Source organism: Aliamphritea spongicola (assembly GCF_017051665.1).
Taxonomy (GTDB): domain Bacteria; phylum Pseudomonadota; class Gammaproteobacteria; order Pseudomonadales; family Balneatricaceae; genus Amphritea; species Amphritea spongicola.
This window is the reverse complement of sequence record NZ_JAFIDL010000005.1, coordinates 173,015-288,357: the sequence shown is the minus strand read 5'-3', so window position 1 is coordinate 288,357 and position 115,343 is coordinate 173,015. Positions and strand designations below refer to the sequence as shown.

The following is a 115,343-nucleotide window of genomic DNA, read 5'->3' as shown; positions in this document are numbered from 1 at the left end:
GAAGTACTCGCCAGTGGCGAACCCCAGTTCGACAATGAAGTCTGGCTCAAGGGTAAAAACCTGATCGTGAACCGCCTGCCCCTGCATCAGGGCGACACCATTACCGGTGTGGTATCCAGTTTCCGCCGCAAAGACGAGCTTGATCAGGTCAGCAAGAAACTCTCCCGTATTCAGCAATACGCCGACAGCCTGCGCAGTCAGGCCCATGAATACTCGAACAAACTGCACACAATCGCCGGGCTGATTCAGATTAACGCCAAAGAAGAAGCGCTGGCGCTGATCGGCCAGGAAACCCAGGACCATCAGGAACTGATTCATCTGCTGGTTGCATCAGTCCCCGATCCGATTCTCGCCGGCTGCCTGCTGGGCAAATACAACCGTGCCCGGGAACTCAGCCTGCGCCTGAATATCGACCCGGAAAGCCAGATGGCTGACCTGCCTGAAGATCTTCCCCGTGACCAGCTCGTCAGCATTCTTGGCAACCTGATCGACAACGCCCTTGAAGCCACCCGCAGCCACCGGGGGGCTGGCGGCGAGGTGAAACTGTCCATGACGGATCTGGGAAATGATCTAATCTTTGAAATAGAAGATCAGGGTGCTGGCATCAGCAGCGACCAGCAACAACGTATATTTGAAAAAGGTGTTACCAGCAAAACCGGTACCGGCCACGGCATTGGCCTGTATCTGGTGAAAAAGCTGCTTGATGAGCTGGACGGCACCATCACTCTGGAACCTGCCGATAACAGCGGCAGCCGCTTTATCGTCTATATACCGAAGGTACCGAGCCATGACTGATATCCGGGTAATCATTGCCGAAGATGACCGCCAGATAGCCGCCATCCAGCAACGTTTTCTGGAACGGATAGAAGGCTTTGAACTGGTCGGGATGGCCCATGGCCTGGAAGAAGCCGAAGATCTGGTGGAAATCATGCAGCCGGACCTGATTCTGCTGGATGTGCAGTTTCCTACCGGCACCGGGCTGGACCTGCTGCGCAAACTGCGGGCTGAAAACAGCAGTGTCGATGTCATACTGGTCACCGCCGCGAAAGAAGTCGACACCCTCAGGGAAGCCCTGCACGGCGGCGTTTTCGACTTCATCCTCAAGCCACTGGTCTTCGAACGTCTGCAGGAAACCCTGCACAACTACCGGCAACACCTGAGCAAATTGCAGGCGCTGCAGTCGCTGGACCAGCAAAACGTCGACACCATGCTGCCCCGGGGGCAGACGCCTAAAACTACCTCACAACCACAACGCTTACCCAAAGGCATCGACAGCATCACGCTGGATAAAATCCGCCAGGTTCTGCAGGACAAAGACGTTGCCCTTAACGCCAGTGAAGTAGGCGATTACATCAATGCCAGCCGGACCACTGCCCGACGGTATCTGGAATACATGGTCAGCAGTGACGAGCTGCATGCGGAAGTCAGCTACGGCAGTGTCGGCAGGCCCGAGCGCAAGTACCGGCTCAATCCCTGATTCCCTTTATTCAGGTCCAAAGTGACGCAATGAGCAGACAAATACCCAAAGAGTAAACCTTTATACCAACAACCTATGGCAATGCCTTGAATCTATTGCTATAAAAACCTCTGAACATAAACAAAATGTTCAAAAAGTGCTTAAAGAACTTTACAGTCTATATGCGCGAAAACTGTTGTTGTACCAAGTCGCAGGATAGGCTGTAAAAAACAACAAGAGAACGGTCATGCTCAACCCATACGATTTTGATTCTGTCGGCCGGCACCTGGCGCCAAGCGGCCGTCTACGGGTAGCAATTAATCTCGGCAACCCGGTACTGGCACAACGTAACCCTCACACCAACGAACCTCAGGGAATCTCCGTCGAACTGGCCAAACGGCTGGCTAAACAGCTCGGGCTGGTGATGGAAATTATCGAATACGACGCAGCCGGCAAGGTTGTAGAAGCACTCGATAGCGAAAACCCTGCTGACCACTGGGACCTGGCATTCCTTGCCCGCGACCCGCTACGTGGTGAAACCATCGGCTTTACAAGGCCATACGTCCTCATCGAAGGCTGTTATCTGGTCCGGAAAGACAGCGACATCAACAGCAACCTCGACCTGGATCAGCCCGGAATGCGCGTCAGCGTCAACAAAGGTGCGGCCTATGACCTGCACCTGAGCCGCAACCTGGTACAGGCGGAAGTGGTTCGCGCGGAAAACGGTAAAACCGCGACAGAAATCTTTCTGGAACAGGGGCTGGATGCCGCCGCCGGCGTACGCCAGTCACTGACTCAGATTGCGGCGGACAATCCGGAACTGAAAGTGCTGGACGAAAACTTCATGACCATCGACCAGGCCATGTGCGTGCCGAAAACAACACTCTGTGGCAACAACTGTATCGCTCAGGAATACCTGCAGGACTTCGTGCGCGAACAGAAACGTAACGGCTTCATACGGCGCTGGCTTAACAGCAACGGTCAGCACAACGTGACAGTTGCAGACTGAACAGCCATCAGAAAAGCCATCTTAACCGATGGCTTTTTCAGTTCAGTACTACTGTTAAAGCGCAGGCAAAGTGCACAGACAAAAAAATACCCGCACACGGCGGGTATCTGTCTGCTGTTGCTCTGAAAAAATCAGGGCGCCAGACGCTCGATTTTCCAGCTGCCATCCGCCTGTAAGTAATACTTAAAGCGGTCATGCAAACGGCTGCCACCGCCCTGCCAGAACTCAATGGTCGTCGGCACTATGCGGTAACCGCCCCAAAAGTCTGGTAACGGAATTTCACCCTTGGAAAACTTCTCTTTCATCGACTGAAACTGCTGCATCAGTAACTGCCGGGACGATACCGGGCGACTCTGCTTCGACGCCCACGCCGCCAGTTGGCTTTCCTCGGGACGGGATGAAAAATACTTCAGTGATTCGCTGGTTGGCACCTTCACTGCCTCACCGCAAATCTTCACCTGACGCTCCAGCGCATGCCACGGAAAATGCAGGCTCACCTTGGAATTAGCCGCAATGTCTTCGGCTTTGCGTGAACCGTAATTGGTATAAAACACAAAACCGTTTTCATCGGCCCCCTTGAGCAACACAATCCGCTGTGAAGGCTGCCCATCGGCATCCACTGTCGCCAGTGTCATTGCCGTCGGGTCCTGCATACCGGCATCCACCGCCTGCTGCAGCCAGGTATTAAACTGCTCAAAAGGACTCTCCGCCAGTTGCTCCCGGCTCAGACCATCCTGTAAATATTCCCGCCTGATATGATCAATATCCATCGTAAAACTCTAACCTGTTGTTACCAAAGGCTTACTCAGCCCATCAACGACTCTGCTTTCAGCACTCACACTCTTATTCAGTGAAAGCATTCATCAGTTACACATTGGCTAATATTCTATCCTGCTTCACTGCGGAGTGCTTGGAAATCGTCGTACAAAAAGTATGCAAGTTATTTCACCACAGAAATCAGCGAGCGTAAGCGCCTTAACGATTGAAGAGCAGAATTATGAAGTCACTACACAGTATTCTAATCACCACAGACAGAGCTTTTAGGCGTTTCCGTCCTCTTTACTCAACCTCTTCCACCAGCAGCTCTATATCCAGATCTTCAGGCCACAGGAAATAATCGCCCTGTTGGCCGCTGCGCTGTTCGCCACCGACTGCAAGGCCTTTTTCGGTCAGTGATACCTGGCCTTCAGCTTCCTGAGTCAGTCCGGCCAGCCGGAAAAACTTCATCAGTTGCTTCACAGTGGTGCGATGTCGGGCGGCCAGCATCGCAGTATGTACTTTGCCGCCACCAGCTAAGCCATCTTTATCCACATGCATCGACCGGAGAATGTCATGGGACGCCGGGATATCTTCAACTTGCTGTTCCGGATGCAAGACCGGCGGGAAATCAATGCTGAACACCTGAATGTTCTGTTTCTCTGCATTGCGAAACAACCGGGCAACATCTTTTACTACCGCCTGATAGCTGGCCGGGTCTTCCGTTTTCGACAGGAAAAAACTCATCTCAGTGAGGTGAGCTTCTGCATACTTATGCAGGCTCATGCTGCTAAGCAGACAGTGCTTCTCATTGAGATAACACTTGGCGTTAACGTCTTCACTGTAATTGAGGGTGATTTGAGGCTTACTGAGCAACCAGTCTTTCTCAGACTTTTTCAGCTCCTGCATGCCGTACATGATGTAAAAACGCACACCGTTACGGATGCCTTCACTGATCAGTTCTTTGAGACGTTTATTAATACTGAGATACGGGCTGATCAGTACTACATGCCTGGTTGCTTTAGTAATGATTCCCTCAAACATATATGAGGTGCCCATTGAATTCAGGTATTTAGCCATCGACTGTTCCTTGTCCTTGGTTGCAGCAATCCTTGCTGTTTGTGTGTTTCAGGCAGCTAATCAAACCGGCTCCGGAACCGTGAAATTTAACGGCCCTGCTTCGGGATAAGTGTCCGAATAAGTTTCCCCGGAAACAAAGCAGGTTTTATACGGAGCAATAACTGCGGCAGTCAGAACAGATGCCCCGTCAGCGGACTCTGGCTGACGGCATAAATCCCCCGGAAGATATTTCGCAATCCCCTTCAGGCCAGACAATTTTATGTGCTGCCTGCTGCCAGACTCACCCGGACTTTTAGTCAGTACTGCTACCCGATTTACATTCATATATAACTACTACCTTACTGGTATTTATACTGCAATATATGTCGTATGTTACTGCCTGTAATCGCTACAACTCTGTAGATATACGCATGGATGTTGAGTTCCGGATGCGATGCAGAGCCTCATGCGCCTTAAGGTATTCAGACCGGTAAAGCGCTGAACAATTCCCGAAACCCAGCAAAGAGTTTTTGCAACTCAGGAATGTTCAGCTATCTTTTCCTTTGCAACACATTTTATTCGGGGCAGAAGTGTTGCTGCTTTCTCAGTTCAGAACGATAAAGACGGTTGATTTCCCAGACGGTTTTTACCTTGCGGGAAACTGACCGGCAATAATTCACAACAACCTCTACAGGGAACGTATCTATGCCACTTCAAACCGATATCAGAGGCCTGAAAAGCCTGACACAACGCAGCACCTTTCGCACCAAGAAAGGGAGCTCTCCTCACGATACCCTTTGCCGGATTCTGTTCTCTGACGGAACCGAAACACTGGACTACCTGCCAACGGATGTTATCCGGGCACCTCAGATCAGCAATATCGATTGGTGGATGCGCAAAATTGGCCGCAACAGCGCAACGTCACACGGGATAAAACGGGCAGTCAGTGTCGAACCCAAACTCATCCGCTGATTACAAACAGTGCAGTTTTTAAGATCTGCCCGTGCTGATGGGAAAAGAAAAGATAAATCAGAAAAATGAAGCCGGCACTGCTGATGTCCCGGCCAGATGGCCTTGCCAGCTAAACACCTGCCAGCGATAGGAGAAAATAGCAGGAAAGAAATGAAGACAATCGATGGCAGAGCCCTGACCTGCGACTTCCTGGCAGAGAATAAGCAGGTACCGCCAGGGCTCCGACAAACTCTTTACACTCAGAACTCGTATCGCAGCGCCAGGTTCCACTGGTTACTCTTCAGAGAACCGCTCTTGTTATGCTCAAAACCAAAGCCCAGATTGGTCTGTTCATTCACCTGTAAGCTTGCCCCCAGGTTCACCTGTACACGGTTAGCACTGGTATCGGCATCGGCGCTGGTGAAGCTGTTGCCGCCCAGCGCGAACTGGCTGGTGCTGCTCAGAGCATCATTATTGAAATCGTGCCACGCCATCACTCCTGCGTAAGGTTCCAGCTTACCGGCAGCCACATCAAAGCTGCGACGGGTGCTGACACCTGCTCCCAGTTCAACCTGTTCTATGGATTGTCCGGATACTTTCAGCGCCGCAGGACCAGAGGTTTCGGTATAACCATCCAGATCCACTTTGGCATAGTTAAAGCCCAGGCTCGGTGCAATAGACCAGCCGTTATGTTCATAGCCGACACTGCTGACCACCCGCAAGCCTACCTGCTTACTGTCAAAGCTGGCTTTATGCGCCTGATCACTGAAACCATCCAGATAACGTTCATTATCATGTTCGTTATGGCCCACGTTCAATACCGCATCCGTCAGCCATTCCCGACCTGCTGGGGTTTCACCTTCATAACTGCCGTACAGGCTCAGTTGATAGGTATCGATGTCGCTGTTATCCCGGCTGCCATTTACGTCAGCCTGAGTTTTGCCGTAAGTAAACGCAGCCCCCAGTAACAGCTGATCCGTTAACTGACGGTCATAACCAATGCTTAAACCGTTAGCATCTGCGTCATACCCCAGCTGGGCATTGCTGTCGGACTGCTTCGCTGAAACATTTACCGCTTCAACCCAGATACCCTGCTGTGCATAAAACGGCGTTCCCACCGCGGCATCGGTCATAGTACTGGCTGAACTTTCTGCGGCTGCAAAGGCCAGCTCACTCAGATCAGTTCTGTTGTTGGCTAAACGGATCGCCTGAATCCGGCCAGTAGCATTCTTAATCGCACTTTGCTGTGCCGTGCGGGCTGCAACAATGTTGGCGGTATTACCCTGCGCCTGCAGCTCCTGCGCAAGACGTTTGGCAGATTCTGCATCCGTTGCTTTAACGATCACCGCCGCAAAATCCGCTTCCTGCTGACTCACGCCACTACCATTCTTAGCGATAATTCCGCTTGATAAATCACCTGCAACCCCCAGCGCCTTAACATCAGCACTGTTAGCTCCGCCGCTGCTGGCCAGGTTCTGCAACTGCGAAGAACCACCACCGGAACCCCCGGCAACAAAACGCACGCCGACACCGTCGCTGGTTGAGCCTTTTTGCACCGTGGCCTGGCTTGTAATCAGAGGTGACACATTAAAGTTAGAACTGAACTGCGCGCTGTTTGCATCCGCCAGCCAACCGGTAACTGTCGCGCCATTTTCCACTTCAAACAGGAAGATTTCCTTGTTCAGGATACCGCTGGAAAACGTGCCATTAGTCGGGATAAGTTTCAGCTGAGTATCGTTATGCAGATTTATACTGTTACCCGCACCGGACACCTTAATTCTCGCTTCGACTGTATCGTTTGGCGACAACTCAAACACAATATCGGCAGCCCCAGACGAATGAAAATTACCGTTTGTAATGTGAATACGGCCGCTATCAACAAAGCTCTCTGTCGCCGGGGTACCGGAGGCACCTGTCAGGAACAGCTCACCGCCCATCAGGTACACATTGCCCTTATTTACCCCGTTATCCACCGTCAGCTTTCGGCTAAGCTTCAGATTCTCTCCGGCACCTGCCAACTGCCCGATAAAGACCGTTTCTACCTGCGAGATTTCGTGGCCGCTGAATTCACCCGCATGCAGATATACCTGATCCTGAGTACCATTTGAGCCAACAATGCCCCCGGTAAAGGTAGAGCCGTAGTTCTGGTGATACCGAAGCTGTGAACCTGAAGCGATTGTGGTGTTGTTATAATCTGAGCTTTTACCGATTACACCGCCGGAGAGGTTAGTTACGGATAACAGACCCGTGGCAGTCGGCGCGCCCAGAATTGCTGTGCCTCCACCATTACCAACTAAGCTACCAGAGTTATTAATGGTCACAGCATCAGTCGCTGAAGGCTGAATCTGAATGGCGCTGTAACCGGGGCTGGCACTGATGACACTGCCAAATCCCACGTTAATCATTACCTGTTTAGAACTGGCGACAGTGATGGCCGAATTCGTTGTCGGGGTTATATTGTAACTGCCAACATTCAGTGTCAGTAATGACCCTGTAGGCGTCTCCAACAAAATGTCGTTCGTCTGGTCTGACCCAAGCGAAGAAGTTGCATTAATAGTAGTCGTCGCCAGCACAGAGCTGCTGACTGCACAGGCGACAGCCAGTGTCAGGGGTTTGATCAGGGAGGTGTTTATAAGCATCTTTAAGGGAACTGTAGGAGTCATCTTCTCGGTCCATGCGTGAAAAAATATGCCGCATGATGCCTCCCACAAGCGTGTACAGAACCCCTAAAACGAGGGGGGATTTTTATCTTTTTTTAGCTTAGCCTCCAAGAAAGCTGGATTGATTACTTTTTGATCTGAACACCTAAGTAATGATACTTAGGCAAAACCAGCGCCGTGCATTAAACTTTAGTCTTGTTTTTCCGGACGCCATCAGCAGAGCTGAGGGCTCGGAAATGTAGTCAGAATTCATGCCTGTGGCAGCGAACGGGTTGTTGTGTGAAAGCGCCTGATATTAAAGATGAAATAGACCTGCTCTACCGGGCAGTGGCTAATCCGGCCTATCTGGAAGACTTTCTCACTCTGTTGCGGAAAAAAACCAACAGCATGAGCGGATCTGTTCAGGTTGACGACCGTAAAACCCTGCAGGCCCTTACCGGTATATTCCAGGGGTACAGTGAAGCGGCTAACAACAGCTACATGGAATACTATTCCAGTAAGGATGTTCTGAAACAGTACGCCCTCGCGCACCCGGATTTATATACCAGCAGCATCACGTCTGATCAGGTACTCAGCCGCAGTGCATTTCGTGACTCAGAATTTTATGTGGACTGGGTAAAACCCTATGGTGGTTTTGAATACACCATGGGCGCCTGTTTACAGGATTACGCGAATGACAGAATGATCAGCCTGAGCCTGCAACGGGCCGCCGACGCCGGCGCATTTGAAAAAGAAATATCTCAGCAGTACATCAATGCATTACGGCCCCATCTGGTATCTGCCGTAAAAGCGATCAGCCTGCTGGATATGAACACCGACAGTTTTAACGCAGCAATCCGTTATCTCGATAAAGCGACCCTTATCGTGGATGATTCAATGCTGGTACAGGAGTTAAACCCGTTAGCGGAAGACTTTATCGCCAATCACCAGTGGCCGGAACTGGACCGCCATAACAGATTAATTCTGCCTTACGGGATTGCCGATCAGGTCAGGCAGGATGTGCACAGTAAAATACATGCTCACCGTTATCCGACACCGGTTGCCGGCTCGCAAAAACAGGTTATCCATACGACAACATCAGGCGCAAGCTACAGTATCGAAACCTTCCCGTTTTATATGGAAAGCGCCTCTCCACTTTCTTTACGGGGCGGACAACGTCTGGCTTTACTGACAATTACACCGCTGGAAAAACAGCTGAACCTGGGGCTTTTACGCAAACTGTTCAGTTTTACACAGGCAGAGCTAAGCATTGCAGCACTGATTTTCAAAGGTCTGAGTATCCGGCAAGTCAGCGAGCAAACCTCCCGTTCAGAACACACCGTACGTTCCTGCTTAAAGACCATCTACCACAAAGCCGGCGTCAACCGGCAGGCTGAACTGGTCGCAAAAATCGCTTCCAGCATGGCATACCGCTGATTATCACTCTGAAAAAGTACAGTTAATTCCCCCCATTTGAGGGGTGTTGCACCCACGGGATTTACGTATAAAGCGTATCTCTTATGGGCAAGCGATGAAGTAACTGTGACACCTGACGATATCAATGAAGAGCTGGATCTGCTGTACCGTGCGGTAGTTGAACCCCGTTACCTTGAAGCATTACTGACGCTGATCAGACGTAAAACCCACAGTACCAGCGGCACATTACAGATCGATGACTATCGCACCATGGAGGTTATCGACGGGTATTTTCAGGGATTTTCCGCCGATGCTCTGGTGCCTTATAAAGAATACTACTCGAAGATCAACGTTCTCACCGCAGCGGCAGCTGAAGACCCCGGGCTGTTCAGCAAAATTTTTATTTCCGACCAGCTCATCAGCCTGAAAGCATTCAAAGCTTCAGAGTTTTATAACGACTGGATCAGGCCAGAAGTGGGTACTGACTATTCCATCTGGCTGTCACTGAACGACCGCCGGGAAAAAATTATCAAGCTTACCTTGCAGCGACAGGCCGGCGCGCTGAGTTATTCACAGGATAATACCTGGCAATATCTGGCTTTACTGCGCCCCCACCTGAGGACAGCTATTAAAGCCATTCAGACCGTCCGCGAAGACAACTTACCCACACTGGATCTGCGCTACCTGAACAAGCCGGCGGTACTGCTGAACACGGCGATGAAATGCCGGGAATACAATCCTCAGTTTCAGCTATTTCTGGAAGAACATTCGTGGCTTAAGCTCGCTGCCGCGGACATACTCCGGCTGCCATCTTCGCTTCAGGCAGACGTAAAAACAGCATTGAAGGCAAACAACTCTCTGCACCTCACCGGCCAGATTAACCGTGAACTCTATTACCGGGATCAAAACCGGGACTTCATCATTACCCTGACCCCCTTCAGAAAGGATAAGCCATCGATTTTGCACCCGGACAGCACGGAACAACTCACCCTGCTGACCATCAGCGAATACCGCCGTCAGTTGCATCTGCCTGTGCTGCGCAGGATTTTCGGCTTAACCGAGGTTGAGGCCATTACTGTTGCGATGCTGTTTCATGGCAAAAGCCTGCAACAGATCAGCATGGAAACCGGCCGTTCGATGCACACCCTGCGTTCTTTACTGAAGATCGTATTCCACAAGTGTGACGTAAACCGGCAGGCTGAACTCATCGCCAGAGTCGCGGCGAGTATGGCATTTCGCTGAAACCAGGTATCCGCCACGAATCCCCACTGTCCCGTCATCAGCGCGAACAATATGCTCAAAATACCCTTAATGACCGCAAGCTTCCTTTCTGATTTCCCACCTGTCTACCATCGTCCTCCACATAATAACAATATAAGGAGGTCACATGATCAGCCGGCTTCGCCGCTTCAAAGTCACCACCCGCATCCTCGGGCTGGTATGTTTTCTGATACTGGTGATGGTTGCAGAAATGGGATTTCTGCTCAGCGAAATGCAACAGCTGCGACAGGGAAGCCAGCAACAACAGACTACCGTTAGCGAACAAAACCGCTGGCTGGATCACCAGGCAACACAGATACAACTGCAAACGGTTAACCAGCAACGGCTGCTGCAGGCTCAGCAGGTGCAGAAAACATTTTCAGACATGATCTTCTGGTACTTTGACGGTACCGTGACCCAGTATTACGAATCCCTGAATAACGCCACCGGCGCAGCAGACCTGCTGGAATCACAATTGCGAGCCCTCAACGCCACACCGGACGCTGCCGGCATAACCGGCCAGTTGCTGGAAAATCTCATGGCTTACCGCACCCTGATGAACAACGCTGGCAACTACTATCAGCAGGGAAAAAATAACCTGGCCGGGGTTGAAATCGGCGATGCCAACATCCTCGCCAATACCATTAACGAACAACTGCTGACACTCACTAACCTTTTTCAGACAAAACTCAGTGAAGCCAGTTCCGAAGTGCAGCAATCCCTTGAAAACACCCTTATTGCAAGCACACAGGTTGCCGCCGTCAGCCAGTCATCCCAGCAACTGATTGCCACCACCCAGACCACCACCCTGCTCATGTTACTGGCCTCTCTGCCGGTCACCTTCGGCGTGGCAATACTGATCATTCTGTCAATCACCCGCCCACTGAAATCCTTACAGCAACAGCTGCTGACGATAGAAACCGAAAGTGATCTGACCCGCCCCCTGTCTCTGGATGGCCGGGATGAAATTCAGGCCATGTCTGCCGCCACCCAAAAGCTACTCGATAAACTGCGCACGACAATGGATGAAATTGACAGTGTCAGCCATGAGCTGCAAAGCACCGCAGATGAAGGCTACCGGCTCAGCGTCAAAACCCACCGGCAAAGCATCGAACAGCAACAACGGAGTGAAACCATTGCCGCCGCAGCCACTCAGTTGGGCGCCAGTGCAGAAGACATTTCCCGCACCACCGCTCAGGGACTGCATCAGGTGAATGATGTGTCCGGAGCCGCCATTGCCGGCCAGCAGGATGTAAAAAGCACGGCGAAAACCATTCAGGATCTGGCCCGGCAGTTTGATCAGGTGGAAGACAGTGTAAATACACTGGTACAGCACAGTGCTTCAATCGGTGATGTACTGGATGTGATCAGGGGCATTGCAGAACAGACCAACCTGCTGGCACTGAATGCCGCCATTGAAGCTGCCCGGGCTGGCGATCAGGGCCGGGGATTTGCAGTGGTTGCAGATGAAGTGCGCACGCTCGCACAACGAACCAGCCATTCCACGAATGAAATACAGGCCATGGTAGAAGCGCTGCAGGGGCAGTCCCGGGTGGCGATGACTTCACTGGAACAAAACCGTACTCAGGTTGATGCCGGTGTACAGCTTTCCCAACAGGCCGAGGCATCATTAACCGTGATTCTCGACTCCCTTCAGGCACTCAGTGAAATGAACCAGAGCATTGCCGCCATCACCGGTGAACAGCAGCATGCCGCGCTTGGCGTCGATGAAAGCGTACAGAGCGTTCGGGAAATGGCCAGCCAGGTAGAAAGCCAGGCGGCAGGCTCACGACAGGTGAACCAAACACTCAACACTCTGGCAGATACCCTGAAACAAACCCTTACAGCATTCCGGCACTGACGCAGTTAAGTGCTGATACTAACAGCCAGACACAAAAAAACCGGTTGTGGATAGCAACCGGCTTTTTGTTTCACTGTCTTCTGTCTTACGCGACAGATTCAAAGGCCTGTTGCAGGTCAGCAATCAGATTCTGACTGTCTTCCAGTCCTACCGACAGACGCAACATACCGTCACCGATATTCATCTGCTGGCGCTTTTCAGGCCCCATCTCCCAGAAAATGGTATGTGCCACCGGAATGATCAGGCTGCGGGAATCCCCCAGGCCGGTCGCCTTCATAATGATTTGCAGAGCATCCACAAACTCCAGGCAGCTGTTGGCATCCGCCAGTTCAAACGACAGTAACCAGGAACCGGCCCCGAAGTGTTCGGTCGCCAGTGCATTGGCCGGATGGCTCTTAAGGAACGGGTAATGTACCTTCGCCACCTGTGGATGGTTTTCCAGAAACTCTGCCACCGCCAGGGCGGTTTCACTGCTCTTGGCCAGACGCAGCGCCATGGTCTCCAGACCCAGGCTGATCTGGTGCGAAGTGGCTGAACTCATGGTTGCACCCATATCCCGCAGGCCTTTCTTGCGGACCTGCATCAGGCCCCACATTTTAGAATCGCCGGTGCGGTAGTTCGCAAAAATGTTTGGGTAGTTTTCCCAGTTATACAGGCCAGTATCAATCACAACACCGCCAAGTGCCTGGCCCTGACCGGCAGCTGACTTGGTCAGGGAGTGAATCACCATGGACGCGCCCACAGCCTTAGGCTTGAACAGGCAGGCAGACAGAATGGTGTTATCCACAATGTAAACCAGCTCTTCCTGCTGACAGAATTCACCGATTTTCACCATATCGGCCACCTGGGTGCCCGGATTCGCCACAGACTCAACGAATACCATGCGGGTGTTGTCCTGACGGGCATCAATAACGTTCTGTACGTCAGTACCGTCAACCCGGGAAATTTCCACGCCGAAGTTTTCCAGCGTATCCAGCAGGCTGGCGGTATTACCGAACAGATATTTCGATACGATCAGGTGATCACCGGCTTTCAGCAAGGTCAGAAATACTGCGGTAATGGCTGCCATACCGGTGGAGAAGCAAACCGCCCCTACGCCACCGTCAATGCTGGCCAGTTTGGCTTCCAGCGCTGCGGTGCTCGGAGTGCCCTGACGGGCGTACGGTGAATTCCCCTTAATACGCCCCTGAAAGGCACCGATCAGATGATCAACACTTTCAAAGGTGTACTGCACAGAAGGATGTATCGGGTTGTGAATCGTGCCATTGGCATTCGCCATGCGACGGTCAAAATGCACTACATCCGTCGTATACTGATCAGTCTGCGCCCCGTTACCGGCGGCATTGTCTTCGCGCTTTGCCATAAAAAACTACTACCCGTAAATAAAATATTCTGCTGAGAACAAATGCTAATCTATCCGCCGCCCGGACGCCACGAAATCCACGGAGTTTTAAGGATTTCATGACCTGATCCAAAGCATTTATCGACTTTAAGACCAAAACTTGTCGCTACAGCACCAAAGTCGCAACACAAGTCTTAAAAATCTGTGCAACACTTTAGAACGTTTCCCTTGCCGCACAGGACGTTTGAAATGCACCACATCATGTTTGATATCGACGGTACACTGGTGGAGTCCTGCGCCTTTGATGAGCACTGTTACATCAGCGCCGTTAAAGAAATCACCGGCCACACACTCAGTTCTGACTGGCATACCTATCCGCATGTAACGGACTCAGGAGTGCTGCAGCATTTTCTGGTTCAGCTTGGCCTGCAAAATCGCTTTGAAGACATTCATGAACAGGTCAAAATTCTGTTCACCGACATGATCAGTGCCCATATACAGCAAACCCGAATCAGGGAAATTCCCGGCGCAGCGTCATTCATACGGTATCTGAAAAAACAGCCACAGATCCGGCTGTCACTGGCCACCGGCGGCTGGGAAGAAACCGCCAGACTGAAACTCGCAGCGGCAGGTATTGATATCACGGGCATTCCGCTGGCCTCCAGTAACGACCATCACGCCCGCACTGTCATCATGCAACATGCCCTTAAACAGGCAGGCACCGATAACATGCCAAGCAGCCTGAGTTACTTTGGCGACGGTGAATGGGACAAACAGGCCTGCAGCGAACTGAACTTTAATTTCATTCTGGTAGGTAACCGCACCCGGCATCATCAGCAGATTAATGATTTCCGGGATACAAAGCATGCTCTGGCATTTTTACCCTTGTCATAAACCGGCACAGTCCTTACCGCGGCAGCCCCGCTACTTCAGAAAATAATAAGCAGAGAAACTCAACCCCAGCACCACAATGGCGGTTTTCAGCATATCCTGGGGAATACGCCGGGCGTAGTTAGCCGCACCAATTCCCCCCAGTGCAGAACCACACATCATCACAATGGATTCCGGCCAGGAAACCAGCCCACCGGCAATAAAGATGGCAATACTCAGCAGCGACACTGCGGTAATCATCAGATTCTTGATGGCATTGGATTCATGATAATCGTGATAACCGATAATCTTCAGAATCGACAGGATAATGATCCCCAGTCCGGCACCGAAATAACCGCCATAAATGGAAAAGGTAAAAATCGACACCCGTCCCATCATGCTGTCTTTCATATCCTCGCCGTTGCGACGCTTACTGAAATAGCTGTTGATACGGCCGCCAAAGGCATACAGCAAAGTAGCCACCAGCAGCAGATACGGCGTCAGGGTAACGAAAATCTCACTGGGGCTGACAATCAGAATGAGCGAACCAAGCCCGCCACCGATCACACTGACCGCGATAATCAGCAACGCCCGCCGGCCCATCCTGCGCAGTTCATGCATATAAAAAGGGATCGCGGCCGCATAGCCCGGCACGGTCGCCAAGAAATTACTGGCGTTGGCCACATTGGGCGGCAACCCGACACTGATCAGCACCGGAAACCCCACCAGGGTTGCGCCGCCCACCACCGCGTTAATAACACCACAAAGAATACCGGCAGCAAACAGATACCCTATCACCAGTGGCGTCATGCCCCAGAATTCAGCGTTTAACCCTTCCATGCAGTCAGTTTCCTGAAGGAATAAAAACGGCTATTTAAGCGGATATCCGCTAAAGCGTCACCCGAGAATATCTAAGACAAAAAAACACGAAAAGTGATGATTACAAACAGCGCGGTCATGCCTGCAGTAATTCGCGAGCCTCGCTGACCACTGTATTGAGCTTATCCCCGGAACCATTCATGTAATACACACTGGCAGCCAGATAACGGTTACGCCATTCAGGAGAGATGGCATAGCTGTTTTCAAAGGCGGCTTCGGTGAACTTATAGTCATGGTATCCGGCATTATTCTGCATGGTGTAGAGACGCCCCAGCGCCCGGTAACGGTTGGCTTCGCCCCCCTGTTGCAGAATATGTAGCAACTGCCGGGATGCAACCCGGCGGTCGGTACTGATACTGGCAAACAATTCGCCAAAGGTTTGCTGCTCATCGTCCAGAGGCAGGGTTTCCAGCGGCTCCATATTATCGATCATCATGCCTTTCCGCCGGTCCCCCAGTAAATCCCTGAACAGGGTAACAAACGACATTGCCTGCAACAGCAGCATCCGCTTGGTCTGATCATCATCCGCCCGTTTATAGCCATAATGCAGCGCATTAATGGACGTATTAGCATGTACGCTGGTAATGCCCGATACCCGGGTCAGTAACTCACCGGCGCTGAGCATAATGCCATCCCATAGGGTTTGCGGTGCAACACTCTTCTGCAGCATATCCACCACCAGCGAACCGGTTTCATCCGCCCGGGCGCTGCGCAGAACAGTAAGAATTTCCGGCACCCGCGAAGGATCCGGCTTACCTTCTTCCCAGCTCAGGGGAAACAGCGTGGCAAACTGCAGGTTCGCCCGCCAGGGTTTATCCGCCAGATGATCACTGGTGGAAGGATTACTCTCCCCTTCATGATTGAGTAATGCATACACGGTAGAACGCAGTACCGGCTGTGCGTAAGCATCACCAAACAGCCTGAGCAGACGATAACTGTTACTCACTGTAATGGTTTTATGGCCGATATCACGGAAATCCCGGGCACCGTAGTAAAACAGTAAAGAAAAGAGCTCATCCAGATCCATCTCACCGGCTAACTGGCTGATGGCAATGTCCGCCCCTTCACCGTCCCAGCTGTCCATTGCCCGGATAAAATCCCCCAGCGGATCATTACTGTTGGCATCAATCGCATCCGCCAGCTCCCAGTCGCCGTTAAACGTATCCCGCTGCTGCGCCTGTTTAAAGGTATCTGCCGCCCAGAGCATGCCAAGCCACTGTTCAGACTCATCCAGATGGCGAAGGGTGTTATGCACCGAAGACAGCATCATCACCGCATGGTATTTAAAGCCCACATCCGGGTAAGGCTCCACATGGTGTACGGCTGCCATGGTCAGGCTTGCCAGTAATGAACGGGGGAAAATACCCTGATTAATCTTGGTGACCAGTGCCGGAAGCAACTCAGCCCGGGACGTTTCCACCAGCATGCGGGTCAGCCGCTCCACTCCGGAAACCGGAATTGAAAATGCCCGTGCCCGGGTCGGCAGCATAGCAGTACCAACAGCACTGCCCAGCACTGAGCCCAGAATCAGACCGGAAGGGGCTACCTGCAGCAAGCGACGACGGGATAACATAACAACAACTCCTTGAAACCAAAGCAGTTATTAACGACTGGCTTCTTTTATTTATTATATTTGAGCGTATCTGCACTGCAGCACATGAAATCTAAAATGCAAACTGCTCCGAATATCAATATAGTGCAGTTAACGCTGCCAACCAGCCTGATAGCCGAAATGAAGCCTTTTAGTCAGTGACCGGAGATCTGCCGTGAACACGGAAGACGTTAAACAATTTTGCAGTGAACTGCCCGGCAGTGAAGTCAGCGAAAAAGGCCCGACGGCGAATATCCTGACGTATAAGGTGGGCGGTAAAAAATTTGCCTACTTCAAAACCAGCGAGCCAGAACAGTGGCGTTTCAGCCTCAGAGTCACCCCGGAACAGTACCTTGAACTCACCGATCAGCCCGGTATAAAACCCGCCCGCTATATGCACCGCTTTCACTGGATCAGCATCGTGCATGTGGCCCAACTGCCGGACGATTATCTGCAAATGCTGATCAGCGACTCCTATACCAGAGCCCTGAACACCCTGAGTAAAAAAGCCCGGAATAGCATCAGCCAACAGGCAAATTAAACTACTGTAACCGGTAAATCTGCCTCTATAATACCGCTCCCCCTGTTTTCAAAATCTTCGGGGCTGATCTGACAAGGACGCGCAATGCAAATCAAAATGCCACTTCTGGCCGCCGTATGTGTGACTGCTATCTGGGGGCTGAATGTCGTTGCCCTGAAAATTGGCGTGACCGAAATTCCACCCAGCCTGCTGAACACCCTGCGTTTTGCGCTGCTGGCCACACTGCTGCTGCCCTTCGCCCGGATTCCCTGGGATAAACTGCCCAGTGTAATACTGATCGGGTTCTTGATGGGTGTAGGTCACTTTTACCTGCTGACCCTGGGTACCAGCTATGTCAGCAGTAATACCACGGTGATAATCGTCATTACCGGTGCTCCCATCTCATCTTTACTGGCTTACCTGCTGAAGATGGAAAAGCTCAGCCGCAAGCAGATTACCGGCATCGCCATTGCGTTTTCCGGTACGGCAATCCCGCTGATGCTCAGCGGTTCGGTGGATTTAACCTTAGGAACCCTGATCATCGTCGCCTCAATGATCTGCTGGGCAATGACCAACATCATTATCCGCCGGCTGGAAGATGTGCCTCTGCTCAGCCTGCAGTTCTGGATCGGCGTGATCACCGCGCCGGCATGTTTTTTCGGCTATTACCTGGCCGGACACAGTATGGATGTGGTGTCACAGATCACCCTGCCGGTCATCCTGACAGTGGTCTACATGGTGATTTTCTCATCCATTATCGGCTACTACCTGTGGTTCGCCATTATCAACCAGCACGGCATTAACCGGATTGTACATATCACCCTGTTGCAGCCGTTATTCACCATGATTTTTGCCTTCCTGCTGCTGGATGAAGTGCTCTCCGGTGTACAGTTACTCAGCGCGGCGGTAACTCTGGCGGGCATGGGTATTTATTACCATAAGAAACGCTGCGACAAAGCCGCCGCACAGGCAGCCCTCAGCGCGGAAACCGGGAAGGATAACTGACTTCTTCCAACAGCCAGTCGGCAAAGTAACGCGCCCCTTCAGACAGCGCCTTGCCACTGCGGTAACACAGGTAATAACTGCCTTCGGTAGCAATACTGTCGGCAAACGGGGCAGTCAGCTGTTGCGCAAGCACTCCGTGCTGCATCAGCTCATCGTACATCAGGCACATGCCCAGGCCATTCGCAGCCATTGATACGGCAGTGCCGTGACTGTCCATATACTGCAGGCTGCGGGCCTGCTGCATATCCAGCTGATGAGTTTCACACCAGGTTTCCCACCCCTTCGGCGTGCCGATGACATCCAGCAGCGTCAGTGAAAGTATATCCTCCGGCTGACGTATCCAGCGGGCATTCTCATGGCTGCAGTAAGGCCGTAACCTTGGCGTGACCAGTCGTTCAGTGGTAAAGCCTTCCCAACTGCCGGAACCGTAACGGATCTCCAGCTCAGCGGTGGATATCTCAAAATCACTGGACCAGTTAGTCCCCAGTTGCCGGATCGAAATCTGCGGAAAAATTGCTGTAAAACTGTGCAGCCGCGGCCCCATCCACAGCACACTGAACGCACTGTTCACGCTGACATCTACCGTGGCATTTTCCCGCGGGGAAAAAATCTTAGCCGCCCCGATATTCAATTGCTTCAGATTCTCTTCTACCAGCGGCAGAAATGCTTTTCCGGCATCACTGAGCTGCACTGACCGCTTCGCCCGGATAAATAACTGCTGCCCCAGATGATGCTCCAGCAACTGCATTTGCTGGCTCACCGCCGACTGGCTCATATGCAATTCTGCCGCTGCCCGGGTGAAGCTCAGGCAGGTTCCGACGGTGGCAAATGTTCGCAGCCAGTTCAGCTGAATTTTCGAGGTCAGTAATTTATCCATAAGAACAGCTTATTAATTAGCAAGTTTTAAATCGTTTGTTTGGAGTTAAAGGGATATTTAGCATGGAATCATCCGGTCAACAAGTGGCGAGAGGCTTTATCAAACCACCGGACCATGCACCACAAACAGGATCAGAATAACAATGAAAAACACCACTGAAGTATTGATCATCGGCGGCGGCATCGCCGGCGTCAGCACCCTCTACCACCTGACCCAGATGGGTTGGACAGACGTCATGCTGACCGAGAAACTGGAACTGACTGCCGGTTCAACCTGGCACGCTGCCGGTAACCTGCCGCACTTCAGCAACAGCTACAACATCATGAAGCTGCAACAGTACAGCATCAGCCTGTACGCAAAACTGCAGCAGGAAAACGAAGGCGGTGTTTCCCACCACCAGACCGGTGCGGTACGTCTGGCACACACCCAGGACCGTATGGACGAATTCGAGCGGGTTGTGGCCATGGGCGAAATGGCCGGCCTGCGACTGGAAATGGTCGATACTGACCGCCTGAAAGAGCTGTATCCGCACCTGAATACCGAAGGCCTGCTGGGCGGTATGTGGGACCCGGATGACGGTCACATCGATCCGACCACCATTACCAACGCCATGGCTAGCCGTGCCCGTGCTGCCGGTGCAACGATTATCCGCCAGAACCCGGTGGAAAGCATCGAACAACAGCCGAACGGCCGCTGGAAAGTCACCACCGCTAAAGGTGTAATCGACGCCGGTATCATCGTTAACGCCGCCGGTTTCCGCGCCAACGAAGTGGCTAAAATGGTTGGCCATCAGTTACCTATGTGTTCCATGGAGCACCAGTTTGTCGTCACCGATAACGTGCCGGAACTGGAAAAACTGGATCACATGATCCCGATGCTGCGTGACCCGGATGTATCTTACTACCTGCGTCAGGAAGGCAAAGGTCTGATCCTTGGCCCGTATGAGCCAGGCGGAATTCCATGGGCAACCGACGGCGTACCTGCCGCTTTCGGCCAGGAACTGCTGGCACCGGATCTGGACCGGATCGAAGAGATCATGTGTACCGCCATGGAACAGATCGAAATGATCGGTACCGCCGGTATCAAGACCGTAGTGAACGGCCCGATTACCTACACCCCGGACGGCCATCCGCTGATCGGCCCGGTTCACGGCTATGACAACTACTTCGTCTGTACCGGCTTTAACTTCGGTATCGTACAGGGCGGCGGTGCCGGTCACTTCATGGCACAGTGGATTGTTGACGGCCATCCGGAACTGGATTTATTCGAACTGGATCCGCGCCGCTTCGGTGATTATGCCAACCACGAATACACCGTGGCCAAAGCTACTGAAGTCTATGCCAACGAATATCAGCTGGGCTATGCCAACGAATATGCTATGCGTCCGGCCATGCGGGATCAGAAGACCGTACCGGCTCTGCTGCGTCAGCAACAGAAAAATGCCGTATGCGGTGCCTATTTCGGCTGGGAACGAGCCAGCTGGTTTGCCCCTGAAGGCCAGCCTGCCAAAGAAGTTCACAGCTTCCGCCGGGGTAACTGGTTTGAAGCGGTGGCTGAAGAATGCCGTCTGGTTCAGGAAAAAGCCGGGGTTATCGACCTTTCCCCGTTTACCAAGTTTGAGATCAGCGGTGACGGCGCATACAACTGGCTGGAATCTATTTCCCCTAACCAGACACCACAGGACGTGGGCGCTATCACCCTGTCTCACCCGCTGAGCCGTAACGGTGGCATTGCCTGGGAATATTCCATCACCAAACTGGCGGATCAGCACTACTACATCATGGCACCGGCGGCGGCCGAACTGCTGGTTGAAGACTGGCTGCGCCAGCGACTGCCGGCGGATAACTCCGTACAGCTGAATAACATCACCCGTGATTACGGCACCCTGGTGCTGGCCGGCCCTGAAGCCCGCCGTATTCTGTCCAAGCTGACCGACACACCGCTGGATAACGACAGCTTCCCATGGTTCACCGGACAGCAAATCGAAGTGGCCGGTGTACCGGTACGCGCCCTGCGGATGAACTTCGTCGGTGAGCTGGGCTGGGAACTGCACCACCCAATTGAACATCAGCTGGCACTTTATGATGCCCTGATGGAAGCAGGTGCCGCACACGGCATTGGCGACTTTGGCCTGCGTGCCATGGACAGCCTGCGACTGGAAAAAGGCTATCCAATGTGGGGCCACGATCTGAACCTGGAATTCAACAGCCGTGAAGCTAACCTGAGCTACTTCGTGAAAACCGAAGGCCGTGAATTCGAAGGTAAGGCCGCCCTACAGGAATCCCGTGGCGATGACGAACACCGTCTGGTGCTGCTGAGCGTTGACAGCACTGACGTCGACGCCAGCACCGGTATGGAACCGGTGTACTGCAACGGTGAGATTGTTGGCCAGGTCAGCTCCGGTGGTTATGGTCACCGCATCCAGCAAAGCCTTGCACTGGCCTATGTTCGCCGCTCCGTATTAGACGCTGAGTTGAGCGTGAAGGTTCTGGGCAACACCTATCCGGCCCGCCGGATCAAAGGTTGCGCCTACGACCCGAGCAACGCCCGACTGAAAGCATAACCCGAGCAACTCCTGATTCCCCGGCCTGGCCGGGGTTTTTTCCTTATTTACAGATCCCGACCAGAACCTGAAGGAGGACATACAGCCATCCAAACCCGAAGTTGAAAATAACAATAACACCGGATTTAGCCAGCTGTAGGCACTGAATCTGAACTTTTAAAAATGGAGTACCTATGCAACACCAGAAGACCAAAACCGTACTGAAACACACCCTGCTGGGTGCCGCACTGACCGCCGCTCTGAGCACCACCGCTCAGGCCCGTGAAGAAATTACCGTCGCCTACTTCCTCGAGTGGCCAACCCCTAACCTGTATGCCCAGAGCACCCAGGCTTATGAAGATGCCATGGGCGTGAAAATCAATTGGGTAGCCTTTGATTCCGGCACCGCGATGTCTGCAGCCATGGCATCCGGCGACGTACAGATCTCGTTTTCACAGGGTATCCCGCCGTTCGTGGTGGCCGCTTCTGCCGGGCAGGACCTGCAAATCATCGACGTCGCCGTTGCCTACTCGGAAAACGATAACTGCGTGGTCCGTGAAGATCTGGAAATCGACAAAACCAACGCCAAAGAACTGGCCGGTAAAGAAGTGGGGGTTCCGATCGGTACCGCAGCTCACTACGGTTTCCTGAAGCAAATGGAGCACTTCGGCGTGGACACCGGCGGCATGAAAATCGTCGATATGGCCCCGCCTGATGCAGCAGCAGCTTTTGCCAACGGTAACCTGGATATGGTGTGTGGCTGGGGCGGTGCGCTCAAGCGTATGAAAGAACACGGCAACGTACTGCTGACCGGTGCGGAAAAAGAAGCCATTGGTATCAAGGTATTCGACGCCACGGTTATTCCTGCCAGCTTCGGTGATGAGCACCCTGAACTGGTTGCCAAATTCCTGGATGTAACCGCCGACATGAACAGCCGTTACAAGCAGGAACCGGCTGCAATGCTACCAACCATTGCCAAAGCCGCCGGTATGGATGACGCCTCCGCCAGCAGCACTCTGGCAGGTTTCAGCTTCCCGGCCCGTGACCAGCAGCTGAGCCAGGCCTGGTTAGGCGGTGATCTGCAGGTATTCCTCAAAGAAGTAGCAGACTTCTTCACCAAACAGGGCACGATCCCGCAGGCCCGCGCGTCTTACGACGATGCGGTGGATGCATCCTATCTGCAAGCCAGCAGCCAGCTGTGATCAAGTGATACGGCTATGGCACTCAGGCTGACTGAGTGCCGTAGCCGTATCCTCTGTTGAATCTGTAGAAGTGAAATCACCATGTCAGGATTAAAAATAAACGCCGTCTGCATGACCTTCGATCTGCCGGATGGCAGCGCCGTTGAAGCGCTTAAGAACATCAACCTGGAGTTGAAAAAAGGTGAGCTGATGTCCGTACTCGGGCCATCCGGCTGCGGCAAAAGTACCCTGCTCAACATTCTTGCGGGCTTTCTGGCCCCCACATCCGGGCATGTCATCCTCAGCCACGACGATGCCCCTGATACTGAAGTACTTGGCCCCGGCCACGAACGGGGTATGGTCTTCCAGCAGGGCGCCCTGTTCGAATGGATGAGTGTCCGGGAGAACATCGGTTTTGGCCCGCGGATGAAAGGCACCGACGAAGCCATCATCAACACCAAAGTCGATGAGTTACTGGAAATCGTTGGTCTGCACGCCTTTGGCGAAAAAATGATTTATGAACTGTCCGGCGGTATGCAACAACGGGTCGCGCTGGCGCGCTGTCTGGCTAATGATCCGGATGTCATTCTGATGGATGAACCTCTGGGGGCTCTGGATGCCCTGACCCGGGAAAAGATGCAGAGCCTGGTACTGGATATCTGGAAGAAAACCGGCAAGACCATCATCCTCATCACCCACTCGGTTGAAGAAGCCCTGTTGCTCGGCGAACGCCTGCTGGTTATGGCGCCGCGTCCGGGCCGGATTCACAAAGAATACCAGCTACCCTTCGCTGAACTGGGGGCCCGCGCCGATCTGCGTGAGGTTAAAAAGCATCCTGATTTTGCCATCAAGCGGGAAGAAATTCTCGGCATGATCTGGGATATGGAAGAAGAAATCATGGGCCGTAAGGAGGCTTAATATGTGGCAGGAATTTCTCGCACTCAGCTCCGACACCCTGTCTCTGGCAGTCGGCATCGCGATCATTTTCTCCCTGTATGTGGGTATCAGCGGCTTCTGTTACATGGCGTTCAGCCTGGTATCACAGTTCCGCCCGCAGCATGCAGACTTCACCAGCCGTAAAACCGTCACCTTTGGTGATGAAAGTGCGGTTACCGCCAACCGGGTCGCCTCGGTATTAGCCGTGATCACCATCTTCCTGATCTGGGGCGTGTTTACCGGCTCTAAAATCGTACCGTTACATGTTCCCGGTCCGTTCAGCGGTAATACCAGCTTCACCTATACAGCCGAAAATGCCAACGGCGAAAACGCAGTGGCGACGGTACATGTACAGGTAAAAGATGCGGAGACCCCTGAGCAGAATTTCAACCTGAATACCGCGCAGGGATTCGCCAACGATGATCAGCTTGTCGTACCGGTATCCCGCAGCAAGCTGATCAAGGCCCAGAAAAACGATGAAGGTGGCGATCAGCCAGGTTACAAAGTGACCCATGTGAATAACCAGCCCATCAGCCCGGGTATCACTCTGAATGTGGACCATGGCACGGTACGCATGACGAACAAGGGCAGCCTGTCGTTTACACCGAATGCCGGCTGGCAGATGGAAGCCATCTGGCTGCCAGCACCGGAAGCGGTGGTTGAAAAAATCGTCAGCATTGCAATGGAAGGCTACCAGAATGTCAGCCTGGCACAGAACGTCGGCTGGTCTATGACCCGGGTTGTCATCGGCTTCCTGCTGGGCTGCCTGTTTGGTATCCCACTGGGCTTCGCGATGGGGCTGAATGGCTGGCTGCGAGGCTGGTTCGATCCGATTGTTGAGTTTATGCGTCCGGTGCCGCCACTGGCGCTGATTCCGCTGGTGATTATCTGGTTCGGTATCTGGGAACAGGGCAAGATCAGCCTGCTGTTCCTGGCATCCCTGTGGATCATGACCATTGCCGCCCGTGCCGGTGTCTCCGGGGTGAACATCACCAAAGTACATGCAGCTTACTCGCTGGGTGCCTCCAAACGTCAGGTTCTGACCAAGGTCATCCTGCCTAACTCGTTACCGGAAATCTTCACCGGTGCCCGGGTCGCCATGGGGGTTTGCTGGGGAACAGTGGTTGCTGCTGAGCTGGTTGCCGCTGAGAAAGGTGCCGGTAAGATGATCATCGCCGCATCCAAATTCCAGCAGACAGACATCGTCATCATGGGCATCGTTATTATCGGCATCATCGGTTACAGCATCGAAATCCTGATGCGTAAAGCCGAAGACCGTCTGGTGCCATGGAAAGGTAAGAGCTAACGGGCAAACAAGCCTGTGGATTAAAAGTTGCCAATGGGTAAAGGGGTTCTGCTATGCAGGCCCCTTTTTTTATGCCCGCGCTTTTATACCCGTACTTTTTATACCCGCATTCAGGCCTGCGGATACTGGCCGAAAGTGTCCAGTAACCAGTCTTTGACGATGAGAGCGTCATCACTGAGCAGCACCTTATCGCTGTATACCACGTACATATGCCGGCTGGCTGGCAATGGCTTCGCTAACAAACTTATCAACTCGCCACTGGCAAGCTCCCGCCCAATCAGTGAACTTTCCAGCAGACCAATCCCCACATGGTGTCGCACGGCATCCAGTACGTTAACACTGGTATTACAGTGGTAGGCCCGCTCCCGGTCCGGGTTAATCCCCAGCAGGGGATACACTTTGTGCCAGTCCGGCTGCTGCTGGTTATAAATCAGGCAGCAATCAACGCTGGCAGAAACCGGCTGCTGATCACCTGCTCCTTCAGCCACCTGCTGCAGCCTATCCTCCAGCCGGGGATGGCTCGCCAGATATTCAGCCGAGCACACCGGCATAAGGCATACATCCTGTAATTTCTCACATACCAGACCAGAGACAAGCGTACTTAAATGCCGCACTGCTAGTTCATTATTTTCACCACTGAGTGTTTCCGGTAACACTGAGACATTCGTTTGCAATTCCAACTGGGGATAACGTCTGAAAAACGCCGCTAACTCCGGCGCAAAACACTGCTGGGCAAACCCCGGCGGTAAAGCCAGTTTAACCTGACGTCGCCCGGACTGACGGGAAATAGAGTGGCTGACCCCCAGCAATTCATTCAGCTGAGAATCCACCCGTTTAAAGTAATCCTCCCCCATCCGGGTCAGGCGAATCACCCGGGTACCCCGTTCAAACAGCGCCGCACCAAGCCAGCGCTCCAGAAGCCTTACCTGCTGGCTGACCGCACCAGGGGTAACCGATAATTCTTCAGCCGCCGCTTTAAAACTCATATGGCGGGCAGCCACACAGAAATAATGAATGGCTTTAATCGGCGCAGTATTCATAAGAGAGATTTTCTATTCTATATCAGGGCTATTAATCGTTTGTCAGAATTACATCTTTACGTCAGGATAGCCAGCAACTCAATCCAAACATCAGATTCAGGAACGTCTTAAGCAATGAACCGGATTCTCTCCAGCCCTTGGTTTGTGGTCGCTGCAGCCGCAATCATACTGGCCGTTAACATGGGTATTCGCCAGACCACCGGAATCATGCTGCCGGAAATCAGTCTGGATCTGAGCCTCCCCCGGGCTGAGCTTTCTTTTGGTTTTGCCATACAAAATCTGCTCTGGGGTGCCGTTGCACCGTTCGCCGGATTACTGGCAGAACGCTACGGTCTGTTCCGTGTGATGTCGGTTGGCGCACTGCTCTATGCCGCCGGTATGGTACTGGCGGCACTGGCCAGCAGTGGCTGGATGTTCTTTGCAGGCAATGCCCTACTGATCGGCGTCGGTGTAGGCGCCACGACTTACCCGCTGGCTCTTGCAGCGGTGGGAAAACGTTTCGCGGAGCATAACCGTACATTGGCATTGGGCATCGCCAGTGCCGGTGGTTCGCTGGGGCAGTTTCTCTACGCCTTTGCTTTGGGGCAAATAGATGCCGCCTTCAACTGGTCAGAAATTTTTCTGATTTTTGCCAGCAGTATCATACTGATTGTGCTGTTTTCCCGTGCTCTGTTACCCCCAAAACAGGCTGATACATCCACATCCGCACCTGCTGCTCAGCAGATCGACTGGCGCAGTATCGGGGCAGCTTTCAAAGTACGGGATTATCAGTTACTGAACCTTGGCTTCTTTGTCTGCGGCTTTCACATTGCCTTTTTGTCCGTACATATGTCGGGGATTGTGGCGTACTGCGGCCTGCCGGCATCAGTTGCTTCAGAATCTATTGCGCTGATCGGACTGGCAAACGTTGCCGGTGTCATTCTGGCGGGCTGGGCAGGTGACCGCTGGCATAAACCCTGGCTACTGTCTCTGATCTACTGGCTGCGAGCCTGTCTGATTATGTTGCTGTTAGTAGTACCGGCCAGTGAAACGCTGTTCTATGTTTTCTCGGTTATCATGGGCGTGTTGTGGTTATCCACGGTGCCACTGACCAGTGGCACCGTAGCAAGAATCTTTGGCCCGAAAAATCTCGCCTCCCTGTTTGGCTTTGTGATGTTCAGCCATCAGATCGGGGCTTTCTTTGGCAGTTGGTGGGGCGGGCTTATCTTTGACGCCACAGGCTCATACGACCTGGCGCTGATCATCAGTGCGGCACTGGGATTATTCGCCGCCTTTGTACATCTGCCGATCACTCCTGCACGTTTACAGAAATACCGGCCGGCGACCTGATCGCCGGCTACTTTCACTCGTACCACTTAAAGGGACAAATGAAATTTTTTCCCGGGCCAAAGGTCACATCTACACTGCCTGTATATCTCTGCCGGAAAAAACTATGCGTCAGCTACTCATCCTTACTTCTGTTTTCCTCCTTAGTGCCTGCATGAACACTCAGCCACCGCAACCGCAAACCCGGGTTCACGCCGTAACTTACTCCCCCGATGCACTGGCAATGTCGGCCCGTTCAATGCTTAACGGTGAAATTCGCGCCCTGAACCGGCACCTCGAAAACATCTACTACACCGCGGAACAGCCGGAAGCACCGGTGAGCATCAAGGTTACGGCCCTGAAACGTGAAGAAGACTGGAAGCTGGGCTATCAGCCCGTTAGCTGGATCGTTCGGGGTACCGCCAACGTACTTGCCCGGGCGGACGACGCAATCTCCTATCAGACTCACCTGTGGGTAACTGTCAGTAACGGCGTTAAAAGCCGGGACTATTACATTGAAGGTGGCCATTTCACCAAACAGGAAAAAGCTTTTTACGGGAAAGACTTTCCGGCACTGGCAGAAGAGCTTCAGGAAGCAATTGATGATGACTTTTGATACTACCCGTCCCGGCCAGATTCAGTTTGCTTCAGCCCCTCATCATTTGACTTTCCCACGCCTCAATACCAATATCCGGTATATATTGGTATAGGGATACCGCTATGACTAAAAACACTAGCATTACGCTCGGCGAACATTTCGACAGTTTTATCGCTCACCAGATTGAAAATGGCAGGTATAACTCCGCCAGTGAAGTGGTTCGGGCAGGTTTACGGATTCTAGAAGAAAGAGAGCAAAAAATCGAAGTATTACGCAGTCTGCTGAAAAACGGAGAAGAAAGCGGAATTGCGGACTACGAATATGAGTCACTGATGAAGGAACTGGACGCAGAGTAAAATATCTATGTCAGACTTTGTTCTAACGGAACTAGCCAAAGCTGATCTAAAAGACATTGCCCGTTATACAGAAAAACACTGGGGACGCAGGCAGAGGCTTAACTATCTTAAACAACTGGATGAAGCATTCAGGCTGTTAGCATCCGCTCCTGAAACGGGAACCGATATCCATTTTATCCGGGAGGGTTACCGTAAAGACCGTATCAACCGGCATATCATTTTCTACCGGATAATACCCATGCGCCGGTTACTTATCGTCAGAATACTTCACCAACGCATGGACATCGGTAACAGGCTGAAAAACTAAATCCCAGCCGCCCCATTTTCCTGGCTCACCAAAGCTTTCAGCAACTGCTTATCCCAGTCCCGGTGGTTAAGTACCTGACCATCTTTACGCACTGCTGCCAACCGGTCAAAATCCAGCTCTGCATAGACCCACTGCGGCTTATCTACCGGGCCTATACTGAGAATACCGTCATCAGGGAATCCACGGTCAATTGGCGTGTAGACCGCTGCTGCACCGTGGTTTTCATCCACCGCAGGGGACCACTCCGCTTCGCCCAGGGTTGCTGCCTGTACCACATAACACTGATTCTCCAGCGCCCGGGCACGGCAGCCGGTCTGTACCCGATAATAGCCCGCCATGGTGTCGGTGCAGGAAGGTACCAGAATCAGTTCCGCACCGGCTTCAACCTGCTGACGGGCCAGCAGCGGGAATTCACTGTCGAAACAGATGTTAATACCCACCTTCGCGAACGGCAGATTAAAAACTTTCAGCTCATTGCCCGGTGAAATCTGCCAGTGTTCATCTTCAAAGCGGGTCATGATCTGTTTGTCCTGAAAGCCGATTTCTCCCTCCGGGCCAAACAGGTAAGCCCGGTTCAGGTAACCGCTTCCCGTTTCATCCACGACCGGAAACGTGCCCGGCTGAATATATACCTGATGCTGTGCTGCCAGTTCCGCATACAGTTGGCAGAAATCATCATGGAGATCCTGATAGGCCACCAACTGATCACTGATGTTCTGCCGCAGTGGCTCAGCAAACAATGAAGTCAGTTCCATACAGGCATATTCAGGAAACACCAGCAACTGAGCACCGTATTCAAGGGCCTCTTCTACCCAGCAAATCACCTTCTCACGGTAGGTGTCAAAGCTTTCGAAGTAACCAATATCGTATTGTGCAGTGGCAATGTTGACGGAACGTGTTGTCATTTTTCAGAGGTCTCCTGCTGGCATTTGCCGCATCCAGAACTGCATAGGTTTGGCGGTTTCTTCCGGCTGATCCACATCCTGCCAGCTGAACTCAGTGGTCAGCCCTCCAGCCTGCGTAAAACCCCGTTTTTGCCAGAAACGGTCAAGCGGCTGGTAATCTGCCGGGCGTAAAGGATGGGTTTCCGGCCGCTGTACCGCACAGAAGGTCAGCCAGTCAAAATCCCCGGTTTCCCGGGCATGGGCGATCCGCTGGTCAAAGAAGGCGACGCCGATCCCCCGCCCCCGGTAAGACGGTTGCAGGACAGACTCGGCGCAGTAAAAAATTTTATCCACCGGGTAACCGGCCTCTTCAAAAGGCCGGCGGAATTCTTCGCACTCAGCAGCCAGCGGCAGGCCGGTAGAAGCACCGACAACCTGCTCGCCATCACGGGCGATCACCACCACGGCGCCAGGGCTGTCCACATAGGTCTGCAGATATTCCGCTTCATAGGCTTCGTTGCCTTCATACAGGTAAGGAAATGCCCGGAATACTTCTATACGAAGTGCCGCAACTGCCGGAATAAATTGCTGTAACGCCGCACCCCTGTACCGCTCAATGGTCAGTTCTGCCATGCCTGTCTGAACTCCTGAAACCGGAAAGAAAAATTATGCACTTACCTGAGCAATCCAGTCTTCCAGATTGTAATAATTACTGATGCGGTCAACCTTACCGTCTTTGATTTCAAAAAACGCGCCGGCAGGCAACACATACTTCTGCCCGTTTGCAGCCGGTAAGCCTTCATCAGTGCTCAGGTATTCCCCGTGTACCACAAACTCAGCAGCCGCCCGGCTGCCATCGGCTGAGACCATGACGACAATATCCGTCAGTTGCTCTTTGTAGTGAGCATTCATCTTATCCATAAAACGTGCAAAGGCCTCTTTGCCCACTTCTGTGCCACCCTGATTAATACCATGACGCACATCGTCGGTCAGTAACGCCAGAAACGCATCCATATCGCCACGGTTGAACGCCCCGTAATAGGCTTCGATCAGTGCCTGGGTCTGCATCTTTTATACTCCTGTCGGAAAGTAATTTACCTTGTTGCCGGTTACTCTAATGATTTCCACTGCAGACACCATACCCTGATGCGACATGGGTCAGTATCTGAACATTAACCACTTGATCCACATGGCTAAACTGCTAATCTCAGGGAAAAATCAGTGACCAGAATACAACTATGCGTGCACTTCCTCCCCTGAATGCCCTGCGGGTATTCGAAGCAGCCGGTAAACAACTGAGCTTTACCCAGGCCGCACACGTTCTTAACGTAACGCAGGGAGCCGTCAGCCGGCAGATAAAACAGCTGGAAGACTATCTCGGTGTGCCACTGTTTATTCGCCTGCATCATCGTCTGGAACTCACCGATGCCGGCCGCCAGCTACTGACCAAGCTAGAGCAGTCATTCAACCTGATGGAAGGTGCGGTACAGGAACTGCGGGATCCGAACCAGCGCCAGAAACTGAATATTCTCGTTCCCCCTACTTACGCCACCCGCTGGCTTGCCCCCCGCCTGAGCGATTTCCATCACCGTTTCCGGGAACTGGAACTGTCGGTACAGGATCAGGCTAACGACCAGATCATCTTCGACTGCCAGATCCGCTTCGGCCAGACCGCCCGCCCCCAGCATTACAGCGAGCTGCTGGTACTGGAACAGCATATTCCGGTGTGTGCACCACCTCTGCTGGAACAGGCCCGGCACCTGGAACAGGAAAACCATAACCTTTTGCATATCCTCCATCAGGGCAAACGCCTGCCGGTCTGGGATAACTGGCTGCAGGCTGCCGGCCTACTGGACCGGATTGATCCCGCCCGGGGTATGGAATTCAGCACACTGGATCAGGTGATCAATGCTGTAAAAGGCGGCGCAGGCTTCGCCATCATCGATAAACAGATGATCAGTCACGAACTGGCCGATGGCAGCCTGATTCAGTTCAGCGATGTCGAAGTATCCGGCCCGGCCGGTTACTGGCTGGATATCGTCAATGACCGGCAGGGACTGGCCAAAGTCATTCATTTTACCGACTGGCTCAGGGAAGCAACGCTGGCTATTTCTTAATCAATCGGAAGGGTGTATCCTGCGCGGCACTTATAGCTTAACTGACACCTTAAGCTGCATCTTAGCAGCCAGCCGGAAGACCATACGCCTGTGACACTAATCGCCAGCCTGCCCTGGTATGACCTGAGCACCAGCCACTCGCAGCTAGATGATTTCTGGCGGACGGCCCGTGCCTGTCTGGCTGAACATCTGGCAGAAGGCTGTGAGCTGTTACCTCTTCAGCTGGACCGCAAAACGCCACTGGAAACCCAGTGGCAAAGCCCGCAACTGCTGATCAGCCAGTGCTGCGGCCCGGACTTGTTTACACCGCACGCCGGTGAACTGATGCCGGTTGCCCGGCCAGTATTCAGCGACCTTGACTGCCAGCCGGGAAACTATTTCAGCCACATTGTCACGGCGGCTTCACCGCGGTCCGGTAATCGTCTGGTAGTCAATTCACCCAGCTCCCGCTCCGGCTGTAATGCGCTACTGGAATGGTTTGCTGCGCAGGGCTGGCAGGCAGATCAGTACCTGATCAGCGGCTCACATGAAGCCAGCCTGCAGCTGATCCGCGATGGCCTGGCAGACTATGCCGCCATTGACGCCCATTCATGGAACCTGCTCAGTCAGTCGGATACCGACAACGGCATTGTCATTATTGACCGCAGCAGCGAAGCACCGGCCCCTCCTTATGTTACCCACAGGCAAGGCAAAGTATCCGCCGACCTGCTGTGCACGGCGCTCAGCCAGGCAGTAGCCTTGCATGGCGATTCACTTGGCATCGCCGGCATTCTGCCTACCGCTACCGACGTGTATCGCAGTATGCGCACCCCGGCTGCGACCGGCTGGCGCTGCAGCGCCCCCCTTGCTAGCCACCCTGTCGTGCAAGCAGACGATAGCCTGCCCTGGCAGATTTCCTGCTCCTGAGCCTGCAGGCGACTATTATTAACAGCATCAGTTCTTAACGACCTCCGCCGTATAAGGAGAAGCTGTATGCTGCACATTGAAAACGTTAATCATATTGGTATTCGTATCCGCGACAAATCCCGCTCAGTTCACTTTTATGAACAGCTGGGATTTCAGTTCATGACCGATACCGGCTTTGATGAAGGCCATCCGGTGGTGATGCGTCACCCCAGCGGCGTGGTACTCAACCTGCTGGGGGCACCTGAAATCAGTGGCGACTGCAATATTCTGATGGACCTGCCGGAAAAATATACCGGCATTACACATATCGCCCTGACTGTCAGCTCCCTCAGCGAAGCCCGGCAATTCATGGAAACCAATAACATTGCCATCACAGGCAGTTTTGAAATCCCCCATATGGAGGCGATTTTCATCCGTGATCCGGACGGCAACGTGATTGAACTGGATGACTTTGTGGATAATCAGACTACCGGTACTGGCGGCTTCGACCAGCACGTATAGCACGTCATCAATACCTGAAACTAAGCCGTGAGCGTGTTTCTTGCCAGCTGCATTAATGACAGTGATGTCACGCGCTCCACCGGTATTGTGTCGATTCGCTTTTCAGATTCCGTCGGAAATACACACCATGAGTCATCACTGTTCTGATACCAGTTCGTGAGGGTATGGTAAGGCGACCGGCACTGATCCGGGTGAATTTGCCATCCCCAGATCATGATCATCGGTACCTTCATCATCTGGAAAATATGACACGGGCCACAATCATTAGAGAGGGTTAAGGCTGATGCACTGGCCAGATCAATCAGTTCATTGACGGATGGAGACAAAACGATTTCGTAAGGATACTCCGCCAACAGCTGTTCAACCTGCCCGGCTTTCTGAGCTTCCTGCGGGCCTAATACAACACAAATCCTGCTGATATTCTCTGCATCATCAAAGACCTGCTTCGCCGCCTCACAGTAGTTTTCAACCGGCCAGACTTTAAACTCTCCCGCACCGCCTCCCGGCACCAGTGTCAGCGTACTTTTTTCTTCCGGCGCTTCGCGGCCTAACGCTTTAATGATCGTGGTATCAAAATCGGTGCCTAATGCTGCATTCGCAAGCGCCAGATTATCCAGCGCTATATATTGCTTACCTTTATCCACAAGCATGTGCCGGGTATAAAGCCCGAGTTTATCGATGAGCCCTGAATCACTGAATGCGTATTTACGTTTAATCCCGGAAGCCAGTACCGCAAGGTGGATTCTCTCTGAACCGGAATAGACATTGAATACAGTATCGAAGCTTCCATTCCTCAGACTGCGAAGCACTTTCATAAAATGCCAGTGCTGGTAGTTAATCAGAGCATCTGCAACGCCGGCATCCACTAACACCCGACTGTTGCCGGAACGGGTATACACGGTGATATGCGCATCCGGATACTGCTTCCTGATCGCATACAGCATGGGAATCTGAGTGGTGATATTGCCGAACTGCTCACGGTTAGGCACAAATACCGCAACATTTTTCATTCGAATCCTGCCCTTTACAGCCTGTTAACTGACCTGGAAATGGTATCGGATGAATTGTTGATAAAAGGTAAAACCTCATGACAAAACCATGAAGATTCTTCTGCAGATTAACGCTCTTGAACGATGCTTACCTGTTACTGAAGATGTATAAAACCTGACACTGTTCTTCAAAGACTTTTAACAAGCACGCAGGCAGCGGTGGTTGCAATCAGCATTTTTCGAACTTCTGCCCGGTATTCTCATCCGGCGGAGAGAACACAAACCGCTGTATCTGTAACCTTTCTTAGCACGACAAAACCTGCCTTGTGCACGACATAAACGTGCTATGTGAAAGAAAACGTTCACTTTTTTCAGGGTATTTTTGTAAAGTTATATTTTGTAAAGTTATAGTACCCTCGGTAACGCAACCTCAGTAAGCAGTCCAAAAGCTGCAGGCTCCGTCACCGCTGAGTTCAGTCTGACCAACCGGAAAATCCGCCTATGATTCTCAAGTCCGACCACGACGGCATATTTACCATCTCTTTTTTACTCTTGCCGGAGTACGCCATGGTTGGGTTACTGTCTGCCATAGAACCGCTGCGGGTGGCTAACCGCTTCGCTGGCCGGGAGATTTTTCGCTGGCAGCTGCTATCGGATGACGGTGAAAGTGTAAATGCCTGTAATCAGTTAGCCATACAGCAAACCCAGTCTATTCAGGAGGTCGAAACCCCGAAGAACCTGTTTGTATGTGCCAGCTTTAACCCGGAAAAATACATCAACGAGACCACCTTATCCTGGCTGAAAAAACTCTACCGCAAAGGTTCAGTGCTCGGTGCGATGGATACCGGCTGTTACGTGCTTGCTGCTGCCAACTTACTGCGTAATCAGCGTTTTACTCTGCACTGGGAAGCCGTACCGGCATTTCAGGAAGATAATCCGGGGGTGGAAATCAGTAACGAACTGTTTGAAATTGATAAGAACCTGATCACCTGCGCCGGTGGCACGGCAGCCATCGACATGATGCTGCACATTATTCAGGCTGAGTTTGGTCACGACCTGGCAATTAACGTTTGCGAGCAGTTTATCCAGAGCGGTATCCGGCAGAAATCTGCCAAGCAGCGCATCGGCCTGGCAGCCCGTCTTAAAATTCATCATCCGCGGCTGCTGAAAGTGCTGGCCAAGATGGAAGCCAATATCGAAAACCCGCTGTCTCCCAGCGAACTGGCTGAGCATGCGCATTTATCGGTACGGCAACTGGAAAGACTGTTCCGCAGCCATCTGGATAAATCCCCCACCGGTTACTATATGCAGATCCGGTTGGAACGGGCTCAGCAATTACTGCGGGAATCACACCTGAGTGTGGCCGAAATAGGCATCGCCTGTGGCTTCAGTTCAGCCCCGCACTTTACCCGCAGTTACCGTAACCAGTTTCAGCTCAGCCCCAGCGAAGACCGCTAACCGGCTAAACCCGGAATCCAACAGGGAGCTGAACAGATATGATTACCATCGCACGCTTTTCTTTCCCCTACGAAGCCCACATCGCCCGGGCGAAACTGGAATGTGCCGGCCTGACACCCTTTGTGGCAGATGAACATACCATCAACATGCAATGGCTATACTCCAACGCCATGGGTGGCGTCCGCCTTCAGGTACCCGAGGCTCAGGCTGAAACTGCACTGGAAATTCTTGCACAGGAAGAAGATGAAGCAGCGCTGGTTGAAGAACAGGGCTGTGACACGGCTCCCTGTCCGGTATGCCACAGCCATAACACCGAGTATTATCAGTTTGGCCGCCGCTGGACCTTTCTTTCCATCATGTTACTGGACCTGCCTGTTTTCCCGATCCACGACGGCATTAAATGCCGCAACTGCGGACAGTGCAGCAAGACCCCGCCAGACACTGACAATTAAGCAGGCAGACGGCTCAGGTTTACCATCGTTATCATTATCTGAAACACACCAAAACTGTATACAGAACAATATACAGAAAGAGTCTACAGGCCCTGTAAAACCGTGATCTGCAGCAGCTTTTCAGAGGATATAAATACCAAAGTCGCAGAAGCCTTAACTAAGCCTCTGAACAACTTGACTGTGACCCTAAGACCGGCTAAATTCCTGCTCCAATAGTAAACACGGATTTAATTTTGGCAACTTTCGCTTCTTTTGATAAACGCAACGATAAACCGGGCAAAACTCCTGGCGATTCGGCGTGCGTGTGAAGTAGCGAAAGACAGCAAGAAATCACATACGAAAACCGGTCGCAGGCGCACCGGTTTTTTTTTGCTTGTGTGCTGTGGCCAATAACAACCCAGGAGTTGAACATGTACCGCGGATCCTATGTCGCAATTATCACCCCATTACGCGACAACCAGCTGGATGAAGATGCTTTACGTAAAATGGTGAACTGGCAGATCGAGCGTGGCACCAACGGCCTTGTGCCGGTCGGTACCACCGGCGAATCGCCAACCCTCAACGAACAGGAACACAAACGTGTTATCGAAATCGTTGTGGAAGAAACCGCCGGCCGCGTACCTGTTATCGCAGGTGCCGGTTCTAACAACCCTGTTGAAGCGGTTGAATACGCACGTCATGCACAGGAAGCCGGTGCCGATGCCCTGCTGTGTGTTGCAGGTTACTACAACCGTCCGAATCAGGAAGGCCTGTATCAGCACTTCAAACTGGTTCACGACAGCGTCGATCTGCCGATTGTGATCTACAACATCCCGCCACGTGCGATCGTGGATGTACTGCCGGAAACTATGGCCCGCCTGGCTGAACTGCCACGGGTAATCGGTGTGAAAGATGCTACAGGTGATCTGTCCCGTATCTGTCAGGAACGTCTGGTTATTGAGAAAGAATTCTCTTACCTGTCCGGTGAAGATATGACCGCACTGGCGTACAACGCTTCCGGTGGTTATGGCTGTATTTCGGTGACCGCGAACGTTGCACCGACCCTCTGTGCACAGATGCACAAAGCCTGTCAGGAAGGTAACTTTGCAGAAGCACTGGCCATTCACGACAAGCTGGCACCGTTGCACAACGCTATGTTTGCTGAGCCAAGCCCAGCCGGCCCTAAGTATGCAGCCTCACTGTTAGGCCTGTGCACTGAAGAGTGCCGCATGCCGGTCATGCCGCTGTCTGAAGAGACCAAGCGCACACTGGAAAGCCTGCAACACCTGATGGGTTAATTCCCCATACGCAACACTCCGGGTTATCGCGGTCAGGCACTATTTCACACCAAGCCTGACCGTGAAACTCCCGTCTATTCTGCATCCCTCTGATCAGACATTCCTGACCATTCCCGGATACGCCGTATTTCATCTGCACTGATGCCCAGAGATTCCAGAAAGTCCTGATGCGCTTCCGGCATTTGCTGTTCGAACTGGATATGCCAGTTATGCTGGGCCTGTTCATCCATGCCACTTGCTTCCAGCACCGCCACCCAGGCATCTTTATCCAGTGCACGGGTCTGTGCCTGCATGGCCGGATCTCCCAGCAAAGTCAGCAGTATTTGCTGTTGCTCACGTAAACCGGCAATTTCCTGATTAAGATGCTGTAACCGCTGCTGCAGAATATTCCCCGCCGACTGGGGTTCACTTTCCAGCAACCGGGCAATAGCTTCCAGCGAAAGACCTGCCTGCCGGTAACGGCAGATATCTTCCAGCCGCTGCAAATCCTGCCCGTTATACAGGCGGTAATTCGCCGCACTGCGACCACCGGGCTTTAACAGACCGATTTTGTCGTAATACAGCAAAGTGCTGCGGGATAAACCAAACCGGCGACTCAGCTCACCAACGGTATACATAAACACCTCCTGTATTGCTGTTCATCCCGCAACATTTTCGGTTAAGCGCCGGCAAACGGCTGCAGATCCGGCTCAACCCAGCCAGCTTTGGCAGCTTCTGAAAACAGGACGTCCTGGCGATAATGTCGCAGCAGCAATTGCTGAGCATCCGTCAGTAAATCAGCGTTCAGCTCAATAAAAGCCTGCCAACCAGCCGCCTGACACCCTGTCTGACGCTGCTCCAGTATCTGCAACAGGGCAGCGGTAATGGTGTAATGAAACTTATCATCCGCCCCCAGACTGCCGGCATAGCGGCGGATACCCGCCACCAGCTTTTCCAGCGCCGCCGCCGGACCGTATTTATCCACATACAGCCAGGCAATACGGATATGCCCGCGGTGATCAAAATAGTCCGGTGATAAACTGCAGTCTTCAAACTGTGTAATAAAGTCAGCGTCTTGTAACATGATTTCTGACATACCGTCTTTTCCTTTCCGCTCAGTGTAAAACGGCAAGCCTAAACTATGAAGTTATAGTCAGGTAAAGCAGTAAAATCAGGTAATGAAAAGAACAGACAAAAAAACCGGTGGCCTTCCTTTGCAGAAGGTTACACCGGAAAGTCGCTACACACGCGAAAAGGCTTTCAGAGCTGCCGGTGACGGCCATCCTCTGAAACAGGCAAGTCATAAATCCGTTGCAGCTCGGCAGCTTTGTACACCGCATAACTGTTCAGAAACCGATCCGACAGGACCCATAGCCAACGCAATATATCCATCGTTTTCTGCGTTGCAGGTAACCGCTGTAATTTGATTGTCTGAGTGATATTCATCAGCTACCTCCCATCAGTTTTATGCTGTCATGCACCCGGTTGATGGAGGTAGAATAGAGCAATATTGGGCTTAAAAAAGATCCACTATTATTTATATATCAGACCCACTTAACCAATTAAACAATCCGCTAAACAACGTCGTCATAGCAGTACCGACAGCAAAAACAACACGCTTAACTGTTAAAAACCAACACAGACAGTTTCCGTTTTCGGCAACTAAACACCCGAATGTTTGCATTTATCTACAAGGGTCTTTACCGCAGGATGAAGCACAGACTTGCCGAAAATAGCGGCCAGACCGCTGCAGGTCTCCGGAGCCCAACACCACTATCTGAGGTTTGTATGAAATATAAAAATAATATCTCCACAGCCGTATCTCTGACCGCCGCGCTGGTCATTGGCAGCTGTACCAGCAGCTTTGCAGCCACCAACTGGAAAATCGCCGGCGGTGATTCCGAAGGTAGCTCTCAGCATGCATTCGGTCTGAAATTTGTTGAACAGCTGGAAGCCAAAACCGGCGGTGAATACACCGGTACACTGTTCATGAACAGCCAGCTGGGCAGCGAGCAGGACACTGTTGTTGAAGCGGGTCTGGGTACCCTGGACTTCTCTATTCTGGCCATCAACAACGTCACACCATTCTCCCCTACTGTGGGTATCTTTACCCTGCCATACGTCATCCAGAGCCTGGATGAAGCCGAGTTACTGACTCAGGGTGAGGTAGGTGCAGAGCTGGTAGAAAACACCGTTAAAGATGCCGGTGTGCGGATTGTCGGCTGGGCCTATACCGGTTTCCGGGTACTGACCAACTCCAAGCAGCCAATCGAGACCCTGGAAGATCTGCAAAAAGTTATCGTCCGGGTACCGAAGAACGAAATCATGATCGATACCTACAAGGCCTGGGGTGGCAACCCGACGCCAATGGCATGGTCTGAAACCTTCACCGCTCTGCAGCAGCGAGTTGTAGACGGTCAGGACAACCCGTATGTAACCGTTGATGCCATGAAATTCGACACAGTGCAGAAGTACGTGACGAACATTCGCTACATCTTCTCCATCGAGCCGCTGATCATGAGCGAAAGCGTCTATCAGGATCAGACTCCTGAAGTACAGCAGGCCATCGTTGAAGCCGGTAAGGCAGCGACCAAGCACAGTGCTGAATTCCTGACCGCTAACGAAGCCCGTATCAAGCAGCAGCTAATCGAAAAAGGCATGATCATCACTGACCCTGCCAACGGTGAAAAAGAGTGGATCGAGAAAGCCACCACCGCAGTATGGCCGAAGCACTATGAAAGCATTGGCGGTAAGGACAAACTGAACCGCGTACTGCGCCTGCTGGGCCGCGACGAAGTTTAATCCTGAGGTTTTATAACTTCGCTTCATAAGTAAAATTGCCCTTCCGGCTCATGCCGGCAGGGCTTTTTTCGGTTACTCTAAGACCAACCTCAGCCGCTAAGTTATGACCGCCATGAAACGTACCAGCCTCTCCGGACAGATTGCCGATATCGACCTGAAACTGTTACGGGTGTTCAAAACCGTGGTGGAATGTGGCGGCTTTTCCGCCGCCGAAGTGGAACTGAATATCGGCCGCTCAGCGATCAGCCGGCAAATGTCTGATCTGGAAACCCGGCTGGATATGCATCTGTGTTTACGGGGCCGCTCCGGCTTTCAGCTCACCGAACACGGCCGGCTGGTCTACAAAGCCACCCAGGAACTGTTGGTTGATCTGGAAAAATTCCGCGCCAATGTGAACGCTGTCCACAGCCGGTTAGTGGGGGAACTTACCCTGGGCCTGACCGATAATATGCTCACCGATGCCAACTCTGCGGTCACGGAGGTGCTGGGTAAATTCCACCAGCAAGAGCCCGAAGTTAAAATCAACCTGCAGGTAGCCTCCCCCAATGAAGTGGAACGGGCAGTCATTGAAGGCAGGGCCAATATGGGGATCATTCCCCAGCACCATATTCTGCCCGGGCTGGAGTACCATGACCTGCATGCGGAAACCTCACTGTTTTACTGTGGCAACCGCCATCCACTGTTCGAGCTTCCGGCAGCAGACATCGACATGCCCCGTATCAGCCAGCATGACTTTATCGCCCCCGGCTATACCCACTCAGTGCTTCTGAAAGAACAGTTTCCCCAGCTTAAAGCTGCCGCCACGTCTTACCAGGTTGAGGGCATCGCCACCCTGATTCTCAGTGGTCAGTACGTGGGCTTTCTGCCGGATCACTACGCCGCCCTGTGGGTGGAGAAAGGCCTGATGCGTCCCCTTCTGCCGGAAACGCTCAGTTATCAGGTGCCATTTAAAATCATTGTCCGCCGTGATGCCCGGCCCAATCTGCTGAGGGCTGCGTTACTGGATGCTTTCAGTACGGAGAATTAGTTTCCAAAATTGGAAACTTTACCCGTCATAATTGCCATTTAACGACATCTGTCCCCGCCTTACAGTGAATTTTTGATCATTGAGGTGAGGAACTCATATGTCAGTCACACAGGACAATCGTTTCAGCCCACTGGCATCCGAGTCAGTACCCCGCTATGCAGGCATTGCCACCTTTATGCGCCTGCCCCATTACAGCATTGCCGAAGCCACCGACGCCGAAATAGGCCTGTACGGCATCCCCTGGGACGGCGGTACCACCAACCGCGCCGGTGCCCGTCACGGACCACGCCAGATCCGCGACGCCTCTGCCCTGATGCGCAAGGTGCATCCGGTACTGAATATCAGCCCGTTCAAACTGGCCCGCTGTGCAGACTTTGGCGACGCACCGGTGAATCCGCTGGCAATTGAACCGACGCTGGACATGATCGAAAACTTCGTCGCCGAAATGGTCGAACATAACATTATGCCGCTGGGCGCCGGTGGCGATCATCTGGTCAGTTTACCGGTATTAAGGGCTCTGGCGAAAAAGCACGGGCCGCTGGGCATGGTGCATTTTGATGCCCATACCGATACCTGGGACCGTTACTTCGGTGACTGCAAATACACCCACGGCACACCATTCCGCCGGGCCATTGAAGAAGGCCTGCTGGACCCGAAACGCATTGTCCAGATAGGCATCCGTGGTGGCCTGTACAGTGAAACCGATGATGACTGGGGGCTGGAGCAAGGCATCCGTGTCATGCGCATGGAAGAGTTCACAGAACTGGGCGTTGCCGGCGCACTGAAAGTAGCCAGAGAAGTGGTGGGCGATCAGGCCACTTACATCAGCTTCGACGTTGACTGCCTTGATCCGGTCTTTGCGCCGGGTACCGGCACACCGGAAATTGGCGGCCTGACTACCGTTGAAGCACAGCATATGGTGCGCGGCCTGCGCGGTCTGAACCTGATCGGAGCTGATCTGGTGGAAGTGTCTCCGCCGTTTGATCCGAGTGGCGCTACAGCACTGGTAGGCGCAACCCTGATGTGGGAAATGCTCTGCCTGCTGAGCGAAAAAGTTTCACAGGACAGAAGCGAATAATCGTAACGTTTTGCAGGCCGGAGCTCATCTCCGGCCTCACTGCTATAAGTTATAAATCAGCCACACCGGCACGGATCTGCGAACGCAGAATTATCAGTTCCGGGAAACCGTAGAAAAAACAGATTTTCTGCTCAGCAATGCTCACCTGACAGTCTTCAGGCTGCTCTTCCTCTACAAAAATGCTAAAGCTCTCAGCGATATCTTCCGCTGGATTGGTCGCTGCATATTCAGCCAGGAAGTGGCCACGGTAACGACTGTGCAGCACTTCCGCAGACTCCTCCTCAGCTTCACTTACCATCTGCGGAGTCCAGAACTCCCGGACAAACTGATTGATGTACGAACCTTCCCGGGCACATCCTTCTTCCAGCTCAATACGGTTCTCACAGACAGTATAATCAACCTCTATCTGCTCATTGTTGAGAGTAATTATATGGCCCAGCTCATGCACCAGCACAAAGACAAGATTTTCAATATCCAGCCTGTTCTGTAAATCAACCGACTTCTCATCAATGGATAACTGCCATTCCCGCAATTTTCCATCAATCGCAATCACCGAAGCTCCACCTTCGTTTTCCGGGCCACTGACATAGTATTCATGCACCCTGGCTAATTGTTTTCCCGGTACAATTGCTGTGAATATCTGCCAGATTCGTTCTGCTCTGGGGCGGTCAATCTGCTGTGGCAAATAACTCCCTGCTTCTTCAAGCCTGCCATCGTTTACCCAATACAGAATGTACGCTGGCTCTTCTTCAGCTGAAGCCATTGCCCAGACAGTGCCGTACACTCCCAGCAACAATCCACCACTGAGTACAGCAACCAGTAACCGTTTAAGCATCTGCATCCTCTCTTAATACACGTCCGCTACATTACACCCTGCTCTGTTCATACAGGCCTAACCCTCGTGAGCCGGTAGCAGCACAAACTTACCCACATGCTGTTTAGTCAGAAATAACTGCTGGGCTGCAACAATTTCCTCCAGCGGAAAAGCCGCTGCCAGCAGGGGCTGAATCTCCCCGTTTTCAATATAGGAGATCAGGTTTGGGAATACCGGCTCATCCCAGGCAGTGGTGCCGATCAGCCGTACGTCTTTCAGATACATATCACGCATATCCAGATCAACCACCGGCCCGGCAATCGCCCCGGAAGACACCAGCCGTCCACCCCGCTTCAGTAACTTAAGCATAGTCGGGAACCCCGCACCGGCGACGTTATCAACAACCAAATCCACCGACTGTTCCCCCAGCAACGCCAGTAAATCGGCATCCCGGGGCAGCAACCGGTCAGCACCTAACGGCTGCATCTGCGGATGCTTATCTTCACCGGCAATGGCAATCACCGTTGCCCCCCGGCGTTTGGCCAGCTGCACCGTAGCCGAGCCAACGCCCCCGGAGGCACCGGTTACCAGTACCACATCGGTGGCTTTCACCTTTGCCCGGTGCAGCATATTTTCCGACGTGCCATACGCACAGGGAATCGTTCCCAGCTGGGCATCGCTCCAGTCACAGTCCACCGGAAATACTTCTGAAGCAGGCACCTTTACATATTCTGCAAAGGCGCCGTCAAAATCTGACCCCATCCAGATATTATCCAGACTGTCATAACCATGTTCCCGCATACAGGCCCGTACCAGCACCCGCTTGCCCTTCAAGGTTTTATCCACACCTGCGGCCATTCCAACTACTTCACCGCAGCAGTCAGTCCCCTGAATAAACGGAAACGGGGTTTCTTTATTCCAGCCACCGTCACTGCTTTCAGGTGTTAAGCCATCATCAGACGTCGCATTAGTCGATTCAGTCACCGATGATGAATACCAGCCCAGCCGGGTATTGATTTCAGTGTTGTTGATACCCGCAGCCAGCACCTTCAGCAGTACTTCGCCTTCTTGCAGTTCCGGCACCGGTACATCTTTATATTCCAACCGCTCATAGCCACCGTTACCTGTGGTAACCACTGCTTTCATCATCTTCGGCGTCATCGCTCTGCCTCTGTTTTTTTGCAATAAAAAAAGACCGTATCCACCTTACAGCGGATACGGCCAACCTTGACAGAACTTTTTGTAAAAACAGCCACTCAGATAACGGCTAACTTAGCCCGGGCCACCGCCTGCTTACGCATCCGGAAACCGTAACCGGCAACCGCTGCAAAAGTGCCTGCCGCCAGGAACACCCAGTGCACGCCGACCATAATCAGAACCGAACCCAGCGCCACGGCGGCCAGTTCACTGCCCATACTCACCGAACGGTACATGCCCATAGCCTCTCCCTGCTGAGCTTCACTGGCTTCATTTGACACCACCAGCGAGGTTGCCAGCTCACTGACAGTCATACCGACACCGGTGAACAGTAAAGTAAGCGCAAAGCCTTCCAGCGTATCCATCAGCGGCAAACTGAGCATTCCCGCGGCCATCAGCGTATGGCCCACCATCCCCAGATTTGAGGTCTTCATCCGGGCTTTTAACCGTGCTCCTATCCAGCTGCCGAACATCATCGGAATACTGATGCATACAGCACTCCAGGCAATTTCCCGTGGCCCGAAGTCAAAGACATCCACGGTGTAAACATTGAAGTAAGAAAAGTACATGCTGATCGCCAGGTAGCTGAAGAGAGTCAGGGCAAACAGCGGAGCCAGCTTCGCATCCTTTAACAGCGCCCAACGGGATGTCTGCAGATGTCTGGCCTGCGCCTGCTGTCGCTGTTCCGCACTCGGTTTAATACCCGGTAACCAGAGCGTGATCATCAGCATATTCACCAGCGCCAGCGACATACCGAAAACAAACGGCAGGCTGTAGTCATTCCATGCATAGGCCGCGTAACCACCGCTCAGAGGGCCGATAATCCAGCCCAGATTCAGCGCCATGTTAATCCGCGCAAACAACCTGGGCTTGCTTTCCGGTGTACTGATATCCGCCGCAATCGCCTGAGCTATGGCGACATTACTGTTAAAGAACCCGGCCCCCAGACGGCTGATCACCAGCAACCATAAACTGCCGGTATAAATGGCCACCACCATGCCCAGATACCCGGTAGCGACCCCAAGCAGGGTAAACTGCAAAACCTGCTTTCGGCCAATCCTATCGGAATAGCGACCAAATAAAGGCGCACCAAATAACTGCCCAATGGGGTACAGTAAAATCACCGCCCCCAGCCACCAGACCCTGGCCACCTGGTCCAGCCCCTGCAGCGCGGTGAATAATTCTTTTTCTGTATCAAGAAACAGCGGCGTCAGTACCGGCGCCGGCATACTGAAACCGGCGACGGACAACAGTACCGTCAGGCAGATTGCCCACTGCAGTGAAGGGGAATAACGCATAAGCTGCTCCTTAATCTCTGACTCAACTATTAAATAAACAAAATACTTTATTTATTCTGATAACTGACACTTATTAAGTAAAGCTTTTAGTTGATTAAATAAATCAATCCCGCATAATTGATTTTATGAATGACAGCAGCGACCGAATTCTTTACCTCCTCAAAACCAAGGGCCCGCAAACCGCAGCGGCACTGGGCAAACTTCTGGACATTACCTCCATGGGTGCCCGCCAGCATTTGCAGGCACTGGAAGAACGCCAACTGGTAAGTTGGGAAGACATTTCCGCCGGCCGGGGACGCCCTTCCCGGTACTGGCAGCTCACTCCGCAAGCCTGGCAACAGTTTCCGGACAGCCATGGCGAGCTGATGATCACCATGCTGGATTCAATTCAGGCGGTATTCGGTGATGCCGGACTGGAACAACTGATCAGCCAGCGGGAACAACAACTGGACAGCCAGTACCATGCCGCACTGGCAAACTGCCCGACACTGGAAAAGAAGCTGGAAAAGCTGACCGAACTGCGCAGCCTTGAAGGCTACATGGCACAGTGGCAGGAAGATGAAGAAGGCTACTGGTTCATTGAAAACCACTGCCCGATTTGTGCAGCAGCCCGGCGCTGCCAGAATTTTTGCCGTTCCGAACTGCAACTGTTTCAGTCGCTGTTCGCAGAGCAGGCCAGTGTGAGTCGGGAAGACTATATCCTCGACGGCGCCCGGCGCTGCTCTTACCGGATAAGCCCGTTATAACCGCCTAAAGATATTCATACCGGTTAACCACCGGCGCAGTAATATCCCAGCGGCCGGATACCCCGGCGCGGATCACCACGCGGTTACCTGGGGCAATGGCAACCTTATCGCCAAACTGCGTGTGAATAACCGCCCCCCCCTGCTGCACAATGAACTGCACATCCTGATCGTAATCATAGGCAAATTCACTGATCTCTCCGCTTTCCCACAGCTCCCAGCTCTGGCAGGCAGCCTGCTCTTCAGCGCTGACGGTATGGATTTCTATCATTTTCTCAGACATTCGGTGCTTCTCCGTTCACTGCAGGTTGATCTGATAATTGCCCGGTATACGCCGGACGGCTGAAATACGCCGGTGCCTGCTCTGTTAACGCCGGTTTATCCAGCAACAGGTCGCAGGCTTTTTCTGCCAGCATGATGGTGGCAGCGTTGATATTGGCACTGGGCAGGGATGGCATCACAGAGGCATCAATCACCCGCAGGTTCTGTACCCCACGTACCCGCAACTGGCTGTCGACCACCGCCATGGCATCTTCTTGCGTACCGATCTTGCAGGTACCGCACGGATGATAAGCACTGGCGGCATCTTCCCGGATAAACTCATCCATGGCCTTGCCTTCGCGGATATGAATTCCCGGGGTATCCTCACGGTAATGATACGGTTTAAATGCCGGCTGCCGGGCGGCTTCCAATCCCAGACTCATGGCTTCACGCATCACCCGCCAGTCTTCATCAGTGGCCATATAGTTCGGATCAATCCGTAACGGATCCGTTGCTTTATTACTGCGTAAACGGACATTGCCCCGACTGGTTGGCCGCATCGGCCCGACACCGATCCGGTAACCGTAGGTAGTCGGCACCGGAATCCAGTCTTTATCAAAAAACACCGGGAAGAAATGAAATTGTATATCCGGATGAACCGTCTCCGGAGAACTGTTCAGAAACGCGCCTACGTGGCACTGATTCACTGAAGCAACGCCTGCTTTTGCGCCAAACCACTGAATACCCGCCCATAACATCCGGTGGGGCTGTAACTCCCGGTTCAGAGAAACAGGCTGTTTAGTTTCAATCTGAATATGGCACTCGAGGTGATCCTGCAGATTTTCACCCACCCCCGGCAGGTCTGCCTGACAGTCGATATCATGCTCTTTAAGATGAGCCGCCGGGCCAATACCGGAGAGCATCAGCAACTGTGGTGAACCAAACACACCGGCACACAACAGGGTTTCCTGATCCGCTGAAACATCCAGTACCTGCTGCTTATACTTCACCTGACAACCGGTCACCGCAGTTCCCTGAAGATTTACCTTCAGTATCTGACAACCGGTCCAGACCGTGAGATTATCCCGGGCCGGCATATTATGCAGATACGCAAAAGCCGTGCTGTTGCGCACGCCTTTCTTCACACTCATTTCAAAGCGGGAAACCCCTTCCTGCTGATAGCCGTTCACATCCTCCGTCAGCGGCCAGCCCGCTTCCTGACCGGCCTCCAGAAACGCCGCATTCAGCGGGCTGAGCTGTTCCTGACGCTGCACCCCGACCGGGCCGGCAGTACCACGGTAAATGCTGTCCACAGTACTGCTTTCTATTTTCTTAAAATACGGCAGGCAACTGGCCCAGTCCCAACCTTCGGCGCCTTCCTCTTGCCAGCGGTCATAATCCAGCGGATGCCCCCGCAACCAGGTCATACCGTTAATCGACGAAGAGCCCCCCAACACCCGGCCACGGGGCTGCTGAATTTCCCGGTTGTTAAGATGCTTTTGCGGCTCAGTATGAAACCACCAGTTATATTTAGAGGTGGGTTTGAATGCTGACCGCAGGCCTGCAGGCATTTGCAAAATCCAGGACTTATCCGAGCTTCCTACTTCCAGCAGCAATACCTGATGGCCAGCATCCGCCAGTCGGCGTGCTACTACGCAGCCAGCAGAGCCTGCGCCGGCAACAATATAGTCATAACGTGTTTGCATACTCTTCATCTCATTATCCGGCCAGAAGCCTTTAGCGCAGCGCTTGAGGTCCGTTAACTCAGTTACAAATCACTATAAAGCCCGGCCCCGCATAAATATATTTAAATTGAAATAAGTATTACTTAAATATAATTTATAAAATATTCACAACCGATAACTCTCAGAAAACCTATGCGCCATCTCGACCTGAATCTGCTCATGACATTTAAAGCCATTGCGGAATGTCACAGCCTGACCCTGGCTTCCCAGCGGGTAAACAAAACCCAGGCGGCGATCAGTATTCAGCTGAAAAAACTTGAAGAACTTACCGGCTGTAAGCTTATTGAACGGGGTTATCACCAGGCAGTGCTGACAAAAGACGGCGAGGTTTTGCTGCAGTACGCCCGACGGCTGCTCAGCCTCAGCGACGAAGCCATTAACGCCCTGAACCCTGAAGAAGTACGCGGCACCGTCAGGTTCGGCATTCCAGATGATTACGCCAGCCTGATCCTCAAAGAAGCAGTACAGGCATTTGCCAGCCGCTATCCGGGGATCCGTCTGGAGATCCGCAACGATATCAGCCACAACCTGTTCAAAGGCCTGGAAAACGGTGATCTGGATCTGGCGCTGGTCACTCAGCGGGAAACCGACGCCGGCGGTAAGATGCTGCGCCGCGACCCACTGGTCTGGGTGGCCGATCAACACTTCGTCATCCCGGAGGGCCCGCTGCCGCTGGCACTCTACCCCCACGGCTGCGGCTTTCGTAAAAACATTCTGGATGCACTGAGCAGCAGCCGGCAGGACTATTACATCGCCTTCGAATGCACCGGCGTGACCGGCGTTAAAATTGCCGTCGACAGCGGCCTGGCCATTGCCGCCACCGCGCCAGCGCTAATTCAGCCAAACTGGCGAATCATTAGCCAGGACGAATACGCCCTGCCTAAACTGGATGCCATTGTTATTGAGCTGCGGCACGGAAAATCAGAGCCGGACACCGCCGTAAAATGCTTCGCTGAGAATATCCGCGAACTGCTGTCTGACGTGTAAAAAGCCGGAAATTTACAACGGTTTTTCCGCTTAAATCAGACATCGGAAAAGCCAATCACAGCCATCCGTATTTTCCATCTGACATCCCCGCAAAAGCAGCTAGAATGCAAATTCTCATGGGATGCTCATCCCATCAGGCAAGACCCGGTAAACCTTCAGAAAACACTGTTAACACAAGCCATTACCTCAGCTCATGAGGAATGAGTTATTTGCATTTGGCTGCATATACAACAGCCACTAACGTGACAGGTTTTCAGACCCGCCAACCGTTATTCAGGAGCAGGGACGATCATGAACCAGAGCTACTTAAAAGGTGCTTTACTGATACTGGCCGCCGGCCTTTGCTACGCCTTTCAACCGATCTTTGCGAAAGTTGCCTATGAAGACGGTGCCAACGCCATCGCCCTGATGCTGTTACGTTTCCTGCTGGCAGCCTGCCTGCTGCACCTTTACGTATTCCGCCAACGCAAGCGCCGCCTGGCAACTGAACTGACACGGATGAATGTCATTAAAATACTCGCGGTCGGTATGCTGGTCGGGATAGGTGCCATGTGTTATTTCATGTCGCTGGAGCGACTTTCCATTGGCCTGGCTACGCTGCTGTTCTATCTGTTCCCACTGTATATTTTTATCTTCTCAGTGATCCTGCGACTGGAAGCGATGTCGCTGCTGAAACTCACCGCCGTATTACTGGCCATTGGTGGCGTCTATATCAGCGTTGATCTAAATGGCGAACTGCCCGTAACCGGCATATTACTGGGCTTATCTGCCGGTGCAATCTATGGCATCTACATCATGCTCAACAACCATTTTCTGGCCCATCAGGATACGCTGAGCAGTATTACCTGGGTCAGCAGCGGGGCATTCATCTGCTTTGCTATCCCCTCAATGGCCGGTCAGGCGGTTTTCCCTGACAGTATGCAAGGCTATGGGGCAGTGCTCGGGCTGGTCTTCATCAGCACCCTGCTGTCACTGACCCTGTTCCTGAAAGGCATCCGCCTGATTGCCCGCTCGACAGACACCTCGGTACTGGCAATGACCGAAATCGGCACCACCATGCTACTGGCCTGGTTACTGCTCAACGAACAGGCCAGCAGCCGGGAAATTATCGGTGCTGTTGTGATATTTGTGGCCGCCCTGATGATTCTGATGACCGGCCGAAAACGGGCTGCTGAAGTGACCTGAAGCATATACTCTGCCCAATCTGAAACTGAAACTCACGTGCCACTTGACCGGGTATGCCGATTTCGGAGATAGTCTTTTGCCAATGGAACATTCGCAATCTAAAAAGGAATATCATGCGCTATCTCCTCATCCTCGCAGCGACAGTTATACTCGCCGGCTGCGAAGTCGCTCCTGTTAAAAATGTGCAGGAAATCAAGACCGAAACTCAGGTCAGCTCAAAAATTCAGTTACCCACTCAGATCCCTGTCGCCTATTACGCCAGCGCAGACGAACTGAACCGCATGTACCGGGGATCCCGGGGCTATTATCAGTGGGAATTCAATACCGGCATCCGTTTTCAGGAAGCTCTGGATCTGGTCATTCCGGGTATCTTTAAAAATGCAGAATCCCTGCAACTGGGCAGCTCACCGCAATACCTGTTTACCTTTGAAAGTAAGCAGGACTATGACACTGTCTGGGGAGCTTATAAGATCAGCCTGAACACCCGGGTAATCGACCGTGACGGCAATGAAGTATTCAAAACCCAGACCAAGGGCAGTGCTTCAGCCGGTAATGACAGCGGTGCAGGCTATATGAATGCCTATGCAACTGCACTCAAGGAAGCCAGCTACCGTTTTCTGAACCATATGGGTGCCGAAAAACTGGCGGCTCTGGAAACACAACCCGCGCCGATTAAGCTGAATTCTGACAATATCAAAGCCTTGCTTAAAGAAATTAAGCCTGTCGGTACCGGCAGCGGTTTTTATATCAACAAGGAAGGCCAGATTCTCACCGCATCCCATGTGGTTCAGAGCTGCCTGCTGACTCAGGTTCGTTTAAACGATCAGACCTTTGATACTGAACTGGTCGCCCAAAGCAAGATTCTGGATCTAGCTGTGCTTCAGGCTTCTCCTGTTTCCGCCTACGCAAAGATTAGCGAAACAGGCGCCGTAAAACTGGGGGAAAGTATTTTCACAACCAGCTATCCCCTGTCGGATATCCTCACCAGTCAGGCAAACCTTACTCTGGGTAACGTCAGCTCTATGGGCGGTGTGAAAGGTGCATTTTCTAACTTCCAGTATTCAGCACCGATCCAGCCGGGCAGCAGTGGCGGACCGATTATTACCCATACAGGTGAAGTCTCAGGCGTGGTTACCAGCACACTGAATCAAAATTATATTTTGGCCACCACCGGCACAACGGCGCAGAATATCAACTTCGGCGTGGCTAACCGCTATGTACGGAAATTTCTGGATAACAACCGGATACATTATTCGTCCGGTAAACCCGCCAAGGATTTTTCCGCAGCCACTCAGGACGCAGTGAACTATACCGTTCAGGTTATCTGCTATAAGTAAGGACGCTACGATGAAACGCTCAGTATTACGATTTATTCCCCTGCTCATTGCCCTGTTCACAGTTTCTGGCGTACAGGCAGAAAACGATCCTCAGCAGGTTCAGCCCTACCAGCATCAGGGTAAAAAATATCCTCCGGTATATTTTATTACCAATATAAAAGGTGCTGATATTAAACAGACGCTCGAAGAGCATCAGGCATTCGCTGAACTGGATGAAGATGCCATCGGCGCCCCACTGGCCGTTATTGCCTGGAGTGGGTTACGCATGAAACAGGACGCCACAGGCTTCTCCAGCCTGATGTTATCGGCCAGCACACTTGGCATTATCCCGATCGTCTCTAACAAAGAATACAAGGTAGGTTACTTTGTGTACGCTGGCGGAGAACTGGTGGATAAGTACATTTACTCCATGACCTCAGCCGACGTTGAGAATATTTGGGCTGGCCCACCCAGAGACAGTGACGAGCTGAAGCCTGCTGAACAGGTATTTGCAGAATCGACAGTCACTCAGTTCCTCCACGAAATCGCTGCTAACGAAGAGTTGGCAGAGCTGTTCGAGGAATATTACCTGTATGCTCCAGAAAACAAATCTGTATCTGAATAAGCTATTTAATGCCTGAAAAGTTCAGGCATTTTTAACTGAAGATCCCCCAACACTTTATCCCTGTGAGGCTTCTGTGCGCATTTTTTTAAGTATCCTAACAGTGCTGTTTCTTGCCGGATGTAACACTGTTCCGATAAATAATTTTCAGGATGTCAAAACAAGTAGCAAACTTAACCCGGATATTAAAATCCCTGCCAATCTACCCGTTGCTTATTATGCAAAACATCGTGAACTGACACATACATTTGAATACGAATACACACCGAGAAGATGGGTATTCAACACCGGTGAACAGTTCAAAAGTGCATTAGACCTGACCTTTCAGGGTATGTTTTCTGACGCCGAACCATTAAAACTTGGCAACAAACCTAAACTCATTTTTTCTTTTTCGGCTAAACCAGAGTTTGAGCGTTTATTTGGTATAACATCGGTAACACTTCGCACGACAGTCTCTGACCGTGAAGGCAATGAAATATTTAAAACTCAGGTGGAAGAATCCTCTACTTCAGGGGGACTATCAGGAGATTATGATGCTGCATTCAAATTTGCTTATGCAAAAGCTGTAAAAGAATCAGTCATTCAGTCACTGAATCATTTGGGCGCTCAACAACTTGAATCACTGACCAACGCCCCGGCAGCAAAAACGTTTACTCAGAATGATGTGCAGCGTTTTCTGGGAGACACTAAGCCATCCAGCATTGGCACAGGCTTTTTTATTAACCAGTCCGGCCAGCTGATTACTGCTTCACATCTAGTTAACAGCTGTCTGCTAACCAAGATTAAAGATAAAGATCAGGTTTATAACACGAACATCAGAGCACAGAGCCGTATTCTGAACATCGCACTTCTGGAATTAACTGAAGATAACCAGCGTAATCCTGTCAGTTTTGCCAGACTCAACCCGGAAATAATCACTGCTCCCGAGCAAGAAATATTTACTGCCAGCTACCCTGTTATTAATGCATTTATGCCTGATGCAAAGATTAAAAAAAGTAAAATTTATTCACAAAGTGATACAGCTGACTCTATCGGCAAACTTGAATATCTGGCTAAAGCCGGATCAGGAACCAGTGGAGGACCTATCGTCACTTTTGACGGAAAGCTGGCGGGGATGGTTATCCGATCAGTCAGTGAAGGCAGTTTACAAACAACCAAAGTAGCCGGTAAACCAAGTGTGAATATAGGATTGAGCAGCAAAATGATCAGTCAATTTCTGGACCGCAACAATGTACTGTATTCAGCAGAGAAACAGCCTGCAGATTTTGCGACAGCCTCGCAAGAAGCGATTAATTATACTGCCCGTGTATTTTGTTATAAATGAAGACAATCCCTGACAGGAAAATGAACCATTGCCCAAAGCATGTAACCTACAGTTGGCTGGTGTTGTTCATCTTGGTAACACTGCACAGCTTCGCGTTTGCTGGCCAGACATCAACGCCTTATCAGCATCAGGGACGATTATTTCCGCCGGTATATTTCCAAACGAATATAACAACGTATCCACTAAAGAAACGGCTACGATACCACCAGGCATTTAAAGCATTCACCGAACAGGAAAACGCTTCCCCAATCGCAATCGTGGCCATAGAAGGTACTCGCGTAAAATCAGATTTAACCTTGCTATCAAGCCTGACACTATCTGCAGCAACTCTCGGCATCTTCCCCCTGGCCTCTAACGATATACACCAGGTTACCTATCTTATATTTGTGAACGGAGAGCTGTTTACCCGCTATGAATATCAGATGACGTCGTTAGAGATAAAAAATATATGGGCAACGAAAGCTGACCAGATACAAAAACCTGAGAAATCGCTATTTCTTGAACAAAGTGTTAACTCACTTCTCCACGAAATCGCTGCTAACGAAGAGTTGGCAGAGCTGTTCGAGGAATACTATCTGTATGCCCCGTCTGACACTCAGTAAGCACTGCCGGCTGGCCGCTCTGTCTGACGCCACTTTCGCTGCCGGTCACGGCTGGGACCGATGCCGTAATGACGGCTGTAGGTACGGGAAAAGTGCGCACCGGACTTAAAGCCACAGCGGCTGGCAATCACAGCAATATCGCCGCCGGACTGATATAACAGCCGGCGGGCAGCCTGCAGGCGCATTTTCATATAGTAGGCACTGGGGGTCATTTCGAAATGTGATTTGAACAGTCTTTCCAGATGGCGGACCGATACATGTACCCGGTCTGCCAGTTCGCTGCTGCTCAGGGGATGTTCCAGATGTTTGTTCATCATATTCACCGCCCGCTGCAAACGCAGATCCCCTGTGTCACTCACCCCGTCTCCCCTGTTCAGTTCCCAATGTCCGGGCAGCATCATCGCTTCAGCAACAGCAGCCGCTACTGTGCTGTTAAATTGCTGATCCACAAAGTTCAGCATCAGTTGTCCCGGGGCGATACCACCGGCACAACTGATACAGTCGGTATTTCCGTCTGTCAGAATATACGGCTTGTCTGAAATCTGGATATGCGGATACAAACGGGAGAATTGCTGTGCTGCCGGCCCCTGCATACACACCGTTCCGCGGTTAAGTAGCCTGGCCTGCGCCAGTAAATGGCTGCCGCCGCCGATACCGGCAAATACCGTTTGTTGTCGGTACAGCGTCTGTAACCACCAGCAGAGTAACGGGTAATTTTCCTGCCACAGTTGCTGACCGGCGATCACAAAAAGATTGGCCGGTACTTCATACTGATAGTCTGCGCTCGGCAGAATTAAACCATTACTGGCGGATACCGGCGCGGCAGAATTACCCAGCAGATGCCACTGATAACACTCCCGGCCCAGTACCCGGTTTGCCAGCCGTAACGGATCAATCGCCGCCTGCAGCGACGCCATGGAATAACCGGGTAAAAGCAGAAAGGTCAGCCGGTAACGGCCATCGGGTTCAGGACGCAACATAAGAACATCCCCGTTCAGGCCTGGTCTTTACGCTGGCGAATCTCAGCAAATACCTCAGCAGGCGGTTTACCCGGCATATCCAGCTGAGCCTGCAAACCGGGTATATCAGCCCGCATGAAAGGGTTGGTCTGGCGTTCCTGCAAAACACTGGAGGGTAAGGTCGGTAAACCCTGTTCGCGCAATTGCTCAACCGTCTGACAACGCGCCTGCAATAGCTGATTATCCGGCTCCAGCGCCGCTGCAAACCGGGCATTACTCAGGGTATATTCGTGACCGCAATAAACCGCGGTTTCATCCGGCAGCTCACGTAAACGCCGGATGCTTTGCCACATCTGTTCAGCGGTGCCTTCAAACAGGCGGCCACAGCCCATGGAGAACAGGGTATCGCCGACAAACACCGCCTGCAGTTCAGGGGACCAGTAACAAACATGTCCCAGCGTGTGTCCCGGCGTGGCAAGCACCTGCACACTGATTCGGCCCAGCTGCAGCACATCACCATCATCTACAGACTGGTCAATACCGGGAATCACATCCTGATTCAAAACAGGGCCGATAACCTCACACTTATAGCGCTGCTTAAGGGCGTCGTGGCCATCAATATGATCCCAGTGATGATGGGTGGTCAGAATGTAGTCCAGCTGCCAGCCACGCGTTTCCAGTTCCGCTTCAATCACCTGGGCATCCGGGGTATCGATCACCGCGGTAATATTATTTTCAGCATCATGTATCAGGCAGCAATAGTTATCCTGCAGGCAGGGTAACTGCACAATTTCGGCATTCAGCATAGTCAGGGTCCGTCATGTAATTTTTATTATGGTGTTACAGATCTAATTTCAGGCGGGGTGTCCGTGCCCGGGAGCAGCACACCATCAGCACGTTTTGCTCGGCTTTTTCCGCATCGTTAAGCACACTGTCACGGTGGTCCGCTTCCCCTTCCAGCAAATCCACTTCGCAACTGCCGCACAGGCCTTCCTTGCACATGGTCTCAATCTCATGACCGGCCGCCTGTAACACTTCAAGAATTGTCTGGGATTCACCTACCTGCAGCATTTCACCGCTGCTGGCGATCTCAATCTCAAATGCTTCGCTGACCGCATCTTCCGCCACCGGCGCCGCACTGAAACGTTCAAAACTCACCTCGATGTCCGGCAAGGGGGCTGCAGCATCCAAAATGGCCTGCAACAGCCCTTCTGAACCGCAGGTATACACGCGGGTAGGCTGGTTCTGCAGGCTAAACAACGCGCTTAAATCCAACCGTTTCGCCGCATCGCCGTAGCTGTAATGAAATTCCACAGCACTGCCAAACGTCTCTTCCAGCCAGTGACGAAACGCTGCCTGTTCAGGGGTTCTGCACAGGTAATGCAAAGTAAAAGGTTTGCCGGCGGCCTGCAGCTGCAGCGCCATTAGCATGATGGGAGTAATACCGATCCCGCCGGCAATCAGCAGATAATTATCGCCGCTCATGTCCAGCTCGAAATGGTTACGCGGCCCATGGATTTTAAGTTCATCCCCGGCTTGCAGTTGCCGGTGCATATAGTCCGAACCGCCCCGGCCATCCGGCTCGTGCAGCACAGCAATACGGTAGTAATGGCGCTCTGCAGGATCACTGCACAGGGAATACTGACGGATCAGGTCATTGCCCAGTAAAACATCGATATGGGCACCGGCGGTGAAAGCCGGCAGTTCAGTGCCATCGATGGCCTCAAGGGTATAGGCGCGGATCTGACCAGCGACATCCTCTACCGCCGTGATACGGGTTGTGATTGGCTGAGAAGACATTCTTCACCTCCGGGCAGCCGGTATCCGTAGCATGTGTGCCACCAGCTGACATATATTCTTTTTGATGAAATTAAGGACGGGGAGCACAGCCGGTGCTCCCCGTAACCGTTCAGGCCGGTGCGGTATTACCCGCCCGCAGCCTGACCGGCAGGTGCTTACATATCTTCCGGGTCGATACCCGGTACTTCAGTAATACCCAGCTGCTGCTTCCAGTCCACCGGATACACTGCGTAGAAGATCACACATTTCTCGTCGCATTCGTACTTAACATCCATACCTTTTGGCATGTACAGCACGTCACCTGGCGCACACTGGTACGGTTCGCCGTCGGCGATCAGACGGAAGTTACCTTCCTTCACAAAGATGATTTCATCAACTTCCAGATTCCATGGCACAGACACGTTGTTCAGGAAGTTAACACCACCGGCCATGCTTTCGCTGACCTTGGTATTCACCCAGGGTTTGATATAGGTGCCACCCGGCTCCAGCTCGACCAGACGGTGTTCGATATCTGAAAACTTAAATAACGTTGGTGTAGGCATAACAGTTATCCTTTTTTGGATTTATTGGTTGGATTCAGTTGTGGTACTTAACTGTATTAAGACGTCTGAACTCAGCGGTTTACCGGCTCGTTCAGCTCGATGACGTAACCGTTCGGATCTTCCACGAAGCCCAGCATGCGGGTGCCGTGATTCATCGGCTTGGCCGGGCTGCGGATGGTTACCCCTTCAGATTCCAGATACGCCATGGCATCCACCACAGAATCGACGTTAAACGCCAGGTGGCCATAGGCATTGCCTTTGTCGTAATCGGTTTCCTGATCCCAGTTGTAGGTCAGTTCCAGTGTGGTCGTTACGTTTTCAGGGCCGAAACCCACGAATACATTGGTAAAACGGCCGGCCGGATAGTCGGTATTACGCAGTACTTCCATGCCGAGAATCCGGCAATAGAAATCAAGAGATTTTTCCAGATCACGCACCCGGATCATGGTGTGATCTAAACGGAATTTATTGGCTTGAGACATCATTCACCCCACTCAAAAACCACAGGCAGCCATCCTGCCTGTGCAGATAAAATGGCCGGAGATAATGGCCTCCGGCCCGGTAATAATTATTCGCTTAACGCGCTGACAACCTGCTCCTGGAAGTTACGCACACTGCGCTCCCAGTGAGGAGAAAGAACACCGCCGGTCTGGGCAACCTGAGACTTACGGCCTTCCTGTAAGCGGATGCACATTTCGTGGTCTTCAATGTGTACATCCACCCACAGTTTCTTAAGTTTCTCAGCCGCTTCGGCATCCAGCTCGGTGCCGTCGGTCATATAAATCGCCCGGCGCTGCAGGGTTTTATCCGGCCCCAGCGGTACATTCAGGTGAACCCCCATCTGATCCGGGAAATAACGGCCAAAGACAAAGTTAGGGAACAGGGTCAGGTAACGGGAACTCACCGCCAGAGTATTGCCGCTGCCATCGCCCCCTTCATCGCTGTCATCCAGATCAACAGCACTGCCCTGGCAGTGACCGTCATCCACAATGTAGTGGTCAACCAATGGCTGATCAGTGGTAGACGCGTGCACAAACTGCACGTGGTAAGGCTCAATGAAGTTCTCCATCAGGAACTTCCAGTTGGTATCCACAACCCCCAGATCAATCACGCCAACCAGTTTGGCCTGATCAAAATCCATGCCCTGTAAACGGTTCTTCACCGGGGCAATAAAGTCTTCAAACGGCTGGGCATCACCGCTGATATTGACGAAGATCCAGTCGTACCAAACCTCGCAGCGCACCGGTGTCAGGCCATGTTCTTTGGCATCGAAACCTTCAGGTACAGACTTAGGATCGTCACCGCCAAAATAAGGGGTGGTACGCAGCTCACCGTCCAGACCGTAAGCCCAGGCGTGGTACGGGCACTTCAGCATGCGGCCAACGTTCATAGGCTCATCCACCAGCTTCAGGCAGCGGTGACGGCAGACGTTATGGAAAGCATTAATCTGATTATCGCGGTTACGGACCAGCAGCACCGGGCTGTCGCCCACATTCACCGGCATCGCGTCGCCGGCATTGGCCATTTCATGGGCAAAGCCCACTAACACCCAGTTATTTGGAAACAGACGGGCTTTTTCTTCCGCCCAAAAGGCTTCACCGGTATAGGCTTCCGGTGGCAGACCGCGTTTTACTTCACCCGGCTCATTGAAGGCTTCCAGGCTGGCGCTGGCCAGATCAGTTGCAATCAGGGACATGATTGTTTTCTCCGAACATTATTGTCGTTATATCGGGGCGCTGCAGTGTGCCTGATGCAACGGGCTGCAGACGCGTCATAAGGTCTGGTCAGGCACAGTTGCAACGCTGCAGCAATGCCCTAGCTGGCGGATAAAAATCTATCAGGGAGGTAACACACAGGCCCAATTCAAATACCACACAGGTCATGAGCCTGACTCATGAGCAGGCAGGAATCCGCGTTCAGGGCAGGACAACCACAGGACAAAAACCTTTTAATTTCAGATAAATAGAGAAAACCATGCCGGGCTGATGCCGGTGACCGTAACGCCGGATACACTTGTCTGTTCCGGACAAAAAAAGCCGTTATCCGGGTGTTATTAGATAGCCTCATACCCTGTGTGAAATTTGCATTGGGCGAGGCTTTCAGCCCTTGTTAGGTTGTTAGTTCTGGTCAGTCGTAGCTGGCGAAACCGGAACCAACTGAGCACTGCACAGCAGTGTTTCAGGATGATCCTCTTTATCTCACTACAACAATAAAAGAGCGGCATCAGGCCTCAGGGTACTACCACCCAGTCGCCCGCGCCGGGAGAGATTATGAACAACAAAAACAACAATACAGGCATTGCCGAGTCGGGGCTGTTCTCCGGCATCAATCCTTCTATGGGGATTCTGGCAAAAGGTATGGTCGTTGCATTTCTGGTGTTTACCATCATGAATGTTGACTATGCCGGTGGGGTTTATGCCGACATCAAAAACTGGATTCAGACCACCCTCAACTGGTATTACGTCAGTCTGATCAGCGTGTTCTTTTTCCTAAGTATCTGGCTGACCACCGGCAAGATGGGCAGCTTAAGACTGGGTGCTGACGATGAACGCCCGGCTTTCAGTTTCTTCTCCTGGTTCGCCATGCTGTTTGGCGCAGGCATGGGTATTGCCATGCTGTTCTGGAGCATTGCTGAACCAATCTTCCACTTTCAGGGTAACCCCTTCATGACCATGGCCGGTGTTGAAGCCGGCAGCGCAGAAGCAGCTCAGATCGCCATGCGCATATCCTTTTTCCACTGGGGCTTCCACGGCTGGGCAATTTACGCCGTCGCCGGCTTAGCCATGGCCTACTTTGCCTTCCGCAAAGGCCTGCCGCTGACCATCCGCTCAGCGCTCTACCCGATCCTTGGGGATAAAATCTACGGACCAACAGGCCACGCAGTTGATCTGCTGGGCGTCTTCGCCACCATCTTCGGTGTAGCAACGTCTCTGGGCCTGGGTGTTTCTCAGATGAACGCCGGCCTTAACTACCTGTTTGGCATGGAAATTTCTGTCATTAATCAGGTTATTCTGATTGCGGTTATTTCAGTAGCTGCAACCTTCTCCGCGGTGTCCGGCGTTGCCAAGGGCATCCGGATTCTCAGCGAACTGAATATTAAGCTGACTGCCATTCTGTTCCTGTTCTTCCTGTTTGCCGGACCAACCGTCTTCCTGCTGGGTTTCTATGTCACCAGCGTTGGTGACTACCTGTGGAACATGATTCCGATGGGTTTCTGGACTGATCCTAATCCAGAAAGCCAGTGGCAGGGTTGGTGGACCGTCTTCTACTGGGGCTGGTACATCTCCTGGGCACCGTTTGTGGGCATGTTCATTGCGCGTATTTCCCGTGGCCGTACTGTCCGTGAATTCCTCTTAGGGGTCATTCTGGTACCGTGTCTGGTGAGCTTCCTGTGGCTGTCACTGTTTGGCGGCACAGCACTGCATATGGAGCTTTACGGCGACGGCGGCATTGTTGCGGCGGTTAACGACAACCTGACCACTGCACTGTATGTCACGCTGGAAGCACTGAACATCGAATGGGCGACCTGGGCCATGGCGGCACTGGCAACCCTGATGATCCTGACCTGGTTCGTCACCTCTGCGGATTCCGGCACACTGGTCATCTGCACCCTGCTGTCCATGGGCAGTGAAAACCCGCCGCACAAATTCCGGGTGATCTGGGGTCTGGGTGTTGGTGCTGTAGCCGCGGTACTCTTGCTGGCCGGCGGGCTTAAAGCCCTGCAGGCAGCGTCTATTGCTGCTGCCCTGCCGTTCTCCATCGTGATGATCATGATGATTATCGGCCTGCTCAGCTCCATGCTGACCGATTCAGACTATGTGCCTTCCCAACAGGCGGCACCTTCTGAGCCGGACAGCCTCAGCCTGAAGAAACCGGCTCAGGCTGGCTGATCTGTCAGGCAAGAAAAAAGGGCTACTGAGTAGCCCTTTTTTATTACATGGTATTGCTCAGCCAGTGAACAAAATCCCGGACCTTGGCAATGTTTAAGCGATCTTCCGGGACGATCAGATAGTAAGAATAACTGTCCAGGCTTTGCTCAAACGGGCATACCAGTTTGCCTTCTGCAATGTCATCCCGGATCAGCTCCGGGCACACCAGCGCAAAACCCTGCTTCTCAATCGCCGCCTGCTGACGGACATTGGTATCGCTGTAATATTCATTGCGCAGCGGCACCAGACCATCCACCCCGGCCAGCTGTAACCACTCCTGCCAACTGGTGACATCGGTTTCATGCAACAGTGCAAAGCGCTGCAGCAACTGCGGATCAGTGGGGTCATCGATGCCTTCCAGCAAAGAAGGATGGCACGCAGGCGTCAGGTTACCGGCCACAATCATGCGGGCATTCGCCGGCACTTCCGCCAGATGCAGCCACTCGATGGATACATGAATATCAGCATTGGAGAAATCCGCCGGTTCATTGCTGTGGAAAAAGCGGAAGTCATAACTGAAGTCCGCCGCCCGCAGCCGCGATGACAGCCACTTCAGGGCAAAATGCGAGCGTACTGAAATGCCCACAGGGGTTAACGCCAGACTGGCCTTTAAGCTGCTCACACCGCGGCGTAACAGTGCCATAGAGGCGGACAAATCCTTATACAGGATCTCTCCTTCCTCGGTCAGGGCAATCCCCACACCGGAGCGGTCCAGCAACTTGGTATTAAAGTATTCTTCCAGATTACGGATCTGGTGACTGATGGCCGACTGAGTCACGTTCAGTTCTTCGGCAGCCTTAGTAAAGCTTTTGTTACGGGTCACCGCTTCAAAAACCAACAGGGACTTAAACGGTAGCAGCATGATTCCTCACCCTTCAGACTGTGCCGGAGGGTGTTAGTTGCCCCTCCGGAATCTGCACGCCAGCAACCGGGCATCATCCTTTTTGGCCGGATGATGATCCCAACTCTGAATCTTCAGATAGCAGCACAGATTTTCTGTTTATTTTTATAATTAGAGGCACGTTTTATACGACTGCCTGTACGTCCTTCCCGGATCATAAAGAAAGCCCTTTAGCAGCACAATCCATATCCGGCACGCATTCTCAGCAGCGATTTCCAAACCGCAACATTCACTCTTTACGCAACACAGGCAGCATCCGGGCTGAGCCTGAACACCGGCCCGTTAGCGACGGTGAATCCAGCTAATACCCCATGAGATCTTTGATTTTTCAGCACCGCTATCTGCAGGTAATTTGTGCGTTTTTTCAGAGGCACAGGCCATGCAAAACAATAAATATACCGCCGACCTGATCCTGTTACTGGTGGCAGCCGTGTGGGGATTCTCCCTGGTTGCACAAAGTATGGGGCTGGATTATCTGGGACCGTTTGGCTTTAACGCCGGACGCTTTTTACTGGGTGCGCTGGTACTGATCCCCGTCTGCCTGCTCTGGCAACGGGGGACGGTCAGTAACTGGCCAGCGATGCTGACCGGCAGTGTTGCCGCCGGCTTTATTCTGTTCATGGGGGCCTCGCTACAACAGGCAGGCCTGCAATACACCACCGCCGGGAACGCCGGCTTCATTACCAGCATGTACATCGTCTTTGTACCGGTATTCGGCCTGGTTCTGGCCCATAAAACCGGCATCAACACCTGGCTGGGGGCTGCCGTCGCCGTCGCCGGTCTGTACCTGTTAAGCATAGGCGAAGACTTCACCATCAACCCGGGGGATGCTCTGGTGTTACTGGGGGCTGCCTTCTGGGCCGGACACGTGCTGATCATCTCCCGGCTGGCGCAACAGCTGAATAATCTGATGTTATCTTTACTGCAGTTTATCTTTTGCGGCCTGCTGTGCGCGCTGCTGGCTGCTTTCTTTGAAGCAGATACCTTCAGCGGCACCAATATGCTGGCGGCCTGGCAGCCGCTGCTGTTTGCCGGCGTTCTAACGGTTGGAATTGGTCATACGTTACAGGTGGTGGGTCAGCGCTCGGCGCCGGCTTCCCACGCGGCAATCATTATGAGCCTGGAAGCGGTATTCGCAGCACTTGGTGGCTGGCTATGGCTGAATGAACACCTGGATACCCGCCAGTTTACCGGCTGTGCGCTGATGCTTGCCGGAGTATTACTGTCACAGTTTCCGTTGTCCCGCCGCAGTAAAACTGTTCCTACTCAGGCCGAAAACGCCTGACGGCAAAGCCAGTCTAAAAAGCCCGTCTAAAAAGCCAGCCCCGATAAGGAGCAGCAAAAGCTGCTCTTTTCTTTCCTTCTGCTGTCAGTCAGCCCTTTCCCGACGGTTCCAACGCTTAAGCACATCCGCCTCAAACTGGCCGTTGATCGACAGGCCACAGCTACATTTCACAAAATAATAGGTGCCGTATCCGTTCTGGAATCCGGCACTGCAAGTCACTTCACTGCCGCAACACGGACAGGGCAGCACCTTCTGCCCCAGGGTTTCATCTGTACTCATGATCAGGTTCCTGATTTAACCGCTAAATATCATGAGCTTAATCCCCGGCAATCCCGGCTATCAGCACCAGTCAGCTCAGCAACAGGTACCAGTTCAGCCGTCATTTTTGACTGATTCAGACACCGCTGACGCCTTCAGTCATCCCGCTCAGCAAAATACGCCACCAGGCGGTCGAGCATAACCCTTAACGCAGCAGGCTGGTGCTTGCGGGAATGATAGACGCCATAAATATTCAGGGTTTGCGGTTCGTATTCCGGCAGCAGCTGAATCAGCCGGCCACTGCGGATATGTTCAGTCACCGCATGCGAGGGCTGCAGGGCAATGCCCACATCATTCAGCGCAGCGCCCAGCACCACCATCGAATCATTGGCGCTGAAATTACCCCGTACAGCCACGGAACAGGGCTCGCCATTAAGAGAGCAGGACCAGAGACTGTTTCCAAAATATGAATAGGTCAGGCAATTGTGCTGACTAAGATCCTGCAGGGTAACCGGCGTGCCGTGCGCCTTCAGATAGGCAGGGGTGGCACAAATCACCGAACGGCATATGCCCAGCGGCCGGGCAATCAGATTCGGATCAATCTCCTGGCTGATACGGATTGCCAGATCAATCCGCTCTGCCACCAGATCAACCACCTCACCACTGATATGAAAATCCACCGAGGTTTGCGGGTAGTCTTGCAGATACTGCTTAATCAGCGGCGCCAGCACGTCCTGCGCGAGATACTGGGAACAACTGATACGCACCAGCCCCCGAGGGCCACTCAGGTCAGAATCGCTCAGGGTGGGTAAACAGTCCGCAATGCTCAGCAATTGCCGGCAATGCTGCAAAGCAGCCTCCCCTGCTGAGGTCAGGCTCAGTCGGCGGGTTGAACGGTGCAACAGCCGGCTTCCCGACCAGCTTTCCATCTCACTCAAATATCGGGTAATCATCGACCGGGACATATCCAGCCGCTCACCGGCAGCCGCCATGGTGCCCTGCTCAACAATGGTGACAAATACTTTTGCCGCAGTTATCCGGTCCATCTCTGTACTCCCCTGAAAAAGTTTCAGACATACCGGAAAACAGAATTATTCACCCGATATACGCAACAATTATTGCCGTTTTAGCGGGTATTTCAATCGATAAAGGAAACATAAGCTAACAGAAAACCTGTTAATACAGATTCGGAGACACACATGACGAACACAAATAAAACATTCAGCCGCCGTCGGATGATGGCGTTTATCGGCGCCACAGTGCTAGGCATCGCCGGCCTGAGTGGCTGCACCACACCAACCAAAGCAACGTCTGCAGCCCTGACTGTTGATGTGTATAACCCGAAAGAAACCGCGATCTTCCCCGCCAGTTCAAGCATCATCAGCGGCCCGAGCGAAGCGATTCTGGTTGACGCTCAGTTCCAGAAAAATGATGCCCAGAAACTGGTTGATATGCTGCAGGCCGGCGGTAAAACCCTGAAAGCGGTCTACATCAGTCACGGTGACCCGGACTTTTATTTTGGACTGGATGTTATCCGGGCCAACTTTCCGGATGTAAAGGTCTACGCCAGCCCGAAAACCCGCGCCTACATTGCCGGCAGCATGGAGCCTAAACTGGCTTACTGGGGCCCGATCCTCAAAGACAACGCCCCTGCTGAACTGATACTGCCGGATCTGCTGCCGGGTAACAGCCTGACAGTCGACGGTAAAAAAGTAGAGATCATTGGCCTGAACGGTCCGGATCCGAAACACACCTTCGTCTGGGTGCCTTCTGCGAAAACCGTTACCGGCGGTGTAATTGTCTATGAAAATCAGCACGTCTGGATGGCTGACAACCAGACACCGGAATCCCGCCGTCAGTGGCTGCAGACGCTGGAAAGCATCAAAGCCCTGCAACCGGATACCGTTGTACCTGGCCACTATCTGGAGAATCCCCGTCTGGATACACGCTCTGTCGACTTCACCCGTGACTACGTGCTGGCATTTGAAGCACAGGCTGCACAGGCAAAAGATGCGGCAGACCTGCGCGAGCGCATGATCAAGCTGTATCCTGACTTCCCGCAGGATGTTGGCCTGGATATCAGCACCAAGGTGATGATGGGCGAAATGAAGTGGCCTCAGTAACCACCAGCTATCTTTGATACACCCGCTCTCAAACACCCAAAGAGCCCGGCACCTGCCGGGCTTTTTTGTGTCCTTCTGTCAAAAAAGCACTTTCTTCATTGGGTATACAAAATAAAAACCCTGTAAGCCTTTATTTTTAAATAACTAAGCAAGAAATATAAAAAGCATAAAAAGCGACAAAAAGAACAATAAACAACAAAAATGTGCACAATCTGAAATTTATATTGTAGACAGTATTTTTTGCAGGGTTTATCTTAGCGATAACTGATATGCCCGCACAGGCGGATCAGAAAAGGAATACAACAATAAAAATACAGGTGCATAACAATGGCAAACAAAGACGCTGCGCACAGCGATCTGGTCTTCGGACTGGATGATAAACCCGGCTTTTCCGTATCAACCTTCGCCGCACTGCAACACGTGCTGGCCAGTTTTATCGGCATCATCACCCCGACTCTGATCGTCGGCGGCGTACTGGGATTAGGCAGCGAAGTGCCTTATCTGGTGAGTATGGCGCTGATCGTTTCCGGCATCGGTACCTTCATTCAGGCACGGCGTATCGGCCCGATCGGTTCCGGCCTGTTATGTGTACAGGGCACCAGCTTCGCCTTTCTCAGTTCTATTCTGGCGGCCGGTTTCATCGTCAAAGGCAACGGCGGCGGGCCGGATGAAATCTTATCCACAATCTTCGGTGTCTGTTTTCTGGCAGCCTTTGTGGAAATCTTCCTCAGCCGCTTTATCGATAAGCTCAAACGCATCATTACCCCGGTCGTCACCGGTACCATCATTACCCTGATCGGCCTTTCCCTGATTAAAGTCTCTATGACCGACATTGCCGGCGGCTTTGGCGCCCCGGACCTGGGTGCACCGGTCAATCTGGCACTGGCAGGGCTGGTACTGATCACCATCGTCATCTTTAACCGTTTTCAGATTCACATGTTACGCCTGAGCGCAGTGATCATCGGCCTTTCAGTAGGGTTTGTGGTGGCATGGTCAATCGGTAAAGTGGACTTCAGTAGCCTGAGCAATGTCTCGCTGATCGCCATTCCGGTTCCGTTTAAATACGGCTTCAGCTTTGATTTTGCCGCCTTCCTGCCCATCGCAATCATCTATCTGATTACCGCACTGGAAACCACCGGCGACCTGACCGCCAACAGCATGGTCTCGAAGCAACCGGTCAAAGGGCCTGTTTATATCAACCGTATTAAAGGCGGCGTACTGGCAGACGGTGTTAACTCCGCCATTGCCTCTACCCTGAACAGCTTGCCGATGACCACCTTCAGCCAGAACAACGGCGTAATCCAACTCACTGGAGTGGCCAGCCGTCATGTGGCGATATTCATCGCCGGTATTCTGGTACTGCTGGGGCTGTTCCCGGTGATTGGCGGCGTACTGCAGCAAATGCCGAAACCGGTACTGGGTGGTGCAACGCTGATCATGTTCGGAACCGTGGCAATGGCCGGGGTTAAGATCATCGCCGAAGCGGGTCTGAACCGCCGCAACATGCTGATCACCGCGATCTCCATCGGCCTGGGTTTAGGCGTTGCCTCGGTGCCGGAAGTGCTGTCGGCCATGCCAAAGGAGCTGAAGAACATCATTGGCTCACCGCTGACCATCGGTGCCCTGTCGGCGATTATTCTTAACTTCATTCTACCGCTGAAAGCCGATGAAGCCAGCAACAGCCAGACTGAAAGCAACAGCCAGGCTGAAAACAACAACCTGACTGCTGAAGATAAAACCGCCTGAGGAAAACCCGAATAACAGAGAGTAGCAATTTGCCAACAAAATCAGGCAAAATAGGCAACAATCTCCTGTCAGTTTAGTCTACAACCGGCAGGAGATATGTATTACAGGCACGAATGCCTTTTCGTGCCTTCCAATGGCAGTCACACACGCCCAATCCCTGCCACATCAAAATTTCAGGCGCTATTCGCATATATTTGTGAGACAAACTTCTGAGGAGATTATTTTGTCTGACGCCTTAAGAATCTGGATCAAGCATCCACTGGCCACCCTTGACGCAAACGCTGCCGGCGGCATCGTTGTTCAGGGCACGACCATCGCTGAACTCATTCCTGCCGGCGGCCAGCCCGCTGCACCGGTTGATGAAGTTTTCGACGCCAGCCAGCATGTCATGCTGCCGGGGCTAATCAATGCCCACCATCATTTCTATCAGACCCTGACCCGAGCCTTTCCTGCGGCACTGAATAAATCATTATTCAGCTGGCTAAAAAGCCTGTATCCGGTATGGGCCAAGCTCGGGGAAGAGATGATCGAAATTTCCACCCAGGTGGCCCTGGCTGAACTCTTACTGTCTGGCTGTACCACCGCCAGCGATCACCATTACCTGTTTCCCAAAGGGCTGGAAAACGCCATTGATATTCAGATGGCACAGGCCGCTAAACTTGGGGTACGGGTGCACCTGACCCGCGGCTCAATGAGCCTGGGTGAAGATGACGGTGGCCTGCCACCACAAACCACTGTCCAGACCGAAGACGCCATTCTGGCAGACAGCGAACGGCTGATTCAGCAGTATCATCAGCCACAGGCAGGCGCTATGAGCCGGGTTGCCCTGGCCCCCTGCTCACCGTTCTCGGTCAGTGAAGACTTGATGAAAGCCAGTGCTGAACTGGCCGCCAAACATGATGTCCGCCTGCATACGCATTTAGCGGAAACCCACGACGAAACCGACTTCTGTATTCAGATGTTCGGCCTGCGCCCGGTGGATTACCTGGAAAAAGTCGGCTGGCTGACTGACCGGGTATGGCTCGCCCACGGGATTCACTTTAATGATGCCGAGATCGCCCGGCTGGGTGCCGCCGGCACAGGCATTTGTCACTGCCCGTCGTCCAATATGCTGCTGGCGTCCGGCCAGTGCCGCACGCTGGAACTGGAAGCCGCTGGCAGCCCGGTGGGGCTTGGGGTAGACGGCTCTGCCTCAAACGACGGCTCGAATATGATCCAGGAAGTCCGCCAGGCATTCCTGCTGCAGCGGCTGCGTTATCCTGCTTCAGAAGTTACACACCAGAAAGCCATCAACTGGGCCACCGAAGGCTCTGCTCGCTGTTTAGGCCGGGACGATATCGGCAAACTGGAAGTAGGCAAACAGGCGGACTTCGGCCTGTATAAACTGGATGAACTGCGCTTCGCCGGTGCCGGTGACCCTCTCGCTGCACTGGTACTCTGCGGCGCCCAGCAGGCAGATCAGGTAATGGTTGCCGGTCAGTGGCGGGTCACCGACGGGCAGATTAACAGTCTGGACCTGAATGACCTGATCCATCGTCAGAAGCAGCTGGCACAGAAACTCGCCTCCCTGTAAAACGCAAAAAGCCAGCGAACAACCGCTGGCTTTTTTCTTTCAGCACAGGAAACTACCCCTGAATAATTTACACAAGACCATCCACCGCCCTCCGCTACGAAGGCACAAAATTCCCCTCTGTGCCGCCGAGCATCGCAACTGACAAAAGACCAGCCCGATAAACTGTTTGAGAACGCCTAGCGGGGCACAGGAAACTACCCCTCAATTAATTTACACAAGACCATCCACCGCCCCCGCTACGGAGGCACAAGATTCCCCTCTGTAACGCCGAGCATCGCAACTGACAAAAGACCAGCCCGATAAACTGTTTGAGAGCGCGTAGCGGGGCACAGGAAACTACCCCTCAATTAATTTATACAGGACCATCCACCGCCCCCCGCTACGGAGGCACAAGATTCCCCTCTGTGATGCCGAGCATCGCAACTGACAAAAGACCAGCCTGATAAATTGTTTGAGAGCGCGTAGCGGTCGAGTTTTTATCAGGCCTTTTGATCAGTGAGAAGCACAGGGAATCCGGCGTAGCCGGACGAACAGCGGGGCCGCGTTTAGATTCTTAAGACTTTTGCGCGGTTCCAAAAGTCTTGAGTCGCGTAAGCGAAACAGATCATCACATGTACATATTCATACAGAAATAGAAAGGACATCGGAACTATCAGATCGCGTTCAACAAAGTATATAGCCCTGAAGCCCGTCGCTCTGCAAAACGCAAAAAGCCAGCGGATAACCGCTGGCTTTTTCTTTCAGCACAGAAAGCTACACAGCAACTTATGCCGCGATGATGCCACCATCCTTACGCTGTACAACCATGATGGTTGAACGGGGTTTGCTGTTACCGCCTGCCGGGAAGTGGGAAGGCTTGTCCTTCTCACCCGGATGCTGCACACCGATAAACACCGTACGCTGGTCCGGGCTGAACGTCAGGCCGGTCAGTTCACTGGCGATCGGGCCTGTGGCGAAACGGCGCACTTCACCGGTTTCAGGATCAGCCACCAGTACCTGATTATTACCCATGCCCGCATAAGACTCCATATTCGAGTATTTACCGTCGGTCATGATCCACAGGCGACCGGCCTGATCAAAGCCAAGTCCGTCCGGGCTGTTGAACATGTTTTCATCGTTAATGTTGGCGGAACCGGCATAGAAATCTTTGTGGATCGTCGGGTTACCGGCCACCAGGAAAAGATCCCAGTCGAAAGTTGTCGCGCTGTTATCACCACCGGCTTCACGCCAGCGAACAATCTGACCGTACTTATTTTCTGCCCGCGGGTTCGGTCCGCCAACCGGCTGACCCGGCTTAACGCCCCGCTCGGAGTTATTGGTCAGGGTGCAGCAAACAGTTTTAGTTTGCGGATGCACTGCCACCCACTCAGGACGGTCCATGGTGGTTGCGCCCACAACAGTGGCCGCTTCACGGGCATAGATCAGCACTTCAGCCTGGCTGTTAAAGCCGTTACTGCTGTCCAGACCATTCTTACCGTACGTCAGTTCCAGCCACTGACCTTTACCTTTCACGTCGCCTTCAGCGGCATCGAAACGGGCCACGTACAGAGTGCCGTCTTCCAGCAGGTTACGGTTAGCAGCATTGTTACCCGGCTGATACTTGTTGGCGGAAACAAACTTATAGATGTGCTCACCGCGCTCATCATCGCCCATGTACACAACCACATGGCCGTTATCCGCCACTGTTACCGCAGCATTTTCATGTTTGATACGGCCCAGCGCAGTACGCTTCAACGGAGTGGATGTCGGGTCCATCGGATCGATTTCAACCACCCAGCCATGGCGGTGCGGTTCGTTCGGCTCTTTGGTCATGTCGAACCGGTCATCAAACTTATACCACTGATAGCCGCGGTCTTTGGCTTTCAGGCCATAACGCTTCTGATGCTGATCCAGTTCAACACCTTCTCCCGGCGCAGCAAAATAACCGTTAAAGTTTTCTTCACAGGTCAGGTAAGTGCCCCACGGGGTTTCACCGTTGGCGCAGTTGTTAAAGGTACCCAGCACCTTGGTGCCGCTGGCATCTGCGCCGGTTTTCATCAGGTCATGGCCCGCGGCAGGCCCGGTCAGCTGCATTTCGGTATAGGCGGTAATCCGGCGGTTGTAGTCCGAATCAGACACATAGTCCCAGCCATCAGCGGTGCGTTTGATTTCAAATACAGACACACCGTGTGCAGCCTGGGCTTTTTTCACATCATCAGCGGTCATCGCCTGACCTTTATGATCAAACAACAGCTTGTAATTGGTGTATTCGTTGTTCACCGCCAGCAGAGCACGGTCTTCGGTCAGAGGGAAGAAGCTCATGCCGTCGGTGTTATCGCCAAACTGCCCTGCCTGGGCACTGGCTGGCTGCTGGCCGTTTTCATTAAACGCCGGCGCACCTTTCAGTATCGGATCACCCCATGAAATCAGCGGACGGGCCACATAGCCTTCCGGTACCACAAAGGTATCAGCGGTGCTGGTTGCTACCTTGGTAAAGCCCAGCAGCTTACTTTCCGGCTGCGTGCTGGCTGCCACCGCCTGTGCAACAGGGTTAGCCGCAAGGAACATGCCCATCGCTGTGGCACCGCCCTGTAAGAAACGACGGCGGCTGACGCCGGCATCAACAATCTTGCTGAAATCCGATTCCTGATTTTTCATTGTTCTGGCCTTAATACATGTCATAAGTGGTTTTAGGTGGCCCAGCCTAAAACCCGCGAATGACAGTTTAATGACTGAAATGTAACAGTTTATTGTCACACCGGCAGGGGGCAGAAAAGAACGACAGTCGCAACTGGCGCTTACGGGGACTTAACTTCGCAACCTTTAAGTACCAACTGACAGATCAGGTCCGCCGCGGCCTGATAGTCTTCTTCTTCGAGCTGGTCTTTACCGGTTACCCGGGTAATCTGCCAGTCAAAGTCAGCATAGGTCTGAGTGGAAGCCCAGATAGTGAAAAGCAGGTGTTGCGGGTCTACCGGTGCCATCAGCCCGCGGTCAATCCAATCCTGAATACGGGCACTGCTCTGGCGGGTCTGCTGCAGCATCTGCTCTGCAATCTCAGGCGGCAGATGCGGCGCCCCGTGCATGATTTCACTGGCAAATACCTTAGACGCATACGGCTGCTGCTGGGAAATTTTTACCTTGGCACGGATATACTCCGTCAGGGCAACCCGGGGGTCATCGTGCTCATAAAAAGGGTCCGATGCCGCCAGTAAAGGCTCGATTACACTTTCCAGCACACTGCTGTACAGGTTCTGCTTGGTTTTAAAATAGTAATAAATATTCGCTTTGGGAACGCCGGCCAGCTCACCGATATCCACTGTTTTTGCCGCCGCGAAACCCTGCTCAGCAAACACTTTACTGGCAGCTCTGATGATCAGTTCCCGGTTACGTTCTCTTATCTTTGCCATACAGCTGTCAGGCCCTCTCCCAGCGTAGCTTATTGATAATCCGAATATTCTCTGAACAGGCATGGTAGCACCCGCGTGGCACAGCGCTCAAGCTGCCCGCTTCTCACCTGACGGAATACTGGCCGCCACCTACACTTACAGTAACAGGGCAATAACTCTGACCGTCAACACAGCCGTTCACGATGTGAAACAGCATTTCTTGACTTCAAAGTCAGCTTTTACTTAAATTGAATGTATACAATCCATTCTCAGAATAAATACAACAACAGAGGAGCCTGCCTTGATACAGTTCCTGCTTAATGACGAGCTCAGGTCGGAAGACAATCTCGATCCCAATACCACCGTGCTGAAATACCTGCGTGAACAGCTGGGTAAAACCGGTACCAAGGAAGGCTGCGCCTCCGGAGACTGCGGTGCCTGCACCGTTGTACTGGGGGAGTTACACAACGGCGGCATGCGCTATAAAAGCATCAACTCATGCCTGACATTTGTATCCGGTCTGAACGGCAAACAACTGATCACCGTTGAAGATCTGAAGCATGCCGGTGAACTTCACCCTGCCCAGCAGGCCATGGTGGACTGCCACGGTTCCCAATGCGGTTTCTGCACCCCTGGCTTTGTCATGTCGATGTTTGCCCTGGGTAAAAACGTTGCCGCGAAAAATGCCGCTGAACCGGATAAGCACGATATTCATGAAGCACTGGCAGGCAATCTGTGTCGCTGCACCGGTTACCGCCCGATTGAAGATGCCGCTGCCAGCATGGCGCAGCAACCGGACCAGTTCGACAAGCATCAGGCCCGCACTATTCAGCGTTTACAAAAGATCGCCAGCCAGCAGGCTGAACAGAGCACAGAACTGCAAGGGGCCGGCCGTAAAGCATTTAACCCCCGCACGATCAGCGAACTGGCAACCCTTCTGGAAGAAAATCCAACCGCCAAACTGCTTGCCGGCGGCACAGATCTGGCCTTAGAAGTCACCCAGTTTCACCGGGATATCGACACCCTGATTTATGTGGGAGAAGTCTCCGAACTGCAGCGAATCACGACCACAGATGAATTCCTTGAATTGGGTGCCGGTGCCTCGCTGACCGACTGTTACGCCAGCCTGACCGCTGAATACCCGGACTTCGGTGCTCTGCTACAGCGCTTTGCATCCCTGCAGATCCGTAATCAGGGAACCCTTGGCGGCAACATTGGTAATGCGTCCCCCATCGGGGATTCACCACCGGCCCTGATTGCGCTGAACGCACAGATCGTACTGCGTAAAGGTGATCAGACCCGCACCCTGCCGCTGGAAGAGTATTTCCTCAGCTATAAGGTTACCGTGCAACAGCCGGGTGAGTTCATTGAGAAAGTACTGGTACCCCGTGCCGGCAGCAACCAGACCTTCCGCAGCTATAAAATATCCAAGCGTCTGGATGATGATATTTCGGCGGTACTCGGTTGCTTCAACCTGACCATCGAAAACGGCGTCATCAGTCAGGCCCGGGTTGCCTTTGGCGGCATGGCGGCCATTCCGATGCGCGCCCGACAGTGCGAACAGGTACTGGAAGGAGCGGACTGGAACAAGCACACCATCAGCCTGGCAAAAGCAGCACTGGCAGAAGACTTCCAGCCGATCTCCGACTTCCGGGCATCAAAGGAATACCGCCTGCTGACCGCAGCAAACATGCTCACCCGCCTGTTTGTTGAACTTGAATCCCCTGCTGTAGAAACCCGGGTAACTGCATATGTCTAATCATCACCAACCAACACTTACTCAAGAACAGTTGCTGCAGCAGGCTAAACAGGACCTGACCACCGGTGTTGGCCGCAGCGTTAAACACGAAAGCGCCGCCAAGCAGGTCACCGGTGAAGCGGTATATATCGATGACCGGCTGGAGTTTCCGAACCAGTTGCATGTATACGCCCGTCTGTCAGATGTGGCCCATGCCCGCATCACCAACATTGATGTCAGCCCCTGTTACGACATTCCCGGTGTAACCATCGCGATCACCGCGGCAGATGTTCCCGGCCAGTTAGATATCGGCCCGGTACTGCCCGGCGACCCGTTACTGGCGCAGGACACCATCGAATTTTACGGCCAGCCACTGCTGGCGGTCGGTGCCTGTGATCTGGAAACCGCCCGTAAAGCAGCGATGGCAGCCATTGTGGAATATGAAACGCTGGATGCAGTCCTGTCAGTAGAAGATGCTCTGGAAAAAGAGTTTTACGTCAGCGAACCCCACCAGCATAAGCGTGGTGATTCAGCATCAGCACTGGCCAGCGCCAAACACCGTTTAGAGGGTGCTGTGCATATCGGTGGCCAGGAACATTTCTATCTGGAGACCCAGGTTTCTTCGGTAATCCCCACAGAAGATGGCGGCATGATCGTTTATACCTCCACCCAGAACCCCACTGAAGTGCAGAAACTGGTGGCCGAAGTACTGGGCGTGTCTTTTAACAAGGTACAGATCGATATGCGCCGTATGGGCGGTGGCTTTGGCGGTAAAGAAACCCAGGCAGCAGGCCCGGCCTGTATTGCAGCAGTGATCGCCAGCCTGACCGGACGCCCGGCGAAAATGCGCCTGCCGCGGATGGAAGACATGATGATGACCGGTAAACGGCATCCGTTCTTCAACCAGTATCAGGTAGGCTACGATGATGACGGCCGGATTCAGGGTTATGAAATGCAGCTGGCCGGTAACTGCGGCTACTCGCCGGATCTGTCCAACTCCATCGTCGACCGGGCCATGTTCCACAGTGACAACGGCTACTACCTGGGTGATGCCACCATTACCGGTTACCGCTGTAAAACCCATACGGCGTCCAATACCGCCTACCGGGGTTTCGGTGGTCCGCAGGGGCTGATCATGCCGGAAATTGTGTTGGATGAAATCGCCCGTAACCTGGGCAAAGACCCGCTGGAAATCCGTAAACTGAACCTTTACGGCGACGAAGGCCGTAATGTCACCCACTACTACCAGACCGTGGAAGACAATCAGTTACCGGAAATGCTCGCGGAGCTGGAAGCCAGCAGTGATTATCAGAAGCGTCGTCAGGAAATCCGTGAGTACAACGCCACAAGCCCAATCCTGAAGAAAGGTCTGGCGCTGACCCCGGTTAAATTCGGTATATCCTTCACCGCAACCTTCCTGAACCAGGCCGGTGCGCTGATCCACATTTACACCGACGGCAGCATCCACCTGAACCACGGTGGTACCGAAATGGGTCAGGGCCTGAACACCAAGGTGGCCCAGATCGTCGCCGAAGAATTCCAGGTGGACTTCGACACCATTCACATCAGTGCCACCAATACTGACAAGGTACCGAACACCTCTCCAACAGCGGCCTCTTCCGGGGCGGACCTGAACGGTAAGGCAGCTCAGAATGCCGCACAAACCATCAAACAGCGGCTGATCGAATTTGCCGCCCGTCATTATGACGTGACCGAAGAGGATGTGTGCTTTAAGAACAATCTGGTACAGATTCGCGATACCCTGGTGCCATTTGCTGAGTTTATTCAGCTGGCCTACTTCCATCAGGTATCGCTGTCCAGCACCGGCTTCTACCGTACGCCGAAAATCTATTACGACCGTGATCAGGCCCGTGGCCGGCCGTTCTATTACTTCGCCTATGGTGCCGCCTGCTCTGAAGTGGTGATCGACACTCTGACCGGCGAGTACAAAATCCTGCGTGCCGACATCCTTCACGATGTCGGTGCATCCCTGAACCCGGCCATCGATATCGGTCAGGTTGAAGGGGCATACGTGCAGGGTGCCGGCTGGCTGACCACCGAGGAATTGGTGTGGAATGAACAGGGTCGCCTGATGACCTCCGGTCCGGCCAGTTACAAGATTCCGGCCATTGCTGATGCGCCGGTGGACTTCCGGGTAAAACTGGTGGAAAACCGCAAGAATCAGGAAGACACCGTATTCCATTCCAAAGCCGTGGGTGAACCGCCGTTTATGCTGGGGATCTCTGTGTTCTGTGCCATTAAAGATGCAATTGCCAGCCTGGCAGATTACCGCCGCAGCCCGCAACTGGATGCGCCGGCAACCCCGGAGCGGGTACTGTGGGCTGTACAGGCGATGCAAAACCAACACCGGACAAGCCAGGGGGCGGCAGCAACTGCCACCCAACCGGCAAGTGAGCATGAGTATGAGTCATAAATGGATTCACGCCCTCGCTGAACTGGATAGCCAGGGCACCCCGGGCATTCTGATTACCGTCATTGAAGAACGCGGCTCCACGCCGCGTAACGCCGGGGCCAAAATGGTGGTGACCACTGACGCCCAGTTCGACACCATCGGCGGCGGCCATCTGGAATACAAGGTAATTAAACTGGCCCGGCAAATGTTGGAAGACAATCAGCATGAGCCACGTCTGGAACGCTTCTCTCTGGGGGCAAGTCTCGGCCAGTGCTGCGGCGGCGCTACCACGGTGTTACTGGAGCCGATGGGTACCGACGTCAAAGAAATCGCTGTGTTCGGCGCCGGGCATGTCGGTCAGGCGCTGATTCCGGTGCTGGCCAGCCTGCCCTGCCGGATTCGCTGGATCGATCAGCGGGAAGAGATCTTTCCTGAACATATCCCCCAGGGGGTCACAAAGGTGGTCAATGAATTCCCCGTGGACGAAGTGGAAGACCTGCCGGCCAACAGCTATTTCATCGTGATGACCCATAACCATCAGCTGGATCAGCAACTGAGTGAGAAAATTCTCGCCAGAGATGACTTCAGCTACTTCGGTCTGATCGGCTCGGCCACTAAGCGGAAAAAGTTTGAACACCGCCTGACCGCCAAAGGTTTCAGCCGCGAGCAGCTGGATAAGATGACCTGTCCGATGGGTATCCCCGAAGTGAAAGGCAAACTGCCTGTCGAAATTGCAGTGGCGGTTGCAGCTGAATTCATCGCCCTATATAACCGGAACTTCGGGGCGAGTGCCAAGCCGGGCAGTAAAGAAAGAACCAGCACTGATCAACCATTGAAAAAAGTCGTCAGCCGTCTGGCAGTCTGATAACACACATTAAGAGACCTAACATGACTACAAACAGCCATGCATATCGCGCTGCCCTGATCCACAGCATTGCCGACCCGGCCAAAGTGGGCACCGAAGCCTCCTATGAATACTTTGAAGACGGCCTGCTGATCGTCCGCGACGGCAAAGTTCAGGCCGCCGGCGACGCTCAGGCCCTGCTGGCAGACCTGCCACCGGGCACCCCGGTAACAGAATACGAGAATGCCCTGCTCTGCCCGGGCTTTATCGATACCCATATTCATTATCCACAGACCGGTATGATCGCCTCTTACGGCGAACAGCTGCTGGACTGGCTGAATAACTATACCTTCCCGACGGAGCAGCACTTCAGTGATCCTGAACACGCTGGCAAGGTTGCAGATATTTTCCTCGATGAACTGACCCGCAACGGTACCACCACCGCACTGGTCTTCGGCACTGTTCACCCGGAATCCGTGGATGCGTTTTTCAGCAAAGCGGAACAGCGCAACCTGAGAATGATCGCCGGTAAGGTAATGATGGACCGCAATGCCCCGGACTACCTGACCGATACCGCACAGTCCAGCTATGAAGACAGCAAAGCCCTGATCGAACGCTGGCACGGTAAAGGCCGCCTGCATTATGCGGTTACGCCGCGCTTTGCCCCGACCAGCAGTGACGAACAACTCACAATGGCCGGACAACTGCTGAAGGAATACCCGGACCTGTATATGCATACCCACCTGTCAGAAAACAAACAGGAAATCGAATGGGTAAAAGAGCTGTTCCCGGAACGCAGCGGCTATCTGGATGTTTACGATCATCATGAACTGCTGGGTAAGCGCTCAGTCTTTGCCCACGGGGTTCACCTGTGCGACAGCGAATGCCAGCGGCTGGCGGAAACGGAATCAGCCATTGCCTTCTGCCCGACCTCCAACCTGTTTCTGGGCAGCGGCCTGTTCGACTTACCAAAACTGGAAGCAGAAAACGTAAAGGTCGGTCTGGGCACTGATGTCGGGGCAGGCACCAGCTTCTCAATTTTGCAGACGCTGAACGAAGCTTACAAAATCATGCAACTGCAGGGTGAGAAGCTTAATCCGTTCAAGTCGCTGTATCTGGCCACGCTGGGCGGCGCAGAAGCCCTCTGCCTGGAAGACAAAATCGGCAGCTTTGCCACCGGTAACGAAGCGGACTTCGTGGTGCTGGACTACAATTCCACACCGCTGATGGAATACCGCATGCAACAGGCCAGCAGCATTGAAGAACGCCTGTTTGTGATGATGATGCTGGGGGATGACCGGGCTATCCGGGAAACCTTCGCCATGGGTAACTCCGTTTACCGGCGCTGATAAACGCTGCTTAACAGCCTTACTTAACAGCCGGTAGCCACCGGCTGTTTGCTGCTTTTCCCCTTCATACGCAATCTCACCAGCACTGCTTTACCGGTGCTTTCTCATACCCATTTCCATAGGGCTCATGCAGGTTTTCTTTTCTGTCTGTCATCGACATTCAATGTGGAGAAACGGCGAAGTTCCCCATAATGCCACCCTATTCTCTCGACAGTTCAGAACAGATTCCGCACACTCGGTATTTCTAGCGTGCCACAGTTTGCAGTCGTCAGCCGCTAAATTACTTACGGGTCGTTCGCAGCCAGGATAATAACTGTGTCAGTAGCTGAACTATACATGGAGTCTCGCAACCCGCAGGCCAGCCGACAGCAAGGGCTTTTCCCATGCTGGCTGACAGCTGCCGTTTTGATATTGCTGATCTTCACCGGCAATGTACTGGCCAGCAGTCATGGCCCCCACCTCTTTGAGCTTCAGCCAGAGATGGATAGCGAGGTCATGACCCCGTACATGCAGGTACTGGAAGATCCGGACAGTACACTGAGCTTTGCTGACGTTCAGAAGCCTTACTGGCAAAACAGATTTTCACATATCCACAACAATCAGACCGCCCACGGCGTTTCCAGCTCGGCCTGGTGGATCCGTATTGATGTCGCCAACAACAGCGATGAAAATGTCGACTGGATATTGGAAGCCCTGCATAACATCACCGATTACATAGATGTTTATCAGCTCGATGCCTCCGGCAATGTCAGCGCCCAGCAACTGGGGGATCATCGCCCCTACGCGATTAACAATCTACCCAGCGAGTCATTCTCTTTTCCGCTGAATACGCCGGCTGGTGAACAGCAAACCATCTATCTGCGGTTTAACTTTGAGCACGCCGGCGTCATCAACCTGTATCTGGAGGCATCCACCCCTGAAGCCTATGTTCAGAAACAGCATATACAGGGCATCTGGCTGGGGATCTTTCTGGGAGCCGCCATTCTGGTGATGGTGTATACCCTGTTCCTGATGCTGTCGATCCGTGAAAAGCCGTACTTCTGGTACCTGCTCTATGCCAGTGCCGCCGTCGTCATGTATCTGGCACTGAGCGGACTGGGTTACCGGTATATATGGGGCTTCACCCCCACCCTTGCGGATGCTATTCCGCACTTTGCCATTGTGGCCTTTTACAGCCTCGCGATTCAGTTTTCCCGCAGCTTTCTGGACACAGACAAGCAGGCCCCCCAACTGGACGCCCTACTGCTGCTTCTGCTGGGGGTAACCGCTTTCAGTGGCATATTACTGATCATAAACATCCGGGAGCTCGCCCTTAATCTGCTGATGCTCACCGGCCTCGCGCTGGGATTATTCCCTGCCATCGGGATTTACCTGTGGAGTAAAGGACAGCATCAGGCACGGGGCTATACCCTGGCGTGGAGCATCTGGTCCATTACCGTCATCTGCGGCATTCTGCGCTTTCAGGGCATTATCCCCACCAGTAACTTTGCCATCGGCGCCACCCGCTTCGGCATGATTCTGGAAACCATTCTGCTGGCATTCGCCCTGGTAGACAGGGTGAATATTCTGCGCAAGGAAAAACTCGCCGCAGAAGAACGGGAGCGACTCGCTGCCCAGCAGGCCACCGATCAGCTGGAAAGCAAAGTCAGAGAACGGACCCGGGAGCTGGAGCTGGCACGCCAGCATGCCGAAAAACTGGCTAGTCTGGACTCACTGTCCGGGCTACTCAACCGGCGGGCATTCTTCCAGCAGGGCAATACTGAAGTTCACCGGGCACAGCGTTACGATCAGGCACTCGCCGTCATGATGCTGGATATCGACCACTTCAAACAGATCAACGATCAGCATGGCCATGCCGCAGGTGACCGGGTCATCAGCACTGTCGCGGGCATTCTCAACGAAGTACTCCGGGAATCGGATATCAAGGCCCGCATCGGCGGTGAAGAATTTGCCGTGGTACTGGTGCAAACACCGCGCAACAAGGCGTTACACCTGGCGGAGCGCATCCGGGATGAGATTCAGAATACGCCGATCGGCAGTCAGGGAATGACTGTGAATATCACCGCCAGTTTCGGCATTGCCGAACTGACTGATGACGCCAATGGAGCCACCACACTGGATCAGTTACTGGCCCGGGCAGATAAAGCGCTTTACTGGGGTAAGAATAACGGCCGTAACCGGGTGACAGGCTATACAGCACCTGCCACCGCAACGGAAGAAGACCTGCTCTGAAGTGTGTTCTCTGTTTACTGACAGCAGCTCAGCTGCTGCCGGTTACTTGTCGCTGACAACGTCGGCAAAGATTGCCCGCAGATCATCCGATGATACTTCGTCATCCAGCTTAAGCTTGTTTTCAATATGATCCAGATGGTGCTGCATGAGTTGCAGCGCCAGCGGCTTATTGCGCTGCCGGATGGCTTCGATCAGCTCAAAATGCTCATCATACGAACAATGCGATGTAGAACCGCTTTCATACTGAGCGATGATCAGTGAACACTGGGATACCAGGCTACGCTGGAAACTCAGTAACGGCGGGTTATCGGCCATTTCAGCCAGTTGCAGATGGAACTCACCGGACAAACGGATTCCCGCGCCCCGGTCACCTTTGGCCACACAGGCCTGCTCTTCAGTCACCAGCTGTTTCAGCGCTTCGATCTGAGCATCCTGTGCATTATCCACCACCAGTTCAGTGATCGCCTTTTCCACCACCCGACGGGCAAAGACGATCTGCCGGGCTTCTTCAATGCTCGGACAGGCAACAATGGCACCTTTATTTGGCCGCAGATTCACTACCTGCTCATGGCCTAAACGGGATAATGCCCGGCGCACAATGGTCCGGCTGACGCCAAAAATTTCACCCAGTGACTCTTCATTTAACTTGGTTCCCGGTACCAGACGCTGCTCCAGAATGGCATCAAAGATATGTGCATAGACAATCTCATCCTGGGTTTTTCCCGCTTTCCGGGATTTTTTAACCGCACTTTTTACCGAATTTCCGTTCGGGGTTTGTGGAGAAATCTGTGTCATAAAATCTGCTGTATCTGAACCAAAATATAAAAGAGATTGTTCTGCTGAGTGGCTGCTTACAGGTTGGGAAAAGCATCTCAAGTCAGCATTCTTTCGCCTGTTTGTTTCCGGGAACTGCTTAACTTTCAGGCAATTATCCGCCCATCACAAGCGCCGGTCACAGGCATCATCTGAACCGAAAATAGTACACAAAAGCGACTGTTCTGTACACATGGAGCCCTGCTCAGGATCAATGCCTGCTGCATTAGCAAGGCGACAGATTCCGGGAAATTTCAGCACATGAAAAAGAAAAACCTGACCCGAGAGTTGATTTTTTTGTATACAATCTTACTATTAAATCCAGTACACAAGTTGTACCGCATGCCAAAGTTGCTGCACAACGGGCGCCATTTATAAAAATAATTCGTGGCTCTCTAACCTGAGGAGTAAGTTGTGGAAAATATTCAGCAAGACCAGCAAGCACTGAGAGAAGAACGCGGTTTACTCGACCGTTTTTTCCGCCTCAGTGAACACAAAACCAATATCAAGACCGAGCTTATCGCCGGTTTAACCACCTTTGTAACCATGGGTTACATCATCTTCGTTAACCCCAATATCATGTCTGATGCAGGCATGGATCACGGTGCCGTCTTTGTCGCCACCTGTATCGGCGCGGCAATCGCCTGTTTCCTGATGGGGCTTTACGCCAACTGGCCCGTCGGCCTTGCCCCCGGGATGGGGTTAAACGCCTTCTTCACCTACACCGTCGTTGCCGAAATGGGTTATGACTGGCAGGTAGCACTGGGGGCGGTATTCATTTCCGGCATACTGTTCGTCATCATGAGCTTCTATAAGATCCGGGAGTGGCTGCTGAACAGCATCCCCACGAGCCTGAAGTTCGCAATGACCGCCGGGGTCGGTTTATTCCTGGGCCTGATCGGTCTGAAAACCGCCGGTATCGTGGTGGACAACCAGGCAACCCTGTTATCCATGGGTACCTTCCTGGAGCCCTCTACATTACTGGCAGCAATCTGCTTCCTGATGATCTCAGTGCTGGCTTACCATAATGTCTTCGGTGCCGTATTAATCAGCATCCTGGCGGTAACCGGTATTGGTCTGACAATGGACCTGGTGCAGTACAACGGCATCGTGTCCGCACCGCCAAGCATTGCCCCTACCCTGATGGCACTGGATATCATGGGGGCACTGAACATCAGTATGGTCAGCATCATTCTTGCCTTCCTGTTCGTCAATATGTTCGACACCGCCGGCACCCTGATGGGCGTGGCAACCAAGGCAAACCTGATCCGTAAAGACGGTTACATTGAAAACCTGAGTAAAGCCCTGAAAGCAGACAGCAGCTCCAGCGCCATCGGTGCCCTGTTCGGTTGCCCGCCGGTAACCAGCTATGTGGAAAGTGCCTCCGGGGTTGCTGCCGGTGGCCGTACCGGTCTGACAGCCATCACCGTTGGCTGCCTGTTCCTGGCGGCAATGTTCCTGGCACCGCTGGCTGGTATGATCCCTGCGTATGCCACCGCCGGTGCACTGATCTACGTTGCCATGCTGATGATGACCGGCATGAAACAGATCAACTGGGATGACACGACTGATGCGATTCCGGCGATTGTTACCGTGATCATGATGCCGCTGACATTCTCGATTGCCAACGGTATCGCGATGGGCTTCATTACCTATACCGCTATGAAGCTGTTCACCGGTCGCCGTGATGAGATTTCCCTGAGCATCTATGTGCTGACAGCCATCTTTATCAGTAAATTTGTATTCCTTTAATAACAGGTACTCCGTGGGTGGGTGCGCCACTGCGCGGAGTTGTGCCCTCTGTTATTATCCGAATGGCCTGTGGCCGAAACCCTTGCCTTCCCCTGTGGAAGGCTTTTTTCGTTACTGTTTTAACAACAACCTGATTCATAACCGGAAGCATCCTGATGAACATCGAAACCTGGTTACTTTTTTGCTCGGCATCCATGCTGGTGATTCTGGTGCCCGGACCACTGTCCCTGCTGATGGTCGCTAACAGTATTAACTACGGTCTGTTACGCAGCGCGCCGGCCTTCGCAGGCGGAGTAAGTGCTTCCTTAATCCTGCTCACCGCATCGGCCACCGGCCTGGGTGCCCTGCTGCTGGCCTCTGAGAACCTCTTTACCGCGATTCGCTATGCCGGTGCAGCGTATCTGATTTATCTTGGCTATCAGGCCTGGCAGAGCGCCAGACGGGCCGAAAGTGCCGGTCCGCTAAAAAGCTCCCGACCAGGCTTCTCAGGTATGTTCTGGCGGGCCTTCAGCCTGGGTATCAGCAACCCAAAGGATATCCTGTTTTTCGTGGCATTCCTGCCCCAGTTCATTGACCCGGCCAGCGCCTTCCTGCCTCAGCTAATCACCATGATTGTCAGTTGGTGTGTACTGGATCTGATCTGCAAACTGTTTTATGGCGGCAGTGCGCAACTGGTGGCGCCATGGCTGCAAAAAAGCCGGGGCGTACAGATCTTCAACCGCATCACTGCAGGCATTTTTGTCACCGCCGGCGGTGCTGTCCTGCTGAAATAGTAACAACAGCCCGGACAACAAAAAACCGGCTAAAGAGCCGGTTTTTTGATTGCGAATAGATGTGAGATCAGCTGCCCCGGTAGGTTGAATAACTGTACGGTGAGATCAGCAGTGGCACATGATAGTGCTCATCTTCATCGGCAATACCGAAACGCAGCACTACCTCATCCAGGAATGCGGGCTCCGGTAACGACAGGCCCTTACCCCGATAGTAGTCCCCCACCCGGAAAACCAGTTCGTACACACCGGCAACAAAGTCACTTCCGTCCAGAATCGGGCTGTCGCAGCGGCCGTCATCATTGGTATGACGTTCCGCCAGCAATGTCCGCTCACCATCAACACGGTACAGCGTGACCGGAATATCACTGCCCGGACAGCCATGTGCAGAATCCAGTACGTGGGTTGTTAAGTAGCCCATCGGGAATACCTCCTGTTTATAAGCAGCAGAGACGGATGCATTTCCGCTCTTACTAAGCCGTTAATGAATAGCTGAACTATAATACTTCTGAGACAAAAATAAACTTATTTTGTATACAATCAATATCATTTAATGTCTAATCAGCTGTTATATAAGCGCTTTATTAGTTGTTTCGAATGATGAAAAGCAAAGAGCCTGCTTATCTTTGCATATAAATCCAAAAATTGTATACAATGAATTCATTCTGACCTCAGGGTCAACTTGTTATTCAGTTTAATACAGAAGGAACGTCACCGTGAATCATGAATATCCCCGAGATCTGATCGGTTACGGTAATACCCCTCCTGACCCGCAATGGCCGGGGCAGGCACGCATCGCCGTATCCTTTGTTCTTAACTATGAAGAAGGGGGCGAACGCTGCCTGCTTCACGGTGATAATGAGTCCGAAGCTTTTCTGTCGGAACTGCCCGGCGCGGTGCCTTTTCCGGACGCCCGTCATATGAGTATGGAATCGGTATACGAATACGGCAGCCGTGCCGGTGTCTGGCGCATTCTTAAACTGTTCGCCAAACACAAAATTCCGCTGACTATATTTGCCGTCGCCATGGCTGCTCAGCGTTACCCTGAAGTTATTCAGGCCATGCATCAGGCAGGCCATGAAATCTGCAGCCACGGCTACCGCTGGATTGATTACCAGAAACTCAGCAAGGAAGAAGAACGGGAGCACCTGTATAAAGCCATTAACATCCTGCAGGACATCACCGGCCAGCGGCCGCAGGGCTGGTACACCGGCCGCAACAGCCCGAACACCCGGGACATTGTGATGGAGGAAGGCGGCTTCCTGTATGACAGCGATGCCTACGATGATGACCTGCCCTACTGGATCAACAATCAGGGTAAAGGCCACCTTGTCGTACCTTACACCCTGGACAGTAACGATATGCGCTTTGCTACCCAGCAGGGTTTCAACAGCGGTGAGCAGTTCTTCCAGTACCTGAAGGACAGCTTCGATACCCTTTACGAAGAAGGTGCAGAAGCGCCGAAGATGCTGTCTATCGGCCTGCACTGCCGGCTGATCGGCCGTCCGGGACGAATCGCCGCGCTGCGCCGCTTTATTGAATACGCCCAGTCCCACGAACGGGTCTGGTTTGCCCGCCGGGTGGACATTGCCCGCCACTGGCACGTAACTCACCCTTTTCAGGCCAACACTTAAACGGAAGCGATCTGCCATGACTCAGCAATTTCAGCACTGCACCCCGGGCCAGATGGACCGCGACACCTTCGTCAGCACCTTTGCGGATATCTATGAACATTCCCCGTGGGTCGCCGAGCAGACCTTTGATCAGGGCCTGCCGGAAGATGCCAACAGCATTGACCAGCTGCAGCAGCGGATGGCCGGTGTACTGTTATCCGCCAGTCAGGAAGCCCAGCTGGCGCTGATCAACGCTCACCCGGATCTGGCAGGCAAGGCAGCCATTGCCGGTGAGCTTACCGAAGCCTCCACCTCCGAGCAGGCCGGCGCAGGTATCAACGAATGTACCGCCGAAGAATTCAAGCGTTTCACCGAGCTGAACGATGCCTATAAAGCCCGTTTCAACTTTCCGTTCATCATGGCGGTTAAAGGCAGCAACCGGCACGAAATTCTGGCGGCTTTTGAAACCCGCATACACAACTCGCCGGAAACGGAGTTTTCCCGCGCACTGGAAGAAATTAACAAGATTGCCCTGTTCCGCCTCAGCGCGATGTAAGCCGGCCACAGCGACAATCATTTCAGCAGGACACAGACACAATGACTCAAGACTTTTTAAAATACATCAACCTGGCAGACGCCCGCCTGGGCAGTAAAGCGATCTACGTCACCGATGACTGGTTTGCCGACGTTAACCGCATGCTGCAACCTGAAGCGCCGGTCTGGAAAGAAGGTGTATTCGATGACAACGGTAAATGGATGGACGGCTGGGAATCCCGCCGTAAGCGTTTCGAGGGCTACGATTACACCATCATCCGTCTGGGTGTACCCGGCGTGATTAAAGGGGTGGACATTGATACCTGCCACTTTACCGGTAACTTTCCGCCATCAGCCTCACTGGAAGCCTGCTTCTGCCCGGACGGTGATCCATCAGATGCTCAACAGTGGCACGAAATTCTACCTGCGGTGAGCTTGCAGGGGAACAGCCAGCATCTGCACAGCATCAGTGATGACCGGCCGTGGACCCACCTGCGCTTTAACATCTATCCGGATGGCGGTGTTGCCCGCCTACGGGTATACGGCCTGCCGCACCGCGACTGGTCTGCCCAGAACGCTGATGAACAGGTTGATCTGGCCGCGTCACTGAACGGTGGCCGGGCACTGGCGTGCAGCGATGAGCACTTCGGCACCATGAGTAACATTCTTAACCCAGGCCGTGGCGTCAACATGGGTGATGGGTGGGAAACCGCCCGTCGCCGGACACCCGGCAATGACTGGGTGATTGTCGCACTGGGACACCCAGGGGAAATCGAGCGCATTGTGGTTGATACCCTGCACTTTAAGGGCAACTACCCGGACAGCTGCTCCATTCAGGCGGCCTTTGTAAAAGGCGGCACTGACGAGCAAATCGAAACCCAGAGCCTGTTCTGGAAAGAACTGCTGCCATCCCAAAAGCTGGAAATGCATCAGGAACATGAGTTCACGGAACAGATTGCCGCGCTGGGTCCGGTTACCCACGTACGCCTGAACATCTTCCCGGACGGCGGTGTCAGCCGGTTACGTTTATTCGGCAAGGTCACCAACACTGACCGATAAAGCCCGATAACAGGTTGCCAGACGCAGAGATGAAGCTCCCGCCTGGCAACCGGGCCAGCCCTGCCGGCATCAGCCACAGGGCGGCAACCACGAGGTGAATATGCTTACACTGAAACCACAACCCTTAACCGCCGAAGCTTTTGCACCGTACGGCGACGTGATTGAAACCCGGGACCGGGATTTCTTCATGATCAATAAGGGCAATACCCGGCGCTACCACCGTCTGGCGGAGGTCAGCCTGGGCAAGCAGGAAGATACAGCGATCATCAGTATCTTCACCACCAAGGCGTATCCGATGCCGATGCCCATCAGCATGCTGGAGCGTCACCCACTGGGCAGTCAGGCGTTTATCCCGCTGAACGGCGAGCCTTTTCTGATTGTGGTCGCGCCTCCCGGTGATACGCCTGAGATCAGCAAGATTCAGGCCTTCATTACCGATGGCCAGCAAGGCATTAACTACCACACTGGGGTTTGGCATCACCCGGTAATCAGCTGCGCCGCACAGGACAGCTTTCTGGTCATCGACCGGGCCGGTGAAGGCCATAACTGTGATGAACATGATTTTCCGGCAGACACTGCCATTGAGCTGCTACCGGCCTGACGCAGCTTCCGCTTGATAAAAGCGGTACGCCGGAACGTAAGTGCATAATAAAAATACTGGCAGGTTGAGAAACACCTGCAACTTAAGATGAGGAGTGAACGATGGATCCCCATATCATAGAGTGGTTGAACCTGGCGGTACGCTGGGTTCACATGATCACCGGCGTTGCCTGGATAGGTGCGTCCTTTTATTTTGTCTGGCTGGAGAACCATCTGGAACGCAGCAATCCCCGCGAAGGCTTGTCTGGCGATCTCTGGGCGATTCATGGCGGCGGGATTTATCATCTGGAAAAATACAAACTGGCGCCACCGCAAATGCCGGAAAAACTGCACTGGTTTAAATGGGAAGCCTATGCCACCTGGCTGTCCGGCGTTACCCTGCTGGCGGTGGTTTACTACCTGAACGCCAAGCTGTATCTGGTTGCCCCAGGTTCAGATTTAAGCTCTGCGGCGGCCATCGGTATCGGTGTTGCCAGCCTGGTTGTGGGCTGGTTCGTCTACGACCTGCTGTGTGACTCTCCGCTGGGTAAAAAGCCGGCATTATTAGGCGCGATCCTGTTCATTCTGCTGATCGCTGCCGCCTGGGGACTTTCACAGGTATTCAGCGGCCGTGGTGCCTTTATCCATGTGGGTGCCATCATCGGTACCATCATGGTCGGTAACGTATTCCGCATCATCATGCCGGCCCAGCGGGCACTGGTCAGCGCCATTGAAGCCGGTCAGGAACCGGACCCGGCCCTGCCAGCGAAAGGTCTGCTACGCTCACGCCACAACAACTACTTCACCCTGCCGGTGCTGTTTATCATGATCAGCAATCATTTCCCGAGCACCTACGGGCATGAATTTAACTGGCTGGTTCTGGCTGGCATTGCCGCTATCAGTGTCCTGGTACGCCACTACTTCAACACCCGTCACATGACCCAGAAATTTGCCTGGACCTTACCGGCCGGTGCACTGGGCATGATCTGTCTGGCCTTTGTGGTGGCCCCGAAACAGGCTGTACAGAACAGCCCGGCGGTCAGTGCACAGGTGGTGCATGAAATCATCAGCGAGCGCTGCAGTGTGTGTCACTCAGATACTCCAAGCTACCCGGGTTTCACCAGCCCGCCGGGCGGCTTCGTGCTGGATACCATTGAACAGATCTCGCAGAAATCTGCACAGATTAAAGCACAGGCCATCACCACCAAGGCCATGCCGTTAGGTAACATCACGCAGATGACTCAGGAAGAAAGGGATCAGATTGCCGCCTGGATAAGCGCCGGCAAGCCGGAATAAACCTGAAAAGAACATAACCAGAAGGCGATAGCCTGTTAGGGTGCTTCCGGCCGGAAGCACCTTTTTTTATGCGCGGTGTTTTTCTTTACTGAGGCTCAGCGAACCCCTGAAGCCAGCCTGGGAAGATTTTCAGTAACTTTTTGCTGCTGCGGCTGCCGTCCGACAGTCCAAGAAATGCCGCCCGACAGCTGGCCTGCATTGCCGGAGACATCCCCTTACTCCAGAGTGCACCGGGGTTAACCGCCTCAGTGACACCGACCAGTTGCAGATCATTATCCCGGCGCCATTTGTCCGCCAGTGGCGTGGCAATCACGGCGGCGAAAACATCTTTATGCAGTAGCAGAGACATCGCACCGACACTGGTGCGGGTATAGGTGATTCGGTCAGACTTATGCTCCACACCGACAGAGGCAAACAGATCCCGGGCCAGCAGATAACCGGTCACTGAGTCCGGCGATAAGAATGCAATCCGTACTCCGGACAGCGCCTGCAGATCCGGTACCGCCGTCGAACCTCTGACCAGTACACTGGCCGACAGCTCTGCACCGTTAAGCACCTGCAGATTCAGCAGCGGCCAGTAGTCAGACCCGAAGTCATGTTCAAGGGGGGCAAACACCAGCTGTGCGTTCAGGTTCTGCGGATATTCTGCCGCCGTTTCGATATCGCTCACCGGACAACCCTGCTGAGTCAGATAGCGGCTCAGGTTATGCAGCCTGCGCCCGGATATGGCACCGCCCTCTGCGGAACTGATAAACATTGTCAGTGGTTCGGCGGCAAACAGCCCGCCGGAATAACCGCTCAGGCTCAACAGCAGGCAGAATAAGGCATTCCTCATAACATCCCCCAATTCAAAACTCGGAAGTGAATCAGAATACTAAGTGAATACAGCGCCGGTACCCCTGCGCCAGATCAGGCAAAATCAATTATTCGGCTCAACTGCAAACCGTTCAGGCTTCCCCTGCCGGCAGATACGGACCGAAGGATAACCCCGGCTTGTCATTGTTGAGCAGCGGAATGCCCCAGCCTCTGGTGCATGTGGATAAACTCCCAGGGCGAGGCTTCAGAGCCCCGTTCCGACATCACCTCTATCAGCACCGGCCGGTCCGCCGCCAGAGCTTTTTCCAGCACTGGCTTAAGCGCTGCAGGCGAGTCCACCCGCCAGGCCTCTACGCCACAGCTTTCTGCCATCCGGACGAAATCCGGACTGGTGATTTCCGAACCGCTGAAACGGCCACCGTAACCCAGCAACTGATCACGGCGAACATTGGTATAGGTACTGTTATTGAATACCAGTGTCACCAGCGCGATATTATGTTCTGCGGCGGTAATCAGTTCCTGCGCCCCGAACATAAAGCCACCATCCCCGCAGACGGACACCACCGGCCGGTCCGGGTTCGCCACTTTTGCTCCCAGAGCCGTGGCAAATCCATACCCCAGATTGCCCTGATAGCCGCCTTCAATGAAGGAACGGGGCTGCAGTACCGGAAAACCGCCGATCCAGGTAGCAAATCCCATCTGTGAGACTTCCGGTACATAAATGCCGTCCCGGGGTAAAACCTGACGGATAACATTCAGATAGGATAATTGCGGCTGCACCTTCTGTATGGCTTGCCAGGCCACAGCCTTGGCAGTAGCAATATCATCCAGCCGTTTATGATCCGGTTCTGCAGCGGTTTCCAGCTGTTCCAGAATCAGCCGGCAGGCCTGAGCAGAGTCCGCCACTACAGCCTGATCGGGCTGGAAGATATCCATCTGTGCCGGATCAATATCGATCCGCAGCAATTTCGGACCGCCACTGGGCTTCTGCTCATATTGCATAAACTTGTTGGCCCAGTTGAGATAGGGCATTTCCAGCCGGCTGCCAATTCCGATCAGCAGATCCACCTCATCCCATAACTGACGGGCCGCCACCGGTGGCACCCCCAGCGGGTGATCTTCCGGCACGATGCCCCGCCCGCTGCGAAAGCCCCCCACCGGCGCCGTGATACGTTCAGCCAGCGCCAGCACTTCATCTGCGGCGTGCTGAGCCCCTGAACCACAAAGAATCATTGGCTTACGGGCCTGGCGGATTAACGCGGCAGCGGCGCTGATCTCTGCCGGATCAACGTCCGGTATAGTTGCAGTCAGCGGTTTTATTGTCTGCTGCGGATCACTGCCACCGGCCATGGTATCCCAGCACATTTCAACCGTAACCGGTCCGGGCCGGCCACTGCGTGCCAGCTGAAACGCCCGGTTTACTTCACTTGAAATGTCCGCCGGGCTGCCAATATGAATCGCATCTTTGATCAGTGTTTTTAAAGTACCGGTCTGGTCCTTCAGCTCGTGCAGATGGCCCCGGCCCTTGCCGAGAAACGAAGATGGAATCTGCCCGGTCAGCCCTACAATCGGGCTGCAGTTACTCATTGCCGTACACAACGCTGCGCTGGTGTTAAGAATGCCCGGCCCCGGCACCACGGAAAACACCCCGGTTTTGCCGGTGGACTTCGCATAGCCCATCGCCATGTAGGCCGCCGCCTGTTCATGACGGGGAACCACCAGCCGTAACGGCGATTTGTAAATACCGTCAAACAAAGGGTAAATCTGCGCGCCGGGAATACCGAAAACGGTTTCCGTTCCGTTGGCCACAACCGCATCAATAATCGCTTCGCCGGCTGTACGCTGCTGAGTCACTGCATCCACCTTATAGCTCCTCCCATGAAATCTTTGGCCGCATGCTATGACAGACATTTGCTATCAACAATTATAAAGAATATTGAATTGCTATAACGAAATCGTTATACATAGGTTTTCAGCGCAACGGCAGCATACGATGAACCACAAGCAGCTCCGCCACTTTCTGGCGGTTACCCGGGAAAGCAGCATTGCAGCAGCGGCACGGTCACTGGACATTGCCCAGCCGGCACTCAGTCTGAGCATTTCAAAACTGGAACATGAGCTGAAAACCCAGCTGTTTACACGCGGGACCCGGGGCGTTTGCCTGACCGAATCCGGACAGCTGTTTCACAATTACGCGCAGGAGGTCATACGGGGTGAAGAGCGTGTACTGGTGGACATTGCAGAGCTGGAAAGTAACCCTAAGGGCACTGTGGTGCTGGCGATGAATCAGGCCACCGATAATATTCTGGCCCTGCCCCTGACCCGGGCTGCAGCAAAACTGTATCCCGGTCTGGATCTGGATCTGCGCACCGGGTTGTCTTACGAAGTCACAGATATGCTGAAGAACGGTACGGCGGATATCGCCATTATCTACGAGGATGGCACCGACACTCCCGGCATACACAAAGAGTTGCTGATCCGCGAATCAATGTATTTTCTGAATCAGCGGCCGTCTTCCGGTGAAGGGGCTTTACCGGCAGACATCAGCTTTGCGGAAATGGCCAACTATGAAGTGGTCACCACTACCGGCAAGGAATCGCTGGCGTATATTCTGCAAAAAGTGGAAAACCAGACCGGCATCCGGCTCAAAAAACGCCGTCCTTACGGCCAGCTGATGACCAGCCTGCGCTTTGCCTGTGAAGGACACTGCCGGCTAATCCTGCCGTCTTCAGCGTTTTATCATCTGGAACCGGCACCGCTGCTGTGTGCCCAGAAAATTACTGAACCGGAAATCTACCGAGATGTATATATCGCCACCGATCCCAACCGCCCGGTACGCAATATCACCCTGAAACTGACCGAGCTGATCAGGCAGTGTACCCGTGAAGAATACGCCAGCGGCCGCTGGCGGGGTGTACTGAACAGCTGATCAGCAGACATCAGTCAGCTACTGTGGCATTCCTGCTTCAGCCCTCAGCCCAAGAATCCGGCCGACTGTACGGTTCCAGTTCGCCGCACATTCCGGACCGCAGCGGCTGGCCCAGCGAGGCAGGATCACATCCGCCGCGACCTGATCACGGATCACCAGATCAGACGCTGACGGTTCCACCAGCGTCATGCCGCCGGTTTCGCCTATCTCACAGGGGCCTGTGGATAAACAGGCCAGTGCGATGGCATCTTCCGTGGCGGTTTCCTGCCACATACGCTCAGTGAGGGTATCAATTTCCTGCTGCAGCAATGCTTTCTGAGCATCACTCAACAGGTTCCACTTGGTTTTGTTAATCGCCCCGAAGGCTAGCCCCCAACCTACTCTCAGGGTAAAACCGTGGGACGCCACCTTATACAGCTCGCCAGTGTATGCCGACATGGTGCCGGTAATCACACAGTCGAAGACACCTTTCTTCATCGCCTCAGGAACATCATGAAACGGTGCGCTGACCGGAATCGCTCCGACCCCTTCCACAAAATCCCCCAGAGTTGTTAGATACACCCGCACCCGTTTTCCGCGCAGGTCTTCAATGCTGTTTACCGGGCTGTTGCACCAGATCATCTGGCTGGGAAAGGGGTACAGCATCATCAGCTTGGCGTTGTATTTTTCCCCAAACGCCCGGGCCAGTGTGGGAAAGTAAGCATCCGCCACCTGCCTTTGCACCTTAATGTTCTGCACCAGAGAAGACAGGTCTGCCCCTTCGAATATCTCGCTTTCCGGTACCACATATCCAGGCAGGCCAAAGGCGAAGTCAAACACACCGTTTTTCACCAGCCGCATGATTTCATAGCCCCGCAGGCCCAGTTCTGTTTGGGGCTTTATTTCACCGATAATCTGGCCGTCTGAAACCTCAGCCATGTGCTGATTCCAGAACGGGCCTTCGTGCTTCTGGTAGTTGGTGAAATATCCCCAGGTACCGACGGCCTTGATAATAATAGTATCGGCAGCCAGCAACCGGCCGGCGAACAGCAGACAAGCCAGCAAGGGTAGCAGCAACAGTTTTGTGGATAATTTCATGCAGTAACAGCCTTTAATGCCAGAGCGCACTCCGGGTAAACATCAGATCACCTGAGTTACCCAGAGTAGCCATTATTGAACCGGTTAGCCATTGTCCGGCGAACGGTTTAACTGCTCATCAGGGTGGGCAAATAGAGCACAATCGACGGGAATACCGAAATCAATACAATCGCCATGGCAATCATAAAGAAGAACGGTAACGCCGCTTTCGCCACATAGAGAATGTTCTTCCCGGTCAGCGCCTGAATCACGAACAGGTTAAAGCCCACCGGCGGCGTAATCTGCGACATCTCCACCACCAGCACCAGGAAGATACCGAACCAGATCAGATCAATATTCGCCTGGGTGACCATCGGCAGAACCACGGAGGTGGTCAGCACGATCACTGAGATACCGTCGAGAAAACAGCCCAGCACGACGAAAAATACCGTCAGGCAGATAATCAGCTGCACTGTGGATAAGCCCTGCTCAGCAATCCAGCCTGCCAGTGCATTGGGAATGCCGATAAAGCCCATGGCCAGCGTCAGGAAATGCGCGCCGACTAAAATCAGCCCCAGCATGCAGGAGTTTTTCACCGCGCCTGCCACACTGTCGATAAAACCCTGCCAGCTGAAACTGCCCAGCAGCGCCGACAGCAACAGCGACCCCGCCACACCAAAAGCTGCCGCTTCCGTTGGCGTTGCCAGCCCCTGATAGATTGACCCCAGTACACCGCCAATCAGCATGATGATCGGTATCAGCTTGGTTAAAGACTGCAGTTTCTGCCGGGTCGTGTATTCCACGGAGTCTGCCACCTTTGCGGTACGGCCATTCATGATCGTCCAGCCAATGGTGAACGCCATGAACAGGCCGATCAGCACCATTCCCGGAAACACACCGGCCAGAAATAACCGGGCAATAGACACTTCCGCAGATACCCCATACACAATCAGAATAATCGATGGTGGAATCAGCAGCCCCAGTGTACCGGAACCCGCCAGCGTACCGATCGACATGGTATCGTCATAACCCCGCTTCGAAAGCTCTGGCAGAGTCATCCGGCCAATCGTAGCAGCGGTGGCTGCCGAAGAACCGGAAACGGCAGCAAAAATGCCACAGCTGAGAATGTTCACGTGCAGCAGTTTACCCGGCAATTTGGATAACAGCGGTGACAGCCCTTCGAACAGGTCCTGGGATAACCGGGTACGGAACAGAATCTCACCCATCCAGATAAACAACGGTAAAGCGGTCAGCGACCAACTGGTAACGGCACTCCAGGACGAAGTGCCCAGTAACAGCCCGATGCTGTCATTGCCGATCAGGCTCAGGCCAATCACCGACAGCCCGGTCAGTGTCAGCGCAACCCACACGCCACTGGTCAGCATCAGCAGCATGCAAACCACCAGAATAAACCCTGTTAATGTCATATCCATGGTTTACTCTCCCCCTTCCAGTGCCGCTTCATGGCTGATATACCCAGGGGTATGGCCCCGCAGCGCGGTTATAAAATTGTCTGCAACGGCGATCAGCAGAAACAGAGACCCCAGCGCCATTGGCATCTGTACCAGCCACAAGGGCATTACCAGATAGGTATCGGTAACATCGTCATACACCCAGGACTCATACACCGTATACAGGGTGTACCAGGTGGAATAGCCGACAATCAGTAAGCCGGCGCTGATGTTTACCAGTTCCAGCCAGCGGCGCGTATGGCCTCTCAGACGGGATAACAGAATGGTGACCCGGATGTGGCCACCGGCATTGAAGGTATAGGCCAGACCGAAAAAAATCGTTGCGGACAACAGCCAGCCGGCAAAATCTTCCGAAGAGGGAATAATGACACCGAAAAACCGGGCGACAATTTGCGCCAGAATGAGCAGCGTCATAATCACCAGACAGCTGCCTGATAAGATCGCAGACGCTAAATAAAAGTAATGTCTGAGTGTGTGCATATTATTATTTTTACCCGACTGCATTGGTCGGAAAACGCTGTACTTCAGCCTGCCTGAATAACAGACAATCAGCGTTTTCCGGGAACAGGTTTTAAAAACTGAACACTGTTCACCCACACCTCAGGTACAGGTGAACAGAGTGAAACGCCTTACAGGGCTTTGTAGCTGTCGAATACCGCCTGACCGGAAGCACCGGCTTCCTCAAGCCATTCGCTGATCATGGTGTCACCAATGGCGCGCAGCTCACTTTCCAATTGCGCACTCGGAGCAGCCACGGTCATGCCGTTATCCGCCAGTGTATTGGTGTGCTCTACAGCCAGTTTACGGCCCAGTGCCCAGCCGTTTTTTTCCGCATTGGCAGCCGCCGTCAGAATGACCTGCTGGGTGTCAGCATCCAGACGGTCAAACATTTTCTTGTTGGCAAATACCATGTTCTTCGGAATCCAGGCATGGATGGTGGTGAAGTTTGAAATGTAGTCCCAGCTCTGGCTGTTCACACCGGTACTCGGGGACGTCACCATGGCATCAATCGCATTGGTGGTGAATGCCTGTGCTACGTCGCTGAAAGGAATGTTTACCGGCGTAGTGCCCATTAAATCCGCCAGGCGGGAGGTGGTCGGGCTGTAAGAACGCATCTTCAGGCCGCTCAGATCCGCCAGGCTGTTTACCGCCTTATTGGAATACAGGTCCTGCGCCGGCCACGGTGAGGTGTACAGCAGAATCAGGTTTTCTTTTTCCAGCGCTTTGCTCAGAGCAGGCTTGGAAGCCTGATAGAGTTTTTCGGCACTGTCGAAATCTGTGGCCAGAAACGGGATGTTGTCCAGCTTGTAGATCGGATTGATGTTGCCCAGACGGCCAATGAATACTTCGCCGATCTGAACCTGACGGGTTTTAACCGCCCGGTGGATTTCCGGGTGTTTGATTAATGATCCGCCGGAATGAACATTGATGGTCAGCTTACCGCCGGACTTTTCGCTCACTTCTTCCGCAAAGCCGCGTGCAACCTGGGTCTGATGCGTGCCATCGCCATAAGGGGTTGGCATTTCCCAGCGGGTCTCGGCATAGCTGCCGGTTGCCGTGCCCAGGGATAATACCGATGCCAGCATTAACGCTGCTTTTTTGGTTACAGATTTCATTATTATTCTCCAAAGTTAAGGTTACTTAGCGATACCAATGGCATGTGCTGCCAATCCTTATCGCAAAGCCTGTACCAACTCTGAAAAATATTTTTTATCTGTTCAAAAACAAAAAGTTATCAAAAAACCAATATTGGATAAAACGCCCTGCTGAGTCACTTTTGACTCAGCATTCTCAGCGGCACTGAGTCACTTTTGACTCATCCCTCCAGAAACGTCTGCCGTTCCAGCCCGTACTTCTTCATCCGCAGGTATAGTTTCTTACGGGGAATCCCCAGCGCCGCTGCAGTTTGCTCCGCATGACCGTTATTCGCCTTCAGGGCCGCAAAAATCAGTTCCCGCTCATAACTGTCGACCAGCTCATCCAATGTGCCGTCGCCTGTTTCAGTGACGGGACCGGACTGTTCTATAGTCAGCCCCAGCGCCCAACGTTCCGCAGCATTCTGCAGTTCACGGACATTACCCGGCCAGCTCTGCATGCTGAGCTGTTGCAGTAACAGCGCCGGCACCGGGCGGGTGTCACGGCCAAAGCGCTGAGCGGCCCGGTCAACAAAGTGTGTAAAGAGTACAGGGATATCTTCTTTGCGCTGATCAAGGGAGGGGATCTCCAGGCTGGCCACATTCAGCCGGTAATAGAGATCTTCACGGAAATCACCGGCGTCACGCAGGTCCACCTTGGTGGCGGCCAGCACCCGGATATCCACTTCAATGTCCGCATTGCCCCCCAGGCGTTGCAGCACCCGTTCCTGCAATACCCGCAACAACCGGACCTGCAATGACGCAGGCATGCTTTCTATCTCATCCAGGAACAGAGTACCGCCGCTGGCATATTCGATTTTCCCGGTACGGCGCTTATGGGCACCGGTAAACGCACCGGCTTCGTGGCCGAACAGCTCACTTTCGATGACAGACTCAGTCAAGGCACCGCAGTTCAGGGCTACAAAGGGCTTTTTCGCCCTGGGGCTGAAGTCATGTAAACACCGGGCAACCACCTCTTTACCGGTACCGGTGGCGCCGTGAATTATCAGGTCAACATCCACCTGGGCCAGTTGCAGCACCATTTCCCGTAACCGGAGAATCGACGGCGTCTGACCCACCAGCCGTTTATCAATTTCATGCTGACCTTCAATCACCTTCCGCAGGCAGCGGTTCTCCAGCACCAGTTCACGTTTCTTCCAGGCACGCTGCACCGTGTTGAGATGATGCTGAGGATCATCAGTTTTCTCGAGAAAATCGTAAGCCCCCATCCGGATCGCCTGAATGGCAATGGCGATATCAGAATGGCCACTGAACATAATCACGGGGATTTCCCCATCAATGTTCAGCACCTGCTCCAGCACCTGCAAACCGTCCATAATGTCCATGCGCACATCACAGATAATCACGCCCTGCCAGGTACCGGAACACAGTGCCAGTGCGTCTTTGGGATTTTCAAAGGCAACCGCCTGATAGCCTTCCAGTTCCAGGGTCTGAATCATCGACTCCCGGACGATCTCTTCATCATCAATAACGATTACCTGACCATTGCTCATGGCAGTACTCATGAATGTTTTCTCCGGTATTCGGGTAACTGGATACAGAACGACGCCCCGTCTGAGGATGAGCTGTCCACACTCAGCTTGCCGCCAAAATTTTTCACAATGTTATAGGAAATGGACAGCCCCAGCCCCAGGTTTTGCCCCCGCCGCTTGGTGGTGAAGAACGGCTCGAAAATGTTTTCCCCCAGTTCACTGCTGATCCCTGGGCCGTTATCACGGACATAGATATCCAGCCGGTCGCCATTGTGTACACAGCTGATACTGATATGTTTTTCAGTCTGATCCCGGATCGCATCCAGCGCATTGGTCAGCAGGTTCAGCACCACCTGTTCCAGCTGAATCGGATCGGCATACACCTGATGCTGCAGGTTACCGAAGTCCACATCAATACGGGTCTGTTTACGGACTTCATCCCCTTCCAGCATCTGCAGGACGTTTTCCACCACTTGCTGCAGATTCACGGCCACAAAGTTATCCTGCTGCTGGCGGGCCAGCGACTTAAGCCGGGTGATAATCACCGTAGCCCGCCGGGTCAGGTTGGATATCTGATTGAGGTTTTTCTCGGTTTCATCCAGCCGGCCTGCCTGAATCAGCCGGACACCGTTATGGGAATAATGCCCGATAGCCGACAACGGCTGATTGATTTCATGGGCGATGCCCGCGGATAACTGCCCCAGCGCCGCCAGCTTACCGGCCTGCACCAGTTCTTCCTGCAATGTACTGAGCTGATCCCTGAAACTTAACAGTGAACGGGCCATGGTGCCGATTTCATCGTGGCCTTTCACTTGCACCCGGGTATCCAGATTGCCGTTAGCAATGCCGCGCATGCTGGTGTCCAGGCTGGTAATCCGTGCCACCATGTTACGCCCCACATACAGCCAGACAATCAGGATAGAAAACAGCAGACTTGCGGCCACCATCGACAACATCAGGATACGGCTGTTCTGGATGGTCGCCCGGGCATTTTCAGCTGAGCTTTTAGCCGCCGCTTCCGCCTTATTGGTTTGCACCGTCACCAGTTGGTTAAGGGCGCCAAGCTGCTCGCGGATCTGAGCCAGCAGGGCCTCGCCTTCCCCCAGCACACCCCGTTCCTGGCTGCGGATAGTAAACATGTTATTTTCGCCACGGGTCAGATAAACAATATTCACCACTGTCTGGCTCAGGGCCTGCACCCCGTGCAGTTTTTCCACCGCTTTAAGATCCAGCTGAATACGGCTGATCACTTCGTCCGAATGGGTCTGGGTAGCGATCAGGGAATTCAGATCCGGCAAATGCTGCGCCCGGTCCACCAGATTAATCAGCAGGTTTACGTCCGCCTTGATCCGGTAGAGCCGCTGTAAATCCGCATTGATCGTGCTGATAGCATCCCGGCCAAAATTATTCATGACAATCCAGGCATCAGGAAAGTCCTGATTAAACTGGCTGAAGAGGTTCTGCTGCACGTTATCTGTGAGGGTATTGATATCACTGAGAAAGCTCGAGGCCACCCAGCGCAGACGCTGATTTTCAGACTTTTTCTGCGCCTGTATCTGCAGTTTCTGGGCAACATTGGTATCCAGCTCAGCCAGCATTTTTTTCAGGGTGTCTATCTGGTCAAACAGTGCCTGCTGGGTCTGATGATCCCGGGTGGCGGCAGAAATCCGCGGTAACAGATCCGCCATAAGGGTGATATTCAGGTTTAATTCCCGTCGGATCTGCTGCCGGCTTGCTTCATCTTTAGCCGCCAGCAAGGTCGGGGAGATCAGGGTGATGGTCGTGCCCCGCGCCTTTAAATCCGCCATCAGGCTGAGGGTATGAATGTTGCCTTCCACCACCTGATTGAGCTCATCCCCCAGGCGGTTATAGGACACCCAGCTCACCATGCTGGCCAGTACCGTTAGGGCTGTCAGTGCCCCAAACGCAATAAAGAGTCGGCCGCGGAGCCCCAGACGGTGTCGAGATGTCATAAACAGAATGCCTTGCTGAAACTATGCTGCATGATAGTCACATCAGGGATTAATTAGAAATCCGGATTCTGCTGCTGACGATACTTAACCGCTTTATCGCAGTGCTATCTGCTCAGCGGTAGGTCTCACTGCAAATCGATATACACGGTACCGATGCGGGAAAGATCGAGTTTCAGCTTTTCCCGTAGTTCAGTCAGGGCAACCTGAATCACATGATCCCTGTGACCATCGGCGATGGCCCTCCCCTGCTCGTTTTCCGGGGCGATAATGATGCCCCGGTCTGTGACTTTGGCAACAAAACCTATCCAGCGGTCTTCCTGAGTATTGACGTTAAAACGCAGTGTCTGCACCGTATCTCCCGGTGACAGAAAACCAGGATCAGCGATATCAACCGGCTCCAGACTGACTGAGCGGTTGTTTTCCTTTACCGAAAAACCTTTACCCAACAGCGGCGCTGCATCTGCACGCAACACCACCACCTGAACCGATGAGGGTTTATTGCGAACAGAGCCTACCGCCAGGCCGCTTTTGCCGCCCAGCAGCGCGACCATAGAATCGTCATAGATTCCCAGCGAAACCAGTGAGTTAACCGCTGACTGACTGTCCCTGATCGCCGCGATACCAGCTCTGTTGGTATTGCCTGAACTGACCGGCGTGCGAATCAGCTTCCCAGTCTCCACACCGTTGTCATGATTCGGGTTATCGATAACCCGGTGGCCGTTAATCCGTGTACTGGCAGCGGTTATGTAGTATCCAAGCGCGTTATAACTGTTTGGTGTCAGCCCTGTGACCGTCAGATCAAATGTGTCACCGGACAGGCTCGCTGCCGTTCCCTGCGTATTGATCGTCGCGGAGGTATTCGCGGTCGTCAGTACATCACCGTTATAGGCGGTGGTTGTCGTGAATTCGATGGGAGTGGGGGCAACCCCTTCATAGCTTTCATAGGCGGCCGGTGTCACGGTCACAGATGGCCGTTCCCGGTAAAGCTGATAATTGCCACTGCTGCCTAATGCCTGTGTGAAGTTGCCATGATTTTCATCGGTTGAGTAACGGTAATTGCCGTTATCCGCCAGTGCAGCACTGCCGGATATACTGCCGGTATAAATGACCGCACGCCCACCGGTTCCTACGGAAACACCGCCACCGGTGGATACCACATCACCGCCCGTGGAGGTAAGTGCAGCGGTATTATCACCGGCGTGCAGGGTCAGTGCACTGGCTGTTCCGCTGGAGGTAGTGACCGATTTCTCTAAGGTGATATTGCCGCTCTGAGTACTAATGTGTACATCACCGCTGGCTGAAACGCCTCCGGTGCCGTCAACAGTCCCGACAGTCATCTCATCCGCATCGGCATAGGTCAGCGCCCCGACTGAATCCGCCGCCAGGGTATCGGCATCATTGGTGATGTCCGATAGCGTGTAGTTACCGCCGCCAGAGAGTTTCAGGCCCGCTGCGGTGATGGCCGCCGACTGAGTGACGTTACCGCCAGCAGACAGGATCAAATCATTGGCGCCTGTATTCAACGCACCGTCAATGGCGATATCACTGCCGGTCAGCAGGTGCAGATCATCTGTTACGGTTGTCGCGCCCCCCACTGAAATACCGCCGGTATTGGCTGCATTGCCTATCCGGATGGAATTGGCTGATAAGTTCGCCAGTACAGCGGCAGTCAGATTCAGATCCTGCCCCGCATCATCAAGCCCAATGGTGGTGGATGCATCCTGGGTTGAAAAAATAATATCGCCGGATGTTGAGGTGACCGTTGGATTTGCCGTAAAGTCATAGCTGTCAGCATTAAAAGTAATATCACCACTGTCGGTTGAAATAGTAGCAACTTGCGCAAATGATATGTCCGTACCAGCACCGTCACTGGATGCGGTCAGCGTAATATTCCCTGAGCCGGTTGTTTGAATGGTTGCTGAGCCTATCTCTATCCCGTCAGAGCTGCCGACGCCAATGCCTGAAAGCTGGATATCACCGCCATTAGCAAGCATGTTTACATTTTGCCCAAGTACAACGCCCGGCCCACCACCGGACCAGCCCTTTGCCTTTATAGTAATATCCCCACCACCGGTATCCATCCAGCGATTATTTGCCATTTGGAAACCAACCGTAGAGTAGCTGGCATCCCCCGTTGCATACCCACTACCTGATGAACCACCTGTAACGAGAAAATCCCCACCATTTGTCCGTAACCCGGCATAAGACCGGAAAAACACTTTTCCGCTTCCCCCTTCAATACCACTGTTCATGTGGACATTCAGAGCACCACTGTTTGATGTGATCTGAGTACGAAGCTGAATACTCCGATGAGCATTAAAGCGTAAAGTCGCGTCCCCCCCTGCGGTTTTACGGATATCACCATTTATATCAATGACTCCGTCACCATTACCGTCGCCATGACTGCCACCTGTCTGTAAGGTAACACTGGTCCCCATATTAAGCTGGGCTTCAATATCACTGCTCTCAATAACCGTTGTTGCCCCAGATGTATAATCCGGTAAAGGCGTATCACCGGGGGTCGTCACCCCACCGTTATTCACCGTGATATTGTAAGGATCCAGCAGCCATTCCCCGCCTTTACCGTTTGGCGCAGCGGCTGAAAGATCTATGCCGGTGGTGCTTAAATAATGCCCGGATGTTTCAATACGCCCGCCGTTACCACCCTGTGCGCCACCTTCTGCCTTAAACGTACCGTACGCAAAAGTCGCCCCTTCACTGTCATGGATATCCGACCAGGCCACTACCGTGCCACCGTCACCATCCACCGTTGCACTGGCATCCAGAACAGCACCTTTTTTAACGATGGTTTTACGCGCCTGTGCCACCGAAGCATCACTGTTTTGCCAACTGCCTCCTACGAGTACCTCACCGCCACCGGTAGCACCGTCAGCCATCAGTTTCGCATCGGACTCTAGCGTAGTATTTTCACCGGTCACCACGACGCGACCACCTTTGGCAACATCCGATGAGGCGTCCAGCGTTCCGGATACCGTCACATCCCCCGCACCTTCAGCCGATAAGAAAATACGGCCGCCGTCTGCAACCAGTCCTCTGGCTTCAACGATGCCTTCGTTATTAACCACCGCCCGGGACAGTTCACCCCGCGCCTGTGCAGTCATCAGCACTGCACCGTTATCTGCCCGGATCAGAGATTTATTCTCGGCTAAAGCATCGACGGTGCCTTTATCCACCGTCAGCTTAATCAGTTGATCACCGACAAAATCCAGACTCACCTGTTCACCGGCAGCCATAGCTACCGTGCCATTTTCCGCAATAATCTGACCTTCATTGATCACCCGGGGGCCTATCAACGCTACATATCCACCAATGATATCTCCCTGATTTAACACATCACCGGCAGGGCCGCTGCCATTCGCGAACACATAGTTTTCGTTCAGAAAGTCCGTATCGGTAATATCCAGGCCGGAGGCAGCGATGCCACCCACATCGATCCGGGCGCCGGGCGCAAAGGTAATCCCTGAAGGATTCACTAAAAACACCTGACCGTTAGCGCTGAGGCTGCCATAAATCTGGCTGGCACCTGCGGTAGTGACCCGGTTTAATGCGACAGAGCTGCTGTCTGGCTGTTGAAAGGTCACGCTGGCATTCGCGCCAATATTGAAAGTATCCCACTGGGTGATCATTTTCTGGGTATTTTGCAAAACGGTCATATCCGATCCGTTCTGGCTGACCGAACCGCTGCCGGAGACAATCTGAGCGTTTGTGGGAAGTTCGGTGTTCGCCGGGGCGGCATATAACAGATTGCCCGTCAGAGACAGCACACTGAAAACCGGAAATATATAAAACACTTTATATCCGGAAAGTAATTCCGGAGCTCTGCCTGAATATGCAGATAATAAACAGCGCTTATCTTTATTCCTGCGTGACAACCTTTTCACGCTATTCTGCGGCATTTTCATCAACCAGTACTCTCCCGTTTCCCTCAGATGAGTAATGTCCTGAAATACTGTTTTATAACTGCTGATTACATATAAACGTATTCATCACATTGCTTTCAAAAGTGAATCACTGCGTACTTACCACTTCAGTGATGCGGTTATCCAAAATCTGTCTTTTTCTAAAGACCCGTCAGAATCTTTGGACGTGGTTTGATCCCTTCCCGGGTTTTCACCAATGCGGCGCGCCCAGATAAAATCAATATTATAGGTATCCGGAATGCCGATATTGATACCCAGACCATAGCCTGAAAGGCTATAGGTATTAGGGGTGACCAGCCCCAGGTTATGAAGGTTTTTATACTGTTTAATGCGCCCCCAGTCATAAAAGGCTGACAGCCGAACATCCCCCACAGAAGTACCGGACATCAGCATATAGCGACCTTCTATGCTGGCCAGTATGCCGTTATCACCGGAGCCTTCTCCGCCCGGGTACGCCCGTACTCCGCTGACACCACCAAGCTGAAACTTCTCTGAGGATGATAAATTACCGGATGCAACCTGCCCGGAGACATCCGCGATGACATAGAAGTCATCACTGGCGCGCTGAATCCGGCGAACATCGAACATCAGCTTTTCATAAGAACCATGGGTATCAGCGCCATTCGCGCCCTGATCCGCAGCAAAACTGGCATCATTCCCTTTCAGATCAGCATGGCCTTTATAGCCATTCACACTGGCAATGGTAAATCCACCTTCAAGGAAATCATCCACATGGGTCGCTGTCAGCCCCGCTTTTACATGCCGGATAACCCGATGATTCGTTGTGCTGCCAAGGGATGAATCAATCAGCTTTTTATACTCTGCCCCTATGTTTGTATAGAGACTGGTTAAGCGCTGGCGGATCACGGGATAATGGCCGTCTACTGTCCAGAGCGTTGCCGTACCTTCTGAATCTGACGAGGCAAATTCCTTCCCCGCCCTGTACTCCAGCCGCCTGAGTGAACTGCTGAGCCTGAAGCCGTTGTTACCCAGCGGTACACTTCCTTCAACCTTGAGATATTGGAAGTCACCGGCGCCCAGTGATTTTTGTCCAGTGACGGATATTTGTTCGCCGTAACCAAAGTTATCATTGATATCCAGGTCAAATATTGACCGGTACTCTCCGGTTAAGCGACTACCGGTGTTATCAACCGAGACCGCCGGCCGTAGAACCGGGCTTTCAGTGACATCCAGTACAATGCGTGTAGTCCCGGGGCTGTTACCTTTTTCCAGATTTGCCGACGCATGGATTCCGGGTAAATCACTGATCAGCAGTACTCCCCGTTCAAGCGCCTTTTCCTCAAGTGCCTGCCCCTGTTTTACAGCACTGCTAAGAATGCCACGGACACGTTCTTCCCTTATCCGTAAGTCCGTGCCATTAATCCGGATACCACTTTCATCACTGTCCAGAATGCCCTCATACACCTCAACGGTAATGATCCCGTCTGTTATTTCCTGCGGAGGCAATACAGCACGGCCCAGTATATAACCCTGAGTCTGATAAGCATTTGTCACCGCATCGACAGCCGCCTGAATATCATCCAGTGAATTTTTCCGGTTTACATAAGGTGCAACAATTTGCCTGAGTTCATCGGGTGAAAAAACCGTAATACTGCCGGTAAACACAAAGTCTTTAACAAAAACCGTCACGGCATCAGCGGCCGGCTTCGGTGTCTGTTTAAGGCGCTCTTTTTGTTCCGGAATCTGATCAGGAAGGCGTCTGAACTGTTCAAGCCGTTCCTGTTTTTGCAGCTCACTCCCCGCATCCGGCAAAGTCTGAGCAAAAACCGATAAGGCCGGTATCGTCACTAAAAAAGCGCTGCTTAAAATGCCTGATAAATTGCTCAAAGTTTCATTTCCACATATCCGCGCGCCACATTGCATCCTTCCAATGTCAAACTTCGCTTGCTGTTAACCGTTTCGGTCATGCGTATAAGGCTTAAAATTATTTACGTATTTTCAGCATAAATAATTAAGATTCTTTTGATCGCTACGGAGTATCTTCAAGTAAGGAAATTATGCCTGTTCAGTAAATATAAACATGCATAAAAGATACCTGACCGCTTTATATACATTCCGTTTGTATTGTTTAACGTTTACTGAACAAAACCCCAGCAAAAACAACTCACAAACATCAGGCACAACGGGATTAACAACTGTGGTAAACAACCTTTTAGTGTCAGTAGCATTACTCTCTCGGCGTGAGTAAAAACCACTAAACATAACTGTGTATTATTATTTAAAAACTTCAATTTAAATACACAGAATCACTCAAACCGGGTAATAAAAAACATCTGGATAAAACTATTAATTAATAGATAAATTAAATTCCAATAGTCCTGATTTCTTTCCTGATAGCCACCTCTCCAAAACGATGTGCTCTTCAGCTCATACAACCAGTCTGTCGTTTGATAATTACGTTTGCTAATTGACTGAACCGGCAAACAACACATCTGACCGGTTATGAAAGCTGCTACCACACACTACCGCTGGCTGATCATCAGCTGCATCGCCTCCGGCAGTAACGTGACCGGAAAAACCTTTCAATAAATTTCAGTTATCAAATGATATTTATTATTAACTTTATTATTCAAACCCATTCTCTATGATCGGCCAGTCCGATTTGCAGGTGCCAATGCCATGCCGTTATCCGCTACTACCTTAGCGGTTACAGCACAGCCAGCACTGCGGTAACTATCCGCCCCCTGCAAAGTCCGCAATCCGGATGCGACCAGGATACTCGCCAGTACTGATTCACCCGGCACTACGCCCGAACAGTTAACAGCGGAATACAGCCCGTTTACGCACCGAATCTTCAGTGCATGAACAGGCTGATTAATGAAAAACGGCCGTTCGACGGTCACCTGCAATAAAAATAACGATTTGTCAGGAGACAATCATGAGCAATACAACCACGCTTTCACCGGAGGCCTGCAGCGGCTCCGCACGTAAAGGTATGCTGGAAGGGGTCGACCTTCCGGTATTTCTGATCAGCGGCGGTGTTCTTGTCCTTTTCGCCATCATGGCCCTCTACGACCTGGAATTCGTATCCGGACTGGTGAACAGCACATTTGCGCTTTCAACAAAATATTTCGGCGCTTACTGGCAGGTTCTGCTGTTACTCACCTTTGTTATCGGTCTGTTCCTCACATTCGGCCGCACCGGCTCAGTGATGCTAGGCGGTCTGAAAAAGCCGGAAATGTCGACGTTCAACTGGGTTTCCATTCTGATGTGTACCCTGCTGGCAGGCGGCGGTGTGTTCTGGGCGGCGGCAGAGCCTATGGCTCACTTCACATCACCGCCACCACTGTTTGGCGGTGAAACCGGCACTCCGCAGGCGGCTTACAACGCACTGGCACAGAGCTTCATGCACTGGGGCTTTCTGGCCTGGGCGATTCTGGGCAGCCTGACCGGCATCGTGCTGATGTACCTGCACTACGAAAAAGGCTTACCGCTTAAGCCACGTACCCTGCTGTATCCGGTATTTGGTAAACATGCCCTGAAAGGCCCGATTGCGATCATTGCCGACGCCAGCTGTGTTCTGGCGGTGGTTGCCGGTACCGTTGGCCCGATCGGCTTCCTGGGTCTGCAGGTAAGCTTCGGTCTGGAAAAACTGTTTGGCATTCCAAACACCTACTCCACACAGCTAACCATTCTGATCGGCCTGATGGCCATCTATACAGTGTCTGCAGTCAGCGGTGTGACCAAAGGCATCAAGATCCTGAGTAACCTGAACGTAGCGCTGGCCGTTGGCCTGATGGCATTTATCCTGCTATTCGGCCCGACTGCATTCATCATCGACAGCTATATTCAGTCATTCGGCATCTATATTGACGAATTTATCTCAATGGCCACTTTCCGTGCTAATCCGGGCTGGCTGGACTGGTGGACCGTTTTCTTCTGGGGCTGGTTCCTGGGATACGGCCCGCTGATGGCGATGTTTGTTGCCCGTATTTCCCGTGGCCGAAGCATCCGTGAGCTGGTACTTATCATCTCTATCGTTGCACCGGTCATCACCTGTTTCTGGTTCACCATTGTCGGTGGCAGCGGTCTGTTCTTTGAACTGAACAACCCGGGGGTTATCTCTGAGCCGTTCACCGGTTTTAACCTGCCTGCAGCCCTGCTGGCGATCACTGAACAGCTCCCTCTGGGCTTCACGGTTTCTGTACTGTTCCTGATCCTGACCACTATCTTTGTGGCGACTACCGGTGACTGCATGACCTATTCCATTTCCATGGTTATGACCGGCCACGACGCGCCACAAAGCTCCGTGCGTGTGTTCTGGGGTCTGGCAATGGGTGTCATGGCAGCCATCCTGATTTCTATCGGTTCAGGCGGTATCTCAGCCCTGCAGTCCTTCATCGTGGTGACTGCTGTGCCGGTATCACTGGTACTGCTGCCATCCCTGTGGAGTGCACCAAAAATTGCCCGGCAGATGGCCGACGAACAGGGCCTTTAATCCCTGCTCTCTCACGTAAAAAGGCGCTTCATATGAAGCGCCTTTTTTTATGCACAGGCGTTGTCCGCCATCCGGGAAGCTGATAGCGTTTACCTGATATTCCCGGAACCATGGAACCAAGATGATTGATCAAGAACTGGAAAACCTGACTTACTTCTATAACCTGATTATTGATTTCTTCATCAACTACAGCTTTCAGGTCATCGGTGCCATCATCATTCTCATTCTGGGTCTGATCGTGGCACGCTGGGTCGGTAACCTGACCCTGAGACTGTGTAAACGGCACAACGTTGATATTACCCTCAGCAACTTCATCAGCAGCACTGTCAGACTGTTGCTGATCGCCATGGTCGCGATCATCTGTCTGGGTAAATTCGGCATCAGCGTGGCACCCTTTATCGCCGCCATCGGTGCCATCTCTCTGAGTATCGGCCTGGCCCTGCAGGGGGTCTTCTCCAACTACGGTGCCGGCTTTACCATTATCCTTACCCGTCCGTTTGTGGTGGGCAACACCATCCGCTGCAACGATGTCTGCGGGGTTGTTGAGGAAATCCGCCTGGCCTATACCCTGCTGTCAACCGAGGACGGCGAAATCATCACCATTCCCAACAAACATATTGTTGGCGAAGTGCTGGTGAACTCCTTCGAAAATAAGGTAGTTGAAGCAGAGATCGGCATCAGTTACAGCGCGGATCCGGCACAGGCTGTCGCCCTCATACAGGAGCAACTGAGCAATAATCCTAATATCGTTTCTGAACCGGCACCGCAGGTAGGCATTGCCTCTTTCGGTGATTCCAGCGTTAACATTGCTTACCGCTACTGGGTACCCACCCGCCAGTTATTTGAAACCCAGTTCCAGGTTAACGCCGCGGTTTATGAAGCATTCAATACTAACAATGTGCAGATTCCGTTCCCGCAGCGGGAAGTGACCGTGCTGAATCAGTGACAGGTATGATCAGATGTTTCCGGCTTAAGCGCCGGAATCATCTGATGCAGAAAAAATCGCAAGCCCTTCTGTACAGCAGCCTGTAATTCGTACGTTCTGGCATCAGCTGCCACACCACAGCCCTATGTCGCCACGGGCCTTGTTTTCAGTTTATTTGCCAGCAACCGGCACTTTTCAGCCTGCACCTGTTTTTCCGGCAGTTCATCGAGTGCATCAGCCATAATGAAATACGCTTCAGATAAATGCTCAAATCCCGGGTAATCACGGTGAAGCCGGTTAATCAGCCTGACGCTCAGCGCTGGCTTACCCTGTTTCAGCAGTATCCCGGCAAGCTTAAAACGCACTTCTGCAGAGGCGGGCAAATAATCAGGGGCGAAATGCAGTATGCGCAACATCAGACCGGCAACCTTAGGCGTACCACCACTTTTCTCCAGGCACTGCAGATAGGCTAACCAGAACTTATCCAGTTCGGCGGTCTTGTGTAATGCGCAAAGATAATCAAAGTAACGGTCATATATCCCGATATCATCCGGATACTTTTTTAGTGCTGTTTTAAGCTCACTGCTGAGCTCTGTGAACATACCTTCTTTAGCCAGCACCCCGATTCTGGCCATCGTATGCTGCTTGTCAGAACGGTTATGTACATCGCCGTCGCTATCCAGACGGCTCACATAACCAAGTACATGTTGCTTCTGAAAAAGCAGATATCCCATCAGATGGAATATAACGATCCAGTAATAGTAAGACACCACGCTCTGCAGCGCCGCGGACAAGACATCCTGACCATCAAATAACTGATTCAGCGTGCCGACTGATAAAATCATGATCGTGATGAACAGCAATAATAAAAGGTAAGCACCTCTGAGCAGCAAAACCAGGTGGGCCACTTTAACCGGATTAATCGCGGCACCGATTTCTTCAAAACGGGCATAGTTAATAAACACCGCGGGCAAACAGCAAAGCCAGAAAACACTGAAAGCGAGGGCAGCAAACTGACCCAGAACATTTGCTACAGCCAGCACCATAAAGACAATGCCCAGCACAATCAGGATGATATGAATGATCAGTTTTATGCCGCCCAAATAGGCTTCAGATACATCCGGCGCATCCATTTTTCCGGCGGCTGTCTGCTGCAAACATAAAAAGCCATACTTGGTGGTAACTGCCGAAACGACTAACAATATTACAAAGCTTTGCAGACCGCCTGCTGAGGCAGCCACTGCAGAAACAGCGGAAGCTAAAATAATCAGTAACAGAGTTTGCATCGTCATCGGATAAGAAAAGCACTTATCCAAACGGCGCCAGAACGGCACAATACTGTCGCCCGGGCCCTGATTTTCAAGCTCTCTGCGACAGACCAAACAACGTACCGAACCGGAACTTGCATCCACACAGTGATCACACTGTCTGACATTACAGTGTGTGCAGCTGTAGGTAGCGGCTTCGACAGGATGATACTTACAATATTCCATTTGCGGTCACCTATATAATTACGTACTTCACAGCCAGTTAAGCCTGCCGTGCCCTTCTGACAATCTCATCAGCAACCCGCTCATAACGCTTACGTTTTGCTTCCTGCGCCTGCTCACCAAATTTCTGTGACAACTTACGCGCCAGGTGACTCATCTCCTGAGTATGATCTTCTTTATCACACAGATACTTCACAATTCCTTCTGTCATCTGCAGACTTTCCAGCTGCATCGTACGCCACCCCAGCCCAACGATCGCGGACACAGTCAGGCTATCACGCACTGCCGGCGTCTCATTCCAGACCTGTTCTGTTTTTCTCAGCTGTCCGGTTGTTAAGTGTTCAAACATCAATAGCTGTTCAGCCGACTGCAACTCTGATGTCACATCTCCCCGTTCTTTATAAATGCGGTATTTCAGCCAGCAAAAATCGAAATCGGTGCCGTTATTCTGTTCATAAACCGCAATCCTTCTGAGCGCTGCTTCATAGGAAAACTGGCCCAGCATCTGATAGATTCGCTGCTTTTCCTTCTGGCTCTCCGGTACCCCTTCCTCTTCTTCCAGATACTCTTCATCCAGGGCTCTCGGCGCTATCAGCAGGGTAATCCAGATCAGAACAACCCCGGCGAGAAAGCCGCCTGTATGCGCCATAAAGGCAACATCAGAGTCAGGCTGGGTATAAAAATTATAAAGTTCATTTGCCAGATAAAGGGGTAACACCGCCAGCGCAGGTGCCCGGACAAATCCCACGAAAATGTAGAACCAGTAAAAGAATTCAATTTTTTTCAGGCGAAATACCCCCAGATACATCGCCATAACACCTGAAATTGCACCGGAGGCCCCAACCAGTGCGGTGGCACTTGAAGCGTTCACTGCACTGTACAGCACACCGCCGGCGACACCGGCAAGCAGATAAAAAAGCAGAAACCGTAAATGACCGATAGCCGCCTCAACCGAAAAGCCAAAAATCACCAGAAAAAACATATTTCCCAGCAGATGCAAAAGCCCACCGTGCAGAAACTGATAAGTGATCAGTGAAGTAAGATCCGGTAACGTCGGTTTCAGCCCGTAAGCGTAAATGCTGATCGTGCTGACCAACTGATCCAGCTCTTGCCGGACCGGCCAGAATTCTCCGTAACCGGGCTCGTCAAATTGCGCCTGATGATCACGTAAATAAGCGAAGTACTGCTGATCCGTTAACAGATACAGGCTGAGCTGCAGCTGCTCTTCCTCTTCATGCAGCTGCCGGTAGGTTGCTATTTCACTGCTGCCGGTTTCCTCAAGATAACGCAGATACACCGGCCACTCCGTCGAAAAATAACCTGTCGATTCATAACGGGTCAGCAGGTTATTTAATTTCTCTTCATCAGCATCCTGATAAAAGAAAAAAACCAGTACATTGATTAAAACAAGACAGAAAAGGACCAGCGGCGGCTTACGCCAGTCAAAGCGCTTTTCTGTGGGGATGATCACCATAAATTATGAATCCATTCATTCTGTGTGACGTTAAAGACGTATAAATTAAAACAGATCAGTCAGTTAAAGCTAAGGGAAAACTGACATTTAAAACTAAAACCTTAAGAACAGACATACACTGTTACATCTCAGCCACCCGATTACTCAGAACCTAAGCCTTAGCATTCCATTTTTCGCAACACTGCCATTTAAATATATCAATATACGCAAGACAAACTTTGCACTACACTTGCCCCATTACAGTTCGCGGAGCATCTCTATATAATGCTCCGCGACCCGAAATAATCTCTGCGGCTGTTGCGCCGCAAAGCAGAATAATGAACGCCTGTTCACAGGCTAACTAAAGAGATATACAGACCATGTCTAATAACTATTTCAACACCCTGCCACTGCGCGAGCAGCTGGCTCAGCTGGCTAAGTGCCGCTTCATGCACCTGAACGAATTCGACGACGGTGTTAACGCTCTTAAAGGTAAGAAGATTGTTGTAATCGGTTGTGGTGCACAGGGTCTGGCTCAGGGCATGAACCTGCGTGACAGCGGTTGCGATGTTTCTTACACCCTGCGTGCTGCTGCGATCGAAGAGAAGCGTCAGTCCTGGAAGAGCGCCACTGAAAACGGTTTCACCGTTGGCACTTACGAAGAACTGATCCCAACTGCGGACGTGGTTCTGAACCTGACACCTGATAAGCAGCACACTGCTGTTGTTGAAGCTGTTATGCCGCTGATGAAAGAAGGTGCTTGCCTGTCTTACTCTCACGGTTTCAACATCGTTGAAGAAGGTATGCAGATCCGTCCTGACCTGACTGTTATCATGGTTGCACCTAAGTGCCCGGGTTCAGAAGTACGTAACGAATACGTGCGTGGTTTCGGTGTTCCTACCCTGATCGCTGTTCACGAAGATAACGATCCTAAAGGCGAAGGTCTGGCACTGGCTAAGGCATACGCTGTTGGTACCGGCGGTCACAAAGCTGGCGTACTGATGTCTTCTTTCATCGCTGAAGTTAAGTCCGACCTGATGGGCGAGCAGACTATCCTGTGCGGTATGCTGCAGACCGGTTCTATCCTGTGCTTCAACAAGATGGTTGAGAAAGGTATCGATGCTGGTTACGCATCCAAGCTGATCCAGTACGGCTGGGAAACCATCACTGAAGCTCTGAAGTACGGCGGTGTGACTAACATGCTGGACCGTCTGTCTAACCCTGCGAAAATCAAAGCTTACGATCTGTCTGAAGAACTGAAGACTATCATGCGTCCGCTGTACAACAAGCACCAGGACGACATCATGACTGGCGCTTTCTCCAGCGGCATGATGGAAGACTGGGCGAACGACGATGCCAAGCTGCTGGGCTGGCGTGCAGAAACTGCTGAGACTGCTTTCGAGAAGACTCCGGCAGGCGACGTTGAGATTTCTGAACAGGAATACTTCGACAACGGTATCCTGATGGTTGCAATGGTTAAAGCAGGTGTTGAGCTGGCTTTCGAAACCATGACTGCTGCAGGCATCATTGCTGACTCTGCATACTACGAGTCGCTGCACGAAACGCCGCTGATCGCGAACACTATCGCACGTAAGAAGCT

The 115,343-nt window shown here is 52.7% G+C and carries 99 protein-coding genes (2 of these 99 running past the window's edge); 55 read left to right on the top strand and 44 right to left on the bottom strand.

Going from position 1 to position 115,343, the window contains the following annotated elements:
* The 3 genes from JYB63_RS16215 to JYB63_RS16205 form a co-directional block, all read left to right on the top strand.
* Window positions 1–795, top strand: partial view of an ATP-binding protein gene (locus tag JYB63_RS16215; protein WP_205658945.1) — the end only. 825 nt of this gene lie to the left of the window's left edge; only the last 795 of its 1,620 coding nucleotides appear in the window; the start codon falls outside the window, past its left edge; it ends in the stop codon at window positions 793–795.
* Window positions 788–1,477 (top strand): response regulator, encoded by a 690-nt coding sequence (locus JYB63_RS16210; RefSeq protein WP_205658944.1) that lies wholly within the window; start codon window positions 788–790, stop codon window positions 1,475–1,477. The genes JYB63_RS16215 and JYB63_RS16210 overlap by 8 nt, the downstream gene beginning before the upstream one ends.
* A 226-nt stretch (window positions 1,478–1,703) precedes the next feature.
* Window positions 1,704–2,465, top strand: coding sequence for an ABC transporter substrate-binding protein (locus tag JYB63_RS16205; protein ID WP_205658943.1), 762 nt, complete (start codon window positions 1,704–1,706; stop codon window positions 2,463–2,465).
* A 131-nt stretch (window positions 2,466–2,596) separates the two neighbouring features.
* On the opposite strand, the gene pdxH is transcribed toward JYB63_RS16205, so the two are convergent.
* A complete protein-coding gene (gene pdxH / locus JYB63_RS16200; protein WP_374730441.1) occupies window positions 2,597–3,229 on the bottom strand; it encodes a pyridoxamine 5'-phosphate oxidase in 633 nt (210 codons plus the stop codon).
* Window positions 3,230–3,524: 295 nt separating this feature from the next.
* Complete coding sequence (locus tag JYB63_RS16195) at window positions 3,525–4,301, bottom strand: phospholipase D-like domain-containing protein (protein ID WP_205658941.1); 777 nt, start codon at window positions 4,299–4,301, stop codon at window positions 3,525–3,527.
* Window positions 4,302–4,985: 684 nt separating this feature from the next.
* On the opposite strand from JYB63_RS16195, the gene JYB63_RS16190 reads away from it, so the two are divergent.
* Window positions 4,986–5,252, top strand: a complete 267-nt coding sequence (locus JYB63_RS16190; protein ID WP_205658940.1) for a hypothetical protein — start codon at window positions 4,986–4,988, stop codon at window positions 5,250–5,252.
* Between the two features lie 239 nt (window positions 5,253–5,491).
* Here JYB63_RS16190 and JYB63_RS16185 read toward each other — a convergent pair whose 3' ends face one another.
* Window positions 5,492–7,894: an autotransporter family protein gene (locus JYB63_RS16185; protein WP_205658939.1), complete on the bottom strand. Its 2,403-nt coding sequence runs from the start codon at window positions 7,892–7,894 to the stop codon at window positions 5,492–5,494.
* A 276-nt stretch (window positions 7,895–8,170) separates the two neighbouring features.
* On the opposite strand from JYB63_RS16185, the gene JYB63_RS16180 reads away from it, so the two are divergent.
* From JYB63_RS16180 to JYB63_RS16170, 3 genes are all read left to right on the top strand, one after another.
* On the top strand, window positions 8,171–9,307 hold the full coding sequence (locus tag JYB63_RS16180; protein ID WP_205658938.1) for a helix-turn-helix transcriptional regulator: 1,137 nt from the start codon (window positions 8,171–8,173) through the stop codon (window positions 9,305–9,307).
* A gap of 105 nt (window positions 9,308–9,412) precedes the next feature.
* A complete protein-coding gene (locus tag JYB63_RS16175) occupies window positions 9,413–10,528 on the top strand; it encodes a helix-turn-helix transcriptional regulator (protein WP_205658937.1) in 1,116 nt (371 codons plus the stop codon).
* 145 nt (window positions 10,529–10,673) lie between these two features.
* The gene (locus tag JYB63_RS16170; RefSeq protein ID WP_205658936.1) at window positions 10,674–12,407 is read left to right on the top strand and encodes a methyl-accepting chemotaxis protein; all 1,734 of its coding nucleotides are present in this window, start codon (window positions 10,674–10,676) and stop codon (window positions 12,405–12,407) included.
* Window positions 12,408–12,492: 85 nt separating this feature from the next.
* Here the strand turns inward: JYB63_RS16170 and JYB63_RS16165 are convergent, their stop codons facing one another.
* Window positions 12,493–13,770 (bottom strand): cystathionine gamma-synthase family protein, encoded by a 1,278-nt coding sequence (locus tag JYB63_RS16165; RefSeq protein WP_205658935.1) that lies wholly within the window; start codon window positions 13,768–13,770, stop codon window positions 12,493–12,495.
* Window positions 13,771–13,998: 228 nt separating this feature from the next.
* Between JYB63_RS16165 and JYB63_RS16160 the strand changes: the two genes are divergently transcribed.
* Window positions 13,999–14,643: an HAD family hydrolase gene (locus tag JYB63_RS16160; protein WP_205658934.1), complete on the top strand. Its 645-nt coding sequence runs from the start codon at window positions 13,999–14,001 to the stop codon at window positions 14,641–14,643.
* A 30-nt stretch (window positions 14,644–14,673) separates the two neighbouring features.
* On the opposite strand, the gene JYB63_RS16155 is transcribed toward JYB63_RS16160, so the two are convergent.
* On the bottom strand, window positions 14,674–15,459 hold the full coding sequence (locus JYB63_RS16155; RefSeq protein WP_205658933.1) for a sulfite exporter TauE/SafE family protein: 786 nt from the start codon (window positions 15,457–15,459) through the stop codon (window positions 14,674–14,676).
* Window positions 15,460–15,574: 115 nt separating this feature from the next.
* A complete protein-coding gene (locus JYB63_RS16150) occupies window positions 15,575–17,071 on the bottom strand; it encodes a hypothetical protein (RefSeq protein WP_205658932.1) in 1,497 nt (498 codons plus the stop codon).
* 193 nt (window positions 17,072–17,264) lie between these two features.
* Here JYB63_RS16150 and JYB63_RS16145 point away from each other — a divergent pair, with 193 nt between their 5' ends.
* Together JYB63_RS16145 and JYB63_RS16140 are read left to right on the top strand one after the other, a co-directional pair.
* Window positions 17,265–17,630 carry an MmcQ/YjbR family DNA-binding protein gene (locus tag JYB63_RS16145; RefSeq protein WP_205658931.1) on the top strand — a complete coding sequence of 122 codons (366 nt, stop codon included), beginning with the start codon at window positions 17,265–17,267 and terminating at the stop codon, window positions 17,628–17,630.
* 84 nt (window positions 17,631–17,714) lie between these two features.
* Complete coding sequence (locus JYB63_RS16140) at window positions 17,715–18,614, top strand: DMT family transporter (protein WP_205658930.1); 900 nt, start codon at window positions 17,715–17,717, stop codon at window positions 18,612–18,614.
* Here JYB63_RS16140 and JYB63_RS16135 read toward each other — a convergent pair.
* Window positions 18,586–19,491 carry a LysR family transcriptional regulator gene (locus JYB63_RS16135; RefSeq protein ID WP_205658929.1) on the bottom strand — a complete coding sequence of 302 codons (906 nt, stop codon included), beginning with the start codon at window positions 19,489–19,491 and terminating at the stop codon, window positions 18,586–18,588. The two genes, JYB63_RS16140 and JYB63_RS16135, sit on opposite strands and share 29 nt — an antisense overlap.
* Window positions 19,492–19,633: 142 nt before the next feature.
* Between JYB63_RS16135 and JYB63_RS16130 the strand changes: the two genes are divergently transcribed.
* The 4 genes from JYB63_RS16130 to JYB63_RS16115 all read left to right on the top strand — a co-directional run bounded on the left by JYB63_RS16130 (window position 19,634) and on the right by JYB63_RS16115 (window position 25,456).
* Window positions 19,634–22,054 carry a GcvT family protein gene (locus JYB63_RS16130; protein ID WP_205658928.1) on the top strand — a complete coding sequence of 807 codons (2,421 nt, stop codon included), beginning with the start codon at window positions 19,634–19,636 and terminating at the stop codon, window positions 22,052–22,054.
* A gap of 173 nt (window positions 22,055–22,227) precedes the next feature.
* Complete coding sequence (locus tag JYB63_RS16125; RefSeq protein WP_205658927.1) at window positions 22,228–23,235, top strand: taurine ABC transporter substrate-binding protein; 1,008 nt, start codon at window positions 22,228–22,230, stop codon at window positions 23,233–23,235.
* Window positions 23,236–23,316: 81 nt separating this feature from the next.
* Window positions 23,317–24,132 carry an ATP-binding cassette domain-containing protein gene (locus JYB63_RS16120; RefSeq protein WP_205658926.1) on the top strand — a complete coding sequence of 272 codons (816 nt, stop codon included), beginning with the start codon at window positions 23,317–23,319 and terminating at the stop codon, window positions 24,130–24,132.
* Between the two features lies 1 nt (window position 24,133).
* Window positions 24,134–25,456: an ABC transporter permease gene (locus JYB63_RS16115; RefSeq protein WP_205658925.1), complete on the top strand. Its 1,323-nt coding sequence runs from the start codon at window positions 24,134–24,136 to the stop codon at window positions 25,454–25,456.
* A 110-nt stretch (window positions 25,457–25,566) separates the two neighbouring features.
* On the opposite strand, the gene JYB63_RS16110 is transcribed toward JYB63_RS16115, so the two are convergent.
* Entirely contained in the window at window positions 25,567–26,496 is a 930-nt protein-coding gene (locus JYB63_RS16110; protein WP_205658924.1) for a LysR substrate-binding domain-containing protein, read from the bottom strand.
* Window positions 26,497–26,610: 114 nt separating this feature from the next.
* On the opposite strand from JYB63_RS16110, the gene JYB63_RS16105 reads away from it, so the two are divergent.
* From JYB63_RS16105 to JYB63_RS16090, 4 genes are all read left to right on the top strand, one after another.
* The gene (locus JYB63_RS16105) at window positions 26,611–27,825 is read left to right on the top strand and encodes an MFS transporter (protein WP_205658923.1); all 1,215 of its coding nucleotides are present in this window, start codon (window positions 26,611–26,613) and stop codon (window positions 27,823–27,825) included.
* A gap of 103 nt (window positions 27,826–27,928) precedes the next feature.
* Window positions 27,929–28,417 (top strand): hypothetical protein, encoded by a 489-nt coding sequence (locus JYB63_RS16100; RefSeq protein WP_205658922.1) that lies wholly within the window; start codon window positions 27,929–27,931, stop codon window positions 28,415–28,417.
* A 104-nt stretch (window positions 28,418–28,521) separates the two neighbouring features.
* Window positions 28,522–28,755, top strand: a complete 234-nt coding sequence (locus tag JYB63_RS16095) for a type II toxin-antitoxin system ParD family antitoxin (protein WP_205658921.1) — start codon at window positions 28,522–28,524, stop codon at window positions 28,753–28,755.
* A gap of 7 nt (window positions 28,756–28,762) precedes the next feature.
* A complete protein-coding gene (locus JYB63_RS16090) occupies window positions 28,763–29,062 on the top strand; it encodes a type II toxin-antitoxin system RelE/ParE family toxin (RefSeq protein ID WP_205658920.1) in 300 nt (99 codons plus the stop codon).
* Here JYB63_RS16090 and JYB63_RS16085 read toward each other — a convergent pair.
* From JYB63_RS16085 to JYB63_RS16075, 3 genes are read right to left on the bottom strand one after another with little or no spacing between them, the layout of a single operon-like run.
* Window positions 29,059–29,967, bottom strand: coding sequence for a carbon-nitrogen hydrolase family protein (locus JYB63_RS16085; protein ID WP_205658919.1), 909 nt, complete (start codon window positions 29,965–29,967; stop codon window positions 29,059–29,061). The genes JYB63_RS16090 and JYB63_RS16085 overlap by 4 nt on opposite strands.
* 3 nt (window positions 29,968–29,970) lie before the next feature.
* The gene (locus JYB63_RS16080) at window positions 29,971–30,579 is read right to left on the bottom strand and encodes a GNAT family N-acetyltransferase (protein WP_205658918.1); all 609 of its coding nucleotides are present in this window, start codon (window positions 30,577–30,579) and stop codon (window positions 29,971–29,973) included.
* 33 nt (window positions 30,580–30,612) lie between these two features.
* Window positions 30,613–31,014, bottom strand: coding sequence for a ketosteroid isomerase-related protein (locus JYB63_RS16075; RefSeq protein ID WP_205658917.1), 402 nt, complete (start codon window positions 31,012–31,014; stop codon window positions 30,613–30,615).
* A gap of 170 nt (window positions 31,015–31,184) precedes the next feature.
* Here JYB63_RS16075 and JYB63_RS16070 point away from each other — a divergent pair, with 170 nt between their 5' ends.
* The 3 genes from JYB63_RS16070 (at window position 31,185) to JYB63_RS16060 (ending at window position 33,470) form a co-directional block, all read left to right on the top strand.
* A complete protein-coding gene (locus JYB63_RS16070) occupies window positions 31,185–32,063 on the top strand; it encodes a LysR family transcriptional regulator (protein ID WP_205658916.1) in 879 nt (292 codons plus the stop codon).
* Between the two features lie 90 nt (window positions 32,064–32,153).
* Window positions 32,154–32,969, top strand: coding sequence for a PhnD/SsuA/transferrin family substrate-binding protein (locus JYB63_RS16065; protein ID WP_205658915.1), 816 nt, complete (start codon window positions 32,154–32,156; stop codon window positions 32,967–32,969).
* 66 nt (window positions 32,970–33,035) lie between these two features.
* On the top strand, window positions 33,036–33,470 hold the full coding sequence (locus JYB63_RS16060) for a VOC family protein (RefSeq protein WP_205658914.1): 435 nt from the start codon (window positions 33,036–33,038) through the stop codon (window positions 33,468–33,470).
* Window positions 33,471–33,490: 20 nt separating this feature from the next.
* On the opposite strand, the gene JYB63_RS16055 is transcribed toward JYB63_RS16060, so the two are convergent.
* Window positions 33,491–34,480 carry a glycosyltransferase family 9 protein gene (locus JYB63_RS16055; RefSeq protein ID WP_205658913.1) on the bottom strand — a complete coding sequence of 330 codons (990 nt, stop codon included), beginning with the start codon at window positions 34,478–34,480 and terminating at the stop codon, window positions 33,491–33,493.
* A gap of 480 nt (window positions 34,481–34,960) precedes the next feature.
* Between JYB63_RS16055 and JYB63_RS16050 the strand changes: the two genes are divergently transcribed.
* From JYB63_RS16050 to dapA, 3 genes are all read left to right on the top strand, one after another.
* On the top strand, window positions 34,961–35,917 hold the full coding sequence (locus JYB63_RS16050; RefSeq protein ID WP_205658912.1) for a GlxA family transcriptional regulator: 957 nt from the start codon (window positions 34,961–34,963) through the stop codon (window positions 35,915–35,917).
* A 38-nt stretch (window positions 35,918–35,955) separates the two neighbouring features.
* Window positions 35,956–36,369: a putative signal transducing protein gene (locus JYB63_RS16045; protein ID WP_205658911.1), complete on the top strand. Its 414-nt coding sequence runs from the start codon at window positions 35,956–35,958 to the stop codon at window positions 36,367–36,369.
* Between the two features lie 410 nt (window positions 36,370–36,779).
* Window positions 36,780–37,646 (top strand): 4-hydroxy-tetrahydrodipicolinate synthase, encoded by an 867-nt coding sequence (dapA, locus tag JYB63_RS16040; protein ID WP_205658910.1) that lies wholly within the window; start codon window positions 36,780–36,782, stop codon window positions 37,644–37,646.
* A gap of 74 nt (window positions 37,647–37,720) precedes the next feature.
* On the opposite strand, the gene JYB63_RS16035 is transcribed toward dapA, so the two are convergent.
* Both JYB63_RS16035 and JYB63_RS16030 read right to left on the bottom strand, forming a co-directional pair.
* Complete coding sequence (locus JYB63_RS16035) at window positions 37,721–38,263, bottom strand: MerR family transcriptional regulator (protein WP_205658909.1); 543 nt, start codon at window positions 38,261–38,263, stop codon at window positions 37,721–37,723.
* A gap of 41 nt (window positions 38,264–38,304) precedes the next feature.
* Window positions 38,305–38,721: a hypothetical protein gene (locus tag JYB63_RS16030; RefSeq protein ID WP_205658908.1), complete on the bottom strand. Its 417-nt coding sequence runs from the start codon at window positions 38,719–38,721 to the stop codon at window positions 38,305–38,307.
* Between the two features lie 692 nt (window positions 38,722–39,413).
* On the opposite strand from JYB63_RS16030, the gene JYB63_RS16025 reads away from it, so the two are divergent.
* The 3 genes from JYB63_RS16025 (at window position 39,414) to speB (ending at window position 42,532) form a co-directional block, all read left to right on the top strand.
* Window positions 39,414–40,427: a TRAP transporter substrate-binding protein gene (locus JYB63_RS16025; protein WP_205658907.1), complete on the top strand. Its 1,014-nt coding sequence runs from the start codon at window positions 39,414–39,416 to the stop codon at window positions 40,425–40,427.
* Window positions 40,428–40,530: 103 nt separating this feature from the next.
* On the top strand, window positions 40,531–41,454 hold the full coding sequence (locus tag JYB63_RS16020) for a LysR family transcriptional regulator (RefSeq protein ID WP_243432017.1): 924 nt from the start codon (window positions 40,531–40,533) through the stop codon (window positions 41,452–41,454).
* 97 nt (window positions 41,455–41,551) lie between these two features.
* Complete coding sequence (speB, locus tag JYB63_RS16015) at window positions 41,552–42,532, top strand: agmatinase (RefSeq protein ID WP_205658906.1); 981 nt, start codon at window positions 41,552–41,554, stop codon at window positions 42,530–42,532.
* 49 nt (window positions 42,533–42,581) lie between these two features.
* On the opposite strand, the gene JYB63_RS16010 is transcribed toward speB, so the two are convergent.
* The 3 genes from JYB63_RS16010 to JYB63_RS16000 all read right to left on the bottom strand — a co-directional run bounded on the left by JYB63_RS16010 (window position 42,582) and on the right by JYB63_RS16000 (window position 45,841).
* Window positions 42,582–43,367 (bottom strand): hypothetical protein, encoded by a 786-nt coding sequence (locus JYB63_RS16010; RefSeq protein ID WP_205658905.1) that lies wholly within the window; start codon window positions 43,365–43,367, stop codon window positions 42,582–42,584.
* Between the two features lie 57 nt (window positions 43,368–43,424).
* Window positions 43,425–44,507, bottom strand: a complete 1,083-nt coding sequence (locus tag JYB63_RS16005) for an alcohol dehydrogenase family protein (RefSeq protein ID WP_205658904.1) — start codon at window positions 44,505–44,507, stop codon at window positions 43,425–43,427.
* Window positions 44,508–44,602: 95 nt separating this feature from the next.
* Complete coding sequence (locus tag JYB63_RS16000; RefSeq protein ID WP_205658903.1) at window positions 44,603–45,841, bottom strand: MFS transporter; 1,239 nt, start codon at window positions 45,839–45,841, stop codon at window positions 44,603–44,605.
* 125 nt (window positions 45,842–45,966) lie between these two features.
* On the opposite strand from JYB63_RS16000, the gene JYB63_RS15995 reads away from it, so the two are divergent.
* On the top strand, window positions 45,967–46,587 hold the full coding sequence (locus tag JYB63_RS15995) for a helix-turn-helix transcriptional regulator (protein WP_205658902.1): 621 nt from the start codon (window positions 45,967–45,969) through the stop codon (window positions 46,585–46,587).
* A gap of 4 nt (window positions 46,588–46,591) precedes the next feature.
* Here JYB63_RS15995 and JYB63_RS15990 read toward each other — a convergent pair whose 3' ends face one another.
* Window positions 46,592–46,867: a cupin domain-containing protein gene (locus JYB63_RS15990; protein WP_205658901.1), complete on the bottom strand. Its 276-nt coding sequence runs from the start codon at window positions 46,865–46,867 to the stop codon at window positions 46,592–46,594.
* Window positions 46,860–48,551 carry a choline dehydrogenase gene (locus tag JYB63_RS15985; protein ID WP_205658900.1) on the bottom strand — a complete coding sequence of 564 codons (1,692 nt, stop codon included), beginning with the start codon at window positions 48,549–48,551 and terminating at the stop codon, window positions 46,860–46,862. Before JYB63_RS15985 ends, JYB63_RS15990 begins: the two co-directional genes overlap by 8 nt.
* A gap of 171 nt (window positions 48,552–48,722) precedes the next feature.
* On the opposite strand from JYB63_RS15985, the gene JYB63_RS15980 reads away from it, so the two are divergent.
* The 6 genes from JYB63_RS15980 to JYB63_RS15955 all read left to right on the top strand — a co-directional run bounded on the left by JYB63_RS15980 (window position 48,723) and on the right by JYB63_RS15955 (window position 54,626).
* Window positions 48,723–49,577 (top strand): LysR family transcriptional regulator, encoded by an 855-nt coding sequence (locus JYB63_RS15980; RefSeq protein WP_205658899.1) that lies wholly within the window; start codon window positions 48,723–48,725, stop codon window positions 49,575–49,577.
* A 291-nt stretch (window positions 49,578–49,868) separates the two neighbouring features.
* Window positions 49,869–50,762 carry a DMT family transporter gene (locus JYB63_RS15975; protein WP_205658898.1) on the top strand — a complete coding sequence of 298 codons (894 nt, stop codon included), beginning with the start codon at window positions 49,869–49,871 and terminating at the stop codon, window positions 50,760–50,762.
* A 113-nt stretch (window positions 50,763–50,875) separates the two neighbouring features.
* Window positions 50,876–52,099, top strand: a complete 1,224-nt coding sequence (locus JYB63_RS15970; protein ID WP_205658897.1) for a S1 family peptidase — start codon at window positions 50,876–50,878, stop codon at window positions 52,097–52,099.
* A 10-nt stretch (window positions 52,100–52,109) separates the two neighbouring features.
* A complete protein-coding gene (locus JYB63_RS15965; RefSeq protein ID WP_205658896.1) occupies window positions 52,110–52,703 on the top strand; it encodes a hypothetical protein in 594 nt (197 codons plus the stop codon).
* 73 nt (window positions 52,704–52,776) lie between these two features.
* Window positions 52,777–54,024, top strand: coding sequence for a trypsin-like peptidase domain-containing protein (locus JYB63_RS15960; protein WP_205658895.1), 1,248 nt, complete (start codon window positions 52,777–52,779; stop codon window positions 54,022–54,024).
* Window positions 54,025–54,095: 71 nt separating this feature from the next.
* Window positions 54,096–54,626, top strand: coding sequence for a hypothetical protein (locus JYB63_RS15955; RefSeq protein ID WP_205658894.1), 531 nt, complete (start codon window positions 54,096–54,098; stop codon window positions 54,624–54,626).
* On the opposite strand, the gene JYB63_RS15950 is transcribed toward JYB63_RS15955, so the two are convergent.
* The 6 genes from JYB63_RS15950 to JYB63_RS15925 form a co-directional block, all read right to left on the bottom strand.
* Entirely contained in the window at window positions 54,620–55,606 is a 987-nt protein-coding gene (locus JYB63_RS15950) for a GlxA family transcriptional regulator (RefSeq protein WP_205658893.1), read from the bottom strand. The genes JYB63_RS15955 and JYB63_RS15950 overlap by 7 nt on opposite strands.
* 14 nt (window positions 55,607–55,620) lie before the next feature.
* The gene (gene gloB, locus JYB63_RS15945; protein WP_205658892.1) at window positions 55,621–56,391 is read right to left on the bottom strand and encodes a hydroxyacylglutathione hydrolase; all 771 of its coding nucleotides are present in this window, start codon (window positions 56,389–56,391) and stop codon (window positions 55,621–55,623) included.
* A gap of 34 nt (window positions 56,392–56,425) precedes the next feature.
* Entirely contained in the window at window positions 56,426–57,385 is a 960-nt protein-coding gene (locus JYB63_RS15940) for a PDR/VanB family oxidoreductase (RefSeq protein ID WP_205658891.1), read from the bottom strand.
* Between the two features lie 155 nt (window positions 57,386–57,540).
* On the bottom strand, window positions 57,541–57,927 hold the full coding sequence (locus JYB63_RS15935) for a EutQ-related cupin domain-containing protein (RefSeq protein WP_205658890.1): 387 nt from the start codon (window positions 57,925–57,927) through the stop codon (window positions 57,541–57,543).
* Between the two features lie 71 nt (window positions 57,928–57,998).
* Window positions 57,999–58,409, bottom strand: coding sequence for a lactoylglutathione lyase (gloA, locus tag JYB63_RS15930; protein ID WP_205658889.1), 411 nt, complete (start codon window positions 58,407–58,409; stop codon window positions 57,999–58,001).
* An 86-nt stretch (window positions 58,410–58,495) separates the two neighbouring features.
* On the bottom strand, window positions 58,496–59,623 hold the full coding sequence (locus JYB63_RS15925) for an aromatic ring-hydroxylating oxygenase subunit alpha (RefSeq protein ID WP_205658888.1): 1,128 nt from the start codon (window positions 59,621–59,623) through the stop codon (window positions 58,496–58,498).
* A gap of 574 nt (window positions 59,624–60,197) precedes the next feature.
* On the opposite strand from JYB63_RS15925, the gene JYB63_RS15920 reads away from it, so the two are divergent.
* Window positions 60,198–61,817 (top strand): BCCT family transporter, encoded by a 1,620-nt coding sequence (locus JYB63_RS15920; protein WP_205658887.1) that lies wholly within the window; start codon window positions 60,198–60,200, stop codon window positions 61,815–61,817.
* A gap of 43 nt (window positions 61,818–61,860) precedes the next feature.
* Here the strand turns inward: JYB63_RS15920 and JYB63_RS15915 are convergent, their stop codons facing one another.
* Window positions 61,861–62,718, bottom strand: a complete 858-nt coding sequence (locus JYB63_RS15915; RefSeq protein ID WP_205658886.1) for a LysR family transcriptional regulator — start codon at window positions 62,716–62,718, stop codon at window positions 61,861–61,863.
* Window positions 62,719–63,136: 418 nt separating this feature from the next.
* On the opposite strand from JYB63_RS15915, the gene JYB63_RS15910 reads away from it, so the two are divergent.
* Complete coding sequence (locus tag JYB63_RS15910) at window positions 63,137–64,042, top strand: DMT family transporter (RefSeq protein WP_205658885.1); 906 nt, start codon at window positions 63,137–63,139, stop codon at window positions 64,040–64,042.
* 84 nt (window positions 64,043–64,126) lie between these two features.
* Here the strand turns inward: JYB63_RS15910 and JYB63_RS15905 are convergent, their stop codons facing one another.
* Together JYB63_RS15905 and JYB63_RS15900 are read right to left on the bottom strand one after the other, a co-directional pair.
* Window positions 64,127–64,321: a Lar family restriction alleviation protein gene (locus JYB63_RS15905; RefSeq protein ID WP_205658884.1), complete on the bottom strand. Its 195-nt coding sequence runs from the start codon at window positions 64,319–64,321 to the stop codon at window positions 64,127–64,129.
* 134 nt (window positions 64,322–64,455) lie between these two features.
* Complete coding sequence (locus tag JYB63_RS15900; RefSeq protein WP_205658883.1) at window positions 64,456–65,346, bottom strand: LysR family transcriptional regulator; 891 nt, start codon at window positions 65,344–65,346, stop codon at window positions 64,456–64,458.
* Between the two features lie 153 nt (window positions 65,347–65,499).
* Between JYB63_RS15900 and JYB63_RS15895 the strand changes: the two genes are divergently transcribed.
* The 3 genes from JYB63_RS15895 (at window position 65,500) to JYB63_RS15885 (ending at window position 69,742) form a co-directional block, all read left to right on the top strand.
* Window positions 65,500–66,423: an MBL fold metallo-hydrolase gene (locus tag JYB63_RS15895; RefSeq protein WP_205658882.1), complete on the top strand. Its 924-nt coding sequence runs from the start codon at window positions 65,500–65,502 to the stop codon at window positions 66,421–66,423.
* A gap of 327 nt (window positions 66,424–66,750) precedes the next feature.
* Window positions 66,751–68,169, top strand: coding sequence for a nucleobase:cation symporter-2 family protein (locus tag JYB63_RS15890; RefSeq protein ID WP_205658881.1), 1,419 nt, complete (start codon window positions 66,751–66,753; stop codon window positions 68,167–68,169).
* Between the two features lie 220 nt (window positions 68,170–68,389).
* On the top strand, window positions 68,390–69,742 hold the full coding sequence (locus tag JYB63_RS15885; RefSeq protein ID WP_374730440.1) for an 8-oxoguanine deaminase: 1,353 nt from the start codon (window positions 68,390–68,392) through the stop codon (window positions 69,740–69,742).
* A gap of 765 nt (window positions 69,743–70,507) precedes the next feature.
* On the opposite strand, the gene JYB63_RS15880 is transcribed toward JYB63_RS15885, so the two are convergent.
* Window positions 70,508–72,379, bottom strand: coding sequence for a PhoX family protein (locus JYB63_RS15880; protein WP_205658879.1), 1,872 nt, complete (start codon window positions 72,377–72,379; stop codon window positions 70,508–70,510).
* 140 nt (window positions 72,380–72,519) lie between these two features.
* Window positions 72,520–73,131: a TetR/AcrR family transcriptional regulator gene (locus JYB63_RS15875; protein WP_205658878.1), complete on the bottom strand. Its 612-nt coding sequence runs from the start codon at window positions 73,129–73,131 to the stop codon at window positions 72,520–72,522.
* A 280-nt stretch (window positions 73,132–73,411) separates the two neighbouring features.
* Here JYB63_RS15875 and xdhA point away from each other — a divergent pair, with 280 nt between their 5' ends.
* From xdhA to JYB63_RS15850, 5 genes are all read left to right on the top strand, one after another.
* Window positions 73,412–74,869 (top strand): xanthine dehydrogenase small subunit, encoded by a 1,458-nt coding sequence (gene xdhA, locus JYB63_RS15870; RefSeq protein WP_205658877.1) that lies wholly within the window; start codon window positions 73,412–73,414, stop codon window positions 74,867–74,869.
* The gene (gene xdhB, locus JYB63_RS15865) at window positions 74,862–77,282 is read left to right on the top strand and encodes a xanthine dehydrogenase molybdopterin binding subunit (protein WP_205658876.1); all 2,421 of its coding nucleotides are present in this window, start codon (window positions 74,862–74,864) and stop codon (window positions 77,280–77,282) included. Before xdhA ends, xdhB begins: the two co-directional genes overlap by 8 nt.
* Window positions 77,272–78,126 (top strand): xanthine dehydrogenase accessory protein XdhC, encoded by an 855-nt coding sequence (gene xdhC / locus JYB63_RS15860; RefSeq protein WP_205658875.1) that lies wholly within the window; start codon window positions 77,272–77,274, stop codon window positions 78,124–78,126. Before xdhB ends, xdhC begins: the two co-directional genes overlap by 11 nt.
* A 23-nt stretch (window positions 78,127–78,149) precedes the next feature.
* Window positions 78,150–79,454: a guanine deaminase gene (gene guaD / locus JYB63_RS15855; RefSeq protein WP_205658874.1), complete on the top strand. Its 1,305-nt coding sequence runs from the start codon at window positions 78,150–78,152 to the stop codon at window positions 79,452–79,454.
* A 315-nt stretch (window positions 79,455–79,769) separates the two neighbouring features.
* The gene (locus JYB63_RS15850) at window positions 79,770–81,686 is read left to right on the top strand and encodes a diguanylate cyclase (RefSeq protein WP_205658873.1); all 1,917 of its coding nucleotides are present in this window, start codon (window positions 79,770–79,772) and stop codon (window positions 81,684–81,686) included.
* 42 nt (window positions 81,687–81,728) lie between these two features.
* Here the strand turns inward: JYB63_RS15850 and JYB63_RS15845 are convergent, their stop codons facing one another.
* Window positions 81,729–82,481, bottom strand: a complete 753-nt coding sequence (locus JYB63_RS15845) for a GntR family transcriptional regulator (RefSeq protein ID WP_205658872.1) — start codon at window positions 82,479–82,481, stop codon at window positions 81,729–81,731.
* Window positions 82,482–82,922: 441 nt separating this feature from the next.
* Between JYB63_RS15845 and JYB63_RS15840 the strand changes: the two genes are divergently transcribed.
* Together JYB63_RS15840 and JYB63_RS15835 are read left to right on the top strand one after the other, a co-directional pair.
* Window positions 82,923–84,251 (top strand): NCS2 family permease, encoded by a 1,329-nt coding sequence (locus JYB63_RS15840; RefSeq protein ID WP_374730439.1) that lies wholly within the window; start codon window positions 82,923–82,925, stop codon window positions 84,249–84,251.
* Window positions 84,252–84,406: 155 nt separating this feature from the next.
* Window positions 84,407–85,024 (top strand): LysE family translocator, encoded by a 618-nt coding sequence (locus JYB63_RS15835; protein WP_205658871.1) that lies wholly within the window; start codon window positions 84,407–84,409, stop codon window positions 85,022–85,024.
* Window positions 85,025–85,091: 67 nt separating this feature from the next.
* Here the strand turns inward: JYB63_RS15835 and uraH are convergent, their stop codons facing one another.
* Window positions 85,092–85,442, bottom strand: a complete 351-nt coding sequence (gene uraH / locus JYB63_RS15830; RefSeq protein WP_205658870.1) for a hydroxyisourate hydrolase — start codon at window positions 85,440–85,442, stop codon at window positions 85,092–85,094.
* A 295-nt stretch (window positions 85,443–85,737) separates the two neighbouring features.
* Here uraH and puuE point away from each other — a divergent pair, with 295 nt between their 5' ends.
* The 5 genes from puuE (at window position 85,738) to JYB63_RS15805 (ending at window position 90,102) form a co-directional block, all read left to right on the top strand.
* Complete coding sequence (gene puuE / locus JYB63_RS15825; protein WP_205658869.1) at window positions 85,738–86,655, top strand: allantoinase PuuE; 918 nt, start codon at window positions 85,738–85,740, stop codon at window positions 86,653–86,655.
* 16 nt (window positions 86,656–86,671) lie between these two features.
* Window positions 86,672–87,190 (top strand): 2-oxo-4-hydroxy-4-carboxy-5-ureidoimidazoline decarboxylase, encoded by a 519-nt coding sequence (uraD, locus tag JYB63_RS15820; RefSeq protein WP_205658868.1) that lies wholly within the window; start codon window positions 86,672–86,674, stop codon window positions 87,188–87,190.
* 41 nt (window positions 87,191–87,231) lie between these two features.
* The gene (gene alc, locus JYB63_RS15815; RefSeq protein ID WP_205658867.1) at window positions 87,232–88,227 is read left to right on the top strand and encodes an allantoicase; all 996 of its coding nucleotides are present in this window, start codon (window positions 87,232–87,234) and stop codon (window positions 88,225–88,227) included.
* A 100-nt stretch (window positions 88,228–88,327) separates the two neighbouring features.
* Window positions 88,328–88,828, top strand: a complete 501-nt coding sequence (locus JYB63_RS15810; RefSeq protein WP_205658866.1) for an ureidoglycolate lyase — start codon at window positions 88,328–88,330, stop codon at window positions 88,826–88,828.
* 101 nt (window positions 88,829–88,929) lie between these two features.
* Window positions 88,930–90,102: a urate hydroxylase PuuD gene (locus tag JYB63_RS15805; protein WP_205658865.1), complete on the top strand. Its 1,173-nt coding sequence runs from the start codon at window positions 88,930–88,932 to the stop codon at window positions 90,100–90,102.
* Window positions 90,103–90,187: 85 nt separating this feature from the next.
* Here the strand turns inward: JYB63_RS15805 and JYB63_RS15800 are convergent, their stop codons facing one another.
* Together JYB63_RS15800 and JYB63_RS15795 are read right to left on the bottom strand one after the other, a co-directional pair.
* Window positions 90,188–90,937 carry a PhnD/SsuA/transferrin family substrate-binding protein gene (locus JYB63_RS15800; protein ID WP_205658864.1) on the bottom strand — a complete coding sequence of 250 codons (750 nt, stop codon included), beginning with the start codon at window positions 90,935–90,937 and terminating at the stop codon, window positions 90,188–90,190.
* A gap of 161 nt (window positions 90,938–91,098) precedes the next feature.
* Window positions 91,099–92,781: a thiamine pyrophosphate-dependent enzyme gene (locus tag JYB63_RS15795; RefSeq protein ID WP_336510896.1), complete on the bottom strand. Its 1,683-nt coding sequence runs from the start codon at window positions 92,779–92,781 to the stop codon at window positions 91,099–91,101.
* A gap of 130 nt (window positions 92,782–92,911) precedes the next feature.
* On the opposite strand from JYB63_RS15795, the gene JYB63_RS15790 reads away from it, so the two are divergent.
* On the top strand, window positions 92,912–93,847 hold the full coding sequence (locus tag JYB63_RS15790; RefSeq protein WP_205658862.1) for a LysR family transcriptional regulator: 936 nt from the start codon (window positions 92,912–92,914) through the stop codon (window positions 93,845–93,847).
* Between the two features lie 18 nt (window positions 93,848–93,865).
* Here the strand turns inward: JYB63_RS15790 and JYB63_RS15785 are convergent, their stop codons facing one another.
* From JYB63_RS15785 to JYB63_RS15750, 8 genes are all read right to left on the bottom strand, one after another.
* Window positions 93,866–94,924: a TRAP transporter substrate-binding protein gene (locus tag JYB63_RS15785; protein WP_205658861.1), complete on the bottom strand. Its 1,059-nt coding sequence runs from the start codon at window positions 94,922–94,924 to the stop codon at window positions 93,866–93,868.
* Between the two features lie 107 nt (window positions 94,925–95,031).
* Window positions 95,032–96,336 carry a TRAP transporter large permease gene (locus JYB63_RS15780; RefSeq protein WP_205658860.1) on the bottom strand — a complete coding sequence of 435 codons (1,305 nt, stop codon included), beginning with the start codon at window positions 96,334–96,336 and terminating at the stop codon, window positions 95,032–95,034.
* A gap of 3 nt (window positions 96,337–96,339) precedes the next feature.
* Window positions 96,340–96,789, bottom strand: a complete 450-nt coding sequence (locus JYB63_RS15775; protein ID WP_205658859.1) for a TRAP transporter small permease — start codon at window positions 96,787–96,789, stop codon at window positions 96,340–96,342.
* A 215-nt stretch (window positions 96,790–97,004) separates the two neighbouring features.
* A complete protein-coding gene (locus tag JYB63_RS15770) occupies window positions 97,005–97,991 on the bottom strand; it encodes a TRAP transporter substrate-binding protein (protein WP_205658858.1) in 987 nt (328 codons plus the stop codon).
* 200 nt (window positions 97,992–98,191) lie between these two features.
* Window positions 98,192–99,535 (bottom strand): sigma-54-dependent transcriptional regulator, encoded by a 1,344-nt coding sequence (locus JYB63_RS15765; RefSeq protein WP_205658857.1) that lies wholly within the window; start codon window positions 99,533–99,535, stop codon window positions 98,192–98,194.
* Entirely contained in the window at window positions 99,532–101,475 is a 1,944-nt protein-coding gene (locus tag JYB63_RS15760) for an ATP-binding protein (RefSeq protein WP_205658856.1), read from the bottom strand. Before JYB63_RS15760 ends, JYB63_RS15765 begins: the two co-directional genes overlap by 4 nt.
* Before the next feature lie 125 nt (window positions 101,476–101,600).
* Window positions 101,601–105,392 carry a two-partner secretion domain-containing protein gene (locus JYB63_RS15755; RefSeq protein ID WP_272873587.1) on the bottom strand — a complete coding sequence of 1,264 codons (3,792 nt, stop codon included), beginning with the start codon at window positions 105,390–105,392 and terminating at the stop codon, window positions 101,601–101,603.
* A gap of 123 nt (window positions 105,393–105,515) precedes the next feature.
* On the bottom strand, window positions 105,516–107,264 hold the full coding sequence (locus tag JYB63_RS15750; RefSeq protein WP_205658854.1) for a ShlB/FhaC/HecB family hemolysin secretion/activation protein: 1,749 nt from the start codon (window positions 107,262–107,264) through the stop codon (window positions 105,516–105,518).
* Between the two features lie 1,051 nt (window positions 107,265–108,315).
* Between JYB63_RS15750 and JYB63_RS15745 the strand changes: the two genes are divergently transcribed.
* The gene (locus tag JYB63_RS15745; RefSeq protein WP_205658853.1) at window positions 108,316–109,875 is read left to right on the top strand and encodes a BCCT family transporter; all 1,560 of its coding nucleotides are present in this window, start codon (window positions 108,316–108,318) and stop codon (window positions 109,873–109,875) included.
* Between the two features lie 121 nt (window positions 109,876–109,996).
* Window positions 109,997–110,821, top strand: a complete 825-nt coding sequence (locus tag JYB63_RS15740) for a mechanosensitive ion channel family protein (protein WP_205658852.1) — start codon at window positions 109,997–109,999, stop codon at window positions 110,819–110,821.
* Window positions 110,822–110,943: 122 nt separating this feature from the next.
* On the opposite strand, the gene JYB63_RS15735 is transcribed toward JYB63_RS15740, so the two are convergent.
* A complete protein-coding gene (locus JYB63_RS15735) occupies window positions 110,944–112,293 on the bottom strand; it encodes a hypothetical protein (protein WP_205658851.1) in 1,350 nt (449 codons plus the stop codon).
* A gap of 37 nt (window positions 112,294–112,330) precedes the next feature.
* A complete protein-coding gene (locus tag JYB63_RS15730) occupies window positions 112,331–113,764 on the bottom strand; it encodes a rhomboid family intramembrane serine protease (RefSeq protein WP_205658850.1) in 1,434 nt (477 codons plus the stop codon).
* A 359-nt stretch (window positions 113,765–114,123) separates the two neighbouring features.
* Here JYB63_RS15730 and ilvC point away from each other — a divergent pair, with 359 nt between their 5' ends.
* Window positions 114,124–115,343, top strand: the 5' portion of a protein-coding gene (ilvC, locus tag JYB63_RS15725) for a ketol-acid reductoisomerase (protein WP_205658849.1). The gene runs 256 nt beyond the window's last position; 1,220 of the gene's 1,476 nt are visible here — the first part of the coding sequence; it begins with the start codon at window positions 114,124–114,126; the stop codon falls past the right edge of the window.

Bases quoted from the DNA above. Each gene is read 5' to 3' on its own strand.
- JYB63_RS15970 (WP_205658897.1), top strand. From the start codon at position 50,876: ATGCGCTATCTCCTCATCCTCGCAGCGACAGTTATACTCGCCGGCTGC.
- dapA (WP_205658910.1), top strand. From the start codon at position 36,780: ATGTACCGCGGATCCTATGTCGCAATTATCACCCCATTACGCGACAAC.
- JYB63_RS16125 (WP_205658927.1), top strand. From the start codon at position 22,228: ATGCAACACCAGAAGACCAAAACCGTACTGAAACACACCCTGCTGGGT.
- JYB63_RS15940 (WP_205658891.1), bottom strand. From the start codon at position 57,385: ATGTCTTCTCAGCCAATCACAACCCGTATCACGGCGGTAGAGGATGTC.
- JYB63_RS16115 (WP_205658925.1), top strand. From the start codon at position 24,134: ATGTGGCAGGAATTTCTCGCACTCAGCTCCGACACCCTGTCTCTGGCA.
- JYB63_RS16045 (WP_205658911.1), top strand. From the start codon at position 35,956: ATGATTACCATCGCACGCTTTTCTTTCCCCTACGAAGCCCACATCGCC.
- JYB63_RS15775 (WP_205658859.1), bottom strand. From the start codon at position 96,789: ATGACGCTGCTCATTCTGGCGCAAATTGTCGCCCGGTTTTTCGGTGTC.
- JYB63_RS16080 (WP_205658918.1), bottom strand. From the start codon at position 30,579: ATGGCAGAACTGACCATTGAGCGGTACAGGGGTGCGGCGTTACAGCAA.
- JYB63_RS15985 (WP_205658900.1), bottom strand. From the start codon at position 48,551: ATGCAAACACGTTATGACTATATTGTTGCCGGCGCAGGCTCTGCTGGC.
- JYB63_RS15755 (WP_272873587.1), bottom strand. From the start codon at position 105,392: ATGCCGCAGAATAGCGTGAAAAGGTTGTCACGCAGGAATAAAGATAAG.
- xdhC (WP_205658875.1), top strand. From the start codon at position 77,272: ATGAGTCATAAATGGATTCACGCCCTCGCTGAACTGGATAGCCAGGGC.
- xdhB (WP_205658876.1), top strand. From the start codon at position 74,862: ATGTCTAATCATCACCAACCAACACTTACTCAAGAACAGTTGCTGCAG.
- JYB63_RS15745 (WP_205658853.1), top strand. From the start codon at position 108,316: ATGAGCAATACAACCACGCTTTCACCGGAGGCCTGCAGCGGCTCCGCA.
- JYB63_RS15740 (WP_205658852.1), top strand. From the start codon at position 109,997: ATGATTGATCAAGAACTGGAAAACCTGACTTACTTCTATAACCTGATT.
- JYB63_RS15845 (WP_205658872.1), bottom strand. From the start codon at position 82,481: ATGACACAGATTTCTCCACAAACCCCGAACGGAAATTCGGTAAAAAGT.
- JYB63_RS16030 (WP_205658908.1), bottom strand. From the start codon at position 38,721: ATGTCAGAAATCATGTTACAAGACGCTGACTTTATTACACAGTTTGAA.
- JYB63_RS15880 (WP_205658879.1), bottom strand. From the start codon at position 72,379: ATGAAAAATCAGGAATCGGATTTCAGCAAGATTGTTGATGCCGGCGTC.
- JYB63_RS16140 (WP_205658930.1), top strand. From the start codon at position 17,715: ATGCAAATCAAAATGCCACTTCTGGCCGCCGTATGTGTGACTGCTATC.
- JYB63_RS16185 (WP_205658939.1), bottom strand. From the start codon at position 7,894: ATGACTCCTACAGTTCCCTTAAAGATGCTTATAAACACCTCCCTGATC.
- JYB63_RS15915 (WP_205658886.1), bottom strand. From the start codon at position 62,718: ATGCTGCTACCGTTTAAGTCCCTGTTGGTTTTTGAAGCGGTGACCCGT.
- JYB63_RS16075 (WP_205658917.1), bottom strand. From the start codon at position 31,014: ATGCAGACCCAGGCACTGATCGAAGCCTATTACGGGGCGTTCAACCGT.
- JYB63_RS16095 (WP_205658921.1), top strand. From the start codon at position 28,522: ATGACTAAAAACACTAGCATTACGCTCGGCGAACATTTCGACAGTTTT.
- JYB63_RS15835 (WP_205658871.1), top strand. From the start codon at position 84,407: ATGAACATCGAAACCTGGTTACTTTTTTGCTCGGCATCCATGCTGGTG.
- JYB63_RS15990 (WP_205658901.1), bottom strand. From the start codon at position 46,867: ATGTCTGAGAAAATGATAGAAATCCATACCGTCAGCGCTGAAGAGCAG.
- JYB63_RS15890 (WP_205658881.1), top strand. From the start codon at position 66,751: ATGGCAAACAAAGACGCTGCGCACAGCGATCTGGTCTTCGGACTGGAT.
- JYB63_RS15730 (WP_205658850.1), bottom strand. From the start codon at position 113,764: ATGGTGATCATCCCCACAGAAAAGCGCTTTGACTGGCGTAAGCCGCCG.
- JYB63_RS16100 (WP_205658922.1), top strand. From the start codon at position 27,929: ATGCGTCAGCTACTCATCCTTACTTCTGTTTTCCTCCTTAGTGCCTGC.
- uraD (WP_205658868.1), top strand. From the start codon at position 86,672: ATGACTCAGCAATTTCAGCACTGCACCCCGGGCCAGATGGACCGCGAC.
- JYB63_RS15965 (WP_205658896.1), top strand. From the start codon at position 52,110: ATGAAACGCTCAGTATTACGATTTATTCCCCTGCTCATTGCCCTGTTC.
- JYB63_RS16035 (WP_205658909.1), bottom strand. From the start codon at position 38,263: ATGTATACCGTTGGTGAGCTGAGTCGCCGGTTTGGTTTATCCCGCAGC.
- JYB63_RS16110 (WP_205658924.1), bottom strand. From the start codon at position 26,496: ATGAATACTGCGCCGATTAAAGCCATTCATTATTTCTGTGTGGCTGCC.
- JYB63_RS15900 (WP_205658883.1), bottom strand. From the start codon at position 65,346: ATGGACCGGATAACTGCGGCAAAAGTATTTGTCACCATTGTTGAGCAG.
- JYB63_RS16190 (WP_205658940.1), top strand. From the start codon at position 4,986: ATGCCACTTCAAACCGATATCAGAGGCCTGAAAAGCCTGACACAACGC.
- JYB63_RS15800 (WP_205658864.1), bottom strand. From the start codon at position 90,937: ATGAGGAATGCCTTATTCTGCCTGCTGTTGAGCCTGAGCGGTTATTCC.
- JYB63_RS16130 (WP_205658928.1), top strand. From the start codon at position 19,634: ATGAAAAACACCACTGAAGTATTGATCATCGGCGGCGGCATCGCCGGC.
- JYB63_RS15950 (WP_205658893.1), bottom strand. From the start codon at position 55,606: ATGTTGCGTCCTGAACCCGATGGCCGTTACCGGCTGACCTTTCTGCTT.
- JYB63_RS16050 (WP_205658912.1), top strand. From the start codon at position 34,961: ATGATTCTCAAGTCCGACCACGACGGCATATTTACCATCTCTTTTTTA.
- JYB63_RS16085 (WP_205658919.1), bottom strand. From the start codon at position 29,967: ATGACAACACGTTCCGTCAACATTGCCACTGCACAATACGATATTGGT.
- uraH (WP_205658870.1), bottom strand. From the start codon at position 85,442: ATGGGCTACTTAACAACCCACGTACTGGATTCTGCACATGGCTGTCCG.
- JYB63_RS16170 (WP_205658936.1), top strand. From the start codon at position 10,674: ATGATCAGCCGGCTTCGCCGCTTCAAAGTCACCACCCGCATCCTCGGG.
- JYB63_RS15905 (WP_205658884.1), bottom strand. From the start codon at position 64,321: ATGAGTACAGATGAAACCCTGGGGCAGAAGGTGCTGCCCTGTCCGTGT.
- JYB63_RS15785 (WP_205658861.1), bottom strand. From the start codon at position 94,924: ATGAAATTATCCACAAAACTGTTGCTGCTACCCTTGCTGGCTTGTCTG.
- JYB63_RS16105 (WP_205658923.1), top strand. From the start codon at position 26,611: ATGAACCGGATTCTCTCCAGCCCTTGGTTTGTGGTCGCTGCAGCCGCA.
- JYB63_RS15760 (WP_205658856.1), bottom strand. From the start codon at position 101,475: ATGACATCTCGACACCGTCTGGGGCTCCGCGGCCGACTCTTTATTGCG.
- JYB63_RS16000 (WP_205658903.1), bottom strand. From the start codon at position 45,841: ATGCGTTATTCCCCTTCACTGCAGTGGGCAATCTGCCTGACGGTACTG.
- JYB63_RS16155 (WP_205658933.1), bottom strand. From the start codon at position 15,459: ATGGAAGGGTTAAACGCTGAATTCTGGGGCATGACGCCACTGGTGATA.
- JYB63_RS15935 (WP_205658890.1), bottom strand. From the start codon at position 57,927: ATGCCTACACCAACGTTATTTAAGTTTTCAGATATCGAACACCGTCTG.
- JYB63_RS16005 (WP_205658904.1), bottom strand. From the start codon at position 44,507: ATGACGCCGAAGATGATGAAAGCAGTGGTTACCACAGGTAACGGTGGC.
- JYB63_RS15875 (WP_205658878.1), bottom strand. From the start codon at position 73,131: ATGGCAAAGATAAGAGAACGTAACCGGGAACTGATCATCAGAGCTGCC.
- JYB63_RS15790 (WP_205658862.1), top strand. From the start codon at position 92,912: ATGAACCACAAGCAGCTCCGCCACTTTCTGGCGGTTACCCGGGAAAGC.
- JYB63_RS15895 (WP_205658882.1), top strand. From the start codon at position 65,500: ATGACGAACACAAATAAAACATTCAGCCGCCGTCGGATGATGGCGTTT.
- JYB63_RS15920 (WP_205658887.1), top strand. From the start codon at position 60,198: ATGAACAACAAAAACAACAATACAGGCATTGCCGAGTCGGGGCTGTTC.
- JYB63_RS16165 (WP_205658935.1), bottom strand. From the start codon at position 13,770: ATGGCAAAGCGCGAAGACAATGCCGCCGGTAACGGGGCGCAGACTGAT.
- JYB63_RS16070 (WP_205658916.1), top strand. From the start codon at position 31,185: ATGCGTGCACTTCCTCCCCTGAATGCCCTGCGGGTATTCGAAGCAGCC.
- JYB63_RS15780 (WP_205658860.1), bottom strand. From the start codon at position 96,336: ATGGATATGACATTAACAGGGTTTATTCTGGTGGTTTGCATGCTGCTG.
- JYB63_RS16160 (WP_205658934.1), top strand. From the start codon at position 13,999: ATGCACCACATCATGTTTGATATCGACGGTACACTGGTGGAGTCCTGC.
- JYB63_RS15975 (WP_205658898.1), top strand. From the start codon at position 49,869: ATGAACCAGAGCTACTTAAAAGGTGCTTTACTGATACTGGCCGCCGGC.
- guaD (WP_205658874.1), top strand. From the start codon at position 78,150: ATGACTACAAACAGCCATGCATATCGCGCTGCCCTGATCCACAGCATT.
- gloB (WP_205658892.1), bottom strand. From the start codon at position 56,391: ATGCTGAATGCCGAAATTGTGCAGTTACCCTGCCTGCAGGATAACTAT.
- JYB63_RS16060 (WP_205658914.1), top strand. From the start codon at position 33,036: ATGCTGCACATTGAAAACGTTAATCATATTGGTATTCGTATCCGCGAC.
- JYB63_RS16120 (WP_205658926.1), top strand. From the start codon at position 23,317: ATGTCAGGATTAAAAATAAACGCCGTCTGCATGACCTTCGATCTGCCG.
- JYB63_RS15910 (WP_205658885.1), top strand. From the start codon at position 63,137: ATGCAAAACAATAAATATACCGCCGACCTGATCCTGTTACTGGTGGCA.
- JYB63_RS15805 (WP_205658865.1), top strand. From the start codon at position 88,930: ATGGATCCCCATATCATAGAGTGGTTGAACCTGGCGGTACGCTGGGTT.
- alc (WP_205658867.1), top strand. From the start codon at position 87,232: ATGACTCAAGACTTTTTAAAATACATCAACCTGGCAGACGCCCGCCTG.
- JYB63_RS16010 (WP_205658905.1), bottom strand. From the start codon at position 43,367: ATGCTTAAACGGTTACTGGTTGCTGTACTCAGTGGTGGATTGTTGCTG.
- JYB63_RS16150 (WP_205658932.1), bottom strand. From the start codon at position 17,071: ATGTTATCCCGTCGTCGCTTGCTGCAGGTAGCCCCTTCCGGTCTGATT.
- JYB63_RS15995 (WP_205658902.1), top strand. From the start codon at position 45,967: ATGAATGACAGCAGCGACCGAATTCTTTACCTCCTCAAAACCAAGGGC.
- JYB63_RS16090 (WP_205658920.1), top strand. From the start codon at position 28,763: ATGTCAGACTTTGTTCTAACGGAACTAGCCAAAGCTGATCTAAAAGAC.
- JYB63_RS16055 (WP_205658913.1), bottom strand. From the start codon at position 34,480: ATGAAAAATGTTGCGGTATTTGTGCCTAACCGTGAGCAGTTCGGCAAT.
- JYB63_RS16025 (WP_205658907.1), top strand. From the start codon at position 39,414: ATGAAATATAAAAATAATATCTCCACAGCCGTATCTCTGACCGCCGCG.
- JYB63_RS15770 (WP_205658858.1), bottom strand. From the start codon at position 97,991: ATGAAATCTGTAACCAAAAAAGCAGCGTTAATGCTGGCATCGGTATTA.
- gloA (WP_205658889.1), bottom strand. From the start codon at position 58,409: ATGTCTCAAGCCAATAAATTCCGTTTAGATCACACCATGATCCGGGTG.
- JYB63_RS15765 (WP_205658857.1), bottom strand. From the start codon at position 99,535: ATGAGTACTGCCATGAGCAATGGTCAGGTAATCGTTATTGATGATGAA.
- speB (WP_205658906.1), top strand. From the start codon at position 41,552: ATGTCAGTCACACAGGACAATCGTTTCAGCCCACTGGCATCCGAGTCA.
- JYB63_RS16020 (WP_243432017.1), top strand. From the start codon at position 40,531: ATGACCGCCATGAAACGTACCAGCCTCTCCGGACAGATTGCCGATATC.
- JYB63_RS16210 (WP_205658944.1), top strand. From the start codon at position 788: ATGACTGATATCCGGGTAATCATTGCCGAAGATGACCGCCAGATAGCC.
- JYB63_RS15925 (WP_205658888.1), bottom strand. From the start codon at position 59,623: ATGTCCCTGATTGCAACTGATCTGGCCAGCGCCAGCCTGGAAGCCTTC.
- JYB63_RS15735 (WP_205658851.1), bottom strand. From the start codon at position 112,293: ATGGAATATTGTAAGTATCATCCTGTCGAAGCCGCTACCTACAGCTGC.
- JYB63_RS15980 (WP_205658899.1), top strand. From the start codon at position 48,723: ATGCGCCATCTCGACCTGAATCTGCTCATGACATTTAAAGCCATTGCG.
- JYB63_RS16205 (WP_205658943.1), top strand. From the start codon at position 1,704: ATGCTCAACCCATACGATTTTGATTCTGTCGGCCGGCACCTGGCGCCA.
- JYB63_RS15810 (WP_205658866.1), top strand. From the start codon at position 88,328: ATGCTTACACTGAAACCACAACCCTTAACCGCCGAAGCTTTTGCACCG.
- JYB63_RS16135 (WP_205658929.1), bottom strand. From the start codon at position 19,491: ATGGATAAATTACTGACCTCGAAAATTCAGCTGAACTGGCTGCGAACA.
- JYB63_RS16195 (WP_205658941.1), bottom strand. From the start codon at position 4,301: ATGGCTAAATACCTGAATTCAATGGGCACCTCATATATGTTTGAGGGA.